120 protein-coding genes, 1 tRNA gene, 2 other RNA genes and 1 pseudogene (1 of these 124 only partly in view) are annotated in these 114,279 nt (G+C 43.1%); 17 read left to right on the forward strand and 107 right to left on the reverse strand.

Annotated features, from left to right (window positions below; translation table 11 throughout):
- Positions 1-124: 124 nt before the first annotated feature.
- The 19 genes from P7J58_RS00855 to P7J58_RS00945 form a co-directional block, all read right to left on the reverse strand.
- Positions 125-991, reverse strand: coding sequence for a helix-turn-helix domain-containing protein (locus P7J58_RS00855; RefSeq protein WP_408555483.1), 867 nt, complete (start codon positions 989-991; stop codon positions 125-127).
- 272 nt (positions 992-1,263) lie between these two features.
- Complete coding sequence (locus tag P7J58_RS00860; protein ID WP_408555482.1) at positions 1,264-3,708, reverse strand: LTA synthase family protein; 2,445 nt, start codon at positions 3,706-3,708, stop codon at positions 1,264-1,266.
- 12 nt (positions 3,709-3,720) lie between these two features.
- Positions 3,721-5,439 (reverse strand): hypothetical protein, encoded by a 1,719-nt coding sequence (locus P7J58_RS00865; RefSeq protein ID WP_408555481.1) that lies wholly within the window; start codon positions 5,437-5,439, stop codon positions 3,721-3,723.
- A 211-nt stretch (positions 5,440-5,650) separates the two neighbouring features.
- Positions 5,651-6,523, reverse strand: a complete 873-nt coding sequence (gene rsmA, locus P7J58_RS00870; RefSeq protein WP_408555480.1) for a 16S rRNA (adenine(1518)-N(6)/adenine(1519)-N(6))-dimethyltransferase RsmA — start codon at positions 6,521-6,523, stop codon at positions 5,651-5,653.
- A gap of 19 nt (positions 6,524-6,542) precedes the next feature.
- Positions 6,543-7,073 (reverse strand): DUF1697 domain-containing protein, encoded by a 531-nt coding sequence (locus P7J58_RS00875; protein ID WP_029176516.1) that lies wholly within the window; start codon positions 7,071-7,073, stop codon positions 6,543-6,545.
- 13 nt (positions 7,074-7,086) lie between these two features.
- Positions 7,087-7,344 (reverse strand): Txe/YoeB family addiction module toxin, encoded by a 258-nt coding sequence (locus P7J58_RS00880; RefSeq protein WP_408555479.1) that lies wholly within the window; start codon positions 7,342-7,344, stop codon positions 7,087-7,089.
- 1 nt (position 7,345) lies between these two features.
- Entirely contained in the window at positions 7,346-7,606 is a 261-nt protein-coding gene (locus P7J58_RS00885) for a type II toxin-antitoxin system Phd/YefM family antitoxin (protein ID WP_029693536.1), read from the reverse strand.
- 75 nt (positions 7,607-7,681) lie between these two features.
- Entirely contained in the window at positions 7,682-8,137 is a 456-nt protein-coding gene (locus P7J58_RS00890) for an 8-oxo-dGTP diphosphatase (protein WP_408555478.1), read from the reverse strand.
- Positions 8,138-8,143: 6 nt separating this feature from the next.
- Entirely contained in the window at positions 8,144-8,473 is a 330-nt protein-coding gene (locus P7J58_RS00895; RefSeq protein ID WP_408555477.1) for a type II toxin-antitoxin system RelE/ParE family toxin, read from the reverse strand.
- Positions 8,463-8,750 carry a hypothetical protein gene (locus tag P7J58_RS00900; RefSeq protein ID WP_024381177.1) on the reverse strand — a complete coding sequence of 96 codons (288 nt, stop codon included), beginning with the start codon at positions 8,748-8,750 and terminating at the stop codon, positions 8,463-8,465. Before P7J58_RS00900 ends, P7J58_RS00895 begins: the two co-directional genes overlap by 11 nt.
- Before the next feature lie 97 nt (positions 8,751-8,847).
- Positions 8,848-9,216, reverse strand: a complete 369-nt coding sequence (locus tag P7J58_RS00905) for a hypothetical protein (protein WP_408555476.1) — start codon at positions 9,214-9,216, stop codon at positions 8,848-8,850.
- On the reverse strand, positions 9,209-9,778 hold the full coding sequence (rnmV, locus tag P7J58_RS00910) for a ribonuclease M5 (protein WP_408555475.1): 570 nt from the start codon (positions 9,776-9,778) through the stop codon (positions 9,209-9,211). The genes P7J58_RS00905 and rnmV overlap by 8 nt, the downstream gene beginning before the upstream one ends.
- Positions 9,762-10,544: a TatD family hydrolase gene (locus P7J58_RS00915; protein ID WP_408555474.1), complete on the reverse strand. Its 783-nt coding sequence runs from the start codon at positions 10,542-10,544 to the stop codon at positions 9,762-9,764. Before P7J58_RS00915 ends, rnmV begins: the two co-directional genes overlap by 17 nt.
- A 106-nt stretch (positions 10,545-10,650) precedes the next feature.
- Positions 10,651-10,788 (reverse strand): 50S ribosomal protein L34, encoded by a 138-nt coding sequence (gene rpmH, locus P7J58_RS00920; RefSeq protein WP_002939016.1) that lies wholly within the window; start codon positions 10,786-10,788, stop codon positions 10,651-10,653.
- Between the two features lie 167 nt (positions 10,789-10,955).
- Positions 10,956-11,951, reverse strand: coding sequence for an RNA-binding cell elongation regulator Jag/EloR (gene jag / locus P7J58_RS00925; RefSeq protein WP_408555473.1), 996 nt, complete (start codon positions 11,949-11,951; stop codon positions 10,956-10,958).
- Between the two features lie 19 nt (positions 11,952-11,970).
- Entirely contained in the window at positions 11,971-12,783 is an 813-nt protein-coding gene (locus P7J58_RS00930; protein ID WP_029170980.1) for a YidC/Oxa1 family membrane protein insertase, read from the reverse strand.
- The gene (gene rnpA / locus P7J58_RS00935; RefSeq protein ID WP_099778278.1) at positions 12,767-13,126 is read right to left on the reverse strand and encodes a ribonuclease P protein component; all 360 of its coding nucleotides are present in this window, start codon (positions 13,124-13,126) and stop codon (positions 12,767-12,769) included. The genes P7J58_RS00930 and rnpA overlap by 17 nt, the downstream gene beginning before the upstream one ends.
- Positions 13,127-13,196: 70 nt before the next feature.
- Complete coding sequence (gene argH, locus P7J58_RS00940; RefSeq protein WP_408555472.1) at positions 13,197-14,591, reverse strand: argininosuccinate lyase; 1,395 nt, start codon at positions 14,589-14,591, stop codon at positions 13,197-13,199.
- Between the two features lie 13 nt (positions 14,592-14,604).
- Positions 14,605-15,798, reverse strand: coding sequence for an argininosuccinate synthase (locus P7J58_RS00945; RefSeq protein ID WP_408555471.1), 1,194 nt, complete (start codon positions 15,796-15,798; stop codon positions 14,605-14,607).
- A 268-nt stretch (positions 15,799-16,066) separates the two neighbouring features.
- Here P7J58_RS00945 and P7J58_RS00950 point away from each other — a divergent pair, with 268 nt between their 5' ends.
- Positions 16,067-16,609 carry an NUDIX hydrolase gene (locus tag P7J58_RS00950; RefSeq protein ID WP_408555470.1) on the forward strand — a complete coding sequence of 181 codons (543 nt, stop codon included), beginning with the start codon at positions 16,067-16,069 and terminating at the stop codon, positions 16,607-16,609.
- Here the strand turns inward: P7J58_RS00950 and P7J58_RS00955 are convergent.
- Positions 16,556-16,843, reverse strand: coding sequence for a hypothetical protein (locus tag P7J58_RS00955; RefSeq protein ID WP_408555469.1), 288 nt, complete (start codon positions 16,841-16,843; stop codon positions 16,556-16,558). The genes P7J58_RS00950 and P7J58_RS00955 overlap by 54 nt on opposite strands.
- 60 nt (positions 16,844-16,903) lie before the next feature.
- Here P7J58_RS00955 and P7J58_RS00960 point away from each other — a divergent pair, with 60 nt between their 5' ends.
- On the forward strand, positions 16,904-17,266 hold the full coding sequence (locus tag P7J58_RS00960) for a MerR family transcriptional regulator (RefSeq protein WP_408555468.1): 363 nt from the start codon (positions 16,904-16,906) through the stop codon (positions 17,264-17,266).
- Between the two features lie 39 nt (positions 17,267-17,305).
- Here P7J58_RS00960 and gltX read toward each other — a convergent pair whose 3' ends face one another.
- From gltX to P7J58_RS01045, 17 genes are all read right to left on the reverse strand, one after another.
- The gene (gltX, locus tag P7J58_RS00965) at positions 17,306-18,760 is read right to left on the reverse strand and encodes a glutamate--tRNA ligase (protein WP_408555467.1); all 1,455 of its coding nucleotides are present in this window, start codon (positions 18,758-18,760) and stop codon (positions 17,306-17,308) included.
- Between the two features lie 415 nt (positions 18,761-19,175).
- Positions 19,176-20,366: an MFS transporter gene (locus P7J58_RS00970; protein ID WP_029744220.1), complete on the reverse strand. Its 1,191-nt coding sequence runs from the start codon at positions 20,364-20,366 to the stop codon at positions 19,176-19,178.
- The gene (locus P7J58_RS00975; protein WP_024376108.1) at positions 20,366-21,406 is read right to left on the reverse strand and encodes a ThiF family adenylyltransferase; all 1,041 of its coding nucleotides are present in this window, start codon (positions 21,404-21,406) and stop codon (positions 20,366-20,368) included. The genes P7J58_RS00970 and P7J58_RS00975 overlap by 1 nt, the downstream gene beginning before the upstream one ends.
- Positions 21,407-21,623: 217 nt before the next feature.
- Positions 21,624-22,910: an MFS transporter gene (locus tag P7J58_RS00980; RefSeq protein WP_408555466.1), complete on the reverse strand. Its 1,287-nt coding sequence runs from the start codon at positions 22,908-22,910 to the stop codon at positions 21,624-21,626.
- An 86-nt stretch (positions 22,911-22,996) separates the two neighbouring features.
- Complete coding sequence (locus tag P7J58_RS00985; protein WP_408555465.1) at positions 22,997-23,656, reverse strand: LiaF transmembrane domain-containing protein; 660 nt, start codon at positions 23,654-23,656, stop codon at positions 22,997-22,999.
- A gap of 4 nt (positions 23,657-23,660) precedes the next feature.
- Positions 23,661-24,107, reverse strand: coding sequence for a LytTR family DNA-binding domain-containing protein (locus tag P7J58_RS00990; RefSeq protein ID WP_029184899.1), 447 nt, complete (start codon positions 24,105-24,107; stop codon positions 23,661-23,663).
- Between the two features lie 533 nt (positions 24,108-24,640).
- Entirely contained in the window at positions 24,641-25,504 is an 864-nt protein-coding gene (locus P7J58_RS00995; RefSeq protein ID WP_408555464.1) for a class C sortase, read from the reverse strand.
- Positions 25,501-26,358: a class C sortase gene (locus P7J58_RS01000; protein WP_408555463.1), complete on the reverse strand. Its 858-nt coding sequence runs from the start codon at positions 26,356-26,358 to the stop codon at positions 25,501-25,503. The genes P7J58_RS00995 and P7J58_RS01000 overlap by 4 nt, the downstream gene beginning before the upstream one ends.
- Entirely contained in the window at positions 26,336-27,247 is a 912-nt protein-coding gene (locus P7J58_RS01005; protein WP_029176506.1) for a class C sortase, read from the reverse strand. The genes P7J58_RS01000 and P7J58_RS01005 overlap by 23 nt, the downstream gene beginning before the upstream one ends.
- Positions 27,248-27,930: 683 nt before the next feature.
- Positions 27,931-28,689, reverse strand: a complete 759-nt coding sequence (locus P7J58_RS01010; protein ID WP_013730631.1) for a TIGR00266 family protein — start codon at positions 28,687-28,689, stop codon at positions 27,931-27,933.
- Positions 28,690-28,897: 208 nt separating this feature from the next.
- Positions 28,898-29,392, reverse strand: coding sequence for a beta-class carbonic anhydrase (locus P7J58_RS01015; RefSeq protein ID WP_044774569.1), 495 nt, complete (start codon positions 29,390-29,392; stop codon positions 28,898-28,900).
- Between the two features lie 385 nt (positions 29,393-29,777).
- Positions 29,778-31,145: a DNA repair protein RadA gene (gene radA, locus P7J58_RS01020; RefSeq protein WP_408572532.1), complete on the reverse strand. Its 1,368-nt coding sequence runs from the start codon at positions 31,143-31,145 to the stop codon at positions 29,778-29,780.
- Positions 31,146-31,151: 6 nt separating this feature from the next.
- Positions 31,152-31,685, reverse strand: coding sequence for a histidine phosphatase family protein (locus tag P7J58_RS01025; protein ID WP_105112890.1), 534 nt, complete (start codon positions 31,683-31,685; stop codon positions 31,152-31,154).
- A 6-nt stretch (positions 31,686-31,691) separates the two neighbouring features.
- Positions 31,692-32,135 (reverse strand): dUTP diphosphatase, encoded by a 444-nt coding sequence (locus P7J58_RS01030; RefSeq protein WP_408572533.1) that lies wholly within the window; start codon positions 32,133-32,135, stop codon positions 31,692-31,694.
- A gap of 18 nt (positions 32,136-32,153) precedes the next feature.
- On the reverse strand, positions 32,154-33,140 hold the full coding sequence (locus P7J58_RS01035) for a virulence RhuM family protein (protein ID WP_408572534.1): 987 nt from the start codon (positions 33,138-33,140) through the stop codon (positions 32,154-32,156).
- Positions 33,141-33,158: 18 nt separating this feature from the next.
- Positions 33,159-33,695 (reverse strand): hypothetical protein, encoded by a 537-nt coding sequence (locus tag P7J58_RS01040; RefSeq protein WP_099875933.1) that lies wholly within the window; start codon positions 33,693-33,695, stop codon positions 33,159-33,161.
- Between the two features lie 193 nt (positions 33,696-33,888).
- Positions 33,889-34,248: a YbaN family protein gene (locus tag P7J58_RS01045; RefSeq protein ID WP_024384177.1), complete on the reverse strand. Its 360-nt coding sequence runs from the start codon at positions 34,246-34,248 to the stop codon at positions 33,889-33,891.
- A 127-nt stretch (positions 34,249-34,375) separates the two neighbouring features.
- On the opposite strand from P7J58_RS01045, the gene P7J58_RS01050 reads away from it, so the two are divergent.
- The 3 genes from P7J58_RS01050 (at position 34,376) to P7J58_RS01060 (ending at position 37,107) form a co-directional block, all read left to right on the forward strand.
- Entirely contained in the window at positions 34,376-34,978 is a 603-nt protein-coding gene (locus P7J58_RS01050) for an NADPH-dependent FMN reductase (RefSeq protein WP_099778886.1), read from the forward strand.
- A gap of 15 nt (positions 34,979-34,993) precedes the next feature.
- Positions 34,994-36,229, forward strand: a complete 1,236-nt coding sequence (locus P7J58_RS01055; RefSeq protein ID WP_408572535.1) for an NAD(P)H-dependent oxidoreductase — start codon at positions 34,994-34,996, stop codon at positions 36,227-36,229.
- Positions 36,230-36,312: 83 nt separating this feature from the next.
- On the forward strand, positions 36,313-37,107 hold the full coding sequence (locus P7J58_RS01060; protein ID WP_408572536.1) for a formate/nitrite transporter family protein: 795 nt from the start codon (positions 36,313-36,315) through the stop codon (positions 37,105-37,107).
- A gap of 88 nt (positions 37,108-37,195) precedes the next feature.
- Here P7J58_RS01060 and P7J58_RS01065 read toward each other — a convergent pair whose 3' ends face one another.
- The 3 genes from P7J58_RS01065 to P7J58_RS01075 all read right to left on the reverse strand — a co-directional run bounded on the left by P7J58_RS01065 (position 37,196) and on the right by P7J58_RS01075 (position 41,271).
- Positions 37,196-38,980, reverse strand: a complete 1,785-nt coding sequence (locus P7J58_RS01065) for an ABC transporter ATP-binding protein (protein ID WP_277944196.1) — start codon at positions 38,978-38,980, stop codon at positions 37,196-37,198.
- Between the two features lie 139 nt (positions 38,981-39,119).
- Positions 39,120-40,829 (reverse strand): ABC transporter ATP-binding protein, encoded by a 1,710-nt coding sequence (locus tag P7J58_RS01070; protein ID WP_408555455.1) that lies wholly within the window; start codon positions 40,827-40,829, stop codon positions 39,120-39,122.
- The gene (locus P7J58_RS01075; RefSeq protein ID WP_398586488.1) at positions 40,822-41,271 is read right to left on the reverse strand and encodes a MarR family winged helix-turn-helix transcriptional regulator; all 450 of its coding nucleotides are present in this window, start codon (positions 41,269-41,271) and stop codon (positions 40,822-40,824) included. Before P7J58_RS01075 ends, P7J58_RS01070 begins: the two co-directional genes overlap by 8 nt.
- Positions 41,272-41,412: 141 nt before the next feature.
- Between P7J58_RS01075 and P7J58_RS01080 the strand changes: the two genes are divergently transcribed.
- Both P7J58_RS01080 and galU read left to right on the forward strand, forming a co-directional pair.
- A complete protein-coding gene (locus P7J58_RS01080) occupies positions 41,413-42,429 on the forward strand; it encodes an NAD(P)H-dependent glycerol-3-phosphate dehydrogenase (RefSeq protein WP_408555454.1) in 1,017 nt (338 codons plus the stop codon).
- A gap of 37 nt (positions 42,430-42,466) precedes the next feature.
- Positions 42,467-43,369 carry a UTP--glucose-1-phosphate uridylyltransferase GalU gene (gene galU, locus P7J58_RS01085; RefSeq protein WP_029179479.1) on the forward strand — a complete coding sequence of 301 codons (903 nt, stop codon included), beginning with the start codon at positions 42,467-42,469 and terminating at the stop codon, positions 43,367-43,369.
- A gap of 19 nt (positions 43,370-43,388) precedes the next feature.
- On the opposite strand, the gene P7J58_RS01090 is transcribed toward galU, so the two are convergent.
- From P7J58_RS01090 to P7J58_RS01270, 37 genes and pseudogenes are all read right to left on the reverse strand, one after another.
- Complete coding sequence (locus tag P7J58_RS01090; protein WP_029179480.1) at positions 43,389-44,066, reverse strand: rhomboid family intramembrane serine protease; 678 nt, start codon at positions 44,064-44,066, stop codon at positions 43,389-43,391.
- Positions 44,050-44,592 (reverse strand): 5-formyltetrahydrofolate cyclo-ligase, encoded by a 543-nt coding sequence (locus P7J58_RS01095; protein ID WP_029179481.1) that lies wholly within the window; start codon positions 44,590-44,592, stop codon positions 44,050-44,052. Before P7J58_RS01095 ends, P7J58_RS01090 begins: the two co-directional genes overlap by 17 nt.
- Before the next feature lie 40 nt (positions 44,593-44,632).
- Positions 44,633-45,760, reverse strand: coding sequence for an N-acetyldiaminopimelate deacetylase (locus P7J58_RS01100; protein WP_029188861.1), 1,128 nt, complete (start codon positions 45,758-45,760; stop codon positions 44,633-44,635).
- Between the two features lie 9 nt (positions 45,761-45,769).
- Positions 45,770-46,468: a 2,3,4,5-tetrahydropyridine-2,6-dicarboxylate N-acetyltransferase gene (gene dapD / locus P7J58_RS01105; RefSeq protein ID WP_029188860.1), complete on the reverse strand. Its 699-nt coding sequence runs from the start codon at positions 46,466-46,468 to the stop codon at positions 45,770-45,772.
- Between the two features lie 107 nt (positions 46,469-46,575).
- Positions 46,576-47,100: a hypothetical protein gene (locus P7J58_RS01110; protein ID WP_029188859.1), complete on the reverse strand. Its 525-nt coding sequence runs from the start codon at positions 47,098-47,100 to the stop codon at positions 46,576-46,578.
- A 100-nt stretch (positions 47,101-47,200) separates the two neighbouring features.
- A complete protein-coding gene (locus P7J58_RS01115; protein WP_408555452.1) occupies positions 47,201-47,941 on the reverse strand; it encodes a metallophosphoesterase family protein in 741 nt (246 codons plus the stop codon).
- Between the two features lie 219 nt (positions 47,942-48,160).
- Positions 48,161-49,510 carry a glucose-6-phosphate isomerase gene (locus P7J58_RS01120; RefSeq protein ID WP_408555450.1) on the reverse strand — a complete coding sequence of 450 codons (1,350 nt, stop codon included), beginning with the start codon at positions 49,508-49,510 and terminating at the stop codon, positions 48,161-48,163.
- An 81-nt stretch (positions 49,511-49,591) separates the two neighbouring features.
- A complete protein-coding gene (locus P7J58_RS01125; protein ID WP_408555448.1) occupies positions 49,592-50,134 on the reverse strand; it encodes a hypothetical protein in 543 nt (180 codons plus the stop codon).
- Positions 50,135-50,328: 194 nt separating this feature from the next.
- Positions 50,329-50,418: signal recognition particle sRNA small type (ffs, locus tag P7J58_RS01130), an RNA gene on the reverse strand.
- A gap of 42 nt (positions 50,419-50,460) precedes the next feature.
- Positions 50,461-50,982 (reverse strand): tRNA adenosine(34) deaminase TadA, encoded by a 522-nt coding sequence (gene tadA, locus P7J58_RS01135; RefSeq protein WP_408555446.1) that lies wholly within the window; start codon positions 50,980-50,982, stop codon positions 50,461-50,463.
- Between the two features lie 51 nt (positions 50,983-51,033).
- A complete protein-coding gene (gene tkt, locus P7J58_RS01140; RefSeq protein WP_408555445.1) occupies positions 51,034-53,004 on the reverse strand; it encodes a transketolase in 1,971 nt (656 codons plus the stop codon).
- Between the two features lie 211 nt (positions 53,005-53,215).
- Positions 53,216-54,307, reverse strand: a complete 1,092-nt coding sequence (ulaG, locus tag P7J58_RS01145) for an L-ascorbate 6-phosphate lactonase (RefSeq protein WP_002938500.1) — start codon at positions 54,305-54,307, stop codon at positions 53,216-53,218.
- Between the two features lie 124 nt (positions 54,308-54,431).
- Entirely contained in the window at positions 54,432-56,120 is a 1,689-nt protein-coding gene (locus tag P7J58_RS01150) for a BglG family transcription antiterminator (protein ID WP_408555443.1), read from the reverse strand.
- A 90-nt stretch (positions 56,121-56,210) separates the two neighbouring features.
- Positions 56,211-56,828 carry a phosphate-starvation-inducible PsiE family protein gene (locus P7J58_RS01155; RefSeq protein WP_408555441.1) on the reverse strand — a complete coding sequence of 206 codons (618 nt, stop codon included), beginning with the start codon at positions 56,826-56,828 and terminating at the stop codon, positions 56,211-56,213.
- Between the two features lie 83 nt (positions 56,829-56,911).
- Entirely contained in the window at positions 56,912-57,628 is a 717-nt protein-coding gene (locus tag P7J58_RS01160) for an L-ribulose-5-phosphate 4-epimerase (protein WP_002939883.1), read from the reverse strand.
- Complete coding sequence (locus tag P7J58_RS01165) at positions 57,628-58,491, reverse strand: L-ribulose-5-phosphate 3-epimerase (RefSeq protein ID WP_408555440.1); 864 nt, start codon at positions 58,489-58,491, stop codon at positions 57,628-57,630. Before P7J58_RS01165 ends, P7J58_RS01160 begins: the two co-directional genes overlap by 1 nt.
- Before the next feature lie 5 nt (positions 58,492-58,496).
- The gene (locus P7J58_RS01170) at positions 58,497-59,162 is read right to left on the reverse strand and encodes a 3-keto-L-gulonate-6-phosphate decarboxylase UlaD (protein ID WP_408555439.1); all 666 of its coding nucleotides are present in this window, start codon (positions 59,160-59,162) and stop codon (positions 58,497-58,499) included.
- 118 nt (positions 59,163-59,280) lie between these two features.
- Entirely contained in the window at positions 59,281-59,766 is a 486-nt protein-coding gene (locus tag P7J58_RS01175) for a PTS sugar transporter subunit IIA (protein ID WP_408555438.1), read from the reverse strand.
- A gap of 54 nt (positions 59,767-59,820) precedes the next feature.
- Complete coding sequence (locus tag P7J58_RS01180; protein WP_002939872.1) at positions 59,821-60,099, reverse strand: PTS sugar transporter subunit IIB; 279 nt, start codon at positions 60,097-60,099, stop codon at positions 59,821-59,823.
- Between the two features lie 85 nt (positions 60,100-60,184).
- Positions 60,185-61,633: a PTS sugar transporter subunit IIC gene (locus P7J58_RS01185; protein ID WP_408555437.1), complete on the reverse strand. Its 1,449-nt coding sequence runs from the start codon at positions 61,631-61,633 to the stop codon at positions 60,185-60,187.
- Positions 61,634-61,863: 230 nt separating this feature from the next.
- The gene (locus tag P7J58_RS01190; RefSeq protein WP_408555436.1) at positions 61,864-68,169 is read right to left on the reverse strand and encodes a pullulanase; all 6,306 of its coding nucleotides are present in this window, start codon (positions 68,167-68,169) and stop codon (positions 61,864-61,866) included.
- Between the two features lie 287 nt (positions 68,170-68,456).
- Entirely contained in the window at positions 68,457-69,398 is a 942-nt protein-coding gene (locus P7J58_RS01195) for a LacI family DNA-binding transcriptional regulator (protein WP_408555435.1), read from the reverse strand.
- Positions 69,399-69,763: 365 nt separating this feature from the next.
- Positions 69,764-70,027 (reverse strand): annotated as a pseudogene (locus tag P7J58_RS01200) (amino acid ABC transporter ATP-binding protein); the annotation flags it as partial.
- A gap of 382 nt (positions 70,028-70,409) precedes the next feature.
- Complete coding sequence (locus P7J58_RS01205; RefSeq protein WP_002939856.1) at positions 70,410-70,988, reverse strand: CHAP domain-containing protein; 579 nt, start codon at positions 70,986-70,988, stop codon at positions 70,410-70,412.
- Positions 70,989-71,312: 324 nt separating this feature from the next.
- Entirely contained in the window at positions 71,313-72,689 is a 1,377-nt protein-coding gene (locus tag P7J58_RS01210) for a PTS sugar transporter subunit IIC (RefSeq protein WP_408555434.1), read from the reverse strand.
- 43 nt (positions 72,690-72,732) lie between these two features.
- A complete protein-coding gene (locus P7J58_RS01215; protein ID WP_029174131.1) occupies positions 72,733-73,176 on the reverse strand; it encodes a DUF3284 domain-containing protein in 444 nt (147 codons plus the stop codon).
- 36 nt (positions 73,177-73,212) lie between these two features.
- Positions 73,213-73,545: a PTS lactose/cellobiose transporter subunit IIA gene (locus P7J58_RS01220; protein ID WP_044776254.1), complete on the reverse strand. Its 333-nt coding sequence runs from the start codon at positions 73,543-73,545 to the stop codon at positions 73,213-73,215.
- Between the two features lies 1 nt (position 73,546).
- On the reverse strand, positions 73,547-73,858 hold the full coding sequence (locus P7J58_RS01225) for a PTS sugar transporter subunit IIB (RefSeq protein ID WP_172104442.1): 312 nt from the start codon (positions 73,856-73,858) through the stop codon (positions 73,547-73,549).
- A 12-nt stretch (positions 73,859-73,870) separates the two neighbouring features.
- Positions 73,871-75,865: a BglG family transcription antiterminator gene (locus P7J58_RS01230; RefSeq protein WP_408555431.1), complete on the reverse strand. Its 1,995-nt coding sequence runs from the start codon at positions 75,863-75,865 to the stop codon at positions 73,871-73,873.
- Positions 75,866-75,999: 134 nt separating this feature from the next.
- Positions 76,000-77,109: a DUF871 domain-containing protein gene (locus P7J58_RS01235; protein ID WP_408555430.1), complete on the reverse strand. Its 1,110-nt coding sequence runs from the start codon at positions 77,107-77,109 to the stop codon at positions 76,000-76,002.
- Positions 77,110-77,117: 8 nt separating this feature from the next.
- A complete protein-coding gene (locus P7J58_RS01240; RefSeq protein ID WP_408555428.1) occupies positions 77,118-78,518 on the reverse strand; it encodes a glycoside hydrolase family 1 protein in 1,401 nt (466 codons plus the stop codon).
- Positions 78,505-79,893, reverse strand: a complete 1,389-nt coding sequence (locus P7J58_RS01245) for a 6-phospho-beta-glucosidase (RefSeq protein ID WP_408555427.1) — start codon at positions 79,891-79,893, stop codon at positions 78,505-78,507. The genes P7J58_RS01240 and P7J58_RS01245 overlap by 14 nt, the downstream gene beginning before the upstream one ends.
- A 260-nt stretch (positions 79,894-80,153) precedes the next feature.
- Positions 80,154-82,655, reverse strand: coding sequence for a leucine--tRNA ligase (leuS, locus tag P7J58_RS01250; protein WP_408555426.1), 2,502 nt, complete (start codon positions 82,653-82,655; stop codon positions 80,154-80,156).
- Between the two features lie 102 nt (positions 82,656-82,757).
- Positions 82,758-84,650, reverse strand: coding sequence for a M13 family metallopeptidase (locus tag P7J58_RS01255; protein WP_408555425.1), 1,893 nt, complete (start codon positions 84,648-84,650; stop codon positions 82,758-82,760).
- Between the two features lie 55 nt (positions 84,651-84,705).
- Positions 84,706-85,545 (reverse strand): metal ABC transporter permease, encoded by an 840-nt coding sequence (locus P7J58_RS01260; RefSeq protein ID WP_408555423.1) that lies wholly within the window; start codon positions 85,543-85,545, stop codon positions 84,706-84,708.
- Positions 85,538-86,398, reverse strand: a complete 861-nt coding sequence (locus P7J58_RS01265; protein ID WP_029177229.1) for a metal ABC transporter permease — start codon at positions 86,396-86,398, stop codon at positions 85,538-85,540. Before P7J58_RS01265 ends, P7J58_RS01260 begins: the two co-directional genes overlap by 8 nt.
- On the reverse strand, positions 86,391-87,161 hold the full coding sequence (locus tag P7J58_RS01270; RefSeq protein ID WP_009910969.1) for a metal ABC transporter ATP-binding protein: 771 nt from the start codon (positions 87,159-87,161) through the stop codon (positions 86,391-86,393). The genes P7J58_RS01265 and P7J58_RS01270 overlap by 8 nt, the downstream gene beginning before the upstream one ends.
- 42 nt (positions 87,162-87,203) lie before the next feature.
- On the opposite strand from P7J58_RS01270, the gene P7J58_RS01275 reads away from it, so the two are divergent.
- Complete coding sequence (locus P7J58_RS01275; RefSeq protein ID WP_408555422.1) at positions 87,204-87,473, forward strand: hypothetical protein; 270 nt, start codon at positions 87,204-87,206, stop codon at positions 87,471-87,473.
- A 240-nt stretch (positions 87,474-87,713) separates the two neighbouring features.
- On the opposite strand, the gene P7J58_RS01280 is transcribed toward P7J58_RS01275, so the two are convergent.
- Entirely contained in the window at positions 87,714-88,637 is a 924-nt protein-coding gene (locus P7J58_RS01280) for a metal ABC transporter solute-binding protein, Zn/Mn family (RefSeq protein ID WP_408555421.1), read from the reverse strand.
- 125 nt (positions 88,638-88,762) lie between these two features.
- Between P7J58_RS01280 and P7J58_RS01285 the strand changes: the two genes are divergently transcribed.
- Positions 88,763-89,422 carry a metal-dependent transcriptional regulator gene (locus P7J58_RS01285; protein ID WP_408555420.1) on the forward strand — a complete coding sequence of 220 codons (660 nt, stop codon included), beginning with the start codon at positions 88,763-88,765 and terminating at the stop codon, positions 89,420-89,422.
- A 13-nt stretch (positions 89,423-89,435) separates the two neighbouring features.
- Here P7J58_RS01285 and P7J58_RS01290 read toward each other — a convergent pair whose 3' ends face one another.
- The gene (locus P7J58_RS01290; protein WP_408555419.1) at positions 89,436-89,711 is read right to left on the reverse strand and encodes a hypothetical protein; all 276 of its coding nucleotides are present in this window, start codon (positions 89,709-89,711) and stop codon (positions 89,436-89,438) included.
- A gap of 362 nt (positions 89,712-90,073) precedes the next feature.
- Complete coding sequence (locus P7J58_RS01295) at positions 90,074-90,748, reverse strand: CPBP family intramembrane glutamic endopeptidase (RefSeq protein ID WP_408555417.1); 675 nt, start codon at positions 90,746-90,748, stop codon at positions 90,074-90,076.
- A 1,180-nt stretch (positions 90,749-91,928) separates the two neighbouring features.
- On the opposite strand from P7J58_RS01295, the gene P7J58_RS01300 reads away from it, so the two are divergent.
- Together P7J58_RS01300 and P7J58_RS01305 are read left to right on the forward strand one after the other, a co-directional pair.
- Complete coding sequence (locus P7J58_RS01300; protein WP_408555415.1) at positions 91,929-92,216, forward strand: type II toxin-antitoxin system RelB/DinJ family antitoxin; 288 nt, start codon at positions 91,929-91,931, stop codon at positions 92,214-92,216.
- Complete coding sequence (locus P7J58_RS01305; RefSeq protein WP_408555414.1) at positions 92,206-92,547, forward strand: type II toxin-antitoxin system RelE/ParE family toxin; 342 nt, start codon at positions 92,206-92,208, stop codon at positions 92,545-92,547. Before P7J58_RS01300 ends, P7J58_RS01305 begins: the two co-directional genes overlap by 11 nt.
- Before the next feature lie 94 nt (positions 92,548-92,641).
- Here the strand turns inward: P7J58_RS01305 and P7J58_RS01310 are convergent, their stop codons facing one another.
- The 16 genes from P7J58_RS01310 to P7J58_RS01385 all read right to left on the reverse strand — a co-directional run bounded on the left by P7J58_RS01310 (position 92,642) and on the right by P7J58_RS01385 (position 101,644).
- Positions 92,642-92,836, reverse strand: coding sequence for a hypothetical protein (locus tag P7J58_RS01310; protein ID WP_029943370.1), 195 nt, complete (start codon positions 92,834-92,836; stop codon positions 92,642-92,644).
- Between the two features lie 21 nt (positions 92,837-92,857).
- On the reverse strand, positions 92,858-93,559 hold the full coding sequence (locus P7J58_RS01315; RefSeq protein ID WP_125183780.1) for a CPBP family intramembrane glutamic endopeptidase: 702 nt from the start codon (positions 93,557-93,559) through the stop codon (positions 92,858-92,860).
- A 3-nt stretch (positions 93,560-93,562) separates the two neighbouring features.
- Positions 93,563-93,787: a hypothetical protein gene (locus tag P7J58_RS01320; protein WP_408555413.1), complete on the reverse strand. Its 225-nt coding sequence runs from the start codon at positions 93,785-93,787 to the stop codon at positions 93,563-93,565.
- 34 nt (positions 93,788-93,821) lie between these two features.
- Positions 93,822-94,004, reverse strand: a complete 183-nt coding sequence (locus tag P7J58_RS01325; protein ID WP_408555412.1) for a hypothetical protein — start codon at positions 94,002-94,004, stop codon at positions 93,822-93,824.
- A gap of 27 nt (positions 94,005-94,031) precedes the next feature.
- Positions 94,032-94,241, reverse strand: coding sequence for a hypothetical protein (locus tag P7J58_RS01330; RefSeq protein ID WP_408555411.1), 210 nt, complete (start codon positions 94,239-94,241; stop codon positions 94,032-94,034).
- 110 nt (positions 94,242-94,351) lie between these two features.
- Positions 94,352-94,561, reverse strand: coding sequence for a hypothetical protein (locus P7J58_RS01335; RefSeq protein WP_408555410.1), 210 nt, complete (start codon positions 94,559-94,561; stop codon positions 94,352-94,354).
- 17 nt (positions 94,562-94,578) lie between these two features.
- The gene (locus tag P7J58_RS01340) at positions 94,579-94,740 is read right to left on the reverse strand and encodes a hypothetical protein (protein ID WP_408555409.1); all 162 of its coding nucleotides are present in this window, start codon (positions 94,738-94,740) and stop codon (positions 94,579-94,581) included.
- A 307-nt stretch (positions 94,741-95,047) separates the two neighbouring features.
- Complete coding sequence (locus tag P7J58_RS01345) at positions 95,048-95,215, reverse strand: hypothetical protein (protein ID WP_332425236.1); 168 nt, start codon at positions 95,213-95,215, stop codon at positions 95,048-95,050.
- A gap of 73 nt (positions 95,216-95,288) precedes the next feature.
- Positions 95,289-95,450 carry a hypothetical protein gene (locus P7J58_RS01350; RefSeq protein WP_002942006.1) on the reverse strand — a complete coding sequence of 54 codons (162 nt, stop codon included), beginning with the start codon at positions 95,448-95,450 and terminating at the stop codon, positions 95,289-95,291.
- A gap of 40 nt (positions 95,451-95,490) precedes the next feature.
- A complete protein-coding gene (locus P7J58_RS01355) occupies positions 95,491-95,649 on the reverse strand; it encodes a hypothetical protein (RefSeq protein WP_002942002.1) in 159 nt (52 codons plus the stop codon).
- A gap of 161 nt (positions 95,650-95,810) precedes the next feature.
- Positions 95,811-97,151: a sensor histidine kinase gene (locus P7J58_RS01360; protein WP_408555407.1), complete on the reverse strand. Its 1,341-nt coding sequence runs from the start codon at positions 97,149-97,151 to the stop codon at positions 95,811-95,813.
- Positions 97,151-97,888, reverse strand: a complete 738-nt coding sequence (locus tag P7J58_RS01365) for a response regulator transcription factor (RefSeq protein WP_099876162.1) — start codon at positions 97,886-97,888, stop codon at positions 97,151-97,153. The genes P7J58_RS01360 and P7J58_RS01365 overlap by 1 nt, the downstream gene beginning before the upstream one ends.
- Before the next feature lie 217 nt (positions 97,889-98,105).
- Complete coding sequence (locus P7J58_RS01370) at positions 98,106-98,180, reverse strand: hypothetical protein (protein WP_236659579.1); 75 nt, start codon at positions 98,178-98,180, stop codon at positions 98,106-98,108.
- Positions 98,181-98,749: 569 nt separating this feature from the next.
- The gene (locus tag P7J58_RS01375) at positions 98,750-98,935 is read right to left on the reverse strand and encodes a hypothetical protein (RefSeq protein WP_002941993.1); all 186 of its coding nucleotides are present in this window, start codon (positions 98,933-98,935) and stop codon (positions 98,750-98,752) included.
- Between the two features lie 62 nt (positions 98,936-98,997).
- Positions 98,998-99,441, reverse strand: a complete 444-nt coding sequence (dtd, locus tag P7J58_RS01380; protein WP_408555406.1) for a D-aminoacyl-tRNA deacylase — start codon at positions 99,439-99,441, stop codon at positions 98,998-99,000.
- A 1-nt stretch (position 99,442) separates the two neighbouring features.
- Positions 99,443-101,644 carry a RelA/SpoT family protein gene (locus P7J58_RS01385; RefSeq protein WP_408555405.1) on the reverse strand — a complete coding sequence of 734 codons (2,202 nt, stop codon included), beginning with the start codon at positions 101,642-101,644 and terminating at the stop codon, positions 99,443-99,445.
- 256 nt (positions 101,645-101,900) lie between these two features.
- On the opposite strand from P7J58_RS01385, the gene P7J58_RS01390 reads away from it, so the two are divergent.
- Positions 101,901-104,381 carry a bifunctional 2',3'-cyclic-nucleotide 2'-phosphodiesterase/3'-nucleotidase gene (locus tag P7J58_RS01390; RefSeq protein WP_408555404.1) on the forward strand — a complete coding sequence of 827 codons (2,481 nt, stop codon included), beginning with the start codon at positions 101,901-101,903 and terminating at the stop codon, positions 104,379-104,381.
- Between the two features lie 22 nt (positions 104,382-104,403).
- Entirely contained in the window at positions 104,404-104,925 is a 522-nt protein-coding gene (locus P7J58_RS01395) for a GNAT family N-acetyltransferase (RefSeq protein WP_318821447.1), read from the forward strand.
- Positions 104,926-104,952: 27 nt separating this feature from the next.
- On the opposite strand, the gene P7J58_RS01400 is transcribed toward P7J58_RS01395, so the two are convergent.
- The 3 genes from P7J58_RS01400 to prmA are packed head-to-tail and all read right to left on the reverse strand — an operon-like array spanning position 104,953 to position 107,374.
- Positions 104,953-105,669 carry a DUF554 domain-containing protein gene (locus tag P7J58_RS01400; RefSeq protein WP_408555403.1) on the reverse strand — a complete coding sequence of 239 codons (717 nt, stop codon included), beginning with the start codon at positions 105,667-105,669 and terminating at the stop codon, positions 104,953-104,955.
- Positions 105,670-105,672: 3 nt separating this feature from the next.
- The gene (locus P7J58_RS01405; RefSeq protein ID WP_408555401.1) at positions 105,673-106,419 is read right to left on the reverse strand and encodes a 16S rRNA (uracil(1498)-N(3))-methyltransferase; all 747 of its coding nucleotides are present in this window, start codon (positions 106,417-106,419) and stop codon (positions 105,673-105,675) included.
- A 1-nt stretch (position 106,420) separates the two neighbouring features.
- Positions 106,421-107,374, reverse strand: a complete 954-nt coding sequence (gene prmA / locus P7J58_RS01410) for a 50S ribosomal protein L11 methyltransferase (protein ID WP_408555400.1) — start codon at positions 107,372-107,374, stop codon at positions 106,421-106,423.
- A gap of 227 nt (positions 107,375-107,601) precedes the next feature.
- Here prmA and P7J58_RS01415 point away from each other — a divergent pair, with 227 nt between their 5' ends.
- Entirely contained in the window at positions 107,602-107,715 is a 114-nt protein-coding gene (locus tag P7J58_RS01415; protein WP_015647538.1) for a putative holin-like toxin, read from the forward strand.
- A gap of 160 nt (positions 107,716-107,875) precedes the next feature.
- On the opposite strand, the gene P7J58_RS01420 is transcribed toward P7J58_RS01415, so the two are convergent.
- The 3 genes from P7J58_RS01420 to P7J58_RS01430 form a co-directional block, all read right to left on the reverse strand.
- Positions 107,876-108,229: an ASCH domain-containing protein gene (locus P7J58_RS01420; RefSeq protein WP_408555398.1), complete on the reverse strand. Its 354-nt coding sequence runs from the start codon at positions 108,227-108,229 to the stop codon at positions 107,876-107,878.
- A gap of 1 nt (position 108,230) precedes the next feature.
- Entirely contained in the window at positions 108,231-108,701 is a 471-nt protein-coding gene (locus tag P7J58_RS01425; RefSeq protein ID WP_222330047.1) for a DUF3013 family protein, read from the reverse strand.
- 111 nt (positions 108,702-108,812) lie between these two features.
- The gene (locus tag P7J58_RS01430; RefSeq protein ID WP_044672971.1) at positions 108,813-109,142 is read right to left on the reverse strand and encodes a MazG nucleotide pyrophosphohydrolase domain-containing protein; all 330 of its coding nucleotides are present in this window, start codon (positions 109,140-109,142) and stop codon (positions 108,813-108,815) included.
- Positions 109,143-109,211: 69 nt separating this feature from the next.
- Between P7J58_RS01430 and P7J58_RS01435 the strand changes: the two genes are divergently transcribed.
- The 3 genes from P7J58_RS01435 to P7J58_RS01445 all read left to right on the forward strand — a co-directional run bounded on the left by P7J58_RS01435 (position 109,212) and on the right by P7J58_RS01445 (position 110,838).
- A complete protein-coding gene (locus P7J58_RS01435) occupies positions 109,212-110,492 on the forward strand; it encodes a replication-associated recombination protein A (RefSeq protein ID WP_408555396.1) in 1,281 nt (426 codons plus the stop codon).
- 71 nt (positions 110,493-110,563) lie between these two features.
- Positions 110,564-110,757: non-coding RNA, 6S RNA (gene ssrS, locus P7J58_RS01440), on the forward strand.
- A gap of 8 nt (positions 110,758-110,765) precedes the next feature.
- Positions 110,766-110,838 (forward strand) — tRNA-Lys (locus tag P7J58_RS01445).
- A gap of 94 nt (positions 110,839-110,932) precedes the next feature.
- On the opposite strand, the gene nrdG is transcribed toward P7J58_RS01445, so the two are convergent.
- The 5 genes from nrdG to nrdD all read right to left on the reverse strand — a co-directional run.
- On the reverse strand, positions 110,933-111,505 hold the full coding sequence (gene nrdG / locus P7J58_RS01450) for an anaerobic ribonucleoside-triphosphate reductase activating protein (RefSeq protein WP_408555395.1): 573 nt from the start codon (positions 111,503-111,505) through the stop codon (positions 110,933-110,935).
- Between the two features lie 14 nt (positions 111,506-111,519).
- Positions 111,520-112,011 (reverse strand): GNAT family N-acetyltransferase, encoded by a 492-nt coding sequence (locus P7J58_RS01455; protein ID WP_408555394.1) that lies wholly within the window; start codon positions 112,009-112,011, stop codon positions 111,520-111,522.
- Between the two features lies 1 nt (position 112,012).
- Positions 112,013-112,219, reverse strand: a complete 207-nt coding sequence (locus P7J58_RS01460) for a hypothetical protein (protein ID WP_033875528.1) — start codon at positions 112,217-112,219, stop codon at positions 112,013-112,015.
- A gap of 150 nt (positions 112,220-112,369) precedes the next feature.
- The gene (locus P7J58_RS01465; RefSeq protein WP_002939130.1) at positions 112,370-112,504 is read right to left on the reverse strand and encodes a hypothetical protein; all 135 of its coding nucleotides are present in this window, start codon (positions 112,502-112,504) and stop codon (positions 112,370-112,372) included.
- Between the two features lie 89 nt (positions 112,505-112,593).
- On the reverse strand, positions 112,594-114,279 hold the 3' portion of the coding sequence (gene nrdD / locus P7J58_RS01470) for an anaerobic ribonucleoside-triphosphate reductase (protein WP_408555393.1). 486 nt of this gene lie beyond the right edge of the window; 1,686 of the gene's 2,172 nt are visible here — the last part of the coding sequence; the start codon falls outside the window, past its right edge — the gene reads right to left on this strand; the stop codon is at positions 112,594-112,596.

A 114,279-nucleotide genomic window follows, 5' to 3' on the forward strand; every position in this document is an offset into this window, starting at 1 on the left:
TGAAAAAGGATAGCCAAACTCCTTGTCCCACAAGGGGTTAGCTATCCTTTGCATTTTTTTATGTGATAAAGTCGGGATTATAGAATACGAATTCGAGCTGTTTCCATACGTCCCCTATATGCAACTATTTCTCGTTCACTATTTTTTCAAGTATCGTTTCATACCAATCCGCTATATTTTGACTATCAACAGCTCGTAAAAGTTCGATACACTTTCTCATCTCTAAGATAGCATTGGCACTTCCTGTCTTTCGATAATCATAAAAAGCCTTACCAAATTTAAACAAAATCCGTTCAAAAATTTCCGTTTCATCGAAAAACAGACTTTTGATGGTCTTTTCAAGAAAGACTGCATCGGTAAGTTCCTTATGTTGAACGCTGACGAGATAGGCACTCAGTAAAATTTGAGAAACTACCAATCGATGTTGTTTCATTTCACGGTAAAACTGTGTACGATGAAGTAACTCTCTACAAAAAAGCATCATTGTTTGATGACCCAATTTGTCAATCGTATTCGCAAATAGTAAGATCTCATAGTAGCTCCAATTCTCAACTCGAAATAAGTAATCCGTTAAAAAGGCTGTATCTTCTTTCGAAACAACTATTGTCTTATCTAAGTTTCTCAGTTTATACGCGATTAAAATAGCATTCAACCGATGAAACTCCTCCCGTTCTCCCCCCTGAGATTTTCTCATTTGTTCTGACCACAGTTGTTTTAATTTCGCTACATTTCCAATATATAGTGATTCTTTGATTTGTTCCAAAATGCTAGTCAGCTCATCTTTTTTGAAATCCTGACTAGCATACACAAACTCGTCCACATCCACATTCATTTCCGCCAGCACACCAAATAATTTACTGACAGTGATGTCGGATTCCCCATTTTCAAACCGAGAAAGTTGAGAAGTAGAAATATGTCCCTTGGCGACCTCCGTCAGACTCTTCCCCTTTCCCTCTCGTATCAATTTAAATGTTTGTCCAAAACGATTCATATCTTTACCTCTACATTCACGATTGAAAAAGTATTTAAAAACATAATTATTATACCACAACTCGCCATATTTGTGTGTGTTTTCACATAAAGAAAAAGAAGCTAGGCATAAAGTCCAGCCTCGCTTCTCAGAGTTCGTGTCAACATCTCAGCGCAGTGGTTGATTGGCAGATTTGTTCGTGTTTCACACTCCAAATCTGACCTAATCAACTGTGCGGGGGTGGGAAGACGAACTCTTTATTGACCAGTCGAGTTCTTTCCCACTCCCTATTTTTATTCTGTCGTTTCAGTCGCTACTTTGAAAAAATCTTTGTATTTCAAAAGGTATCCTTTTCCTGTAGATAGGTCATATTGGACCAGTTTGAGCTCTTCTGCGACTGTTGCATCTCGCTCAGCCTGCCCTACACGGTCCTTGTGGAGCACTTCCGTCAAGAGAGCGTAGTAAGGACTGACCTTATTATTGGTCGTCTCCAACATCAGTGCATTCATGTCGCTAGAATTGACCAAATCATAATGATAGTCTTCCGTATCAAAATTACTCCAGACGAAATAATCCGTCTTATATTGCAGACTTGGGTCCGTCACAAAGGCAGACTCTGGATAGAGACCTGGCAGGTGGTCGCCATAAAAGACGACTGTCACTTTCTTATCCAAGGTCTTAAGCTGGTCTAGGAAATCTCTGGTCGCCTGGTCCGTAAAGGATAGGAGGCGAACATAGCTATTAAGGTTTTCATTCTCCTCAGCCGTGAAGCCCTCACCCGAAGCCGTAATACTAGCTGGCTCTAGGGAATTCCACTGCACATGGTTCTGCATGGTAATGGCAGACACAAATTTATTGTCTGTAGAACGAACCTGCTCCAAAATCAAGTCATAGGTCTTTTTATCACTGACAAAATTCCCCTGATAATCTTCAGCCGTCACTGTCAGAGGATAAGCGGCACTATTCAGGGTGTAAAACTGCTCAATCCCCAACTGCTTATAGATTGAATTACGATTATAACTGGTGTCGTAATAGGGGTGGATGGCGATACGATTATCTGCTGGATAGAGGTCACTGATACTTGGCAACTTCTTCATATTCGGCGCCACATCCAGATAGACTGAAGAAATAGATGAGTTATAGTTGTAGAAGGGCAGACCACTGTAGATCTGAAACTCGATGTTAGCTGTACCACCACCATAGTGGTCACTCTTCATCAAGCCACTGGTAGTCTGACTCATGATGTACTCAATATTTGGAAGGACATTTTGACTAAGGGTCACGCCTGGAATCCGACGCGGGTCAGCCAAACTCTCACTAAGAATATAGATAACCGTCTGGTCAGTCACTTGACCTGTCCGTTCCGCATTGATTTCCTCGGCCAGAGCGGTATATTTCTTCACAATAGCCTTCATGGTCTTCTCAGAGTAATTCTCAGGCATTTCCATACTGGTCTTGCTGAGCTGTTGCAACCAAAGAAATGAAAGGGTACGATAGCGCGCCACAAAGGCATAACCCTTCCAGTCCACGTTACGCCAGTTATTGACCTGAGAAAGAATAGGAATCCAACCAACAATCTTATGGTCTTTCTCATTGCGAATTGCCCAACCCATTCCCAAAATTAGGGAAACAATGACTGAAATTCCTGCCAGTCGTTTCCAGATGGATTTGACAATCTGTCCTTGGAAGTACTTCTTATGAATTCGCCTGTAAACAAAGACTAGGATAACCAAGAACACAAGCGATATCAAGACAACCCGCAGACTGATAAAGCTGAGAATCATCCCCATGTTTCCAATCCATTTGAAATCGTTGGGGGTCATTGGCTCCGAACGGTAGCGGAATTTGAGAAAATTGGCCGTAATCAAAATGACGTTTAGACTAGCAATCACGGCAACAGATAAGATTTGACGGTTGATAACCAGACTAATGATGACATTGAGGAAAAAGAGGCAGGCAATCTGGAAGACAATAGCCCCTGGAAAGAGGTGGCGTGTGAAATAAGAGCCCGTTCCCCCAGCCATAGAAGCCTGATATCCAATATGCGACAAGGTGGCCAGTGCCAAGCTGATAAAGAGCATGCTGTGGACATTGGTCCGATTGGCCTTAAACTCTACAAATGCCTTATGAAGATAGCGAAGAAAAATGTAGGTCCCTACAAAATGAATGGGTGCAAACAAGGGAGTCTGGCTGAAAAACTCTATGTAAGAACCTTTCTCAACCAAACTCTCATAATGGCTATCTTTCCAATAAGATATAGCTAGTGGACTGAGAGAAAGTAAGCTGGTCAAGAGCAAATAGCTATCTGGCACCAGATGACTGTCCGACCACTTGCTTAATTTATCTCGAATGCGACCATTCTTCCGCCATAAGAATGCCAACAGGATAGGCAGAAGCAACATCAAAAGCAGTTCAAACTGAAAGAGATTATTACGGAAAATATTCCAGGGCTGGTACTTCTTGGCATTGATTCGATAGACCAGATTGACAAGATATAGAAAACCTAGAAAATAGCCGACATACTTGGCAAAGGTTTTGGTCTTTACAAACTTCTCATATTTATCAAGCAAGACCAATACATAAAAGGTAAAAATAAGATAGGCAAGTAAGGTCAGAGGGACAAACCAGAGCGGAAAAGATACACCGCTTAGCAAGAGGGCCCGTCCCATCGCCAGCAAAACAGTCATGACCATGACCAGAATGAATTGCTTGCATGCCTTGGGATTGATTTGTTTCATAACATTTCTCTCTTAGGAAAGATTTGATTTTCGGTAGGCAAAGACATAGTAAATCAACCAGAGTAGCCATCCAGTCAAACTGATAATGATAACTGGCCATAACCACCACTGTTGCTTGTAGGAGAGGACAAGGGTATTCTGCCCTTTTTGGCTGGTAACCGTTGGCACACCAATAGTGGAAAGTTCCATTTCTTCTCTATCCAAGACCTGGTCATTCAAAACGAGCTGACTATCTTGGTAGACAATGATTGGCACAGCTGTTTCTTCTGCTTCAGACGCCGTCCAAGTTACCACCAGCTGATCACCATCAACTGCTTTGGTAAAGTCTTGATTTGGTAAAATCACTTGGTCACGATAGGTAAAATAGGTATTGTCCGACTCTTCATTGGTGATGTGACCTGTGCTATCAGACAAGTCTGGTACGTAGTCTGGCGTTGATTTCTGAGCAGTGTGGATAAAGTCACCCAAGTCTTTAGAATGGAAAGAAGCTCGTAACTCTTCCGTCGTGCCGTACAAGGTCGTATGAATGCGTTTTTGCAGGAAGGTATCGCTGTAGTAATGCCCGTTGATTTCCTTAAAACTTTCATTCCAGAGGAAGCCAACCGAAACAAGCAAGGAGGCAAGGGCCACACCTGAAAAGATTTTCTGCAGTTTGTCGGACAAGCCAGACACCTGGACTCCTACGACTACCAGTAAAAGAGCATTGGCGTAGAGGAAAAATCGGAAGGGAAATTGAATCAATTCGACAAGTGTAATTCCTTTCCCTGCAAACAACTGCCAAGGGAAGAGGTTGGTTGACAAGATCAAAAACACTGCGTAGGTCAGAGCAAGACCTGCCAGAACCAGCGATTGTTTCTTCCAATTTTTCACCAAGAAATAGAGATAGATGCCAAAGAAAATTGGCAAGGGATATGGATAGTATAGAAAGGCTGTTTTGAGCCAGGTTACAGTATTGAGGACAAATTTCTTATTAACAAACGGTGGCACCAAGGTGTTAGTCGCGTTGATATAGACAAGCGGCAGCCAGATGTTGATGGTCAGAAGCAAGAAAATGCCTACCGATAGAGCTACTTGCCCAATAATCTTCATTTTTTGGTCTGATTTCCACCATCCAATAAGGAAGAGAACACCATAGGCAATGACCAAGAACAAGGTCGATAGCATATGAACCTGCAACATGAGCCCTACAGCCCCTGCCATAAGGAAAATCGGCACTTTTTTAGTCTGTAGGAAACGAACCGCAGGAATCAAACAAAGCGGAAAGAGGGCCACACCCCAGCTGGTAAATCCCTGAGTTGCCCACCAATACTGGATGGAGTAGGTCGTTACAAAGAAGAGGGACAAGAGGATGGAATGAGCATATTTGACCTTGACCTCACGCATGAGGAAATAGAGGGAGGTCGCACTCAGAGTTCCCAAAAGAAGGTTGGACAAAATCTGATAGCGGAACCAGGTCCCACTCAAGAGTACCAAAGCTCCCTGTAGATAGGCAAAATAAGGCCCATAGAGAGCATTAACAATCCGTCCTGACTGCTGATAGCCATACAAACTGATAATATAGGAGAAATTCCCCTCCTTCATCTGCATAGCCGCATCATAGAAACGATTGTAGTGGAAAATCAAGTCCGCACCTGTCACCATGCCCTTGGTTAGCAAGTGAGGAACCAATAATAATAAAGAAAAGCCCACAAATAGGCCAATGGCAACTAAATGGGGATGCTTTTTTAACATATTTTTGAACATAAGATACCTTCATAAAAAAAGAGGGAAACCCTCTCTTGTTTTTGTAACTATTCTGCCAATTTGCAGACAATATTTTTCAAAAGTTAGTCATATTTCAGTATAGCAAGCTTTCTCCCCACTGTCAACGAACAAGATAGATAGAAAATGGTTTTAGGTAAAATAAAGATTGATTGCAGATTTCTCCACAATCAATTCTTTTTTATAAACCAACTTCCTGGAGGCTATCAGACAAACGTGCGAAGTCAGCTATAGAAAGTGCTTCTCCACGGACACTGGCTTCCAGCTCTGCCATGCCAAGTGCCTGCGTCAGCTTTTCCTTGACTTCTTCGGACTTGCCGAAATGGTTGGTCAGGTTGTTCCACAGGGTCTTGCGGCGGTGCACAAAGCTGGCCTTGGACACCCGGAAGAAGAAATCTTCGTCTTTGACGCTGACCAGGGGTTGCTCGCGGCGAACCATTTTGAGAATGGCGGAGTCCACGTTTGGTGCGGGCACAAAGACGGTGCGAGGCACGATGAAGGCCACCTTGGCAGTCATGTAGTACTGGACCGCAATGGACAGGCTACCGTAAGCCTTGGTGTTTGGCTCGGCAGAAATGCGGTCGGCCACCTCCCGCTGCATCATAACCACGAACTCGCTGAAAGGAATCTTGCTCTCAATCAGGTGCATGAGGATTGGGGTGGTGATGTAGTAGGGTAGGTTGGCCACGACCTTAATGGGCAGGTCAGGATTTTTGAAATTCTGAATCTGGGTCTGCAGGTCGGTCTTTAGGATGTCTTGGTTGACCACAGTCACATTGTCAAAGCGACCCAAGGTGTCTGCCAAAATCGGAATCAGGCGGTCGTCAATCTCAAAAGCCATAACCTCGGCAGCATTTTCCGCCAAAAACTCGGTCAAGGCCCCGATGCCAGGCCCAATCTCGATGACATTGACCTGCTGGTCAATCTCTGCCGTGTCCACAATCTTCTGTAAAATATTGGTATCGGTCAAAAAGTTCTGACCGAAGGATTTCTTAAAGGTAAACCCGTGGCGTTCAAGGACGGCACGAGTAACGTTTTTGTCTGCGATTCTCATGTTTGTTCTTTCTTGTTTATTATTTCGCCATTTCACTCAATCGTGAAATAACACTTAGTTTTCTCATCGTCGCTGTAATACCCAGCTGTTTCTCTAAATAATTGGTATTTAGTTTTTTCTTTCGAGCATCTCTCGGAAGATACATGTATAGACATTGACTTCCCAGACGCAACTCCTCATCGCCAAAGTCTTGGTGCAATAATTTGTTTAATTTTTCACCATTTATCTCATCATTGGTAAAGACCAAATGAACACGAGAAGGATCATAGCCCTCACCAAAAGAATTTTCCGCAACTGCTTGTGTTAACTCCATCTGATGTTTGACAATGATCGCTAACTCTGCACCTATTTTTTCTTTAATGGTTTGATGGATAAGCCGACTGAGTTGTTTATCTGATAAATCAGTTTCACAAACAACATTTCCACTTTGAATATAGGTTTGAACAGAAGTTAAACCAACTTCCGTCAAAATTTCCGCCAGATAGGACATCTTAGGAATTTTATTCTTGCCAACAGGGGTAACACCTCGAAGGAGGACGACTTTTTTCATTTGTTAATCCCCCTCACCCATAATGGTCCTTTAGCGACAGGATGCACAACCGATCGGATTCCACCATATAAATCAACCGATTCTCCGCATCAATCCTTCTTGACCAGGCACCCTGATAATCATACTTCAAAGGTTCTGGCTTGGCAATACCTTCAAACGGGTGTCGCTGCATATCCTTGATAATCTTATTGATTCGCTTGAGTGTTTTCTTATCCTGACCCTGCCAATAAAGGTAGTCTTCCCAGGAATCCTCTGTGAAATGGATTCCCATGTTAGTCCGCCTCTATCAGGTTTCGTTCTTGGGTTTGTCCCGCTTTGACTTGAGCCATACCACGCAAAACTTTTTGAGACAGATAAGTGTTCCGAGCAACAGCGAGGGTTTCTTGTAAACTATCCCACTCACTCTTTGAGAGTACAACAATATCTTCCTCTGGATTTTTATTAACCACGACCAAAGGCTCAAACTCGTCATTGACCTTTTTCATATAGTCCTTTAAGTGATTTCGAAAATGGGAATATACAATAGCTTCCATAAGCAATACCTCTTATCATTTCTAGGCTTACTATAGCATAGAAAAAAAGAGTTGTCAAACTTATTGTACAACTCTTTAGCGATTCTCCACCTTCCACTCGCCGTCTTCAAACCAGTAAAAATTCTCCGTCAGCTGTGGCTGTGCAAAGATTTCCAACATAGCTTCAAAACCGTCTGCCAGCTGAACATTCTTCAACTCTGCAAGATCAATCCAGAAAACCTCGCCCTCATCTGAAGATTGGATAGAGCCTGAAAAATGGCTAGTTTTATAGCAAAATACCAAATAACGATAGTGGTCAGTCGGATCCGTCCAGTTTTGAATACCACAGAGTTCGAGATTGGATACCGTCAAGCCCGTTTCTTCTTTGACCTCGCGGACGACGGAGGAAACAATGCTCTCCCCGTGCTCAACATGGCCACCTGGAAACGTGACTCCAGGCCACTTTTCAGATTTCCTATCCTGGACCAACACCCGCTGACCGTCTGTAATCATGCACATATTGGTTAGGATGACTTGCTCTGTTCTACTCATACTCTCTCACTTCAACAACTTCACATAATCACTCTTGGTCGCAAAAAGGTGACCAACTCGCACTTCATTTTCTACCACACGATAGAGGGCGATGTAGTCTTTTCCAATAACGTAACCTCGGGTTAGATGTGACGGGTCTATCTGCTTACCAAAACGGTTATCGGCGTTAAAACCACGTTCAGGAAAAATTTGCAAACTCTCCAATGCTTCGACAATCATCTCAATTCGTCTTTTGGCAATTTCTTCTGAGAACTGTTCCGAAAAATAGGCGTAAATATCTGCCAATTCCTTCTCCACTGCTGGAGCAAGTATCACTGAATATGACTCAAATTCCATACTTCTCTTTGACGCTTTCTAGGCTGATCCCTTGACCTGCCTCAATCGCCTGCTGATTTTCCTGAATTTCCTTCTGAAGTTGTAAAAATAGTTCTTCTCTTTCCAACTCTTCTTCTGTCAGAATGGGCAACTCATTTTTTACAGCGATATTTTGCAAAAAGAGATTGAAACCAGCAGTCAAATCCAACTGGTTCATAGCAAATACTTCCTTGGCTTTTTCTAAAAGTCTGGAATCAGTTTTAAAATTTACTTGGGCATCTTTTTTTATAGTTATCAATCTAGTCCACCTCCTAGTTTTCTATATTGTAACATGAATAGATATCAGTAGCAATCTTCAAAAAAGCAGAAATAGTAACATTTCCGCTCTAGATTGTCTATCTCCCCAAATCATCAAAATAATAGAGATTCAAAAATTCTTCCTCAGTAACAGGACGTTCAAAATTGTAAAACCAGCGATAGACTTCCACGGCTGGGCCATCAAACTCTACCCTGTCGTCCATTTCTTGCACACCGGCAATATGAAACAAACGGCTCTGCTTCCAAATACCATCCGCATTGACATAGCCATCTTCAACTAAACCACGCAAATAGTCTGCTAGTTTGTTCTTATCAACCTGCTCATCCTCCCAAACAAGGACACCAGCCGGCAGCAAGTAGGTCACTTCTTCATAAGATGAATAATTTTCATAAGAAGGTTCAAACTCGTTTTTAACCAAGCACTTAACAGCGTAGACCCTATCCATGATAGCTCTCCATAGCCTCCTCAACTTCCGTCAGACCAATCCCAAACAACTCCAATCGTTTGAGGAGTTGCTTGCCATTACAGTAGCCGATGCGGAGTTTTTCTCCCAGATACTCTCTCCTCTTGCGACTGTCACCGCCCATAAGAAGACCTAGACGCATCAGGTCTGACTTGCTGATGTCAAAGTTATGTTCATCATCATAGTAGCCACGCACGCCTGCTAGAGCCTTTTCCAAGTCTTCAAAGCTGGCGTGCTCAATGCCCAAGGACCGCCCTTTTGTCTTGGACTTGGGGGCAGCCTCGTCCCGCTGTAAAAAAGCGTGTTTGACCGTGGGAATGGCCTGCATAATGATCTTTCGAATCCGCTCCCCATTGTAGTCTGGGTCGGTAAAGACAATGACGCCCCGCAGGTTATGGAGTTTCTCGATGCGTTCCAAGTCATCGTCTGATATGGCAGAACCTCTGGTTTCGTAGGTATCCACCTCGTAAAACCGTTTCAAGTTTGCCGTGTCGTCCTTGCCCTCGACAACGAGGACTTCTTGTATCTTAATTTTCTGAGTCAATTCTGAACAAGCTCCTTGCATTCTCGTAGGTCGCTCTCGCCACCTCTTCGACCGACTGGTTGCGAAGCTGGGCCAGCATTTCCACTACATATCTGGTGTAGCCGGTGCGATTTTCCCGACCACGCTTGGGAACAGGCGCTAAGTAGGGCGCATCCGTCTCGACCAAGATTTTTTCTAGGGGCAATACTTGCGCCGCTTCCTGAAGTTCAACGGCTTTTTTGAAGGTCACGACTCCCGAGAAGGAGATGTGCATGCCCAAGTCCATGAAGGCCTGAGCCTCCTCTAGCGTGCCAGAGAAGGAATGCATGATGCCTCCGCGTGGACCGACGCCGACTTCCTTGATGATCTGGTAAGTATCTTCCAAAGCGTCACGAGTGTGAACCACAAAGGGTAAATCCAACTGCTTGGCCAGCTCCATCTGTCGCTTGAAGACACGAGCCTGGGTTTCCTTATCTGCCGTCATCCAGTAGTAGTCCAACCCAATCTCCCCTAGGGCAATGACCTTGGGATGTTTAAGAGCCTTGAGTAGATAACGTTCAACTTCCTCATCATAGGTGCCAGCCTCTGTCGGATGCCAGCCCAATGTCAGATAAATTTCAGGGTGCTGGTCAGCAAGCTCCATAGCCTTGTCAATGGTTGCTCGGTCAAAACCGACCACATTGTGGAGGGTGACCCCCATTTCCTTGGCAAAGTCTAATTCTTCTTGGACCCGACCGTCAAACTGCTCTACATTGAGGTGGGTGTGGGTGTCAAAAATTTGTATCATCGTTCCATCACTTTCTTTCCTACTATTGTAACATATTTCAGAAGATTCTTATGAGAAGAAAAAAACCAGCAGACTCGAGTTTCTGCTGGCTTCTCTTTTCATCTTTTTATGCTACTGTAAGAACTTTACGTCCCTTACGGCGACGAGCAGCTAACACGCGACGGCCGTTTTTAGTTGCCATACGGCTACGGAAACCGTGTTTACGCGCGCGACGGATTTTACTTGGTTGAAAAGTACGTTTCACGATGAATACCTCCTCTTAGATTCTTGTATTCGTTTAGCCGGCTAGTTTTGATCAGTTACTAAACATACCAAACTATTTTATATAAATTCTGTTCGTTTGTCAAGCTATTCTACCATACTTTTAGGAAAGAATCAGAAAATCATTGAAAAAAGAGGCTCAGCCTCTTTTTAATCACGATTTCCTTCAATATCCACTACGACATAGCGGTTTGGTTCGCTACCTTCTGAATAGCTTGTCAGGCCATCCATTTTTGAAATGATACGGTGGATAATTTTACGCTCACTGCTTGACATAGGGTCTGTATGGTAGGCTTCTTGCTCAGCCAAGACACGCTCCGCCAACTTTTGTGCATAGCCTTGAAGCACTTCTGCACGGTGTTCAACATAATCATTCACGTTAATCGTAATGTAGAAATTACGTTCATAACGGTTGTAGAGGAAATTCTGAGCCAATAATTGCAAGGCTTTCAAGACCTTACCATGATAGCCAATGACACGTCCTGGCTCATTGGTATCCACTTGGATATTGATTGTACGGCGGTTATGGCTCGTTTCAATGCTGGCTTCAACATCCATATCATCCAAAATTTCTTGGACATAGGCTGTTACTTCTGCAACAACTGTCTCAATGTCATATTGTTGCTCAATTTTGATGTCCAGGTCTGAAAATTCGTCCTTAGTAACTGCTTCAGTAGCCGGTTCTGAACCTACTTCTTGTACAACGGGGGCCGGTGCTACACCAGCTAATAATTCATCGGAAAGGATTTCAATTCGACCCGTCTCCTCTAAAATCGTTGTCACTTCTTTTTCATTTTTCAAAATCTGCGCTTTAATATCATCATCAAGCGTTTGACCAGACTTTTCAAATTCTTTCACCGCTGCAACAACTTTTCCTAGGTCAATCGTAGCCTCTGAAACGCTTTTTACTGGTTCATTGAGGTCATTAATTTCACTTGGAACGCCACGAACTGCTTTCTGATTAGCCTTAACAACCGTTGTTTCATTGATGACATCAATATCCACAATCGCTGGCTTTTTACCGAAACCAAGGAAACCTTTTTTCTCACGCGCAACCACAGTAATATGTGCTTTTTTTCGAGGAATATTTAGCTCTACCAAGCCATTCTGGATGGCCTCTTCAACACTTGCTCCTGTAAATTTCATCTTCTCTCTCCTAGTTTTCCTATTTCTTTTTCTGTGCTTTTTTCTGTGCCCGTCGAATTTTTGCCTGACGTTCTTTTTCCGCAGCAATTTTCGCTTGACGCTCTGCTATTATTTTAAACGGATTATTGAACACCAAGGTTTGAGCAACCTGATAGGCATTTGACACTGTCCAATACAAAGCCACCCCACTAGCAGCTGCCACAGCAAAGAAAAAGATTATCACAGGCATGACATAGGTCATAATTGTCATAGCCATATTCTTCTCAATTGCTGATTTATTGGTCAACCATGAGCTGAGGAATGTAAACACTGCAGCCAGAATCGGCAAAATAAAGAACGGATCCGGCTCCCCAAGATTTAACCAAAGGAAGTGACCTACTTTCAAGGCTTCAACACGTGTCAGAGCTTGAAAGAGGGCCAAAAGGATTGGCATTTGAATAAAGAGCGGAATCATGGACGCTCTCATGCTGACGCCATTCTCTTTGTAGAGAGCTTGCGTTGCTTCATAGAGCTGCTGGCGACTTTCCATATCCGTTCCTGGATACTCCGCTTGCAACTTTTTCAGCTGAGGTTGAAGCTCCTGCATCTTCCGTGAGGAATTCATCTGTATTTGGAACAAGGGCAACAGAAGGGTTCGAATTAAAATGGTAAAAAGTATAATACCGATTCCAATTTGACCGTTGATAGATAGGAACTGAATAATGCTGGCAAACCAGTAAATTAATCTATCCCACGCATCTGTAGATTGACTGGTCACTGGCCCTGTTCCGCAGGCTGTTAAAACAATTAGAGATACTACCAGTAGACCTGCCCATTTAACTTTCTTTTTCAATCACAACACCTTCCTGGTATAGTTTAGCTAGTTTCAAAACATGGATGAGGTTTTGCTTCATTTCTTGATAGGACAATTCCTCTACACCTTTTCGAGCAATGATAACAAAGTCATCTGCTACCAGTTGATGTTGGCATTCAATTAAGATGTGACGAATCCTGCGCTTAATTTTATTTCGCATGACAGCGTTTCCCAATTTTTTGCTGACAGATAAGCCTACTCGGAAATGCTTCTGCGCTTTAGGTAATCGGTAGACAACAAACCTCCGATTGGCGACATTGTTTCCTTTTGTAAAAATGTCATTAAAATCTCGTTCACGCTTGACACGATAGCTTTTTTTCAAACTGCCACTCCATCTTTCAAAATTACTTCTATTATACCATAAAATTCAAAAAAGCCAATAAACATACCGTTTAGAGGCCTTTCGAAGCGATTATTTGTGCTTTTGCTTGCTGAATTTGCCAACGAATGGATTCAAATCCAGTTCCACCTAGCGAATTTCTGCGCGAAACTGCCGTTTCCGATTCTAAAGCTGTATAAATATCCGGTCCAATAATCGATGAAATTTCCTGATAACGTTCCAAAGGAACATCCTGTAAATAATAGCCTGCCTTGCTACATTCCAAGACCAGTTTTCCAACAATCTCATGCGCTTGGCGGAAGGGCATACCCTTGTTTGCTAGATAGTCTGCCAATTCAGTCGCATTTGAAAAGTCCTTCTCTGTCGATTGAGCCATCCTTTCCTTATGGACCGTCATCGTTTTCAGCATATCTGCCAAAATATCGATAGATACTAAAATCGTTTCCGCACTATCAAACATGCCTTCCTTGTCTTCCTGCAAGTCCTTATTATAGGTCAACGGTAAGGATTTCATGACTGTCAGTAGGCCAACTAAGTTTCCATAAACTCTACCTGTTTTCCCCCGAATCAGCTCAGCCATATCTGGATTTTTCTTCTGAGGCATGATGGAAGAACCTGTTGAAAAGGTATCGGATAGGGTGACAAATTGGTATTCATGTGAACACCAGTTAATGATTTCTTCACACAAACGCGACATGTGCATCATGAGGATACTGGCATTTGACAGAAATTCCAAGATAAAATCACGGTCAGACACAGCATCGAGAGAATTACTATAGGGCTTGGCAAATCCCATTAAATCCGACGTCATCTGACGGTCAATCGGAAAGGTCGTCCCTGCTAAAGCCGCCGCACCAAGTGGGGATACATCTGTATGCTGCATGTTGAATGCAAAGCGCTCACTGTCACGGCTGAACATGTTGTAATAGGCCAACAAGTGCTGAGCAAAGCTGATAGGCTGGGCATGTTGCAAGTGGGTATAGCCGGGCATGATGGTTTCCACATGCTCCTGTGCAAAGTCTAGTAAAACCTGACGTAGGTTGGTCAATTTGTCTACCACTTGAAAGAGGGTATCCTTCAGATAGAGGTGCATATCGGTCGCTACCTGATCATTACGAGAACGAGCTGTGTGGAGTTTACCTGCAACTGGGCCTATTTTCTCCGTCAATAGACTTTCGATATTCATGTGAATGTCTTCGTTACGAACATCAAACACCAACTTACCAGCTTCATATTCTGCTAACAATTCTTCCAGACCAGTTTGAATAGCCTGGGCTTCTTCAAGCTTGATAATCCCTGTGGCTCCAAGCATCTGTACATGCGCCAGTGATCCCTGAATATCATACTTAGCCAGTTTTTGGTCAAAGCGGATGGAAGCTCCGAATTCTTCGACCCATGCCTCAAGACTGGCTTCAAAGCGACCACCCCATAATTTCTTTGCTTCCATAAGCTCCTACTTTCTAGCTCTTTTTATGAATTTCCGCATTGACTTTGGTTGGTAATCCCCAAAGCTTGATGAAACCAACTGCTGCATCTTGGTCAAAGGTATCTGCACTGGTATAGGTTGCCAAATCTTCATCATAAAGGGAATTTGGAGATTTCCGAGCAACTACTTTTGCTGACCCCTTATACAATTTCACTTTTGCGGTGCCATTAACAACTGCCTGGGTCTGAGCAAGATAGGCCTTCAAGGCATCTGTTGCAGGATTGAACCACAAACCATTGTAAATCAAGTTAGAGAGTTCATTTGAAACAATCGGTTTGAAATGCGATACTTCCCGCACCAGGGTCAAATCTTCAATTTCCTTGTGGGCTGTCAGAAGGGTAATAGCACCTGGACACTCATAAATTTCACGTGACTTGATTCCGACTAAACGATTTTCCACGTGGTCAATCCGACCCACACCATGTTTGCCAGCAATGACATTGAGTTTTTGAATGAGATTAGCCAGACTTAACTCTTCACCATTTACAGCAACAGGAATCCCTGCTTTAAACTCAATATCGACGTACTCAGGAGTATCTGGTGCATTTTCTGGTGCAGTTGTAATACCAAAAGCATCTTCTGGCGCTTCATTCCATGGATTTTCTAAAACTCCGCACTCATTGGCACGGCCCCAGAGGTTTTGGTCGACTGAGTAAGGGCTATCCAAATCCGCTGGGACTGGTACACCATTTTCCTTGGCGAAGATGATTTCTTCTTCACGCGCCCATTTCCATTCCCGAACAGGAGCCACGACTTTCAAAGTTGGGTCCAGGGCTGCGATAGCCACCTCAAACCGCACCTGGTCATTTCCCTTACCAGTACAGCCGTGGGCGATAGTGGTTGCTCCTGTCTTATGGGCCATTTCCACCAACTTTTTGGAAATCAAGGGACGGCTGAGAGCCGATACCAGCGGATATTTTTGCTCATAATAGGCATGAGCTTGCAGGGCTGGTAGGACATATTCTTGAGCGAATTCTTCTTTCACATCCAACACATGGGACTCAATGGCACCAATGGACAGTGCTTTATCATGAATGAATTCAAGATCTTTCCCCTCACCTACATCCATACAAACCGCAATCACATCATAATCTTTTTTCAACCAAGCAATCGCAACTGAAGTGTCTAATCCACCAGAATAGGCTAAAATCAATTTTTCTTTTGTCATAAGCAATCTCATTTCTTTTTATTTTTATAAAACTTAGTGACTATTATAGTGTATATTTATACTTTTTGCAACATAAATATACAAAAATTGAATTTTTTTGTATATTTTCAATATTGATTTGAAAATAAGCAAATGAAAGAGGCGACTAACGTCAGCTTTCTAGCTCAGTAATCCTCCAATCATTCCAATACGCAAACACCCGCAAGATACTTGTCTAACACTTCCATATTTGCTATAATGAATAACCAATCTAGAAAAGGAGCAAAATATGGAAATCTGGAACGCCTACACAGCCGACGGTCAGCTGACCGACCACACCCTCACACGCGGAGAATCCATTCCCTACGGCCTCTACCACCTGGTCGTCGAGTGCATCATCCGCCACCACGACGGTAGCACTCTCTTCATGAAACGCGACAGCACCAAACCCTCCTACCCTGACTATTATGAAGCGACAGCAGGAGGTTCGGCATTGTTTGGGGAAATAGCAGAGCAGGCCATTTTGCGCGAAGTCCGCGAAGAGACAGGCATTGAGCTGACAGCTGACCAACTCCGCCACCATACACACTTTGTCGCCCATGATGACCAGTGCATTTTCCACTGCTACTGGGCCGAAACCAATTGGGACAAAGCTGCTATCCAACTCCAAGCCGAAGAAACCAGCAACTATATCTGGGTCCCACAAGAAAATTTGAAAAATTTCCTTGAAACAGAGCTAGTCATTCCAAGGCAGAAAGACTATGTGGAGAGCTTGTTTTTAGAACAAGAACAGGGCAAGAGTCAGAATGAAACTCAGCACAACATGAGATAAAAAGTGACTGAGACGATTTCTCCCAAAAAGAATACGACCACCTAAGACACGCACACCGCAAGCCAAAAATAAACCGAGAATAAATCCCCAAACTGTCTGCCCGCCCAACAAACTGAGCAATACTGGGCAGACATATAAAACCAGTAACCAGCTAGGAAGTTGCTTGCGATATACCCAAGCAGATAGTGGCAACAGCCCCAAATACAGCACAATCAAGCATTTAAGAATAAGCATATAGAACTCCTTTCCCCATCAATGTATCATGAGGGGGTAAGGCACTGTCAAGAGGAGATTATGAAAACAGGACAAGTTATGCAACAATTCGGTATCAAACGGGATACGCTTCGTTTCTACACAGAACAAGGACTCTTACAACCGCAACTGATTGACGGCAATTACTACTGGAACGAAGAAGAAATCAACAACCTAGAAAATATACTAGGACTTCGCCAGTTAGGCCTATCTGTGAAAGCTATTATCCGTATCAAAGAACTTCACGACACCAAATGCGGCAGTCTCGAACAGCTAAAAGAAAACAAACAGGTTATACTGGATGAAATTGCCGACCGTGAAAAACAAATCCTCCTACTCCAAGAACAGAAGGAAAATTTAGAAAACCTACTCCTGCAGATTGAGGAAAAATTACAGAATTTATAGCAAAATCCCCACTATCACAGGACAGCGGAGATTATTTCATTACAAACTCTTCAACATATTCTCAATATGCTGGATAGATTTTTCACGGCCGAGCAGGTAAATGGTATTTGGCAGCTCTGGTCCGTGCATTTCGCCTGAAACGGCGATACGGATTGGCATGAAGAGGTTTTTGCCCTTGATGCCAGTTTCTTTTTGGACCGCCTTGATTTGCGGGAAGATGTTGTCTGGTTGGAACTCTTCGTCCGTCATAGCTTCCAATTTTTCCTTGAGAGCATTAAGAACAGTCGGAACAGTTTCGCCAGCCATAACTTCTTTTTCTTCCTCGGTCAATTCTGGGAAATCAGAGAAGAAAAGATCTGTCAGCGGAACAATTTCATCCACAGATGACATTTGTGGTTTGTAAAGTTCCACCAACTTTTCTGCCTTGTCTGTCAAGCGCCCCGCCTCTTCCAAGAATGGTTTGGCAAGATTGAAAATGGTCTCCAAATCAGCTTTTTTGATGTACTCATTGCCCATCCAAGCCAACTTTTTCGGATCGAAGGAAGCTGGTGACTTGCTGAGGCGTTTTTCGTCAAAGAGTTGGATAATCTCATCTTTGGAGAAGATTTCTTCCTCGCCACCCGGTGTCCAACCCAAAAGCGTGATAAAGTTGAAAACAGCTTCTGGCAGGTAGCCTTTTTTGCGGTAATCTTCGATAAAGGCAAGGGTATTGGTGTCACGTTTGGACAACTTTTTACCCGTAGCAGAGTTGATAATCAAGGTCATGTGGGCAAATTCTGGTGCTTCCCAGCCTAGTGCCTCATAGACCATGAGCTGCTTGGGTGTATTGGCAATGTGGTCGTCCCCACGGATAACGTGCGAGATTTCCATGAGATGATCGTCCACCACCACGGCAAAGTTATAGGTTGGATAGCCGTCACGTTTCTGGATAACCCAGTCGCCACCGATGTTGCCACCTTCAAACTCGATTTCGCCCTTAACCATGTCATTCCACTTGTAAATACCAGCTTCATTGACAGCCAAGCGAACCGTTGGAACAATGCCAGCCGCCTCACGCTCTGCTATGTAGGCTGTTTTTTCATCTTCAGACATACCAAGGTATTCATTGATGTAGCGAGGTGTTTCGCCCGCAGCTTCCTGACGCTCACGCTCCGCCGCCAACTCTTCCTCTGTCACGTAAGACTTGTAAGCCTTGCCTGAAGCCAAAAGCTCATCCACATAGGTTTGGTAAATGTCCAAACGCTCTGATTGGCGGTATTGGTCATGGGTTTCTGGGCTTTCGTCCCAGTCAATGCCCAACCAACGCAGGTTTTCCAGCTGAGAACGCTCACCGTCTTCCACATGGCGTTTGCGATCCGTATCTTCGATACGAATGATAAAATCACCGCCGTGATGACGAGCAAAAAGATAGTTAAACAATGCTGTACGAGCATTTCCGATATGCAAGAGTCCCGTTGGACTTGGTGCGTAACGCACACGAATTGGTTTAGTCATGTTTCTCTCCTGTAAAATTTCAATCAAGAACATTATAGCATAGATATGCATAAGAAAACAGAAAAATCAGCCTAGAGAGACTGATTTTGAGGTGTTTTTTGGTTACCTAGAACATTTACTAAAATTTACATACGCAATCAAAAGTCATATCATACGTCTGATTGACACTATTAACTTCAACTGACGTTAATCAATCTATAAGCGATAATTTAATTGATAATTTAATTAAAGTAGAATACGATTCAATACACTGATTACCCAATAAAATAGAATTATTCAAATTCATTTTAACAATCAGAATAAAATAATCCTTTTGTACCTCACTTAACATATCCCTATTGATTATTTTTACCAAGCTATTTATTAAATTTTTCTCATATCAGGCATGGATTTTTGACCTCTATAAATTAACTCACTAATATTGAGTTTTATGTATTCTAATAAGGAGTTTATAAACTATAATCAATGAGAAGAATACAAAAACAAAACTAAAAACAATTAAATTCGTGACAGGAATGAAATTTGCAAAAAAACTCAACAAAAACAAAGTTATCATACTACCAATACGATTCAGTGTTCCCTTAAAAGAAATCAATGATGATATATTATTTGTTGAAAGTAAATGAGTATAATATTTTTTTAGGATAAATTGAATGATATAGAATAAAAAGATAAACATGATGTAGGCTGGTATATAAATATACTCAGAATTTGATAAGAAAAAAAGCGGTACAAAGCCAAATAGAGTAATATATAAATTGGAATTGACCAAATTTTTTGCATTACTAAGATCTATTGAGTACGACACTAAAGCGATTAGTTGAAAGACGACGTAAAAAAGGGAAAAAAAGTTAGAGGACATTTCTTTCTCTATAAGAAATGCTTGCCATAACTGAAAATGTGTCTGAAAAAAAATTTGCGTTAAAAAATCTAGTATTATCACTATTTGCATAATTTTACTATTTTTTAGTTCCTCTAAGCTCTTTACAACATGTTTTGTAAAATTATCAAACCTTAAATTTTTTTCTTTTTTTTGAATATTTGATTCTTTATAAAATAACTGTGTGATACCAATTGCTAAGCTGCAAAATATAACACTTAGAAAATAAATCCCCGTACCAAAATATAAATAGCAAAGACCTCCTATTGTACTACCTACTAGTAATGAAACAGTAGAAATTCGACCATCCACAGCAATAAAGTTACTTAATTCAAACTCATTTGAACACTTAATTTGGTTGTATAAATCAGCGTCAATAGTTCCACTATCCAATGCAGATGCTAGCCCATATAAGAACCAGGCAAAATACAGTATCAGAAAATTATCTGAGCATATGACAACTATGTACAGTATGATTAACAATAATTTTGACAAAATGTAAACATTCTTTTTGGAATACATATCTGCCACTACTCCGCTAGGAAATTCAAATAAAATCATTGCTAAACTATATGCTGATTGAATTACCAAAATCTGTGATAACGATATTCCCTTTGAAAGTAATAGTACCGTCAAAATTGAATGTGGTAAACTATATGAAATAGTTATTAAAGCACTTGCAATAAGATAAATATTTATATTTTTGCGAATATTAATAGTTGTCATTATTCTCCCCCACAGACTGAACAGTTGGGATCACGCACATTCTCTAAAATATATTTTTCAAATGAATCACTATTAATTCCAACTCTAGCGTTTATAGATTTAACTTTCAATAAATTTCCTGAAAAGAATTGAACAATATCTGACATTGCTAAACTTGAAGCTAAAGCACTATTCGTAAAACTTGATGGAGAAGAATATCGCTTATTTATTATTTCACTTAAATCACTCTGACAATCAATAGATGCAGCTAAGGTATTATTACAAAAAGGACAAGCAGAAATTTCTGGTATGACAAACGGACCAATTACAGAAATATCATTCAAATAACCTACATTTAAAAATGGAATGTGATTTTCAACAAACTTATTAGATGATACTTTCACCGCAATGCTATCATCACCTGAAATAATGCCAAATGTTGATTTAAAATCTTCCCCCTGAAGAATTGTAGAAATATTTTCTTCAGAGACATATTCTGTCACTACCTCTATATCTAGATTACTATTTTTTTTCCTCAATTCTCGTGCAATAACTTCTGATTTATAACAATTTATATCTTCTTCTGAAAAAAGTATTTGACGATTTAAATTGCTCCTCTCAATACGATCACCATCAACTAATATTAACTTTTTGGGTGAATAGACCGATAAGGCATAACTTATATAATTCCCTATACTTCCACAACCAATAATTACAAAAGTTGTATCCTTAAATCTTGCCAAAACTTCAATAGGATTATCTAATAGTAAATTTAGGTATAGAGCATTTTTAAAGTCCTCCGTATCCTCTTTTTGAAATAAATTTTCTACAAATGTAATTAATTTATTGTCCAATAATTTTTGAAATAAAGAGAAATCTAATTTATTTTCAACTAAAAAGTCAGTTATTTCATCAATATCTCTAGCTTCGGTTAAAAAACTTAAGATAGATACTGATGAGTTATACTCTACATCATCAACAAAATATTGTTTACTACCTACACCAATAATTTTACTTGGAGATTCTATCAGAATTGCAGTTAAACTAGTTTTATATTTCATATCTCTTATCACCTTCTAATTTATTTAAAATCTATTTTATAAAAAATCTATCCAAACCTAAGCTTGAATAGATTTTTTTAGTTAGTTTTGAACTGGTCCAACCATTTGCTTTTTCTCCTTTCTATAAATTCTGGCATTATAACTTATGTCAGTTATAATACTTACATAATATAGAAAAAAATAAAGATTGTCAATATTTTTTTAATTTTCTGTATTTTCAATCAATTACAGACTGATTTTGAGATGCTTTTTGGTTACGTGCTAGCCAGTAGAGGACATAAAGGACCAAGAAGCCAGTTGCCGTTAGGAAAAGTCCGCTAATCTGATCAACGGCCAGGACCAAGACCAGACCGGATACCAGTAGTCGAGTGAAGGCTTGACCTAGCATAAAATAGGTCGATACCGCTCCGCCAATGGTCGCCAACTGCTCCTCTGGCATGGAATTGACAAACTTAGCGTTAAACTTAGGGCCACTAGCTCCTGAACTAATCCCCATTGAAGTAAGGAAGAAGAAAATAATTGGCAGTTGGTGAAGCAACATTCCGACAAACACTCCAAGGAGAGAGAAAGTGGCTGCCACTTCAAGCGTCACCATGCTGGTCTTTTTGAAGAGGCTAAATACCAAGGTCGATCCCAAGATATTGCCAACAAAGAAGATCAGAATGGTCAGGGCAAGGGTTGTTTCAACATTGAGGAAGACGAGGCCTGGGTCTTCGCTAATCAAGAGGACCAGAATAGGATAGAGAATCGCTCCACAGGCATTGATTATGGGGCTGGTAATCAGGACCAGACGGAACTCGGGAATCTTGCGCAGCTCCACGATGGCTTGCTTGAAAGAAGCTAGAATGCCTGGACCCTTGGTTGCCTGCTCGGGCTGGCTCGGCCGCTCTGCTATTTTCAAAGGCTGCTCCGTCAGGAGTTTGCGAAAGGCTGGCGTCAGCAGCTGCATGATGAGAAGGGCGACCAAAAAGGTGCCGGCGTTGAGAAAGGCCAGATTTTGGTAGGAGAGGAGGCCGACCAAGAGGGCGGAGAGGGCCTGAAAGGCGATGTTGAGGAGGCTGGTCACGGTCTGGCGAAAGGCCGAGTACTGCTCCCGCTCTTCCTTGGGTGCTACGCGTAATCCCAGAGGTGTATAGAGGCCGTTTTCATAGAAGCCAGCGAAGTCTGCAAAAACATTGAAAGTGGCAGCCACCACGACAATCCAGAGGGCTGGCTCAAAGCCCATGCAGAATCCGAGGATGAGGTAGAGTACAACGCGAAAGAGGAGGGTCAGCTTGATAGTACTGATTTTGTTGACCGTCTTGTCTGCCAGATAGCCTGTGAAGAGGCCCATAAAGCTAGGGAAGATTTCCGAGAAGGTCACAATCGCCAGCGCCAGACGGCTGTTGGGCACCAGCAAGACATAGTTCATCAGGGCCAGATAATAGACCACATCGCCAAAATTGGACAGCATATCCGCAGTCAGTACCCAGAGGTAAGTCGCATTTTTCAAAATCTTTTTCATGATAATCCCTTTCTTTTGAATAATTTTCAGAATATTCTGACTTTTTGTCCTGCAGAGGAGCCTGAATAGACTGCTCTCTGTTCACTCTAGGTGTAATAGATATTCAAAGTGGAGAAGGCCATATCTCCTGTGATATATAGCATCTTTTCTCCCATACCAGTTGCATAGTTATTGACAGCAGACATGGAACTATCTAGCTCCACGACCGCCTGCCAATTTGCCGGCAGATAAAGATCAACTGACGCGAAGGCCGCATCGATATGAAATTCAGCCTTATCTCCCAGAATAACCGCCTGATCAAAATAAACCATACTAGAGCCAAAGACTACTTCCACACTATCATGGAGAAAATTATCGTCGTGAATATAGCGAGTTGTAGAGCCAAAAGCCGTTTCCCGTCCCTTGTCACCAATCACGCCTGTGCCAACTCCATGAGCCAGTCTACGCTTCTTCGGTTTAAAAATCAGTTTCAAGCCAAGGCAGAGCAGGACAAGTGACAGAACCATGTTCCAGGTCCCAAATTCCACCCAATCATAAACTGAGTTCACCGCTATAAAAGCTAGACCGAAACAAAAGATACTGGCAAGCCAATCCAGCTTCACTAAGCGGTGAAAACCAGTCACAAAGGTTAAAACAAACCAGACTGTTGTCCAAAATGGCAGAGCCAAATGCAAGCCCAGTGAATCCCTAACTAGGACCAAGCCTGCCAAGACCAGCAGAGCAATCCCTAAACCATATTTTTTCATCTTCCTACCTCATTTCCTGTAACTTTTCTTTAAGCAAGTGGTAATAATGCCGTGACACATGGACCTCCTTGTGGGTCTTGTAGAAGGCAATCCGACTGGTACCCGAGAAGGACTTGTCCAGCGAATAGACCGCTTTACTGTTGACAATGGTTGACTTGGCCACTCGACAAAAGTAGATTGGCAAGTATTCTTCCAGCTCATAGAGCTTCATCTTGACCTCATAGGCATCGTCGCCTGTATGGGCATAAATTTTGGTCCCATCCGTTTCAAAGAAAAGTATGTCACCCAATGAAAGAAAATACTCACTGCTCCCCTTGTAAAAGACAAGTGAGGGACGGCTAACTTGTTGCAAAGCTTGCTGAATCTGTTCAATCTCTGGTCCCAGCTGACTGGTTCGGATAACAACTTCAACCTGATCTAAGCTGTCATCAAATTCAATCCTAACTTTCATAGCTCCCTCCTTTTTGATAGGTCTATTATACCAATTCCAACCACAATTACAAGGGCATTTCAGTAAGTGGTAAAATTAGACAGGTAAGTGGTAAACATTCATCATTAAAAGTCGCTAGAATTCAAGTATCTATTTCTCCATCTTTTCAGAGACAGTTCACCTCTAACAGATTACTTTTTATACTCAATGAAAATCAAAAACAGACTAGCTCCAAAGTTTTGGGGAACCTTTGGAGGTTGGAGATAGAGCGAACGTAGTTCGTTTCTACTCAGCAGATAGAACCCTGTTACTATTTTGTTTCAAGGTAACAGGCTGAAAGGCTCCACTGGAGCCTCAGAACGTAGACAAACTCCTAAAAATATAAAAAATAGAAAAAGTTTGCGAAAGATAGCAAATCATTAAACTCTTAGAAATGTTGATATTTCGATGTTTCTAAGAGTTTTTAATTTTCAACATTAAGAAAAAAGATTGAAGAAAATTGTCCAAAATGGACTTTTTCTTCAATCTGAGGCTCCACTGGAGCCTTTCACTCATCAAATCAAGTCAACAACATCTGATTTTGATTTTCGAAGAGTATTAGTCAATAAGGTGACAAAACGATAAAGAATATAGCATAATAAGAGCCAGCCAAATATCGTTATATAAAAGACGAAGCTGAATGAGTGTTGTTGGTACTGCTTCATTTCTTCTTGACTTGTCTGTTTTGATTGAGCATCTTCCTCAGCTACATCCGGCTGACGATAGGCGTTAACCAATAAGCGATAGTCAAAAGGAGGAACTAGCGGATCACACGTCAACAGCGTTAACATATCTTGATTTTCAACAGGCAATAATTTTTGCCAATCAGTCGCCTTTATCACTTCTGTATTTTTGACCAAATATGTCAGTGTTGTCCCACCGATTTCAATAAAAATCTTATCTCCTTCTTTTAGCTCCGTTAAACGGAAAAAACGAAGATCTGTATACCAACTACGATGACCTGCAATGACACTTCGGTGCCCCATACCACCAACAGGTAAATCTGTTCCAATAATAGAAGCCACCCCATCATTTAAATGCTGGCTAGTCGCTCCGATATAAATTGGCTGGCGAATTTCAATACTTGGAATGCTTAGATAACCAATCACACCGTCTTCCAAATTAGGAACAACAACAGAATGACTATCCGAACTATTCTTTTCTGCAAAAGGGTCAATTGTTGGGATATCTCCGCTATTGATTTGTTCTTCATAAGTATCAATTGCCGCTTTTTGCTCTGCTGAGAATGATGTTGAACGACTTTGGTAGGACTGATAGTGTCGATAAGTTTGAAACTCATGCACAGACATATTTGTCAGTAAGATTAATGGCATTAATAAACCAATCAGCATGAGAATGTAGCCAATTTTTTTCATCATTTCACTTTTACCTTCCGATTCTTCTTCCTACGGCGAAGATAGAGGATAGCAACAATCACTAGTATAATCAGTAAAGCTATTAAGTAGGATAGCGTTAGCATATCCAAAAAGAATACTGGTTTTTCCTTTTTGGCAACTTCAGGCTCGTAAGGAACACGGTGGCCACGTACCAACAAACGATGACTGTTGATCATATATGGTGTACAGGTCAATAAAGTAGCATAGTCTTTTCCAGCCTGTACCAAGACAGGATCGAAGTCACTCGGCTCAACAACTAAGATTTGATCCACCTCATAAGCTAGTGTTTCTGCGATGTTATGAATGTAAAACTGTTCCCCGACTTTGAGACGATCGAGATTGGTAAACAGGGAAGCATTGGGCAAACCACGATGGGCTGTTATGACAGTGTGAGTACTTTCACCACCAACCGGCAATGACGACCCCTCTAAATGTCCAGCTCCTTTTTGTAATACATCTTCGGTTGTCCCAGCATAAATGGGAATCTGCTCATTGATTTTTGGAATTTCCACAAAACCAATTTTTTCCTTCACCTCAAGCATGCGTGCATATTCTGCAATCCCAGCCTTTTCCTCTTCTGAGTATGGATCTTGCATTTTGCTTGGATCCAAGGTCTGATTATACGCCCGCGCCTTCTCTAATCGCTTGGAAACTTCTTCGCTCGGGAGCTGTTGTGCTTGCTCATAAAAAGATTCTACTTCACGGTCTGACTCATATCGATAATAAAATTGAGAAATCAACGGATATACCGTAATAAGCAAACCAAAGACAAATATCAGTTTTAAAAGTATGGATTGTTTGGACAATCCTTTTTTATGCTGTATACGCTTCTTCACCACTCTTCACCTGTTTCTTCTTTTTCCGCCTTTTTGTAAATAGGAAAATTAATAAAATGATAATCAACATTCCTAATGCATACAAAAGATAGCGAATAAGAATACGCATTTCAGCATTTTCAACTGTTTTACGATAATCTTCGGCAACATAAGGAACACGATGCCCACGCACTAATAAACGATGCGTGTTTACCATATAAGGTGTACAAGTTAATAACGTTGCATAATCCTGTCCAGGCTTTACCAAAAGCTCTTCAAACTGTGTCGGTTCCACAACTAAAATCTGATCCACCTCATAGGCCAAGGTTTCTGAAATATTGTGGATATAAAAAGTATCCCCAATCTCAACCTTGGTCAAATCTGTGAACAAACGCGCCTTTGGCAAACCGGTATGAGCTGTCAAGACTGTATGGGTATCACTTCCCCCGACCGGCAAAGATGTCCCTTCCAGATGCCCAACTCCCTTTTGCAAAACTGACTCGGCTGTTCCAGCATAAATCGGAATCTTGGCCTCAATTTTAGGAACTTCAACATAGCCCATTTTCTCATGCAATTCCAACATCCTCGCATACTCTGCCCGCCCAGCTTCGTGACGTGACTTAGTATAAGGATCTTCAGAAATGATATTGTTTAAACTTTCGTTGAAAGCATGAGCCAAATCAATTCGCTCTTGAACCTCTTTAGGTTTTAAATTCTTCTTCTCCTGATCGAAAGACTCTGTCAACTGACCAGCCTCATAGCGATAATAAAAATTTGATACATGAGGATAGAGTAAAATCCCCATCCCAATCAGAAAAACCAAGTAAAAAGGAAGGTTGCTCTTCTTTTTTTTCTTTTTAGGTTTAACTGATTTCTTTTGGTTTACAATTTGATCTTCTTTTTTCTTCATCATTTTCCCATTATATTCTATCGTATTGCGGAGTTGAAAATTTCTCCAAATATCCTCTATTATACCACAATCCGGTTCTCAAACAAAAAAATCCCATCAACGACATCAGACTGTTTTTGTAGGTGGATATTTCGCCGATTTCGAACCTCATGGGGAACAAATCGCTCATATAAAGCGAGAACTTGGGTCAAGATTTTTGAAAAAATAACTTGTGTTTGATTAGGATTTGCGAGATAATAATGTTGGCTTTGCATATCATTCCCTCATTTCGTGGTTGTTTTGAGTTTATGATACGCAAAGTTTTTTTATTTGGCTAGAATTAACTAGCACAACGGGTAACTAATACTCATTTAAAATCAAAAATAGCCACCTACCACTCAAAGTGGATATGGAGCGTTTTGATTTTGTTTTTTTTGATACTCTTCGAAAATCAATATCAGACGTTGTTGACTTGATTTGATGAACTTCAGTTCTATCTGCATCTGCATCTGCGTCGCCTAGCCTGATTTTGATTTTCATTGAGTATAAGAAGAAAACAGCTACTTGAAATCCACAATCCTCAACTCAAACTTATAAATTTATGTCCCACATGTTATTAAGTAGCTTATACTTGCTATTTTAGATTTTTATTGAGTATAAAATAGAAGCTAAGGTTGTAGCCCTCAGCTTCTATTTCTCCACTATTAAAAAATCGCATCCAGCAATGATGTGCTTCCACCACCGCCGTCACCACCTGCACCGACAATATGATTGCCAATGACCTGAGCAAAGGTCTCAATGTTCAAACTCTGTACATAGATTTCTCCATAACCAGTAAAGGTATTAACGATTCCTTCACCTGTACCGATAGATTGGAGGAAACCATTTTCCATATGGATATTGTAGTCCAAATCACGACTCCAAGCAACCACATGAGCATTGTCAATGGTGATACTTCCACCATCCAAAGTTAGCTTCTTAATAGAACCAAACGCATTCGCCAAAAGTGTTCCGCGCCCCTCTGTCGTCATCACAAAGAGTCCACCCTGACCACCAAAGAAAGCTTTCCCGACACTCTGGCGTTCCATTTTATATTGAGCAGAACCATCAAGAGCAAGGAAGGCACCATCATTTAATCGATATTGCTCTGCACCAAGTTCCAAGGCAATAACCTGACCTGGCGTTGAAGGCGCAAGTGCAATTTTTCCATCGTCACTATTGGAAATGGCTTGCGTGATAAACATAGATTCGCCTGATACCATTGACCGACCGATGGCCCCCATCAATTTACCAAAACCTGAACCACCACGCGCATTGAGCTTGGTATTCAAAGTAACGCTGGGCGTATGGTAAACCATACTCCCCTGTTGAATATAAGCTGACTCTCCAGCCTCCAAGGCGATTTCCACTAAAGGAAATTGCATATTACTATCAATCGTGTATTTCATACGGTTATCTGACATAGTTGCCTCCTATTTTTTTCGAAATGTACCTGTTAACCACAGGATTGCTATAATAAACCAAAAACAAGCTAAAATAAACCAAGTATCATTTATCTCTTTGTTTGTTCTGTTGTGATAATACAATTTTATCTCATTCAAAAAAACTTGTCAAGGATTTCTCGGTCATTCAGATAGAATTTACAGAAAAAACCGAACTTCCTGAGTATTCCTATATAACTTCTGTCATACGACCCGTATCCACATCATAAACCGCACCAGAAATTTCAACGTCGTCAGGTATGAGCGGAGATTGTTTCAAGAGCGCAATATCCTCCCGCACGCTTTCTTCAATGTCTGTAAAAGGAAGAAAGTCCTGCCCCGTCACATCTACTCCCAAATCTCGCTTGAGTTGGACCGCAAAGTCCTCATTGGTAAAGGTCTGGGCACCGCAATCTGTATGGTGGAGCACCACGATTTCCCGCGTACCGAGCTGCTGCTGGGAAATGACAAGCGAACGAATCATGTCCTCCGTCACACGCCCACCTGCGTTCCGCAAAATGTGGGCATCACCCAGAGCCAAGCCCAAAGCCTGCGCCACGTGAAGCCGTGAGTCCATACAGGTCACGATAGCCACCTTGGTCTTTGGACGAAGAGGCAAATGGTAATCACCATGTAGGTCAACATAGGCCTTGTTGGCCTTCATAAAGTTTTGAAAATAAGACATAGGACCTCCTTGTCTGATAAGAATTTCTGAAATTTTCAGAAATAGGTTAGACCTAGCTTATCACATTCCCGACTATTTGTCGCAAAAAGAGGAGTAATAAAAAGCTTAGCATCACTTCTCAGAGTTCGTGTCAACATCTCAGCGCAGTGGTTGATTGGCAGATTTGTTCGTGCTCAACACTCCAAATCTGACCATTACGATTGTTGCGAACAAAGTTCGCTTTATCTCCAACCTCAAACTGTCTCCCAGACAGTTTGAGCTGTGCGGGGGGTGGGAGTGAAACAGTCTGGGGATAGACTGTTTCAGCTCAACAACTGGAAAAAAGGACTTGTTGACGAACTCTTTTTACCTGTCAAGTTCTTTCCCACTCCCCCGAATATTTTCGTCACTTAAACACTTTCTGCAAGACTTCGCCAATGGTGGTCACGCCGATAACCGTGATTTCCTTGGGCACCTTGATACCTGTCAGGGAATTTTTGGGGGCATAGACCTTTGTAAAGCCCAATTTGGCGGCTTCGTTAATCCGTTGTTCAATCCGATTGACGCGGCGGATTTCCCCTGTCAGACCGATTTCGCCTATAAAGCACTCTTGTGGGTTGGTTGGCTTATCCTTGTAACTGGAAGCAAGGGCAACTGCGACTGCCAGGTCAATAGCTGGCTCATCCAGTTTGACACCGCCTGCTGATTTGAGGTAGGCGTCTTGGTTTTGGAGGAGCAGGCCTGCCCGTTTTTCCAAAACCGCCATAATCAAGCTGGCACGGTTGAAGTCCAAGCCTGTCGTGGTCCGCTTGGCATTGCCAAACATGGTCGGGGTCACCAGAGCCTGCACTTCCGCAAGGATTGGGCGGGTACCCTCCATGGTCACGACAATGGCCGAGCCAGTCGCCCCGTCCAGACGCTCTTCCAGAAAGACCTCACTTGGATTGAGAACTTCGACCAAACCCTGTGACTGCATTTCAAAAATGCCGATTTCGTTGGTGGAGCCAAAGCGGTTTTTGACCGCCCGCAAGATACGGAAGGTGTGTTGCCGCTCGCCCTCAAAATAGAGAACGGTGTCTACCATGTGCTCCAAGGTCCGCGGTCCAGCCAGGGTGCCTTCCTTAGTCATGTGGCCGACGATAAAGGTTGCGATGTTGTTGGTCTTGGCAATCTGCATGAGTTCATTGGTCACTTCACGGACCTGACTGACAGAGCCTTGCACGCTAGAGATGTCAGGACTCATGATGGTCTGGATCGAGTCGATAATCAGGAAATCTGGTTTTATCTTCTCAATCTCGGTCCGAATGCTCTGCATATTGGTCTCCGCATAGAGATAGAACTCGCTGTCGATGTCGCCCAAACGCTCGGCACGGAGCTTAATCTGCTGGGCAGACTCTTCCCCCGACACATAGAGGACGATGCCAATAGTCGAAAGTTGGGTCGATACTTGCAGGAGCAAGGTGGACTTGCCAATCCCTGGATCGCCTCCTATGAGAACTAGACTGCCCGGCACCACTCCACCACCGAGGACGCGGTTGAACTCTTCCATGTTGGTCTTAGTGCGAGCCACTTGAATGGACGACACTTCATTGAGCTTCATCGGTCGGGTTTTCTCACCTGTCAGGCTGACCCGCTCGTTCTTGACTTCCGCGACTTCCACTTCCTCGACAAAGGAAGACCAGGAGCCACAGTTGGGGCAACGGCCCAGATACTTGGGCGAGTGGTACTCGCAGGATTGACAGACAAAGGTTGTTTTTTTCTTAGCGATGGTCATTTCCTCCTATAGAGTGTATTCTAGGATTTCGCAGTAGGCTATGGTTTCTTTGGGAACAAACTGGCGTATCAGCATACCGTGACAGACGATAACGATTCGGGCATAGGCTTGGTATTTTTCAAGGGCCTGTAAAAATCGCTCTTTCATCTCCGCAGCAGTCTCATAGCGAACAGAAGAAGACTTGGGCACCGCTCCGCCATTTTCCAAAAATAATCGATGAGCTAAGACAGCCTCATCTTGACTGGCATTTTGCCCCGTCAGGTCTGGTCGCCACTCATGAAAAAAGGGTTCGACCAGAAGAGGTAGTTGCTGGGTATGAGCAATGTAGGTCGCAGTTTCCAAGGCCCGTGTGACGCTTGAAGCAATGACTACTTGAGCTTGGGAAAAGATAGGATCACTAGCAATTTCCTGAGCTAAAGTCCGCCCCTTTTCAGTTAAAGGAGCCAGATCCCGTCCAAAACCTGCATACAGCCGAGGATTATCATGCTGGTCAAACATGCTGTAGTCGGGCTCGGAATGCCGCACAAAAAGAATCTGCATAGTAGTCTATTTCCCTGTTGAGCCAAATCCACCTGTCCGAACGCCGTCGGCCTGGTCACCGTCAGCCAAGAGGAAGGGGGCAAAAACAGCCTGCACAATTCGCTCGCCAGCTTCCACCACGACAGTTTCCTCGGTGATGTTTCGCATCTGGGCAAAGATGTGGCCTTCGTTGGCTGGATTTCCATAGTAGTCGCCGTCGATAACCCCAACCGAGTTAATCAGGACCAAGCCTTTCTTGCGAGGATTGGACGAGCGGTCGTAGAGGTAGAGAACCTCGTTGGCCTGCATATAGGCCTTAACACCAGTTGGAACCAGCTTAATCTCGTCTGGCTCCAAGCTGACCCTCTCCGCAGCCTTTAGGTCGTAACCCGCTGCGTGGGCCGTCTCACGTTTTGGCAATAAATTTTCATCAGTAAACTGGCTGACCAGTTCGAATCCACGGATTTTCATATTTTTCCTTTCGAGTGCTTATTTTGAAGATAAATCTTCTAGTAATTTTTCAAAATCAGAATTTATCTTTTGGGTCTTATTAAAAATTGCATATTCTGACCGAGCTTTGTCTTTGGCAGTCTGACTAGTAATCTGACCCTGCCCCTCTAAAAGTTCATAATCTTGAAAGGCTAAAAATCGGTCAATGCTATCTGCCAAATCTTGCATGGTCTGGGTCTTTCCTTGCTCAATTTGTCGCTCCAGATAGTCAAAGTAGCCCGAAATACTACGTTCCAGCGAACGAATTTCCTTTTCGTTCAGATAATTTTTAGCCACAAGAGCATCCGATTGCAAAATACGTCCATCAGGAGAGTGTTTCCAGGTTACCAACCCCATGTTTACTTTGGTGTGGTCCGCCTTTTCATAAATAATTTCTGCAGCTGTTTTACCTGAAATCGCATAATGAAATTTATTTTGCACATGAGCATAGAATTGCTTAGTCACCAAGCTATTAACATCGTAATCAATCGCAATCTCTGCAAAAATATCTGTGATTTGTAACCAAATTCGTCGTTCACTAGCACGGATAGAACGAACTCGTTCTAAAAGCTCACGAAAATAGTCTTTTTCCAACAAGTTTTCGCCTTGCTTCAAACGCTCATCATCCATGGCAAAACCTTTAATCATGTATTCTCGAAGTACAGTCGTTGCCCACTGCCTAAACTTAGTAGCCTTTTGAGAATTGACACGGTAACCGACGGAAATGATGGCATCGAGATTGTAATAACTAGTTAGATAATTTTTACCATCACTTGCAGTTGTTTCCATTTTGGAAATAACTGAATGCTCATCTAGTTCGCCTTCTTCAAAAATATTTTTCAAATGTTTGCTGATAGCTGGTACACCAACATCAAACAATCTTGCCATTTCCTTTTGACTGGCCCAAATCGTCTCATCGCTGACAATGACACTAGCCTTTTCTTGATCATTTTCTGCTCGGTAAATTAAAAATTGTAATTCCTTCATATTTGCCTCTTTGGTTATTTAGGGCTCACTCCCTACTGCAGATTCATTCGCATTTTTCGTCACAAATGCAAAAAGTGTTGTTAAGGGGAAGGCATACTCGTCATCAAAGCAGTCTGCACGTAGCCACACGTCTTGATCAACCTTGCGAAGATAGACACTACGAGGGAAGGTAAACTCTTTCTCCAACTGAGGCGACAGCAGGCAAATGGCTCCGTCTGGTGATTTTCCTTGGGAGAGTACAATATCCTGGCTAACTTCCTGTTCCAACAAGGCCAACCGAAGATAAACTCCCAGAGGAGCTGGTGGTAATTGATAACCCATCTCCACGGCTCTCTCCTCTATCTGAGGAGCAGTTGCTTCCCTAGCAAATCCCATGTCGGCTAGACTGACAATCTCAACCAAACACTTCTGTTTCTCCACCACTTCTTGATAAGTGGGGTGAGCTAGGTAGGTCTTAAAATAATCATTCACCAAAATCCCCTTATCATCTAAGTAGGCAAGGATTTCTTCTTTTTTCAGGGGAAACAATTCAACCCGAACGCTCTGTCTTTTCATAGGTCTATTATACAGGAAATACAGGGTAAAGCAAAACTCCAACCTAGTGGCTGGAGTTTTTGTCTACTCAAACACAAACTGGTTGTGGTAGAGTTCGGCGTAGAAGCCGTTAAGCTTGAGAAGTTAGCTGTGGTTGCCTTGCTCGATGACTTTTCCGTCTTTGAGAACGATGATTTCGTCCGCAAGTCTGGATCTATTTCTCTGGTATAACCCAAAAAAGATAGTAAGTAATAAAGACTGTCAGCAAGCCAAGTCCAATTTTGACAAATAGTACAGGAGCCAACCAAATGGAAATCCCCATGAGTATGTAGATTTGCCAGATAATTTGTTTTTTCCGTTTACGGGAAATGGCTTTGGTTTCAGCATAATCCGCTACGTAAAATTGATAAATTTTTGTATTGCGTAGCCATTTTTCAAAATTTTTAGAGCTTCTAGCAAAACAAAATCCAGCCAAAAGTAAAAGAGGCGTTGTTGGAATGATAGGTAGAACAATCCCAATCATGCCAATAGCAAGACTAACAAAACCAGCTACTAGATAAACAATTTTTTTCATAATACTATTATACCAAAAGAGTTCGTGATTTTTTGAATATTTTCTGTATGGTTTAGGAAAACGCTTGCTTTCCACCCTGTAAACTGGTATGATAAGGATATTACATTTAGAAAAGAGAGAAGATGCTATGAAATTTCTAGGACTTGTCGGAACCAACTCCGCTCGCTCAACCAACCGCAAACTCTTGCAGTACATCAAACAGCATTTTGCTGACAAGGCAGATATTGAATTGGTTGAAATCAAGGACCTTCCAGTCTTCAATAAACCGGCTAATCGTGAACTGCCAGAAAGTGTTAAAGAATTAGTTGCGAAGATTGAAAGTGCTGATGGTGTCATCATCGGAACACCTGAGTATGACCACTCGATCCCCGCTGTTCTTATGAATGCACTAGCTTGGGTATCATATGGAGTCTACCCTATGCTTAACAAGCCGGTTATGATTACAGGTGCCTCATACGGAACACTCGGTTCTTCCCGTGCTCAATTGCAACTACGCCAAATTCTCAATGCTCCCGAACTCAAAGCTACTGTTTTACCAGATGAGTTCTTACTATCTCATTCCATGAAAGCCTTTGATACAAACGGTGAGCTCATTGATTTAGAAATCAGTCAAAAACTGGATGCCATCTTTGATGACTTCCGTCTCTTTGTCAAGATGACAAGTAAACTGTCTAGCGCTAAAGAGTTACTTCAAAAAGAAGCTGAAAACTTTGACTGGGAAAACTTGTAAGAGAGGGGAACAATCATGAAATTTGTCGGAATCGTCGGGTCTAATGCAGACCAATCTTATAACCGCATGCTATTGCAATTTATTCAACGCCACTTTAAAGTAAAATTTGAATTAGAGCTTTTGGAAATCAAAGATGTCCCAATGTTCAATCAGGACGAAGATCAGTCTAATAGTTTTGCGATCCAATACCTTTACAACAAAATCACACGTGCTGATGGTGTTATCATTGCTACACCTGAGCACAACCACACCATCACACCTGCTCTTAAGAGTACCCTAGAGTGGCTCAGTTTCAATTTACATCCATTTGAAAATAAACCAGTTATGATTATCGGGGCTTCTTACTACGACCAAGGAACGTCTCGTGCTCAAGTCCACTTGAGAAAAATTTTGGACGCTCCAGGTGTCAATGCCTACACGTTACCAGGTAATGAATTCCTCCTTGGTAAAGCGAAAGAAGCTTTTGATGATAAAGGGAACATTATCAATGAAGGGACTGTGAAATTCTTGGAAAGCTGTCTAGACAACTTTATCAAGTATGTCGGCGTTGTATCTAAATTGAAACAACCCAAGCCAATCGCACCAGAAGATTTGGACTGTACCAAACCAATCGCAACGACCATCACAGGTGTGGACCCAGATGACCCAGACTGGCTGGATAAGGCTTCTAAATTGGTCAACGCTGTCGAGGGAGATACGTATGTTAAATTAGATAACGGTCTTTTAACAGTTAACCAACTCAATATGTTCCTCAACGCCATGCCATTTGAATTGACCTATGCAGATGATAATAACCAGTTCCTCTACTACAACAATAGTCACCAAGAGCCTGATACTATGTTAGGTAAGCGGGTCCTAGCGCAAGTAGGAAACCGCTTGTCAACCGTTCACGGCACTTTACCACCTGCTCGTATGAAGAATGTCGAATGGGTTGTTGGAACCTTACGTAATGGTAACCAAGAGTACGTTCGAACAATCGTCCCAGGCACACCACCTGAAATTATCAACACTCATAACTACCAAGCTATGTACTATCCTGACGGGTCCTACGCTGGCATCAATGAAATTATCTTTAATTTTAAGCCATGGTTAGATTGGTATCTTGAAACCACTGGACAACGCTTGGTGGGGGGTGCAGGAAACACCGCATCTCCTGCCCATGTTGATGCAACCTCTGGTGCTTCAGATACAGGTAGTACCCCTACAGCTTCCACACCGACAGATGCCAATTCTGGTGCATCTGCTCACTAACAAATAAAAACTAGTGGGAAGGGGCTCCCTTTCCACTATATTTTTTCAATAAATTTTTGATGATTATGTCACAAGGAGGCCCCATGTCCCCATTTCAAGAAAAAATTTCGGTTGCAGTTTCAAAAAAAGAATCCCTTTTTGATGAAAGTCTAAGCCGTTACGCCTTACGCTCCATGTATGCAGGAGCTTATTTGACCATGTCAACAGCTGTTGGTATTATTGGAGCTGATGTCATCTCCAGTCAATTCCCAAGTCTATCGCGTTTTGTTTTTACCTTTATCTTTGCTATCGGACTGATTTTTGTTCTTATTTTTGGTGGCGAATTGGCTACATCTAATATGATGTATCTAACTACTGGTGCCTATTATAAGCAAATTACTTGGAAAAAAGTAACGCTGATGTTACTTTACTGCACCTTCTTCAACTTTGTAGGTGCTACCATTCTGGCTTGGCTTTTCAATCAGTCCTTCTCCTACCTTAACTTATCTAACGAAAGTTTTGTTGTCAACGCTGTCACCATCAAACTAGGAAAATCCGACTGGAGTAACTTCTTTGAGGGAATTACTGCCAATATGTTTGTGAATATGGCAATCCTTGGCTTCATGCTCATCAAAGAACAGTCTGCTAAGTTCTTTGTCATCATTTCCTCCATTTTTATGTTCGTTTTCCTCATCAATGAGCATCTGGTCGCTAATTTCGCATCTTTCATGCTCCTAGCTTTTAACGCTACTCGAAGCAATGTCGAAGCCTTCAATATGATCAATATCCTTCGTCAATGGATTGTGGTCTTTTTTGGAAATTGGCTCGGAGCCGGTCTCTTTATCGGTATCGCCTACGCTTGGCTCAATCAAACCAAAACCAACCACATTGAGCAGTAAGCCTACCACAAAAACAGCCAAGATAAACCACTTCCTAAACGTTTAAGGATTGTGGTCTGCTTATCTTGGCTGTTTATTTTTCTATATATTATTCAAACACAAACTGGTTGTGGTAGAGTTCGGCGTAGAAGCCGTTTAGTTTGAGGAGTTGACTGTGGTTGCCTTGCTCGATTACCTTTCCATCTTTGAGGACGATAATTTCATCCGCATTGAGAATGGTTTTGAGGCGATGGGCAATGACGAAGCTGGTCCGTCCTGCGATAATAGCCTCCATAGCTTTTTGAATTTTGGCTTCCGTTACGGTATCAACGTTAGACGTTGCTTCGTCCAAAATCAAGACTTGTGGATCTGTCAAGAGCGTACGGGCAATGGAAATCAGCTGTTTCTGACCTGTCGAGAAGACATTCTCATCATCGGTCACAAAGGTTTCATAGCCCTCTGGCAAGCTCATGATGAAGTCGTGGATATGGGTGGCACGAGCTGCGGTTTCCACCATTTCCTGCGAAATACTCTCATCACCAAAGCGGATATTGTCCGCAATAGTCCCCGAGAATAGCACCGACTCCTGCAAGACGATACCGACCTTATCCCGCAAGCTGTCCAGATCATATTCCCGAATATCGCGACCATCAAAGGCCACGCTACCACCGTTAACATCATAGAAGCGGTTGATCAAGTTCATAATGGTAGTCTTACCAGACCCCGTCGGACCAACGACCGCTACCATTTTGCCCTTAGGAGCAGAGATAGATACCTTGTCCAAGACCTTCTGACCTGGCAGGTAGCCAAAGTCGATGTCCTTAATTTCAACACCTTCTTTTAATTCGGTAAATAGCGGAGCGTTTTGAGGGCGAACTTCCTCAGGCTCATCAAACATTTCCTGAATACGATGAGCTCCTGTGAAAGCTAGCTGCAATTCTGCCCAGCTGGCAGCAACCTGCATGATTGGCTGGTAATACTGTTGCGAATATTGAACAAAAGTCACCACCAGACCAAGTGCGGCAGCTGTTTCCAGCGAGCTGTCATTGAGAACAATGCTGGAACCTGCAAAGATAACAATGGCCGTATTGACCAAGCTCATACCATTCATAAATGGGAAGAGAATCCCACCAAACAGGCGTCCCTTGAAGGTCGTACGACGAACTTCTTCATTGAGCTCCAAGAAACCATCAATCGTTTCTTCCTGCATACCTTGTACAATAATCGCTTTTTGCCCAGAAATTTTCTCGTCCATGTAGGCGTTGAGCTTAGATACCGCAGCCTGTTGCTTGTCAGTATATTTCCGTGATAGGCGGATGATAAGGACCAAGGCAATCAAGGCAACTGGCGTAGAAGCAATGGTCACCAAGGCCAAGCGAGTATCCTGACGGAACATCATAATGACCATACCGACATAAAGAGCGATGTTGGTCACCACTTGGGTCAAGGACTGGTTAAAAGCGTTTTGGATATTGTCCAAATCACTGGTAAAGCGAGAAAGTATATCCCCGTCCTTGTGGCTATCAAAGAAGGCAACTGTCAAACGTTCCAGCTTGCCAAACAAGCCCTTACGCATACGGTTGGTCGAATGAGCCACGATACGCGTGAAGAGGAGGGTGTAAATCAAGGTTGCCACAACCGTCGCCGCATAGGCAAAGAAAAGATTGAGCATAACCCCGTTAAAATCAGACAGGTCAGGTTTGAAATCTGACTGACCCATTTGCACCGAAGCAAAGTAAGCCTGTCCAATTTTCCCCATTTCTGTAATGGCATTTCCAAGGAAAACAGGTGTCTTAACCTGCAAGTAGGTCGCTGCTACAATGGCTAGAAAAATCACAGCAAAGGACAGCTTATAGCGTTTAAAATAAAACCAGAAAAAACGTAACGTCTTCATAACATGATACTTAGGTCGCCCAGAAAGCGACCGAAAAATAGGAAACCAACGCCGCGTCCCGAAACGCTAGGCGGTTTATCTTTTTTCGAAGCTTTCCGACCGAGTTCAAATACAATCGTTCTATATAGACTGCACTTGCTTAGTTCTCCTCCTTCCCTCTCTGTGTTTCGTAGATTTCGCGGTAAACGTCATTTGTCGCTACCAGCTCGGCGTGGGTACCTTGGCCGATCAGACGACCTTCGTCAAGAACCAAAATCTTATCAGCTTTGACAACAGAAGAAATCTTCTGGGCAACGATGACAGTGGTTGTCCCCTTCAAATCATGGTTGAGAGCCTCTTGGACTAGTTTCTCAGACTTGGCATCCAGGGCAGAAGTCGAGTCATCCAAGACCAAGACCTTAGGCTCGCCAATCACCCCACGAGCAATGGACATCCGCTGCTTCTGACCACCAGAGAAGTTATTTCCACGCTCCTCCACCTGACTTTCGTAAGTGTCATCCAAGCGGTCGATAAATTCTTTTGCTTGGGCAATACCTGCGGCCCGCTCCAAGCGTTGCAAATCAGCACCAGGTGCCCCTTGACGCAGGTTGTCTGCAATGGTTCCCGAGAAGAGAATAGCCTTTTGCAAGACAATCGATACCGTATCACGCAGGGTGTTCTGGCTGACTTCTTTCAAGTCCCGACCACCGATGGATACTGTTCCTTCTTGCGGGTCAAACAAACGCGGAATCAGTTGAGCAAGAGTGGATTTACCCGCACCTGTTGCACCAACCACACCGACCATTTGCCCTGGCTCAATCTCAAATGAGATATTTTTCAAAGTCGGCTCCGTATCATGTGGGTAGGTAAAGCTAACATTGTCAAAGACAATCTTACCAGTCAATTCTTCATCCGCCACATCCTTGAAGGTCATAGCAGGCTCCGTATCCAAGACCTCGCTGATCCGCTTAATAGAAATGGCAGCACGTGAAGCCTGCATCCCCATAAAGCTAGTCATGATGATGGCAAACATGATTTGCATGAGGTAGCTCATAAAGGAAGTAAAGCCACCAACTGCTTCCATGTTGGTTTCCAACATCCCGGACACCAAGTAGAGCGATGCAAAAATCGCCATGTAAGAGATAAACATCATCAAGGGTTGCAAGATAGCAAAACCGTAGCCGATAAAGAGATTGAGGTCCAAGAGTTCATTGGATACATCCTTGAATTTCTTGTACTGGTTTTTCTCCTGAACAAAGGATTTGACCACACGGATTCCGCGTAGGTTTTCCTTAGCAATGCTGTTCATCTTGTCCATGAGGGACTGGAATTTTCCAAAACGTGGTCCCATTTGTCCCATGACAACTGCCATAATAGCCACTATCAAGACCACCATGAGAATAATCATCCACCAGAGTTCTGGCATGGTCCGCACCGCCATGATGAAGGCTCCGACAAACAGCAATGGAACCCGCATCAACACTGTAAAGAGCATCATGACAAGGTTCTGGATTTGATTGACATCGTTAGTCATCCGAACAACCAAGTTCCCTGCATTAAACTCTTCGATATTGGCATAAGAGAAGCTTTGGATCTTCCGAAAGGTCTTCTCACGAATATCTGCAGATACCCCTTGTGAAATTTTTGCCGCTGAAATGGTATTGACCAGCCCTGCCAAAAGACCAGTTCCAGCAATAATCAGCAGTAATTTGCCCACACGAACAATTTCATCCTTGTCATTGGCCAAGACTGCTGTCAAAACATCCTGCAAATAACTAGGTTGCATCAAGGTCGTTGCTACGACAATGGACGTCAACAAGACCGATGCTAAGGCGTACCATTTATAACGTAAAATGGCTTCTTTAAACATGATTCTTCTCCTTATAGTGTTGAATATTTTCTTTTAATTGATTAGCCACCTGTTTGACCAAATCAAAGTCCTCTTTTTGAATGCCCCAAAAAAGTGAATGGTGCATTTCTTCATGGAAGGCTTTCAGGTGACAGATTTTCCCTTGCCCTTTCTCTGTCAAAACCAACTGCTTGTAGCGTTTGTCAACATGAGAAGGCAGGACTTGGATAAAGCCATTTCTTTCCATTCGCTTGACCAGATTGCTGGCAACCGATTTGGAAATTTTTAATTCCGCTTCTATATCTTTGACAAAGGTTTCAAGGTCTGACCGTTCCGCAATGAAACGCAAGGCCCAGCCCTGTGGACCAGCCAAGTGCTCCACATCGTATTCTTTTGCAATGGTTTCACTGATTTGTTCAATCTGATTGAGCAAGTTCCGAAAATCTGCAATGGTATGTCCCACAATGACTCCTTTCCAATCAATTAATTAGCATGGGAACTATTATAGTTCTCTTAAGAACTATTGTCAAGTTTTGGCTCTGCTATTTTCCAAAAAAATGCAACTATGTTATAATAATAGAAAATACTTACACAGGGGAATCTTATGGAGAAACAAACTATTGCAGTCCTAGGACCAGGATCTTGGGGAACTGCGCTTGCACAGGTTCTCAACGATAACGGACATTCTGTTCGTATCTGGGGAAATATTCCAGAGCAAATCGATGAAATCAACGAGCAGCACACCAACACGCGCTACTTCAAGGACATTGTCTTAGACGAAAATATCAAAGGTTACAAGGATTTGGCGGAAACTCTAGATGGAGTTGACGCTGTTCTCTTTGTTGTTCCAACCAAGGTGACCCGCCTGGTTGCCAAACAAGTTGCTCAAGCCCTTAAACACAAAGTGGTTGTCATGCACGCTTCTAAAGGTCTAGAGCCTGATAGTCACAAGCGCTTGTCAGAGGTCTTGGAGGAAGAAATTCCTGCAGATCTCCGTTCAGAAATCGTTGTGGTTTCTGGACCAAGCCATGCAGAAGAAACCATTGTCCGTGACTTGACCTTGATTTCTGCCGCTTCTAAAGACTTGGCAACAGCCGGCTATGTGCAGAACCTCTTCAGCAACCACTACTTCCGTCTCTACACTAACAATGATGTCATCGGTGTAGAAACAGCTGGTGCTCTGAAAAACATTATCGCCGTAGGGGCGGGTGCTCTTCACGGTCTCGGTTACGGTGACAATGCCAAGGCTGCTATTATTGCCCGCGGTTTGACCGAAATCACCCGTCTCGGTGTGAAAATGGGAGCCAACCCTCTGACTTACAGTGGACTTTCTGGTGTGGGGGACCTGATTGTAACAGGAACTTCTGTCCATTCGCGTAACTGGCGGGCTGGTGATTTGCTTGGTAAAGGTGAAAAACTGGAAGATATCGAAGCCAATATGGGCATGGTTATCGAAGGGATTTCTACTACCAAGGCAGCCTACGAATTAGCACAAGAATTGGGCGTTTATATGCCAATCACTCAAGCCATCTACAGCGTCATTTACCAAGGAGCTAGCATCCAGGACGCTATCAAAGATATCATGTCCGGCGAATTCCGCCATGAAAATGAATGGTCTTAATAAAATAGTTATTATACAAATATAAGGAGATTGTACCATGACAAAAAAAGTTAGAAAAGCCGTTATCCCTGCAGCAGGTTTGGGAACACGTTTCCTTCCAGCAACTAAGGCCCTTGCCAAAGAGATGTTGCCAATCGTTGACAAGCCAACCCTCCAGTTCATCTTTGAAGAAGCCCTTCGTTCTGGTATCGAGGATATCCTCGTTGTTACCAATAAGGCCAAGCGTTCTATTGAAGATCATTTTGACTCAAACTTTGAATTGGAGTACAACCTAAAAGAAAAAGGCAAAAATGACCTTTTAAAATTAGTCGACGAAGCAACAGCTATCCGTCTTCATTTTATCCGCCAAAGCTATCCAAAAGGTTTGGGAGACGCCGTATTACAAGCCAAGGCTTTCGTTGGCAATGAACCTTTCGTTGTCATGCTGGGCGATGACCTCATGGACATCACAGATACAAAAGCTGTTCCATTGACCAAGCAACTCATGGACGACTATGAAAAAACACATGCTTCAACCATCGCTGTTATGCCAGTTCCACATGAAGAAGTTTCTGCATACGGTGTTATCGCTCCACAAGGTGAAGGTGTCAACGGTCTCTATAGTGTGGAAACCTTTGTGGAAAAACCAAAACCAGAAGATGCTCCTTCTGACCTTGCTATTATCGGACGCTACTTACTCACTCCTGAAATCTTTGAGATTTTAGAAAACCAAGAACCAGGTGCGGGTAATGAGATTCAATTGACCGATGCCATCGATACCCTCAACAAGACCCAGCGTGTTTTTGCCCGTGAATTCACAGGTAAGCGCTATGATGTCGGAGATAAGTTCGGTTTCATGAAAACTTCTATCGACTACGCCCTCCAACACCCTCAAGTAAAAGATGATTTGAAACAATACTTGATCGATCTTGGTAAAAAATTAGATACAAAGAAAAACTAGCAATCGCTAGTTTTTTTACTTATATCACATAAAATATACCTAGTAGCAAGGCGATTAAACCCAAATAGCCAATAAAACTGAAAAAAATCTGTTTTCCTGTAAAGAGATCCTTTTCAACAAGAGGTGGAAGGAACATCACGACCAAGCAGCCTCCAACAGCTCCTCCAACATGCCCAGCCATGCTAATGGTTGGATTAAAAAGTCCCAAGACCAAGTTCAATCCCAAAAGGACCATGTAGCGTTGACCAAGAACCTGCAGATAGGGACTACGACTGAATTTCCTCAATAGTGCCATGGCAGCAAAAAGACCAAAGAGCGAGGTCGATGCACCTGCACCAACTACATCTGGTGTAAAGAAGAGAACAAAAAGGTTGCCCATGATCCCAGACAAGAGATAAAGGAGAAAGAAGCGCCGTGCTCCAAACAGTCCTTCTAATTGATAACCCAAACCAAGCAAGGTAATGCTGTTAAAGATAAAATGTTCCCAACCAATGTGGACAAAGATAGGGGACACCAACCGCCACAACTGAGTCGGATCATACCGCACAACTTGACCATACATGCCACCAAATTCAAAAATTGTATAGGCTGCCGTCGTCTGCCCAAATCGAAATACTTGTATCAAAAGAAAAACAAGAGCCGTGACTGCCAACAAGGCATTGGTCACAGGATAGCGCTTATCAAAAAAGTTCTTCAAAAATCAACAACTCCTTTACTGGAATATCAAATACATCTGGTTCGAAATCATAGACTTGAAAGTCTGCCAAGGTCGATACCGTCTCCCCCTGATAATCTGCTAGGTAGCGATCATAAAAACCACCTCCATATCCCACTCGAAAACCCGCTTGATTCCAAGCTAAACCAGGAACATGGATCAACTTAACCACAGACTTATCCACAGGTTGTGAATAAGTCCCAGGTTCCCAAACCCCAAACTTGGATTTCACCAAATCATCAGGATCATATTCTACAAAATCCATGCGTCCTTGTGAATAGGTCTTAGGAATGAAAATGAATTTTCCATCCTTTTGAGCCTGCTCAATTAGGTAAGAAGTATCAAACTCATGGGGCATGGAAAGGTAGGTCCCAAGCGACTTTGCGCCCTTATAGGACGCAGAGGCTAGAAGCCTTTCTGTTAGCTGCTGGCTCCATCTTGCTCGCTGACTACTTGTCAAGCCTTTCAAGCTCTGCAAGGCTTCTCGTCGAATACTGACTTTATCCACATAAACTCCTTTCTTTCAGAAAAAGACTGGAAAAACCAGTCTATCTTGCTTTCATTTTCAAAAAATCGCTCAACTTTTCCACAGCAAAGGGAAGAACTTCCTCCTTGGGACTAAGGCGAGGATTGTGGAGCGGATAAGGCGTATCCACACCCAGCCAGAACATAACACCCGGCACCTTGTTGAGCAGGTAGCCGAAGTCCTCACCCGTCATGGCAGGTGGGCAGTCAATCATCTCCACACCATCAACCTGTTCAAAATATGTCATCAGTTCATCAGCCAGCTGGGGATTGTTCTCCACAGGCAGATAACCGCTAGGATTAAGCTCGATGTCCAAGTCTACTCCAAAGGACAGGGTAATCCCTTCTGCCACTTCTCGCACCCGCTTTTGCACCAAGAGACTCATGCTCTGAGTCAAGGCCCGAATGGTCCCGTGCAAAAAGGCCGTTTCCGCAATGACATTATTGGTCGTACCCGCGTGCATGGAGCCGAAGGTCACCACAGCCCCCTCAATCGGGTCAACATTTCGACTGACCACCGACTGAACCTGGGTCACAAAGTAGCTTGCTGCCACCAAGGCGTCATTGGCAGTATGGGGAAATGCTGCGTGCCCACCCTTTCCTGTAAACCGTATCTTGACTTCACAGGTCCCGGCAAAGAGGGTCGCACGGTTGGTGGCCATTTGACCGACTTTGAGGTCTGGTCGGACATGGAGCCCATAAAATTCATCTGGCAACCAATCCCCAAAAGCTCCCGCTTCATACATGAGCATGCCACCTGCTAGATTTTCCTCCGCAGGCTGAAACAAGAAGAGAAGATTATTTTTCGGTTGCTGCTCTGCCATTTTCTCCAAAAGCCCCAAGGCAATGGTCATGTGGAAATCATGTCCGCAGGCGTGCATCCTGTCTGGGTGGAGGGACTTGAAGTCCAGGCCCGTCTCCTCCACGATCGGAAGACCGTCAATATCTGCCCGCCAACCAATCGTTTTCTCTGGAGCAGAGCCCGTCAGATAGACCAATATCCCTGTCTTCCAAGTACGGACTTGAGCAAAAGTACAATCTTGAAGTAAACCTTCAATAGTTTCCATAAGAAAGGCGTGGGTCTTGAACTCCTCCATGCCCAGCTCTGGAATCTGGTGGAGGGACCGGCGTGTCGCGATTAAATCTAGCATAGCTACCTCTTAGAGTGTCCGCAAAGCCTCTTCCAAGGCTGTTTTTTGTTGGGTTTGAGCGTCGATTTCCTTGATGATGCGAGCTGGCACACCTGCCACCACAACATTTTCAGGAACATCTTGGGTCACAATAGCACCTGCGGCCACAACAGAACCGCTACCGATTTGCACGCCCTCGATAACAACAGCATTGGCACCGACCAAAACGTTGTCGCCGACACGAACTGGCTCGGCAGAAGCTGGCTCGATGACACCTGCAAGGACTGCACCTGCACCGATGTGGCTGTTTTTACCAACCGTCGCACGACCGCCCAAAATCGCACCCATGTCAATCATGGTACCTGGACCGATTTCCGCACCAATGTTGATGACCGCACCCATCATGATAACGGCATTATCACCGATGGTCACTTGGTCACGAATAATAGCACCTGGCTCGATACGGGCATTGATATTACGCTTGTCCAGCAAAGGCACAGCCGAATTGCGGCCGTCTTGCTCCACCACATAATCCACATTCTCAGTCAAGTTTGCTAAGAGTGGCTCAACATCCTTCCAGTCACCGAAGAGGACATTGCCAAGCTTTGTCACCTCAGCAGGAACAGGCCCAACCAATTCACCTTCAAAGGTCACTTTAACAGTTGTCTTCTTCACAGCATTGCCGATAAAAGCAATGATTTCTTGTGCAGTCATTTTTTGTGCAGTCATAATGTTTCCAATCTAAAAATAATATTTTTTCTATTATATCAAAATTTTCAGAAAATTTGGGAAGAAATGCAAAAAAATGAAAAAGAGGCTAAGTTAGCCTCCTAAAGTTATTGTGGTAAATCGAATTTTACAATAGCTGGTTTTATGTCTGTACTAAACTGGAAGCCTGGTTCAACCTCTAACTCAGCAGTCCCTTCCTCATTAACTGCAAAAGCAGTCGTAGCTCCCTCAATACTTCGACCAGGTGCGATTGTTTCGAGAATGGTACCAACTGGATAACTTTCTGTCACTTTGTTGTTGATATATAGGTCCATATCTTCACCGACAACGTAATCTTCATCAGTCAAGTTTGTCACATTATAAGTTACCAAAAGTACTTTATTAGCTACAATATCGCTTACTGTATTCCGTTCGTCAGTCCATGCAATATTCGTAATTGTAATTTCCGCTACATCTTTAAAGACAATGGTATCTCCCACCTTATAGCTTGTATCGGATGCTTGTTCAGAGCTTGACTGTGCAACACTACTAGAGGTATCGGTAGTTTCTTTTTTACTTGGTTCTGTAGTTGAACATGCAGCAAGGGTTAGCACCGATAAAGCAGTTAGTGCTAGGAATGTAATTTTTTTCATATAATCCTCCAAAAAATTTTACAATTCCATTATATATATCGGTTGTCAAGTAGAAAAGTAAAAAAATTAGAAGTTTTACCTCCTAATTTTTAATCATTATCTAATCTTCAATTTCTTTTCTTGGATTGACAGCTCCAACGATATAATCTTGAACTAAACCTGTGGCATCCAGTACAATCCCATGTAAAACTCCGCCGTAAACAGCTCCACCGTCAATCCCCATTTTCCCATCTGAACTGGTCCAGATTTGGCTAATGCGGAGTTTTGTTTGATAAAGGTTATAAACAGGAGTATGCCCAAAGACAATCATCTTCCCTGTGGTATTTTCGGCCTCATGGAAAGGGGTGCGTAACCAAACCTTATCATGATTATTGGTTTCACGCCAATCTGGTAAGGTCAAATCAACCCCTGCATGGACGAAGATATAGTGCTCAGTCTCTATATGATAGGGGCAAGATTTGACAAAATCAATCAGGTCCTCATATTGTTCCATCACTGCATTGGCATCCACCAGACCATCTACCGGTGCATCCAAGGGACGCCCCAGTAGGGAATTGATGGTCGTATCTCCACCATTTCTCCGATAGTGGTCGTAGCGATCAACTGGATCGCGTAACCAAGCTAGAAACATCCGTTCATGATTACCAGTTAAACAGATAGCACCTTTTTCACGGACCAACTGTCGCACCAACTCAAGGCAGGCCTTTGAATTTTCTCCACGATCAATCAAATCGCCTAGAAAAATCAGTTGTTGCCGCTCTTCATTCCATTTCTTTAAAATATCGAGTAGGAGTTCAAATTTACCATGAACATCTCCTACTACAAAAAATTCTTTTTTCATAGAGTCTATTCTACCACATTTCCAAAGGAAAGAAAAACTGGGAGTGTGATAGAACTCAAGACATAGAAAAGAGTTCGTTCTCACACCCCCGCACAGCTCAAAAGGTTCAGTGAACCTTTTGAGGTTGGAAATGAAGCGAACTCTGTTCGCAACAGTCGTTAGGCCAGATTGGGAGTATGAAACACGAACTCTGATAGGCGGGATTGAAGTTTGATTTTCTTACAAACGTGCGTTCAATTCTGCACCGAGTTCTTCAAATCCTGGCTTGCCAAGAAGAGCGAACATATTTTTCTTGTAGGCTTCTACACCTGGTTGGTCAAATGGGTTGATCGCATTGAGGTAACCAGAGATAGCAATCGCCAACTCGAAGAAGTAGAAGGTGTAACCAAGTGTGAACTCATCTTGTTGTGGAAGGGTCACAAACATGTTTGGTACACCACCGTCTGTGTGGGCAAGAAGTACGCCGTCCGTTGCCTTTTTGTTTACAAAGTCAACGTCTTTTCCTTGCAAGTAGCCAAGACCGTCAAGGTCTTCTGCCATTTCAGGAATCAAGATATTTTTTCTTGGTTTGTCAACACGAACCACTGTCTCAAAGATGTTGCGGTTTCCTTCTTGGATGAATTGTCCAAGAGAGTGCAAGTCTGTTGAGAAGTTAGCAGATGTTGGGTTGATACCTTTTTGATCTTTACCTTCTGACTCACCTGCCAATTGTTTCCACCACTCACTGAAGTATTGCAGTGATGGCTCATAGTTAGCCAAAATTTCTGTTACATAACCTTTTCTGTAAAGGATGTTGCGAACAGCTGCATATTGGTATGCTTGGTTTTCAGCAATTTTATCTGATGTGTAGGTCTTGCGAGCAGCATTTGCACCTTCCATAAGGGCATCAATGTCTGCACCAGCTGCTGCGATTGGCAAAAGACCAACTGCAGTCAAGACTGAGAAACGGCCACCAACATCATCTGGAACAACAAAGGTTTCCCAACCATTTGCGTCCGCTTCAACCTTAACAGCACCTTTTGCCTTGTCAGTTGTTGCATAGATACGCTTGTTAGCTTCTTCTTGACCGTATTTCTTCACAAGCAATTCTTTGAAGACACGGAAGGCAATAGCAGGCTCAGTTGTTGTACCTGATTTAGAAATCACGTTAACTGAGAAATCCTTATCTGCCACATAGTCCACCAAGTCAGCAAGGTAGCTTGATGAGATAGAGTTTCCAGCGTAAAGGATTTGTGGAGCTTTGCGCTCTTCACGTGTTTGCAAGTTTACAAAGGCATTGCTCAAGAAATCAATAGCTGCCTTAGCACCGAGGTAAGAACCACCGATACCGATAACTACCAAAACTTCACTTTCCTTTTGGATTTTAGCTGCAGCTTCCTTGATACGAGCAAATTCTTCTTTGTCGTAGTTTTCTGGCAAATCCAACCAGCCGATAAAGTCGTTACCAGGACCAGTTCCTTGACGGAGCATTTGGTCAGCTAGGGTCACTTGTGGTTGCATGTATTCTACTTCTTGAGCTCCAACGAATTGGCCCAAGACTTTTGAATAGTCAAATGTAATATGTGTCATGTCATTCCTCCATTTATGTACCATAATATGATAACGCTTTATCATGTTTTTTTCAAGGGATTTATCAATTTTCATTTATTTTCATGAAACAGAGTTCGCTCGAATGTTATTTTCTGAAAATTGTTTGTAAGCCGCACTTGTATAATAGTCTTCTAAATACTCGCCTGACTGGGTAACACTGATAAAGCTAGGACATACCTTACACAGTAGATAAAGAGGCAGAAGGGTTGGATACCAAATGATCATGACTTCAAAAATAAACTTACCATTATTTCCACGTTGAATGTAGCGCTGCCTGTACTCCGGTTTCAGACGAGGATGCGGAATGTAGATATGGAACGGGACAGCTCCACGGACAAGCATTACCAATAACATTCTCAGTAGGAAATTCATTGCAACAAGGACAGTCTTACCCTCCTCATGCAAGGCATAGGCTTTGTCTACATAGATATTTTTATAATCCTTGTCTTTAATAGGCCGAGGAGTAGATTTCCGTTCTTCCTTGGTCAAATGGCTGACGCTCCTATTATCGTACTTAATGTCAGACAGCTCTAAATCCACTACATTGGCGTGTTTCTTAGCGAGGGTAGTCTTACCCATACCTGGAAAAGCAAATAAAAACATAGTCCTTCCTCCTTATTCCCCAGTAGAATAGCAGAGCTAACAAAAAGTTTTCTTAAGTGGAAATCTATTTTACTCTTTTTTTCCTATCAATCAATAGAAAATTTCAAAAATCAGTCCCTAGACGGAGTCAAAAATACCTACAAAGGCTGTCTCCTATTTCTAAACGCTCCCTTATTCCAAAGGGTTTTTAGACTGTACGCAAAAAGAGCACACACCCGACTTCGCTTAGGGCTGCTGGATTCCTCCCCTGACCCGCTTCACGCACGAATGTTGCTCCGTTTATTATTATAACACAAATCGATGAAAGTGCAAGTTTGGAGTAGAAACTAGCTATCCGAAGTGGCTTCCTCTTGCGCCTTCAAAGCTTCTTTCTCAGCTTTTTGCTTTTCTCTTCTCTGTCTAAAAAAATCTTGCATAATCTGAGCGCAAGCCTCTTCCAAAATCCCCGTTTCAACCTCCACACGGTGATTGAGCCGCTGGTCTGTCAAAATATCATAGAGACTGCCCGCCGCTCCAAATTTTTGGTTGGCAGCCCCATAGACCACCTGGGGAATACGGGCCAAGCCGATAGCACCACTACACATGACACAGGGTTCTATTGTGACAAAGAGGGTCGTATCCAGCAGTCGCCAATTCCCTTCCACTCGATTGGCTTCTTGGATGGCCATGACTTCGGCATGCATGATGGCTTGATTGAGTTCCTCACGCGCATTATGCCCACGGCCAATAATCTGTCCATCCTTAACAATGACACAGCCGATAGGAATTTCATCTTTTGCCAGCGATTTTTCAGCCTCGACCAAGGCCTCTTTCATAAAATATTCTTTTTCTTCTAAGGTATAGTTCATAGAATTATTATAACAGAAAACAGCCCCGAAAGGCTGTCTCTACACTGTTTATTACAATTCACCAACCAATTTCACAACATTTTCTACTGTGAAGCCATAGTTGTCAATAACTGTTTGGGCTGGAGCTGATGCACCAAATGCGTCGATACCGAGAACTTTACCGTCAAGGCCGACATACTTGTACCAGCCTTGAGTCGCACCCATTTCAATCGCCAAACGACGACGGATAGCATTCGGAAGGATTTCTTCCTTATAAGTTGCATCTTGGGCATCAAATAGCTCAGTTGATGGTACAGAAACCACACGCACTTTTGTACCAGCAGCTTCTAGTTCTTTAGCAGCTTTGACAGCCAAGTTAACCTCTGAACCAGATGCAAGAAGGATGGTGTCAAAACCTGCTGCTTCGTAAACCACATAGGCACCTTTGGCAACCTTGTTAAAGTCGGTTCCTTCTTCAACTGTCAAGTTTTGACGAGTAAGAACAAGAGCTGATGGTGTAGACTTGCTGGTCAATGACAAGTACCAAGCCGCCTGTGTTTCACGCGCATCTGCTGGACGGAAGACATTGAGGTTTGGCATAGCACGAAGTCCTGCCAAGTGTTCGATTGGCTCGTGAGTTGGACCATCTTCACCAACTGCGATAGAGTCGTGTGTGAAGACGTAAGTAACAGGAAGACCTTGAAGGGCTGACAAACGAACCGCTGCTTTGACATAGTCTGAGAAGACGAAGAAGGTACCACCGTAAACACGAAGTCCGCCGTGGGCTGCCATACCATTCAAGATAGTTCCCATGGCAAATTCACGAACACCAAACTGGATGTTGCGGTTGAGTGGATTTACTGAATCTTGCAGACCATCTTCCTTGATATAGGTCATGTTAGAGTGAGCCAAGTCAGCTGAACCACCGAGGAAGGTTGGCAAGACCTTAGCCGCTGCGTTGAGGGCATCTTGTGATGAGTTACGAGTTGCTTGTGAGAAGCCATTTTCGTAAACTGGGAAGTCTTCTGGCTTGATTTCAACTACGTCACGACCTTCCAAGATAGCTGTTACTTCAGCTGCTAATTCTGGATGAGCTACTTTGTAGTCTTCAACTAATTTCACCCAAGCATCGTAGGCTGCTGCACCGCGATCAGCTACATTAGCTTTGAAGTCCGCATAGACTTCAGCTGGAATTTCAAATGGACCATAGTTCCAATCAAGCGCCTTACGAGTTGCTTCTGTTTCTTCTGCACCAAGTGGAGCACCGTGAACGGCATTTGTACCTTGTTTGTTTGGTGAACCATGACCGATAACAGTCTTGATTTCGATAAGAGATGGCTTACCAGCTGCTTTTGCCTTTTCAATAGCAGCAAAGATGGCATCTACATCCGTACCGTCTGTTACCAAATCTGTGTGCCAGCCGTAGGCGTTGTAGCGAGCACGTACATCTTCTGTGAAGGAGTCTTTTGTTTCCCCGTCCAAGTTGATGTCGTTTGAATCGTAAAGAACGATTAGTTTTTCTAATTTTTGAAGACCTGCATAAGAAGCCGCTTCTGCAGAAACACCTTCCATCAAATCGCCATCGCCACAGATGACATAAGTATAGTGGTCGAAGATTGGGAAGCCGTCGCGGTTGTACTTGGCTGCAAGGAAACGCTCTGCTTGTGCAAAACCTGTCGCAGTTGAGATACCTTGTCCAAGAGGACCAGTTGTCGCGTCAACACCTGCTGTATGACCAAATTCTGGGTGACCTGGTGTTTTTGAACCCCACTGACGGAAGTTCTTGATTTCGTCCATGCTCACATCTTCAAAGCCTGAAAGGTGGAGCAGTCCGTAAAGCAACATAGAACCGTGTCCTGCTGACAAAATAAAGCGGTCGCGGTTGATCCAGTTTGGTTGAGCTGGGTTGATACGGAGCTCTTTAGTAAAGAGGCTGTAAGCCATTGGAGCTGCACCCATAACAACACCTGGGTGACCTGATTTTGATTTTTCGATGGCATCAATACCAAGGAAACGAATCGCATTGACTGAAAGATTTGACATGTTTTTCTCCTTTTTTAAAGTCATGAATTTATTATACCATAAAGCGTTTTCTATGTCTGTTTGAAATGAAGCGAGAAATAAATTGTCCGTAGAAAAGAGGCAGAACTTTCGTCCCGCCCTTGGAGTGAACAGTAGTAATTCGCACATTTCATACTTTATCAGAGTTTATAGTACCTCTCCTCGTCTCTATGGAGCAAGAGAGTTCTAAATCTTATAACAAAGCCTTAAATTGAATATTTGAGTCTTCTAAGAAGCAATCATCAAAGCCACGTGGGTGGTGATATTCAATACGGTCCTTGTCCATCGGATAAGTATACTTGCCACCAACTTCCCAGATGAATGGATGGAAATCATATTGCAAGCGTTCTTTGCGCATTTTCCAGAGCTGCAAGATTTCATCTGTTGATGCCATGAAGTTAGACCAGATGTCATAGTGAACAGGGATGATTACCTTAGCACGCAAGTTTTCTGCCATACGGAGAAGGTCGATTGATGTCATCTTGTCTTGGATACCGATTGGGTTGTCACCGTAGTTGTTGATAGCAACGTCGATGTTGAAGTCGCGACCGTGTTTTGCAAAGTAGTTTGAGAAGTGGGAGTCTGCACCGTGGTAGATAGTTCCGCCAGGTGTTTCAAAGACATAGTTGACTGCCTTGCGAGCCATGAGTTCATCTGTCACAGGAAGTCCTGCTAGTTTACCACCATTTTCGTCATAACCTTCGATGGGAAGTGTCACCAAGCAAGTACGGTCGAAGGATTCTACAGCGTGAACCTTGATGTCTTTGAATTCAAAGCTGTCACCTGGTGCGATACGGATGATGCGGTCTGCTGGAACACCCCATTTTTCCCAGATGTCGCCACTTTCAACTGGTCCTACAAATTTGACATGGTCCAACTTTGGATTGTTGATGATGGCAGCAGCTGTGCTGATGTCCATGTGGTCACTGTGGACGTGCGATACAAGGTAGTAGTCCAATTCATTGATAGCGAATGGATCGATAACCATTGGTTGTACACGCAAGTTTGGTTGCAATTTGCGCACACCTGCCATGTTAGCCATCTGGTGTCCCCAAACCATATCTTTCACTTTTTTAGTGGATTTTCCACGTGATGACCAGAGGTCCATGACAACGTTCGCACCACCTGGTGTTTTAATCCAGACACCGCAGTTCCCAAGCCACCACATAGCAAAGTTGCCTTCTGGCACTACTTCTTCTTCAATTTCTTCATTGAGCCAAGTTCCCCATTCTGGGAAGGTTGAAAGAATCCATGATTCTCTTGTAATATCTTGAACTTTAGCCATTTTTCATTCCTCCTATAAGGCTGATTGTGTTTCTATGCTTCTAGTATATGCGCAAAAGGTCACAAAAAAAAGACCAAATAAAACACAGGCTTGTGTTCACATTTGGACTTTTGCACGCAGATGGCTAATACAAATCTGTTTCCAAATCGGAACTAGCTAAGCTTGCCAATAATTCATTGGCAATCAGATTTTGCAAACGCTGTTTCAATTCCAGGGCTTCCTGGCCATTTTCAACATATGACGCTAGAAGTTTGTCCAATTCTATGGCAAAACCTTTTTGACTGTCTGTCAGATTGCGGTATTTGGCAAAATGAATCAAACGCAAGACATCATCAAAATCCAGAATAGGATGGACTTGTATCACAGGCAAATCCGTATCCGTCACTTCATTGGTCGAAATCAAGAAGTCCACCTCCAACAGGTCTTCCACGCTCTTAAATTGCTCTGTTGTAAAGACGGCAGAGATGGTTTTTTCAGGTAGGTGGTGCTGGCATTGTTTCATCAACAATTTCTGCACAGAAACTCCCTCATCACAGATAAGAAAGACAGTCGGACTGGTCAGCTTTCGACTACTGCTTCGACGAAGGGCTCCACCTAAATGCACCGTCAGATATGCAATATCCTCATCTGTCAACTGGATTTGCCAGGCCTCTTCCAAGATATGTCCCGCCGTTTTCGTCACCCGAAACAGCGTATCGTACTTGTAGCGAATCTGTTCTGCCAAGGGATTACGCGATAAAATCCCGTAGGTTTTGCGAAATAGCAGAGCTTTACAGTGAGCCAAGAGATGATGAGAAAGTTCCTCCTTATTCTCAAGCTCAAAGGAAGAATGAATCTCGAAATAACGAATAAATTTATCAACTACTTTTTTAAGTTCTACAAAATCCTGACTGGTCACATGGGCATCGCGGTCCTTCCGATAAGACAAGAGCAAGACCGCTATCAAAGAAACCTCAATATCATCTAGCTCAATATCAAAAGCAGTTTCTAAGGCTTGTTGAAAATGATGAGCGACCGTATACTCAATCCGCTCATAGACCAAGGTAAATTCGCGGGCAATTGCCTCCTTATCCTCAGCCGTCAAGTCCATATTGCGATAGCTGAGCAAGATATAAGGCAAGATTTTCAACATAAACTCGATTTCAGATCGATTAATCTTTTTCCCCAGTTCCCGCTCAATGACCGATACTTGTTTGGTCAAAAATTGAGAAAGTTGGTCCGAGAAGAACTCCTGACAACCTGAAAAATCACCGACCTTGCCTTCTAATACCTGTATAAAACCTTCATTGGCCTCGGCGTAGAGATTATAGAGCAAGGAGTGCATATACTGAATCTTATTGAGAGGGTGGCAGTCCAAATCATAGCCATGTACCTTGGATACATACAGGGTCATCTGGTATTGTTCCTGAGCTAGCTTGCCCCTGATTTCATTCAAGTCATTCAGGACGGTATTGCGGGAAACCTCTGTCAACTCCATTAGTTTTTCAATGGTCACTCGCTCTTGTGCAATGCAGATATAGATCAGCATCAACTGCATCCGCTCAGTCATATTGAGAATATAGCTATAGGAATCCAGACCTTCCAAGAGAACCTGACAGGCTTCTTTCTGCTCTGGCGTTAGCAGCAGACCAATCCGAGGCTGACTTTCAATCATATCTAGATGAGCCGGCAAGGAAGCATTGATTTTCTCGAGATGATAGTAAATCTTACGCCGTGATTGTCCCAATTCGCGTGATATCTCCATTACCGTCGCTGGCTCCTGCAAGCGAATGAGGTAGTGTAACAAATCACAGCTACTCTTATCTAATAACATCTGGTCCTCCTTTTCATGTCACCGTTTCCATTGTATCATGTTCTGAGTACTATTACCAGTTATCTTATCGTACGAAGTTCTCTACAGCATTCAATAGACGCTTTTTATAATTTCCACTCTTGTAATCAAATCCCCATGCATATTGTCAATTCGTAAGGCCACATTTTTCAGATAGACACAGGCACCAATGGCAATGGTTTTTTCTTCTTCTTTCAGCTTACGAGTCACAAAATCACGCAAGGTTTCTGTTCCTTCGCTAGGGATTTTTACCCGGGCAATAATATTGGCAACCTTGACCTTTTGACTGGCCCGCATGATGATATTATTAGAATCATCAAACTGAGTAAAGAGGTATTTTCGTACCGCAAATAAGATAGCAACCGACACAATACCAATCAGGTAATCCATACTGGAACCATGTTCCACAATCAATTGGCGAGCAATAGCAACCAAGAGTACCTCAATCACCGTGCTGGGCGATTGTTTGCAGAGCATTTTGATAAACTCGACCCCGACTGCCAGGGTCATGGCCTTGCTCAAAAAACTCTGGATAAAGGTGTCATCTTGAATGCCACCCGTCAAGGACCCCAGTAAATCCGCCAACAACAAGCCTGATAGAGCTAAGAGGGCTAGTCCTAAAATAGCAGATAAAATCAATTCCAGATAGTAGGCAATCTCTGTCAGACTGTCTTGTAAAAATTTTCTCATCGTTCTCCTCATCAAAAGAGAAAAAGCAGTTCTCCTTTTTGGGGAGTCTGCTACTTTTCCCTACTTTTTTTTCACACAAGAACTTAATGTTCATCACCTTTTTGTCCGTAGTAGGCATTTGGACCGTGCTTACGGAGATAGTGCTTGTCCATGATGTAGCTTGGTGCTGGTTCCACCCGTGGATTGATTTGTTCAGTATAGCGGTTCATCCGAGCAACTTCTTCAAGTACAACACTATGGTAAACCGCCTGAGCAGGATCCTTGCCCCAAGTAAATGGCCCGTGGTTGCGGACAACAATACCCGGAACAGCAACTGGGTCAATGCCACGACGCTCAAATTCCTCAATGATGACTGAGCCTGTTTCTTTTTCATAGGCAGAATTCACTTCCTCAGCCGTCAAAGAACGGGCACATGGTACCGGACCGTAGAAATAGTCTGCGTGCGTTGTTCCATAAAATGGAATGTCGCGACCAGCCTGAGCCCAGCCCACTGCTTCTGTCGAATGCGTATGGACAACCGCATGTACGTTTGGCCAAGCCTTGTAGAGGGCAACGTGGGTCGCCAAATCAGACGAAGGATTCAGGTCTCCTTCCACTACATTTCCGTCTAAGTCCGTAACGACCATGTTTTCTGGTGACAATTTTTCATAATCCACACCAGAAGGCTTGATAACAATGCGACCAAGTTCACGGCAGACTTCTGATACATTTCCCCAGGTGAATTTGACAAGTCCATGAGCAGGTAGGGCGATATTGGCTTCATAAACCCGTTGGCGCATTTCCTGTAAATCTTTTGGCATTAGTTCAACCCCGCTTTCTCAATCAATGGATAGAGGAAATCTTGTGCTTCCTTGATAGCAGCTCGTGTTTCCTCAACCGTTTCGCAGTTTTCAGACCACATCTCAATCAAGAATGGACCTTGGTAATTGGTCTTTTTCAATACTGCAAACATATTGTCCCAATCCACACCGCCCTGACCAAATGGGACATCACGGAATTGACCTTTAGAAGTTTCCGTTACCGCATAGGTATCTTTCAGGTGAAGGGCGGCAATAGATCGGTGACCCAAGTAAAATTCGCTGTAAATGTCATTGTGCCAAGCAGAGACATTGCCCGTATCTGGATAAACAAAGAGATAAGGCGAATCGATTTCTTTCTCAACAGCTAGGTATTTTTCAATGGAGTTGATAAATGGATCATCCATAATCTCAATAGCCAACATGACCTGAGCTTGTTCAGCCCAGTCGCAGGCCTTACGGAGATTTTTTATAAAACGCTCTCTGGTTTCAGGTGATTTTTCCTCATAGTAGACGTCATAGCCAGCCAACTGGATGACCCGAACGCCCAAATCCTGAGCCAGTTCGATACACTGTTTCATGGTTTCTAGGGACTTAGCTTCAAGAGCAGGGTCATTGGAACCTAGCGGGTAGCGACGGTGACCAGAGAAGCAAATGGTCGGAATACGGACACCTGTTTCATAGATGGCCTTGACCAGCTCCAAACGCTCTTCCTTGGTCCACTCCAAACGAGCCAAACGTGCATCGCTCTCATCCACCGACATTTCCACAAAGTCGAAACCTAATTCTTTGGCAAACTCCAAACGCTCCTTCCATGTGAAATGCTTGGGCGTTGCCTTTTCATATATTCCGATTAGTCGTGCCATGGGCCTTACCCCCAGATACGACGGATTTCGTCTTTAAATTCACGTGCTGCAGCTGCTGGGTCTGCTGCTTCTGTGATACCGCGACCTGCGATAAAGGTGAAAACATCTACACCCTCGAAGAGTTTAAGGGTATCAACGTCCAAACCACCTGTTACAGAAACACGGAAGCCCATGTCAACCAATTTTTTCACTTTATTGAGGTCTTTTTCGCCCCAAGTTTCGCCAGCAAGAAGGGCGTCACGAGATTGGTGATAAATCGCTTGGGAAATACCTGCGTCCAACCAAAGCTGAGCCTGTTCATAAGTCCAGTCACCATAGAGTTCGATTTGGATTTCACCCTTGTCGCCACGAACTTCCTTGATAGCCTTCAAAGCCGCTTCCATAGTTGGAATAGTTGCTGAACAGATACAAGTCATCCAGTCCGCACCACGAATAGCATTGTTTTTAGCCACAGTACCACCCGCATCCGCACACTTGGTATCTGCAACGATAATTTTGTCTGGGAAAAGGCTACGTAGCACTTCTACCAATTCGCTACCAACTTGAAGCAAACAAACGGTACCTGCCTCGATAACATCCACTTCATGACCAACAGACACAGCAGCCTTAATCGCTCCTTGCAAATCTGAATGATCCAATGCAACCTGTAGATTTGGGATATGTTTTGTCATAATACTATTACCAAGAAGGAATAGAAGACTGAACAGTCTAGTGTCTCCAGACTGTCAGACCTTGCTACTCTACTTCAATTCCTTTCATTTTTGTCTATGTCAATTTCTTGTCGTCAGATTAGCTTTCCAAGTCTAAGCCTTCTAAGTATGGGCTATTTTTAGACTCTTCAACCATTGCCAAAACCTCTTCTGGTGTCTGACAAGCTACCAGACGCTCAATGGAATTTTCCAATTCAAAGAGGGCAATAATCTGTGGAATAGCTACTGATGTGTGAATCTTTGGATCTGTCGCAGCCAAGGTCAACAGAACGGAAACTTCCTTACCGTCTGAAAAGGCTACTGGCTTTGTCAAAGTTATCAAAGCAAAAGAATCCTTCAAGACACCGACACCAGCTTGAGCATGAGGCATAGCCATGCCTGGCATGAGCACATAGTAGGGACCATATTCTTCCGTCGAAGCGATGATGGCATCGTAGTATTCTTCTGTTGCAGCACCGCTGTCAATCAGCGGTTCAACAGCCTTGTGAACAGCCTCCTGCCAGGTTTCCGCCGTCAATCCCAAGCGAATGGAATTATTTTCCGTAAATGATTTTTGTAAATTCATATTGTCTTCCTCTCTATGTGAAAGGGGATGAGAAGAAATCCCGTCCCCTATTCATTACAATACTTGACTTAGTTTTGTCTTAATTTCATTGTCGTCCATGAGGTTGTCAAGACCAACCAAGTGACCTTTCGTGCGACCTTCCAATTCAGCAATCAAGTGATTTGAAGCAACTACGATATCATATCCCGCCGCTAAACCTTTTGCTTCACCTACTGAGCAAGAAGCAGATTGGAAATCTGTTACACCAAGTTGACGAAGGGCGTTTTCTACCTTCATCTTGATGACCATAGATGAACCCATGCCGTTTCCACAGGCTGTTAAAACTTTAACCATCTTATTTTCTCCTTGTTTTTTATAAAATATATTTTGTTGTTTTTCTTAATGAACCAAGTAATAAAAGATAAACTGGATGACGATGCTAGTCCGCTTGTGCCTCACCGCGATAGTAAGCTTCCTTATCTTTTGCTTTTGCAAATTGAAGTTGCGGAATAGCCAATAAGAATAAGCAAACAAGAACATAACCAGCAACACCGAGGTATTTAAAGGCATAACCGAATGGCAACCATGGGATTTCGAAGTCGATGTTTCCGTGGTAACCACCGCTCAATTCAAGCAAACCAACGCAGACTGCACCAAGAGCAACTTGAAGGACACCTGAGATGAAGGAAAGGATGGCTGCTGCTTTCCAACCACCACGTTTGTCAGCGTACACTGCGATAGCTGCGTTATCGAAGAATACAGGTACGAAACCAGTGATGATAAGGATTGGACTCTTGAAAACAATCAAGAGAACGATTGTAATCAACTGACCGATTAAACCAAAGGCAAAACCTGAAAGAACTGCGTTAGATGAACCAAAGCCGTAAGAAGCTGCAACGTCCACCGCTGGGAATGAACCTGGAAGCAATTTGCTTGAGATACCTTGGAAGGCATTTGTCAATTCTGCCACGAACATGCGGACACCTTGCATCAAAATGAAAAGATATACTGAGAAGGTGAAGGCTGTTTGAATCACATACATAAAGAATGCTTGTTTAGCTGGGTTGTATGGAGTGCCAGAAGTGATCACTTCTGGGTTTGCCATGATTTCTGGACCCAAGATGAACAAAATCACACCGAAGAACACAAGCATCAATGTCGCTGAAGCAACAACTGTATCGTGGAAGATGTTGAGGAAGCTAGGTAGCTTCAAGTTATCCAAGTTTTCTTCTTTTTTACCAAGTTTTGGTGCAATCTTATCGACAAACCAGATAGCGAATTGTTGTTGGTGACCGATGGCAAATCCACCGCCACCTGTCAATCGTTGCGTTGCTTCAACTGTCATATTTGAGCTGACTGCCCAGTAAATACCACAGATGATACCAATCGCTGCTGTACCAAATTGATTGCGAAGAGCCGGGATAAGGAAGAGCACCATCAATGAGACTGTTGCCGCTTGTTGTACCATAATGTGTCCAGTGATGAACAGAGTACGTACTTTGGTAACCTTACGAAGTGCCACCAAGAGGATATTGACACCGAAACCAATCAAGAGGGCTGTTGTAGCTGCTGATACAAAATCAGGAAACTCTTCAGCGATTTTACCGTTTGCCGCTGCAAGACCGAAGTAAGGGTCAATAACTGCCGCGTCAATCTGGAACTTGTGGTTCAAGGCCGCCAAAATCGGACGGAAAGTCGTTACCAAACCACCAGCTGCTACGTTCAAAATCATATAGCCGACTGTCGCTTTGATAAACCCTGCAAAAACATCATGAGGCTTTTTCTTTAAGAGGGCATAGCCCACCAATACCAAAAGACCTACAAAGAAGGCTGGATTCTGCAGGATATTCTGTGAGAACCAGTTTAATGGGGTTTGAAGGAAATCCATTTTTCATTCTCCTTTTTTGAAATGATTTTTATGGTTTTATTATAAGTTATGTAAGCGGAAACAAAAAGACCAAATAAAGCACAGGCTTGTGTTCACTCTTGGACTATTTACCAAAGTTTCTATTGACTACTTCTAAATCGTAAATTTTAAAAGACGATTTGGTTTCTGCCCACAAAATAAAAAAGAGGTCAAGAACCATAGGGTTCCTAACCTCTTGGGAGGAAAGCATATTATTCTTCTGATTTTTTATTTCTGCTTTGGGCAGCGACTGTCAGACCAAGTCCAGCAAGTCCGAGACTTAGAAGTGCCAAATCACTTTGATGGTCACCTGTAGCTGGTAGACTCGCCTTGCTTGTACCACTTGTCGCTTGTCCAGATGCTTGAGCAGTAGTAGAAAGACTCGGTTTTTCAGCCTCTTTCTTAGCCTCCATACTGCCTTTCACAACAATACGTGTTTCGCTATCAACAACTGTTTCTGATAACAAATTAGTAGCAACTACCTTACCATCAATCAAGACATCTTGATAGACCAAGACTCGCTTACCTGCCTTACCTTCTTGTAGGACATAGGATTGACCCTTAGCAAGAGTTGCATCATAGCGAACTTCCTCTGCAATCGGAAGGACAGATTCTTCTGTACGTTCTTTCCTAGTAACGTCTAGGGTTGGTTTTTCTTCAGCAATAGGTGCTGTATCTGGAACTTCTGTGATGATATAAGGCAAACGAATCACTGTTGCAGTCAATGGGGCAAGCACAACTGCGCTATCAGTCAACTCAACACCCACTAAATCAGACAATGCTTCTACACCTGCACGTTCACCATCGACCAGCACTTGACCCTTCAGCAATTCTTTGTAACTATCTGAAAGAACAAAGCTGCGCTCCTTGTTATCTGCGTTAACAAAGACAGCATAGCGGTCCCCATTGCTTGCAATGGTTTGATAGGCAATAACCACATCATTTTTAGCAATGCCATTTTGACCTGGAATTGAAATCAAGCTAACCTTCTGTTCAACTTCTTCTTTTGTTCCCAAACGGAAGGCATCTGTAGATTTGCGCAAGGCAATCAATCCTTTTGTAAAGGCCTGAGTACGGGTATTCTCTGGATAGAGCGCCTCATCTGTCGCTTTGGTCCAGTCAAACTTGTTGACCGCATCCGATGAATCGTAAGAGTCATGAATGTAGTATGGATAGTCAAATGGCGTTCCATCTGCATTGGTCAACAAATGCGCCTTGTTTGGTACCTTGTCCTCTGTAACTGGCTCCTTGTAATCAGGATGGCGGAACTGTTTGGTCCGTCCATACTCCTGACCAGAATGGATAAATGGTGTCCCTTGAGCAGTCAAGACTAGCAAATTACCCAAGCGTTGACGTTGGTGAATTTCAGTATAGTTTTCAGCAACTGACGGATCCTTCTTGATGGACTGAGCGATAATATCAAAGAGGGTCAAGTTGTCATGCGCAGCAATATACTGGATCACATCACCTGGATCATCTGCCAAGAAGTTGCCTGGTTGTGCCTTGATGTTATTGAAGACAGATTCTACACTCTTAGCACCGCCTGTGATAAAGGCTGGCTGACCTTCGTTTGGATAACCAGATTTAAGTGTGTTACGAATCTCATCTGAGAATACCGCAACCGTATCTGTTGAGCTCATCCAGTCTTGGTCCGCTGGCTGAACAGGCTGATTGGCATCACCTGTAAAGGTTCTCCATCCTTCACCAAGCATAATAATGTTTGGATTGAGTTTTTGAGCTTCAGTAAAGGCCTGCTCAATTGCTTCGGCATCATGGTCACCCATCATATCGAAACGGAAACCATCTACCTTAAACTCATCCACAAGATACTTGATGGAATCAACTAAGACACGACGGCTCATGTAGTGAGTGGTTCCCAGACGACCACCACCAAAGCTTGATTTAGCCGTACCATCTGCCTCCATGAAGTGGTAATAGTTTGGCTCCAAATCTTCAAACAAGAAGGTCTTGGAAGTGTGGTTATAGACCACATCCAAAATCACACCCATGCCTTGTTTGTGGATTTCATTGACTAGGTTTTTGAATTCCTCGATGCGTTTCATTGGATCGGTCGGATCTGTAGAATACATACCTGTAAAGGCAAAGTAGCTCTGTGGATCATAGCCCCAGTTGTAGTTGCTGTTGCTAGAAGCGTACTCGCTCATCCGCTCTGCATTTTTCAATTCATTGACATAATAGTAGCTCATAACTGGGAGCAGCTGAATATGGGTCACACCCAAGTCCTTAAGGTAGCTGAGTCGCTCTGCAAAGGCCGCAAAGGTACCGAACTGAGCTGTCAATTCATCGGAAATAGCAGGATCTGATGTGAAGTCACGGACATGAGCCTCATAGATAATGGCATCTTCACGCTGATTGAAGTTAGGAATTGTGGCATAGCCCAAGCCACTTGGACCAACTTCTGATGGATCCACAATCGCAGCTTTTGCAATACGATAAGATGGATCTGTATCTGCCAAATCACTATTCCACTCCGCTAAAGACTTAGCATATGGATCTAAAACAAGAACAGCTTGATCCCCACGAGTAATTTCATAATGGTAGTAGTAACCACGATAGTCCGCGATACCAAGACCTGATTGACCGTTTAATTCGAGGTCCCATTGTCCTTTATCGCCCTTGGTCATGGCCAATTTACCAACCACCTTAGACTGGTCATCCTTATCATAAAGAACAACTGCTACACTGTCTGCACTTGGAGACCAGAGAGTCATATCAACGACACTACCAGCCTGACGCACACGCGCACCAAGCTCCCCATCATAAGCATAGAGCTCATCCTTCAATTGCCAGCTCATAGTTGTTGTGAAACTATCATTGCCATATTTGAGGGTATAGCCCGCATTTTCTTGGTTGAAATCCCCGAGGACTCGCACCTTGTTGCTTGTAGCATCCAAGACAAGTTCCGTCACAGTCACTGTCTGGCCATTTTTATCTGTTACAGACAATTTCTCCAAGATGCTATGCTTATCCGCACCTTCCAGCGTTGTAAAGGCTGCTTCTAAAGCTGTTAGGCTAACATGAGAAACACCTGTTACACGGACATTGTTGACAAAATAAGGGTTGGTGTAAATAGTCGCATCATCATCCTTAAGGAAGATTTGTGTCTGATTTTTCAAATCTTTAAAGCTATAATCTTTCTGTTGAATCTTCACATCATCTCCTGACTTGCTTTCATCCAATAGCAGGAAGCCAATGGAACTTGGTAAATCTGTCAATTTGACATCAATATAGGCACCATACTTGCCTTGGTTTTCAAAATCAATACCATTTGGCCAGTCACCCAAGGCAACATCAGTCACATCTCCCCAGATCCAGAGACCTTTTTGGTCATAATTGCCATCGGTACGGAAGTAATTGATACGGATGTAGCCTTCTTTAAGCGGTTGATAGAGGCTGAGTTGGTAGTTTTCATCAAACCAAGCTTCATTCATCTTGGTGCTAATCCGTTCAATGGTCTTGTCACCTGTGATATTTTCACCAGAAGTGTTATTAATCAACAGACTAATCTTGCTGGCCGTTTCGTCTTTCATCTTGATATCCAGATAATAGCCATAGTCATCCTGTTTAGCCGTGCTGAAATTGGTTGCACCTGTTGGCCAAGCACCAACATCTGACGATGGTTTTTCGACATCATCCCATGTCCATAGACCTAGACTAGATAAATTATCAGATGGTAGGGTTTTAAAGTGAACACGGAAGTAGCCTGCTTCAATTGGCTCTTCAGTCGCTCCTTGCACACTTGCATTGACGATGTCACCTGCTTGAGTCTGAAGGAGCATGGTGCCACCTTGACCGATAGTTGGAAGTTCGACTTGAACAACCCATTTACCGTCTTTCTCGATAGCTTGATACGTTTTTCCTGTGTAGGCATCTGTGACCACTACATCCTTACCAGATACTTCAATTGCCATTTCCTTGCTCTCGGTATTGGTTGAGAAGACAAGATAGGCAGCTTGATCTTGGTAACTGCGTTTGCTGATAAGCCAACCTTGGCTATCATTTCCAGCAAGTGTGTTTGTATCACCACGTGAGAGCAATGTTGAATTGGCATTACGGAAAGCCAACAATTTCTGATAGTGATCTGTGATGTCGCTAGTCTCTACCTTGCTCCAATCGAAATCGTACCGGTTGTCATAAACTGGCCAGTTGTTTTGCCCAGATTGCCCGACTTCTTCGCCGTAGTAGATGACTGGCTGACCTTTAGCAGTAATCAAGAGACTAGCAGCCAATTTCAGTTTGTCCAGATTTCCTTCTTTTTCTGCACCACCGAGACTGTAGAGGAAACCATCTTCGTCGTGACTACCCAAGAATTGACCCAGAGAAGCTGCACTAGTCAGAACCTTGCTACGTTCTTCCAGCTCTTTTCCAGCTGCTTTTAGTTGACCATTGACCAGATATTTGGCAATATCCTTGAAGCCAAAGTCCAACAAGCTGTCCATAGTACCGATTCCCAAGTCACCCTTGGTATCCTTATAATTTGCTCCCCAAGTTTCACCAATCAAGTGGAAGTCAGGATCTCTATCTACCAATTCATTTTTGAAATGTTGCCATGTGGTATCATCAACGTGTTTGACTGTATCGACACGGAAGCCATAGATAGAGTTGCCCTTGGCAGTTGTTGAGCGTTCCAACCAAGATGCCTGCCAAGCAACCAACTGATTGCGAACAGCTGCTTCTTCTGTCTTGAAGTCTGGTAATCCAGATAATGAGCCTAATTGGTCATCTCCCTGCTTGTCTTCTTCCTTAGTCCGTACCATACCTGCAAAGGTTTCTTCTGTACCATAGCCAGCATGGTTAAGCACCACGTCAACAACAATGTTTATACCTTTTTCCGCCGCGGCATCAATCAATTCGTGGAAATCGGCTAAACTTCCCAAATGCGGATTAAGTTTCTCAAAATTGGATGCCCAATAACCATGGTAAGCATAGTACTCTCCATCTGTTGCGCTACCAACATTCTGTGGAATATTTTCAACAATTGGTGTCAACCAGATAGAATCCACACCCAATTCTTTCAAGTAATCCAGCTTGGCTGTCACTCCTTTGAAGTCTCCGCCCTGGTAAAGACCACGTGGGTTGGAGGCTGTTCCTTCCACTAGCTTGTCATTGCTGGTGTCTCCATTATAGAAACGGTCTGTCATCATGAAGTAGATGACTTGCTCGTCCCAGTCTTTTTCACCATCTGCCTTGATACGCTCTGTAATGGTCACATCCAATTTTGTTTCGTAGTAACCGTTGTCCTTGTCATAGACCTTTACAGGAAGACTATATGTCCCTGGCGCTGTGCTAGACGTCGCTTTAATGGTCACACGATTGAGTTCAGTAGAGATTGGCACAAGACCTCCGCCGATGGCACTTGTATCGACTTCCATTTTGACAATCTCAGCATTTTCAGGGTTGGTGACAGTTACAGATACCAAGCCGCTCTCATTGTAGTTGAATGGCGCTTTGCTACTAGCCTCAACCTTCACATTTTTTGTACCCGGAGTCGCTTTACTTGTATCGAGTTCTACTTTCTCTTCAATAAAATATGGATTGGTATAGACTTTGTCGTCGTCATTGCGAAGGAAAATTTGGCTATGCCGTTTACGATCTGCAAAGGCTAAATCAATGGTTTTATTGCCTGCCAAATCTGGATTATTCTGATTGATTAGCAGAAATCCAAGCTTGGAATCTAAACCGTTTGATAGAGGAATGTCAACATAAGCGCCGTATTTCCCAAGTTTAAAATCAACGGCACCTGTTGGCCAGTCGCTACTTGCTTCAGTTGTATCGCCCCAAGTCCAAACGCCCCAACCTTCATAATTATTGTCTTCACGGGTGTAGTTGATACGGAGGACATTTTCATCTTTGAGCGGCTCATAGCTAGACACGCTATAATCACTAGCAATCCAAGCCTCATTTTGTTCCGGAACAAGAAGCTCCACTTTCTGGTCCGATTCTGTTATTTTTTCCCCATTCTTGAGAACCAGATAACCAATCGTTCCTGGTGTCTCAGATTTTTTAATATCAACGTAATGGCCGTAGTCATCTACCTGACTGCTTGAAAAATTCGCTGTATCCGTTGGCCATTGATTACCATCGGACGGCTCTGCCACTCCTCCCCAAGTCCAAAGTCCTTGACTTTCTGGTGCTGTTTCATCTACATTTTCAAAGTGCAGACGAATACTGCCTTCTTCGATAGGAGCTTCCTCTGGAGCAGTTGCATCGGCTGTTTCTGTTACCGCTGTCGCTTCAGCTACCATAGAATCTGTAGCTTCTATCGCAGTTGTGGTCGCTTCTACCGCGCCGCCATCCTGTTCCGAAAGAGTCGTTGAACTAGTTGACGCAGGGAGGACAACTTCCTCTGCCTGCACTAGTTGACCTGCCCCACTTAAAAACAGAGCAGCCGCAATCCCAACAGAGGCTACACCTACATTTAGTTTACGAATGCCAAAAATCTGTTTCTTCTCTAGCATCCCTGTTCGTTTCATATTCTGAACGGATTTCTTTTTCATAGACTCCTCCATATAATACTCAATGAAAATCAAAAACAGACTAGGCGACGCAGATGCAGATAGAACTGAAGTTCATCAAATCAAGTCAACAACGTCTGATTTTGATTTTCGAAGAGTATGAATAAGTTTGAATTGTACACTACCAGTATATACAATTCTAAGGAGTTTTTGCAAACGTTTTCTTGAATGTTAGCGGTAACAAGTTTTAATCTACTATCTAACAAAAATAGAATAAATAGCTCCCCCTTCTTTTGCTCCTAGACCGCCCACTGACCAAAAAAAAGAGACTACTGAGGTGTAGTCTCCCTTTCAATTAGCGTCGCCTGACAGTAATGCCCCTGTCTAGCCAGAGGCTTGCCATCCAATATCGTCATTAAATGTTTGACGCTAAGAGCCCCCATTTGACGAATCGGCTGCTTCATCGTCGTCAAGGCTGGTCTGGACATCCGATCTAAAAAGAAGCCGTCAAAACCAATCACCCCAACGTCATTCGGAATAGACTTTCCTAGAGCTTGTAAACCTCTTGTAACCCCAAGAGCGAGACGATCCGATGCGCAGATAAAGCAGGTGTTTTCTGGTAAATAATCAAGATTTTTCACAAATTCTTCCGCAACACGAGAACGATTTTCCAATCGATAGAGATGAGTTTCTCGGCCCTGCATCGCATCTTTGTAGCCTTCTTCTCTCCCTTTTTCAAAGGCTTCTGGCAAGTCAATCCCTACAAAAACAATCCTCTCATAACCTTTTGATAAAGCAAACTGGGTTGCGGACCTAGTCGCCAAATGATTGTCTGAATCTACAAAAGGAAGGCCTTCTTGATTCTCCCCAAATAAAATCAATGGCTTCCGCAGCCCTTTCAACCAAGGGTAGTCATCCTTGCGAGCGCCAGTCACGATGTAACCATCACATTGATCAGTAATCTGACTTGGATTGGTCACCAACTGCAAAGTATAATTTCGATGATTGAGCTCATCAGCGATTCCTGCAAGAAGGTCGATATAGTACGGCTCTACCACATCCATCTTTTCGAGAATGACAGCCTGAACAATCAGCGTCCGTTGCTGGGCCAAGGCCTTGGCCGCCACATTTGGCTTATAGTTTAATTCTTCCATCGCAGCTGTTACGAGCGTCCGCAACTCTTTTGTAACTTGTTCTGGATGGTTGATGACACGCGAAACAGTCATCTTTGATACATTGGCTAACCTAGCCACATCAGTTAATGTCGTCATAGAACTCCTCCCTAATTCTATTTCTGTTGCTTATCTTTTAGCAGGCAAACAGTCAAAATTGCGCAAACGTTTTCTTTAGGTTATTATATACTATTTATTACTAAAAAGTAAAGACCTTTCGAATACATTTATCGTCATTTAGTTTTCCTTCTATTACTTCCTTAGTTCACCTTGCCTAACTTCATCTATGCCTGTGGCTCATCGCCTCGTTCTAAAAGTACTATATAAGAATACCCATTCCCTCTAAACAAAAAATACTCCAACCGCTAGACCAATCAATGTCTAACAATTGAAGTATCTTTGTCAAATTCTGTCCATTTTCTGTACGATTATGGAAATGAATAAGATAAATTAATTTGCTTAGCTTACTCAACATCTACCTTTTGAATGCGAGCTAAGAATTGCTTAGTACGTTCTTCTTTTGGCTGGTCAAAAATGTCTTCTGGTCGACCTTCTTCGACAATCCGACCACCATCTATAAATATGACTCGATCAGCTACCGCACGCGCAAAGCCCATCTCGTGCGTCACAACCACCATGGTCATACCTTCTTTTGCCAACTGCATCATGACAGCCAGGACTTCACCGATTAACTCAGGATCCAAGGCCGAGGTTGGTTCATCAAAATAGATGATCTCGGTCTCAGAACGTAGCCAAACTCCTAACAATATAAAAAATTGAAGAAGTTTGCGAAAGATAGCAAGTCATTAAACTCTTAGAAACATTTATATTTTGGTATTTCTGAGAGTTTTTTTATTTTCAACATAAAGAAAAAAGATTGAAGAAAATTATCCAAAATGGACTTTTTCTTCAATCTGAGACCTACTCGGTCTTTATATCTCATATTATAGTCGAATGAATTAGCTTTCAGACAAGGAACTGAGGTGCAGGTTGCTAGAACAGCATAAAGGCTGTTCTAGGTTGGAAATAAGACCTGCGAAGCAAGTCACTTTCGTAGAGTACGGCAAGACGAAAGTGACGATGTATCAAAGTTAATTCAAATGACTATAATTATACTCCAGCTGGTGGGTAAATATAGCTGACTGTTCCTTCGCTAGTCGTTGTTGGATCAAAGAAACCTCGGACATTACTTGGGTAGTATACTCCACCATAGTTTGATTCCTTAACTTGAATGTGACCGTTAGCTGCCACATCTGTTACATAGGCAACATGACCGTAACCTCCATCTGTCCATACAGCAATAGCGCCAACTTTTGGAATAGTTCCCACTTCATATCCAAGCGCTGTCGCACTAGCTGCCCAATCTCCACCATTACCCCAATAGTTTCCAACCCAAGGAGCCATTTCTTTGGCACCCCAAGTACACTGACCCGCTGGATAGGTATTAGCCGTATATTCCACAGCAACCTCTGACACCATATTGGTAGCCAAAGCAGCCTTTGCAGCGGCAGCAGCTTTGGCTGCTTTTTTTGCAGCTTCAACCTTTTTTGTTAACGCTGATACTGTCGGACTATCGCTTATAACTGTGTCATCTGCACTGACATTCACCATTCCCGACCATAAAAGATTTCCTATGAGGGCTGTAAACAGTCCCAATTTGAATTGTTTTTTTATCATTTGATAACTCATAATATTTGATTCCTTCGTGTTTTTCTGCCCTATCTATCCTAAGGGATAATCCTTGCAGAGAGCTTAAAGAAATGTAACAAATATTACAGACAACTTGCAATCTCTTAACAATTACAGTGTTCGGACTTTTTGTCAAAAAACGACCTCCAATACGGAAGTCGTTTTCTATTTAGCGTAATTATTTTCTCCTACTTCTAAGTACACTGAGTAAGATGAGCACCAAACCAGAAATAATATTGAGATACTTATTGCCATACAGCGGACTAATCGCAATCAGAAAAAAACCTAGTGCTAGTAAGAAGGGGGATTTATTTTTGGAAAACATTAGTCCTCACCAGCCTTCACCTTGTTGGCCGCAATGACAAATGGAGTCCAAATCAAGAAGGCAACAAAGAGGTTGAAGAGTGAAACCAGAGCCGCCATAATGTTACCACCTGTTGCCAGATAAGCATAGAGACCTGGCGGGGTAATCCAAGGTACAGCTAGAAAGACAGGAGGAATGAGTCCAGCAGCAGTCGCTAAATAAGCAATAGCAGCACAAACTGGAGGCACAATCAACCATGGAATGACAAAGAGTGGATTCAATACCATCGGAATACCAAAGGTAATCGGTTCATTGATATTAAAGACTCCCATCGGAGCTGATAGCTTAGCGACCATCTTGTATTCTTCCCGTTTAGAGAAGATGAAAATTGCAATAATCAACGCGAGGGTGACACCTGAACCACCCATCTGAGCGTAGGCATCAAAGGAACCGCGTGTCCAAAGCCAAGGCAAATCTGCAACACTTCTTGTTGCTTCATAGGCAGCAGTATTCTCATTCAGGGCGATGAGGTAAATTCCGTCCATAATCGGTGCCAGGACATTGTGTCCATGCAAACCAAAAAACCAGAAAAGTTGAACGAGGAAGGTCAGGAGTACGACTGAACCAAGCCCTTGTGATAAACCAAGCAACGGCATCTGAATGTAGGTTGATACCACATCACTCAGGGACTGACCAGATACAGAAAATACGAGGTAAGCCACGATAGAAGAAACATAAATCGCTGCCGTTCCTGGGATAATCGCTGCAAAAGCCTTGTTAACTGCAGGTGGAACAGAGTCTGGTAGCTTGATGATGATATTGCGTTTCACCAAACTTGCATAAACAAAGGTTGCCAAGAAACCAATAAACATGGCTGTGAAGAGACCAGTTGCACCTCCATATTTCAAGGCGATTGCTCCCCACTCACTGGTTTCCAATACAGAAACACCATCAGTGGTAACAATGGTCAAACCAAGTTCTTCCAAAGCAGTGATAACCGATTTGTCCACCCCTTCTAAAGCGGTTGAAATGGTGAGGCTTTGAGGAATAGTTGAAATGAAGGAGGCGAAGGAAATCAAACCACCCGCCAAAGGATTGACCTTATACATGAGCGACAAATTGTAACCAAAGGTAAAGGCAAAAACAAGCGCCATGATGCCAATGGTTCCAAAATAAACGTAACCATTGATGTTAATAATTGGCTGCATGGCCTCTGCAAAACCTGTCCAGCCCATATTGTTTGGAATATCCCTCAGAAAGACATTCAAAAGAACGGCCACCGTACCTGCCATGGTAATAGGCATCATGGAAATAAAGGAATCACGAATGGCAATCAAATGACATTGCGAGCCGATTTTTCCTGATATTTCCATAAACTTTTCAGAAATATTTGACATAATCTGTCTCCTTTTCTATTTTTTTATTGTTGTATAAACAAAATCACGATGTCGAAGCACCTTCTTTAGAATACCGAATCAGTGCTTCTAATTGAGCATCTGTCTGCCGTTTCAAACTCTTAGAGAAGACTTTCTCCATTAAGAAGTAGTTGCCTCTCATAAATAAGTCTGCTGCTTCCATTTCATAAGAGTATTCAATCTCTGTTTGATTGTCCTCCAAAGCGTGCAAATCATAGCAGATATGCTCTTTTCCTCGATTGGAATGAAAGCAAACAGCATAACGATAGGGGGCAAGAAATTCCTCTACACGCACCTTAACACTATGCTCTCCTTTGTCTCCAAATGTTTTTACATAGGTCAAACCTTCCTGGATATCTTGATCAAGAAGAGGACGTCCAGTATTTTGCTGATAATCCTCTTTCAAGGAGCGACCAATCGCAGCAAATAATTGTTCAATTGGAACCTGTCCTATTTTTTTGATTTTCATACCTGTCCTCCTATCTCCGTCATCCAACAAGGTAGCCTAGCCACAATTCTTCTGTTCAGCTAAACGCTTATAGAGCTCCACTACTTCCTTGGCCATATCAATAAATGTCAAGGCATTCATCAAGTGGTCTTGTCCATGCACCATTAGCAAGGTCACTTCCACTCCTTGCCCACCAGCCTCTTGGGCTAGTAGACCTGTTTGTGACTTGTGGGCAATATTTAGGGAGGTATTTGCTTCTTGAAGCAAGTGCTCTGCCGTCTGGAAATCCTCCTGCTTGGCCGCTTGAATCGCCTGAACAGCATAGCCTTTTGCCTCTCCCCCATACATAATAAGCCCCATAATCGCTTCTAAGTATTCCGGAGAGTTCATACTAGTCCTCCATTAGTGCCAACGCTGCATCAAGCACCTTGGCACCGTTCATCACCCCATAATCCATCATATTGATTGCATCCACCTTGATCGCAGGCTCGAACTTAGCCTTGTAGTCATTTAGCAAAAATTTAACCTGTGGACCTAGCAAAAGGACATCAATCTCCTTTTGACTAACTTCACTATCAGCTTCTGACACAGGGACTGCCCAAATCGTTGCCTTTATCCCCTTTTCTTCTGCGGATTTCTGCATCTTGGTCACCAACATACTAGTAGACATACCAGCATTGCACACTAACATAATTTGTTTCATAAAAAACTCCTCCTATCCCTGTTTCTGAATCAAGGGAATAAATATATCGACTAATTCCTGATAGCTAGGATTTTGCACTAGCCTTTCTTGCAAGGACCTGTCTTGGACAAATTCAACCAGACAAGGTGAAATATACTTCAGATGCGGATTCCGCCCTTTAGACGGGGATAGAAGAAAGACAAACTGCACCTTCTTCCCCTCTTCCCATTCAACCGCTTCCTTACAAACTCCAACCACAATCTGCTCAGAGAAAGTCAGTGGAATAGCTGGATGCGGAAAGGCCAATAGTTCTCCAAAAACGACCGAGCTATAGGACTCTCTCACATTTACCTGTTCCCTAAATTGTTCCACAAAGCCTGATTCCTTGGCTTCATCCAAGCGCGCTATTAGTTGCAACAAGGTCCTATCTCGACTCATCTTTTTTTCCAAAGAGACTATTCGCAAGGGTGAAAATACAGCCTCTGCAATCTGTCTCGCCTGCTCTTCCTCCATAGGTAAAGCCTCGTTCTGCTCAACTCGGACAGGTGTCACTTGTTGAAGATAGGAACGAATTGCCTCGATATCCTGCTCTGACAGGAAAACACTGACGGTGATGACGGGTGTCAGGAAAATTAAATTGGACAAGCTAATCGAAGAAATAATCAGGTCTACATCTCTTAAACCTTCTTCTGTTACCTCATAGTAACTCACAACATCTGCAATTTCCAAGCTTGTTGCAAATTCCTTTTCCAAACGATTTCGCAACATTAAAGCGCTTCCAATCCCAGTCGCACAGACGACCAATACCCGCAACTTTTTCCGACCCTCGTATCGCTCAATCGCAGCCAATACATGCAGGGTCAGATAGGCCCATTCGTCATCCGAAATACTATAGGCAGCCAAGGTTGGCATAGAAGCAAAAGCTTGCTTGGTCAGCTCAAATACTTCTATATAATCCCTCTGGATATCAGCCACCAAGGGATTAGCCAACTGAATCTGGTGCTCCAACCGCGTCCGTAAGGGAAGCAAATGAGCGACAATCCCCTTGAAAAGCTGTCGATCTTTTAACAAATCCAGACCAGTCAACTGAGAGAGAGTCTGTAAACAAGTTTCAACTCCTTCCTCCAAACCGTCCTCCAAGTCTGAAAGCTGACTAGGGTTCCCCGTCAACTTGACCTTCAGGTGTAGAGCGATATAGTTGGCTTCTTCTACAGGAATCTCCACTTGAAACTCTGTTTCAATTCGTTCGATAATTCGTCCAGCAACCTGATACTCCTTGGAAGATTGAATCTGATCAGATATTGGAAATCGCTCTAAACTAGCTCCCCCCTTCATTCGTTGTAAGAGCAGAGCGATATGAAGAACCAGGTTTTGCATCACAAAATCAGACAGGCGAAGTTTGGCATCGCGGCACTCATCCAAGACAATCAACATCAGGTCTGTAAACCGAATGTCTGGCAGGAGCTGATTTTCCACCAAACCATAAAGAGACTGACCATTCCCTTGTCCAAAAAAGTAATCCATGATGAAGTGCCGAATAGCAGGCTCCTCCCCGCTTAATTCTACACCTCTCCGTGTGAACAACAGTTCCAGTTGGTAAGGAACAAATAAATTGCGAATATCCGCGATGATAGAATGCAGGGTTGTTTTTCCGATAAACAGCTCTCGTTGCAAACGATCCATGGACTGAATTGGATTTTCAAATAATAACTTACTTAAAACATACCGTTGTCGGTCCGTCGCTTCCTCCAGTTGCCGTAAGTCCGTCACCTGCTTTTTCAACCGTAGCTGTTCTTGCCAAAACATTTCAAACTCAACCGGTCTCTCTACCAGCAAACAGTAGCCCTTACTTTGTTTGGACAAAATAGAAGCACCGCTAACCTCTAGCGAAAGAGAGAGTTGCTGGACATACTTTCTTGCTGTTCGATCACTGACACCCAAAGCCTTTGCCAGTTCTGCACTAGATACAAAGTCCCCTTGTTTTTCCAGTAAATAATCTACCAGACGAACTTCTTTTTTAGATAGCATACTCCCTCCTCTCCGCAAGATTTATACGAAATATAACAAGACTAGTAAGCTAGAGCCTGTTGATAAAAACATATTTTTATATTTCTATTGTAGCATATCCTCAGGCTACAAGGGTTCTCTTTTTTTCCGTATTGTTAATGAAAGGAATCGGACGCAACGATTCGCAATCGAAAGGATTGCCAAGGCTTGATAAAAGCGAGCAAGGGCAGATAGTCAGGGCAAATTCGTCCAACCCGATTCACTTTTGAACTAACGGTAAACTCCCTCAAAGCTATTTGTAACTCTCCCTTGTAACGACCATATAGATCATTGTCAATCAAGACATCCCCTCGCTGCACAAGCGTTTTCCTATCTGTATGTGCAGGAATGGTCGCATCCTTGTAGACAACACGGGGCATGGTCGACCGAAGTAGGTAAGCTGAAATGTCCCCACGATAGATATGGTGAAACTCAATGATTTCCCGCTCCACAGCTGTCACTTGCCCAGTAAGGTCTACAGGTAAACAAATGTCCTCTTCTTTCAAGATAGATTGAATAGACTGGAGCTCCTCCTCCGAGATGAACTGATTGGAGACGAGAATACAGTCAATCAAACCTGTCGCCTTGAGCCAGGCAATCTGAAGAGGTAAGGTCTGGTTGCGATGCTCCTCCAAGGTAGGTAGACCTTCTGACAAGGGCCAAGGCCCTTCCGTTGCAGACTGGGCAGTCACAAAAGCTGCCGTCTGTATGCCTTCTTGGTGATAGAAAGAAGACATTTCTAAAAAATGCTCTTCTGATAGTCCTGTATAGGCGTGAGGATAGAAATTATGACAGGCAACAATGTTATCCCTATTTGCCTCACTAGCTAGCAGTTGCGTCAGTAAGACCTTATCGGTACTCAGATTTAGTTCAATCTTGAGCCCGTAAGGATTCTGTGTCAAGCTGACAATCTCCTCCAAAGGCAAGGCCTCGTCCAGCCGAATCCCTGTCAGCCCTAAACCATGGGCTTCTTCAATGAGTGATTTCTGCCAGCCCTGTGCCTCTATAAAACTCGGACTAAGATCCGCAATCACGACTATCCCCAACTGACGAGCATAGGCAATCAAGTCCCGATAGAGTTGCAAGGCTTCTTGGGCATTCCCCCCAAGCTGCAAGAGGCTCATAAACATCCTCCGTGCTCCATAACGCCCCAGCAAGTCTATATAAGCCTTAGACTCTTCCAGAGAATAGTTTTCTGGATAGATTGAAAAACCAAATTGCACCATTGCTCCTCCTAACGACTAAATCCATTGGCATCACTCAGCGCCTTAAACCAACGTCCCGATTTCTTAATCCTACGCTCCTGAGTCTCCAAATCCAACTCGACCAGCCCATAACGATTTTTGTAGGCATTGAGCCAAGACCAACAATCAATAAAGGTCCACAACATATAACCCTTGCAGTTAGCCCCTTCCTCAATAGCCCGATGTAATTCTATCAAGTGATCTTCAATAAATTCAATCCGATAATCATCCTGAATGACCTCATCTTGCCGAAAAGCCACTTCACCCTCTACTCCCATACCATTTTCAGTGACTAACCACTCAATATTGTTGTATTGGTCCCGAATATTGATTGCGATATCGTAGATTCCTTTTTCATAGATTTCCCAACCTCGATGCGGATTGATTTTTTTCCCTGGCATATCGTAAGGTGCGAAGAAGTGCTCTGGAGTCAAAACCTCTCCCTCTTTCCAGACCTTTGTCGGTGCCTGTACACGAAGGGGTTGGTAATAGTTGACACCTAAAAAATCTACCCGATTTTCCCTAATAATCGCCAGCTCTTCCTCGCTGGTTTCAGGACTCAATCCGTATGCCGCAATCAAGTCAACCAAGTCCCTCGGGTATTCTCCCAATACAGAAGGATCTAAGAAGCTCTTGGTTTGGAAGAGCTCAGCTATTTTAGCTGCCTTGACATCATCAGGATGCTCACTTCGAGGATAGGCCGGTGTCAGATTCAGGACAATTGCAATTTTCTTCTCCGAATTCACTTCATGACAGGCTTTTACTGCCAAGGAACTAGCCAACTGAGTATGGTAGGCAACAGCAACTGCTGCCTTGGCATCCACCTTACAAGGATAATGATAATCCCCTAGATAGCCGCACTCAACTGGAACAATCGGCTCATTAAAGGTAATCCAACGATCTACTAGGTCGTCAAACAATTCAAAACAAGTACGAGCATAGGCTTCATATGCCCAAACAATATCCTTGTTCTCCCAGCCTCCTTGCTCCTGTAAAGCATAGGGAAGATCAAAATGATAGAGATTAACAAACAGCTGAATCCCTTTTTCTTTTATCAAAGAAAATACAGAACGATAAAAAGTCACAGCCTCCTGATTAACCTCTCCAACACCCTTTGGAAATAACCGCGACCACTGAATCGATGTCCTAAATACTATGTGTCCAGTTTCAACCAATAACTCGATATCCTTTTTGAAATTCTTATAGAAAGTGGAAGTCCTCTCTGGACCTACTTTCCCATGGAAACGTTCTGGCTCAATGCTGTACCAGTAGTCCCAATTATTCTGTCCTTTTCCATCGCCCAGCTCAGTCCCCTCACTCTGCGGACCCGATGTAGAAGTCCCCCACAAAAAACCTTCTGGAAAATGATAAACTACCTTATCCTCTGTCATAACCAATTCCTTTCTTCTTTATCTGATCGATGACACTCCTAAATTGTGGCAAGTACGCCTCATGTGCCACTAGTAATTCTTGTAAGACACGCTCTGCCAATTCTCCATTCGGAATCAGAGGATTGAGAGCAAAAGCCTGTAAAGCCAAAGCGTAGTCTCCTGTCATTGCAGCCCCAACAGTTGCCAACTCCATTTGCTTCATTTGCTGCAAGTATCCCCTGACCACCATCGGTGTTTTGGGACATACCAAAGGAAGCGCACCCTGGGCAGTAATGACAGACGAGACTTCGACTACACAGTCCTCTGGCAGATAAGAAATCACTCCCCTATTAACCGTCGAAACCGTCATAATTTCCTTGCTGTCGTTGTATATAGCACAAATGAGTTGACAGGCAACATCGCTATAATAAGCACCACCGCGTTGCTCCAGTTGCTTAGGCTTACGGTCCAAATTTGAATCCCTGTAGAGCTCAAACAACTCTTCTTCGACCTCTTGAACAACCTGAGCCCGCACCTTCCCTTGACGATACTGGTCTAAGGTATCTGCCAACATCTCCTTTTCTAAAAAGTAGTAACGGTGGTAATCACAGGGCAACAGACCAATCGACTGCAAGAAGGGGAATGAAAAATCTAAATTGGTAATATTTTTAACAACCTCCTGATTCCCTCTTGAGTTACCGTATAAAGCTTCCATGACCTCACCAGTACGATTCTGGCCCGTTTGATCCCAAACTTCATGAAAATGGAAATGGTTTAATCCAACATGATTGGTTTGAATCGATTCCTCAGGCAGATTCAAAATCTGAGCTGCCGTCTTTTTCTGACCAATCGGAATATTGCATAAGCCAATCACCCTGTTCCACTGCAGTTCATTAACAATCGCTTCCGTTACTATGCCTGCAGGATTGGTAAAATTAATCAACCAAGCATCTGGACACAGCTCTTTCATGTCTGCAATAATACCCTTATAGGCCTCTATGGTCCGAAATGCCTTAAAGATGCCGCCTGCCCCATTGGTTTCCTGTCCAAGTAGACCATGACTCAGAGGAATTGTCTCATCGATATAGCGTGCCTGTAACTGACCAACTCGGAACTGAGATGTCACAAAGTCTGCTCCCTTCAAAGCAGCCCTTCGATCCAGTGTCTCCTCTATTTTCCAGTCTAATCCAGCCTTTCTGACCATTCGACGTGCCAAATCAACAACTATCTTCTGCTTTTCCACCCCAGCTTCAACATCTACAAACCACCATTCTCGGATGGGTAGTTGCTGATGCCGCAAAATCATACCTTCAACTAGCTCAGGAGTATAGCTCGATTCGCCACCGAGTGTGACTAATTTGATTGATTTCACGACCTGTTCTCCTTTTTTATTCATATATTCTTATTATATTCCTGTTTCTACCTTTTGTAAACGCGTACACTTCCTGTCTTTTTCCGTAATATAAAGGAAACTCCCCTCAAGACAGCCAAAAACGACCTCCAATACGGAAGTCGTTTTCTTGTTATTTACATTTATTTCGCTAGGATATTCACTAATTTGGTTACTTCACAACAATATTCACCAATTTAGTTGGCTCCAACAGTCTACGGATAGGCTGTTGGAGGTTGGAAATGGACAAACAAACGAGGCAATCGTTACTTGATAACGATATTGACGAGTTTGTTTACAACAACAATCACCTTCACCACTGTTTGACCAGCGATTTCAGCTTGGACTTTTTCATCTGCAAGGGCAACTTTTTCAAGTTCAGCTGGTGCTAGGTCTTTGGCTACAGTCAAGCGAGCTTTTACTTTACCCTTGATTTGGACAACGATTTCCACTTCGCTTTCTACCAGCTTGCTTTCGTCATATATTGGCCATGCGACGTAGCTGATTGACTGGCCTGTTGCTACCAGACCCTGCCAGAGTTCTTCTGCCAAGTGTGGTGCAAATGGAGCAATCAATTGGACAAAGCCTTTGGCATATTTGACATAGAGCTTATCTTCTTTGTTGGCCGCGTTGACAAAAATCATGAGCTGGGCGATAGCCGTGTTGAATTTCAGGTCTTCAATATGCTCAGTCACTGTCTTCACAGTTTCATTGTAGACTTTATCAAGCGCTCCGCTATTTTCCGAAGAAATTTCCTTCGTTGTAATCAGGCGGTAGACACGGTCAAGGAACTTACGGCTGCCCTCGAGACCTTCTTCTGACCAGGCGATTGACGCATCAAGTGGGCCCATGAACATCTCGTAAACACGGAGGGTATCCGCACCAAACTGCTCGACCACATCATCTGGGTTAACCACGTTTTTAAGAGACTTAGACATCTTAGCAGGTGCCTGCTCCAACTCCTCACCAGTTTCGATGTTGAAGAAGGATCCGTCGCGTTTTTCCACCTTGTCGGTCGCTACAAGCGCACCACGGCTGTCGCGATAGCTAGTTCCCAAAATCATCCCTTGGTTAAAGAGTTTTTGGAATGGCTCTTTAGTCGGCACAACACCGAGGTCGTAAAGGAACTTATGCCAGAAGCGAGCATAAAGCAAGTGAAGGACTGCGTGCTCAGCACCACCGATGTAGATGTCCACTGGCAACCAAGCCTTGAGAATCTCTTCGTCTGCCAATTTCTCATCGTTGTGCGGGTCGATGTAGCGGAGGTAGTACCAGCTAGAGCCCGCCCATTGTGGCATAGTGTTGGTCTCACGGCGACCTTTAACCCCGTCTTCACGCACCACTTCCAACCAGTCTGTCAGGTTAGCAAGCGGTGATTCGCCTGTACCTGAAGGCTTGATGTCTGAGGTTTTTGGCAATACCAGAGGTAACTCATTTTCTGGGACTGCTGTGGAAGTACCGTCTTCCCAGTGGATGATTGGAATCGGCTCACCCCAATAACGTTGACGGCTGAAGAGCCAGTCACGGAGGCGGTAGGAAATTTTCTCCTGACCGAGACCATTTTCTTCCAACCAAGCCACCATTTTGGCAATGGCTTCTTCCTTATTCAGACCGTCTAGGAAGTCTGAATTGATGTGGGCACCATCTTCTGTGTAAGGCGCTTCTTCTACATTGCCACCTTCCAAAACTGGAATGATGTCCAAACCAAACTGTTTGGCAAATGCCCAGTCACGCTCATCATGAGCGGGAACGGCCATGATAGCACCTGTTCCGTAACTTGCCAGCACATAGTCCGCAATCCAGATTGGAATTTCTTTGTTATTAACAGGGTTGATGGCGTAGGCACCAGTCCAAACACCTGTCTTGTCTTTAGCCAAGTCAGTACGAGCCAGGTCTGATTTGAGAGAGGCTTGGCGTTTGTACTCTGCCACAGCTTCTGCTTGTTCAGCTGATGTGATACTATCTACCAAGTCATGCTCAGGAGCAAGAACTGCGTAGGTCGCACCAAAAAGAGTATCAGGACGAGTGGTAAAGACTGTGAAGTCCTTGTCTGTGTCCTTAATCTTGAAAGTCACATTGGCACCGGTTGACTTGCCGATCCAGTTGCGTTGCATGTCCTTGATTGACTCTGGCCAATCAACTTCTTCTAGGTCATTGAGCAAGCGTTCTGCATAGGCAGTGATTTTCAACATCCATTGACGCATTGGCTTGCGGACAACAGGGTAGCCACCACGTTCAGATGTTCCGTCAGGAAGAACCTCTTCGTTGGCAATAGCTGTTCCCAATTCTTCTACCCAGTTGACAGGCACTTCTGCCTCATAGGCTAGGCCTTTTTCATACAACTTGGTGAAAATCCACTGAGTCCACTTGTAGTAGTTAGGGTCTGTCGTATTGACCTCGCGGTCCCAGTCATAAGAAAAGCCAAGGGCGTTAATCTGACGTTTGAAGTTGGCAATATTTTCCGCCGTAAAGTCAGCTGGGTCATTTCCCGTGTCCATAGCGTATTGCTCCGCTGGCAAACCAAAGGCATCCCAACCCATTGGGTGAAGGACGTTGTAGCCTTGGGCACGCTTGTAACGACTAAGAATATCGGTTGCAGTATAGCCCTCAGGGTGACCAACGTGCAAGCCTGCACCAGACGGATAAGGGAACATATCTAGGGCATAAAAGTTTGGCTTAGCCGCATCTGTTCCCGTCTTAAAAGTATGATTTTTTGCCCAAAATTCCTGCCATTTGGGCTCGATTTCCTTGTGATTGTAGAAGCTCATGTCATTTCTCCATGTCAATAAATTATCTTTACTATTATATCACGTTTTTAGGGAATTGGGAAAGACAAAAACAGCCAGTTTTCACTAGCTGTTTTCCCGTTTTTACCAAATAATCACACGGTCTTCTTTGGCACGCCACATGCCGTCGCCTTCTTGAACGCCAAATGTTTCATGGAATTCATCGAAGTTTGGCAACTGGATGTTGGTACGTAGATGACCTGGTGCGTGGACATCTACACTTGCCAACATCTGCATGAACTCAGGACGGGCCTTCATTCGCCAGATACGAGCAAAGTTAGTGAAGAATTCCTCTGCGGAGAAGTCATCTTCTGACTTGGCTGCTTCAAGAGCTGCTGCAATCCCACCAAGGTCGGCAATGTTTTCTGACACGGTCAATTTACCATTGATTTTGGCACCGTAAGAATCCTGACCCTCAAACTGGTCAATAACCTGCTGGGTACGGGCCTCAAAGGCAGCATAGTCTTCCTCTGTCCACCAGTTATTCAAGCTACCATGCTCATCAAAGGAAGCACCATTTGAGTCAAAGGCATGGGAAATCTCGTGGGCAATAACCGCACCGATACCGCCGTAGTTAGCTGATGAAGACTGCTCCAGAGAGTAGAATGGTGCCTGCAAAATGGCTGCTGGGAAGACAATCAAGTTCTTCTGTGGATTGTAGTAGGCGTTGACCATGTGGGCTGGCATGCCCCATTCCTTAATGTCCACAGGCTTGTTCCACTTGCTCCAACCATGAGCAATGTCAATCTTGTTTAGTTCGATAGCATTTTCCACCAAGGACTTGCCTGGGTCAACAATCTTCTTATAATAACGCTCTGGCAAGGCTTCTGGATAGCCGATGTAAGGCTTGATGACATTGAGCTTGACAATGGCTTTGTCACGCGTTTCCTGAGCCAACCAGTCTGCCGTTTCCAAACGAGATTTGTAGACCTCAATCATCTTGGCAACTTTTGCTTCCACATCAGCCTTGGCTTCTGGTGAGAATTTTTCTCCAGCATACCAAAGACCGAGGGCTTGGTTAAAGTAGCCTTGTGCCAAGTTGTAGGCTGCTTTTTCCTGATTTTGAGCCTGCGGTGTACCAGAAAGAGCACGGCTGTAGGCTCCTGACAAGATGCGGATTTCATCCGACAGGAAGGCTGTATAAGCTCCTGCCGCTTTCAAAATCAAGGTCGCCTTCAAAAGTTCCCAATTATCCGCACTGTAAATGTCCTTGGCAGCCTGCCAGAAACGTTCCTCAGGCACGATAATCTTGTCTGGTGTTTGACCTAAAATCGCTGTGAAGAAATCATCCAAAGGCAACTCTGGTGCCAAGGCAGTAAAATCTGCCCACTCGTACGGGTGGTAAAGTTTGGCGTACTCAGAACCTTCTTCATTTGACAGAGCATACTTGGCAATCGTGGCATCTAGTTCCAAACGCTTGTCCAAAAGGTCCTTGATTTCTGCATCGCTAAAACCAAATTTTGGTAGGAGAGCTTCTTGGCTCTCTCTCCACGTTTTGAGCAACTCTGCTCCTTTTTCATGCCCTTCCTCATAGTAGGTCGTATCTGGCAGGATAATGCCCAGAGAATCTGCCCAAAGAACATTGGTGGTCGCATCCATAAAGTCAGGTGCCACACCGAAAGGCATGAGGTTTGGCTTGCCTGCCAACTCGTATTCCGCCAACTTGCTGGTAAATTCTTCGAAAGAGTTGAGTGCCTTGTACTCTGCAATCAAGGCTTGTGCTGGCTCTGCTCCCAAACGGTCACGGGTTTCATAGTCAGCCACTTGCTTGTGGAAGGCTACAAAGTTTTGCAAAACGCTATCTTCTGGGACATTTTCTCCCGCCAACCATGCGTTTGTCGTGTCAATCATGAGCTTTTCAATCTCGTCCGCCAGGTCTGAGAAACCACCTGTTCTTGGCTTATCGTCTGGAATCACGGCTGTTTTTGCCCATTCACCATTGACGTATTCGTAAAAATCATCTTGTAAACGTGTCATTGATTTTCTCCTTTGTCTTTCCTAATGACTATAATAACAAAAAATTCTGACAATTTCACTTATCAGGTGACCATGACCAAGTATTTTTTAGAATAATACTCGAACAAACCACAAGAAGGCTGACAACGGCACAGGTCCCTGACATGGTTAAATCCAGTTGATTGGCCACTAAAAGACCTAGCACAACCGTTAAAATAGCGATACCTTGCCCTAAAAGAAGCAATTGCCAAAAGGATTTGACCCAACGTAGGGCAGCCATACTTGGTGCCACCAAGAAAACAATAACAGTCATCGAGCCGACCGCTTCAAAGGCCAGAACAGTAGTTAAGGAAACTAGAATCAAAATAACCATTTCTAAAATCCTTGTTCGCAAGCCAGACAAACGAGCATGGTTGCTGTCAAATAGATACACTTGTAAACGATAGTAAGCCCAAGCAAAAAATAGAACAATAACCAACCAAGCCAAACTCGACTTGACCAGACTAACAGGGAGTGACCAGCCTAGAACATCCATACGATGGAGCGGAGCAAAAAGTACTTCCCCCTGCAAAATCAGATCCACATCCAAGTGAACATTGCGAGCAAAAAGAGAAATAAGCAAAACCGCCACCGCAAAAAAGAGAGAAAAAACTAGACCTGTTGCGGCATCATGCGCTATCTTTCGACTATGCAGACGGTCAATGGCAAGAACCGATAATAACCCAAACAGACTGGCACCAACTATTAGCAACGGCGAATCCAAACTATGACTAATAAAAAATCCCAGAACAATCCCAAGCAAGACAGAATGCGATAGCGCATCTGCCAACATCGATTGATTTTTTACAACCAGTATCGAGCCGAGCAAGCCACAAGAACTAGCAATAACCATCAAAATGAGTAATACTTCAAACACGACCATTCTCCTTTCTGACATAGGTAACATACACAAATGCAGACAGGGTCAGACCTGTCAGACAGACGATAATAGTCGGTCCAGTCGACAAACCAGATACACTGGAGCTAATCCAGGTCCCTACGAAAGCCGACCCAATTGCAACGATTCCTGCCAGTAACAGACTCTTATGATACGATTTTCCCAGCACCAAGCCAAAGACAGCTGGTGCAATCAAAAAACTACTCATCAAAATAGCTCCGACTAACTTTAATCCTACTGCAATTAGGCAAATCATCAAAAACATCGTCAACTGCTGCAAGTACTTTACACGAACACCAATAACCCTTGCAAAAGTTTGATCAAACAGATATAGCTTATAGTCTTGATAAAAGAAAGCAAACAATACCAAAGCCAATAGTGAAATAATTCCGATGAGTATCACATCATCCAGCTGAATAAAGGCTGCCTGTCCAAATAGATAGGTTTGCAATCCAGCTTGGGAAGCCCCTGCAAAGGCTTCATTTCCCTGAATAGCATTTTTTAAGACCATTCCCAAACCAAAGAAAGACGCAGACACCAATGAAAGGGCATTGACTAGGCTGTGACCACCTTTTCGACGCAACCAATGGACAAGTGCATAAGAAAGGTAGCCTGACAACACTGCTCCTAACAGCAAGTAGAGAGGATGTCGCGACTGAAAAATCATGAAAGAGACAATCACTCCAGGATAAGAAGCATGCCCAAGAGCATCCCCAAGCAAACTCTGTTTAGTAAGAACAGATATACTTCCGATAGTGCTGGCTGCTACAGCTAGGCTGACGGTCCCTAAAGCAACTGTCCAGAAAGAATACTCTTTGAAAACCTCAAACATGACTGCCTCCTTTGGCATTTCCTAAAAACAGCCCATTTCCTATGCCGTAGGTCGCCTGATAATTCTCACTTGTCAAAGTCTCATCCATCGGACCAGAGTCAATCACATGCTTATGAAGCCAGACAAGGTGATCAAAGTAGGCATCCAGCGTCGTTAAGTCATGATGAATGACAATGGAAGTTTTCCCTTCACATTGGAACTCCTTGAGCATATCCATGATCATGATTTCTGTTGCCTGATCAATCCCTGCCAGAGGCTCATCCATAAGATACAATTCTGCTTCCTGTGCCAGGGCTCTAGCTAGAAAGACCCGCTGACGCTGCCCACCTGAAAGCTGATCAATCTGACGATGGCGTAAATCCGCAATTTTTAACCGTTCTAGAGCCTGCTCAACAATCTGTCTATCAGCCTTAGTCGGTCTTCTAAACATCCCCTTACTATGAGCGAAGCGTCCCATCAGAACAATTTCAAAAACTGTTGCAGGAAATTGCCAATTTACTTGACTGGACTGGGGAATATAGGCTACTTTTTGAGCAATCAATCTCTCTAGACCTGCCTCCTGGCCAAGCAAGCGAACCTGTCCTGTGTCAGGTTTTTCCAACCCCAAAATGACCTTGAATAGACTGGACTTCCCAGCACCATTTGGTCCAACAATAGCCGTCCGACTCCCTCTGGGAATTACCAAATTGACATCTTCTAAAGCCATGGTCTGGCTGGCTGTATATGCTAAATTGACATCTTTTAATTCAATGATTGCCGACATATTTCCTCCTATTTTAAAAATGATATACCTCATTCATACTCAATGAAAATCAAAATCAGACCAACCTACCAAGCTGAGAAAGTCGATAAGATTAAGATACCGTACCAACAAATTGCTGGCAAACCCTATACATCGCTTATTTCAACACATCAGTACATGAATTTGATTTTCGTAGAGCACCAATGCTTCCTTCAATCGTATGTTTATAAATCTGTTAAAAATGGTCCAAAAACGGAAAGAACTCGACCTAGACCGAGTCCTTTTTACTACTCATTTGAAATCCCTGTTCACGCACAGACTACTGATATATAAAGTCCCGCTGTGAACCAAGATCATCGAGGTCTACAAGCGGTATTTCTAGTCAAGGACCTCAATAACTGGTGTGATTTGCTACTAACGCCTATCCTCCCCCAAGCGTTGCCACCTCCTATAGAAAGAGTCCTATACTGCTTGTGCTCGAAACAATTGATTATCCCTCATATTGGTACCTATCAACTCTATCTTCGGTAATATCTCTAGTCTTCATTGGATAGCAAGCCCGTTCGACCTCTACTATTTTAGATATTTAACCATCAGTTTAACATTATGTTTGTACATGTCGATAAAGGTATCCCCTTCCTCGCCTTCTGGTGCCAAAGAATCTGAGAATAACTCCTTACCTTCGCCAGTAACAACTTCAACCTGACCGCCTTTGGCTTTTACTGCCTCTTGCAATTTCTCCATGCGTTCTGGATTAGTTGTAGACTCTGTAAAGATAGCCTTGATATTATGGTCAATGATTAGGTTAACTGTCTCAATCATGTCACTGTTAGCCACTTCTGAGTCGGTGCTCACGCCTTGAGGAGCATAGAGAGTGAAGTCATAACTAGCAGCAAAGTAATTAAAGGCATCATGTGGTGTTACCAAATAGCGACTTTCTTTTGGAATCACACTTAATTCTTTTTCTACCCAGGCATGCAAATCATCTAGCTGCGCTTGGTATTTTTCTGCATTTTTCTGAATCATCTCAGCTTTAGCAGGTAAGAGTTTTTGTAGTTCCTCTGAAGCTACAGCTACAGCTGACTTGTACAAGGGAATTGAAAACCAGAAGTGCGGATCGACAATCTCTTCTCCATCCTCATCCATCGTATTCAAATCTTTTGCATTAAAGTTTTTAGAAACAGCTACTCCGGTCTTCTCCAAAGCTTCAACCATTTTACCTTCAAAGTGCAAACCGTGGTAGAGAACAAGGTCAGCCTTTTGTAATTTTGATAAATCACTAGATTTGGCTACGTACAAATGAGGGTCTTCTCCTGCTGGAATCAGCAAATCACGTTCCACCTCATCACCTGCCAGCTGGTAGACCATATCATTGAGGAAAGAGGTTGTGACAGCCACTCGCGGCTTGCTGGCAGCCTCTGGGCTTTGCGTTGAACGACAGGCTCCTAGTCCTATTAGGGACAATAGCAGAGCAAAACTGAACAATATTTTCTTCATATAGGTTCTCCTTTTATTTTTATTAAGCATGCCTAACTATATAATTAGATTAAGCTAAAAAATTCATTTTGTCAACTGATTTTTAAATTTTTTGATATAATAGTTTCAGTAGAAAGCGAGTTCTCATGACACCAAACAAAGAAGATTACCTAAAATGTATTTATGAACTGGGTCAATTAGACCAAAAAATTACCAATAAACTCATCGCAGAGAAGATGGCCTTCTCCGCACCAGCCGTTTCTGAAATGCTCAAAAAAATGGTAGCCGAAGAACTCATTTCTAAGGATGCCAAGGCAGGTTATCTCCTCAGCCAAACTGCCTTGGAAATGGTAGCCAATCTCTACCGCAAGCACCGCCTGATCGAAGTCTTTTTGGTCGAACAGCTGGGCTATTCCCCTGAACAAGTCCATGAAGAGGCTGAGATTTTAGAACACACCGTTTCAGATCACTTTATCAATCGCCTAGACCTGCTACTGGAACAGCCTCAAACTTGTCCTCACGGGGGAAGCATTCCTCAAGCAGGACAACCGCTCATCGAACGCTACCAGACACGGCTGTCACAGCTAACTGAGACAGGGAACTACCAGCTTGTCCGTATCCATGACTTCTATCAACTCCTTCAGTACTTGGAACAACATGAATTAGCTGTCGGCGATTTACTAACCGTCACAGACTTCGACCACTTTGCCCAAACCATCACCATCCAGTACAAGGACAAAGAGCTCGCCGTCCCAACAGCCATCGCTCAACAATTATTCATCGAAAAAAGCAATCGCCCAGCCTAAACAAGCTGAGCGATTATTTTTTCTTCATGTTACGAAAAATAGTTCTGGCTACAAAAAATAGTTGCCCTAGGATATATACCAAACCCAAAAAAGAACCTAGATAAAAACAGCCCAAGAGAAAGTGTGGACGAAAGGTTAGAGGTTGTAGGACAAACATGAGAATCCCTACCAAGCCCCACCGCATGCCCCAGGTCATCTTTCTCTGAATCAACCATTCCAGCCAATCTTCTCCAACTGAACTTCTGGTTTCCAGATACTCTTGATTAAGGTCTTGAAAAAATTTTCTCATATTTCTGCCCACCTCTGCACTTGATAGTGGGAGTGGGAAAGAACTCGACCATTCATAGAAGAGTTCGTCAACAAGTCCTTATTTCCATTTGTTGAGCTGAAACAGTCTATCCCCAGACTGTTTCACTCCCATCCCCGCACAGCTCAAAAGGTTCAGTGAACCTTTTGAGGTTGGAAATAGAGCGAACTTTGTTCGCAACAGTCGTAATGGTCAGATTTGGAGTGTAAAACACGAACAAATCTGCCAATCAACCACTGCGCTGAGATGTTGACACTAACGTTGAGAAGCGGTGCTGAGCTTTTTGCCCAGCCTCGTTTCCTCTCAGTATACAGGCATTTCCCCAAAATGTCTACTGTCAATTTTTATCCACCAATCTGCACCAAACCAAATAAAATTTGAAGGAATAAAATGGAGGCATTATAGAAGCTATGTGCAAGGATAGTATCCGTCATTCGTCTATTGCACATATACAGATAGCCCAGATAAGCCCCTGTGATAAAGTGACCAAAAAATGCCACCGAAAAGCTCCAAGTATGACAATAGGCAAATAGAAGGGCAGAAAATACGATGACCATTTGAGGATACTTAGGAAAATACTGGGCTGTCTTTTCTAACAAAATCCCTCTGTAAAGAAATTCTTCTAAAACTGGAGCAAACAAGACAACTGAGAGAGCTATCACCCCAAAATTGTCTGAATTTAACTGATTGACTGTATCCAAGGCGTTAGAATCACTAGGACTAAGACCCAAATACTGCCAAAGGAGGTTCAGGCAAGTTTGACCCGTAAATACCAGTGCTGTCATTCCGACTATTTTTAAAATATTCAGCTTCTCTCTTGAAAAGACTTGATTCTTCACCATTCCTCGTCTGATAACAGAAAGTAGTGCCAATATTGCAAGACCAAGACCTATCATGACTGCAAGTTTTAAAAGCACATTCTCTTGAAAGACTGTTATCCCCACATAAACTGGAAGTTGAATGAGCAAAGTGAGCAGCAAGGTACCCACTGCTAAACCGATTGATTTTATTATTTTCATATTCTACTCATTTTTTATCTATTACAACTAATTCCGAGTGTTCTTTTTATACGTATGATAACTTAGAATTAATATTCCTACTAACCCCAGTATATTTAAAATATATCGCAAGTAGTCTGTCACTCGAAACAAGTTTAGTATGCCCATCATTAATAGTACAAACAAGGGAATAATAGTTGTCAATTTTAGCATTTTCATATTCTTATCCCATACTTTCTTCAGATATTTTAATCCTAATTTTTCTTGTTTCTAATGTATTGTCAAGCGACACTCCATTTATTTAGCATTTTTATTGATTTGACTCAAAATAATCAACCAAGTGCCAATAATAATCCAGTCTTTTACAGAAAGCGCCTTACTTTCGAGGTAATAATAGACAACTATGGAAATGTTCATAAAAAATAAAGTAAAAAATAATAGCTTTCTATTCATAAATTCACTGCAAAATGGAAGCTAAAAAAATCAACCATTTATCCCTCCTGTCACTGTTATTAAACTGTTTTTACTAGATGTTATTTCAAATACTACTTATTCTTTTTCCAATCTTTCATAGCACGAATTCCTCAACAGAGCAAGATTAAAAAAGTAATTGCTATAATGAATCCGATAAAACCGATTATTTTCTGGTAGAAATATTCTGCAGTCAAACCTCTATACAAACTTACTAGTCCTATGATTGAAAATAAGACTATGAAACCTAACTGTTGCAAGTACAAAGTAGGCTCCCACACTGTATGTTCTCCCTGCTTTCTTACTTCTTTCATAAAATAATAATTGACGACGAAAGAAGTAGACATACACATTCCAATTGTCACACACCATAAGGTTTGAAGAGATATGACCTCTCTCATCATATAGAGAACAAATAAAACAATTAGAGGAAGTTGACCAGCCCAAAATCGAAAGAATATCAATTCTTTTTTCCTTGAATTATTTTCCTTCATATAGTACCTCCAGTGTATATTACTGCCACACAATTGTTTTTTCCTATTTTAGTATAATCTAACTCACCCCAATTTTTTCATTCATGTCACGAACGGTCGTTATTTTGTAATGAATGACCATTTTTTCGAAGTCACCGGATATTATCCAAGATATTCAGTACCAGATTATCGCTTGACAGATGTAAAACAAATAGCTACACTATTATTATACATATTAGAATTTGGAGTCGAAGACAATGGCAGGATTGGTTAGGGATAGACAATATAATTTTAGAGTAAATGCACAATTATTGGAACAAGCAAAAATAATCTTATCAGAAAAAGATATGACCCTTTCTGATGCTCTTAATTTATTTGTAGAAAGAATGGTTGAAGAGCAAGATTTGCCAATAAAAACGGTAGAAGAGGCACGTGCAGAGGCTTTTCTAGATGAGTTGATTGCAGAGCTTGATGAAGGCTACCAAGAAGTTTTATCTGGAAACACGACACCTGCTCGTGAGGTATTCGCCAAATATGGTCTATGAAGTACATTTATCTGCTAAAGCCGAACAAGATTTAGAGGAAATCTACCAGTATTATGTCCGTGAATTTTCAGAATCAAGTGCTCGAAAGGTGCTTGCATCTCTGAGCACAGCTATCTTGACCTTAGAAATATTTCCAGAGGGATATATTGACCTCGATGCTCGTCTGGGACGAGCATTATTCCCAGAAGGAAAAACACGGATGATTCCTGGAAAACAGCATCTCATCTTCTATTTGATTCGTGACTCTCGTGTAGATATCCTTCGCATTAGAGGAGCAAGGACAGACTACCTAAACAACCTAGACAATCTATTCAAGCAAACCCTCAAATAACGAGCAACTCCCCCACCTTCAACAAGTCTAACGAAACGAGTGTAAACAAAAAGCTGATTGCTCAGCTTTTTTCATTTTATTTTCTACCACTCTCTCATCCAAAAACAGAATATAGAAATTCCCCGAATTCTTGCCCTGCAGAATAAATCGCTGGTACAAGAACTGATCCAAGTGTCATCAAGGTCAGAGCTACTCCTACCCAGACCAAGAATTTCATTGCAAACGAGGAAGACTCATAAGCTGTTTCAAATTCTTGGTATTTTTTATCTAATTTTTCCATCATTGTCATAACTGAACTCCTTTAACATCACTAACCAAACAATACCAATAAGTAACCAATAATTGAGAAGATAACCATCAAGCTATTGTTTAAGATATGAACAAGAATAGCATCCACAATATTGCCACGACGAGCATAAGCCAAATAGAAGACTGCCCCAAGCAAGAAGTAAAGTGGCAACTCAACTGGATGAATCGCATGAAGAAGAGCAAAGACAGCTGAACTGATTATCAATTTTAGCCATTTTTGATGTTCTTTGAAGAAATATCTGCTAAACAAACCTCTGAAAACAAGCTCTTCCATAAAAGGAGCAAAGACACCTATTGCAATATGAAAGGCAACAAAGTATAGCGGAAACATCTTCGCCAATTGCTCATTTGTAGCCAAAAGTGCTGCATCGTTGGCTGTGGTGGCATTACCAGTTACCAACTGGGTCAATAACGTTCCGCCAATACCGACAATCCGTCCGACCAAGAAAAATAGCAGAGCAAACCCAAAATCTTTCCAAGTAAATGTGAACCGTTTTTGCTGGTCAGGTAGACCTTTCTTATACCGTTTCCAAGTCCACACCACAATAGCTGTCGCAATGACTAGATAGCCAATGCCAGAAACCCACTGCATGGCACCTGACATCGAATCCTGTATGGCAATAAATCGCATCGGAGTTATGTTAATCGCAACGATGACAAGAATCAAACCAATAAATTTTAAAATATTTTTAACACGTTTCATAAGCTAGTCCTCCTTTTTAGTCTTACTCACTTTCATTAGAAAATACAATGCAATAAAGAGCGTTGGATAGAAACTAGATGAGAAAACATCTACTGTTTTTCCAAGAACAAGCCAAGCCACTAGGTGAATAAGAACGGCAGTGACCAAAATTCCTTCAACAATCCCTTGCAAGAACTGCATAATTTTGTTCGTTTCATTGATAGTCATCATTCGATGTTTGTTTTCCATTTTCATTTCTCCTGTTCTTGTTTTCTTTATTAGCTTACTTTTCCTTGTTTTTTTCCTTATTTGTTAAAATGGCAAAAGTGATGATTAGACCTGGATTACTGAGTGCTAAAATATTGAAATAGTCTTTAAGGCTATCATCTGACAAATTCGCACAGATTTTAAAAACCAGCCAAAGCACAATGGGAATCAAAACTGCATAGAATTTTTTATTCTTCATCTTCAGTTCTCCTCACTATTATTTTACTTATCGCTCAATTCTGATTTCAAATAACGTTTTGCCACTTTTTTCCATTTTTTCAAGAATAAGGGTAGCTAGATAAAATCCGTACGGTATCAACATCGGCAACTCAAGATTCTGTCTAATGAATGCAAATCCAATAAAAAAGGTATAGACAATCATTGTTGTGTGTAATACATGTTTCCCTGTAATAACAAGTTCCTTTTTTTCTTTCATCTTTGTTTCTCCTGTTCTTGTTTTCTTTACACTCTTAGTATAAGCCAAATCAACTCCATTTTTTCATCCATGTCATGAACGGTCGTTATTTTGTAATGAATGACCATTTTTTATTGATTCATTAAGTTGTGATATAGTTTTTTGATAAATTTCTCTAATTTTTCTTCAACGAGAATAAATAGATACAGTCCATAGGGAGTTATGAAGCGAGATGTAAAATTCTTAGTGACGAGTAAGTATAGCACATACAAGGCATAGACAAACATCGCGACATGTAGCAATTGTTCTTCTGTCATAGCGATTTTCTTTTTTACTGTCATCTCATTTCTCCTTGTTCTTATTTTTTACACATATAAATCACCCCTCTAATGACAAGGTAACTGAATAGGTAAACCATTCCATAATACACTCCCCATAGACCAATGATAGCTCCTGCTCCGAGTCCTACAAGTAGAGAGCGGAAATGACGGTGTTTAACAATTGTTTTTAAAGTATTCATGTTCGTGCCTCCTTTTTGTTTTTTACACTTTTAGTATAAGTCAACTCAGCCCGATTTTTTCATCCATGTCATGAACTGTCGATATTTTGTAATGAATGACCATTTTTTCATTAAGTCGTTTTCATACTTCTCTTTTTTTCAATCATCGATAGAACGATGACTGAAAACAGCGGTGGGACCAAATAACTAATTTCGCTAAAATGAATAGCAAATCCTATAACAGACAACCATTTAAGAAAAAACACATTTAAGACAAAAAAGGCAAGGAAAAGTGTCCCAAGTTTCAACATCCTTTTCAGCTCTTTGCTCATACTTCATCCCCACCTTTCCCATATTTATCCACTAAATGGGACACAATGACGGTAATGACCCCAACCGTTACTCCATTTAAGTAATGATTTTGAAAAGGCTGTAAAATACTTGTTACAGGAATGGAAATTACAACAACCAATAGAAGTTTAATAAGCCAAATCATAAAATTATTCCTCTTACGATACGCGTATAAAATGCACCAACAAACACATTCCGTAAAATCATCTCATCATTTACTAAAACCAAAGTGCAAGAGCCTGACCAAATTCATAACCAATTTGATATAGGGTATCAATGAGAGACGGAATATCAATCACACTAACCAAAAGTAACAAGAGCAAAACTTTTTCACGCTCTGACCACGGTTGACTATCCTTAACAGTTTTCATTTTTTTCATCGCTTTCTCTCCTTTAAAATTTCCTATCCTATCAACATCTTTACGGTAAAACTGCATTCACAAAACTACGCCCAAAATCTCTACCTGCTTGGTAAATGGTTTGAAAAATAGGCGGATAAATGGTCAATAAGCCAACAATAATCAACACCATGTAGATTGTTTTTTTATTTCCTTTGAAGTATGTTTTTAAAGTATTCATGTTCGTATCTCCTTTTGTTTTCTTTACACTCTTAGTATAGACCAACACACCACCATTTTTTCATCCATGTCATGAACTGTCGATATTTTGTAATGAATGACCATTTTTTCGAGAACATGCAAAAAAATCCAGCCTTTCGACTGGACTTACATCTATAAATCTTAATCCAAAAACACCAACTCTTGAACAAATCGATGATTGCTACTGTTCGTTGATATAGAAAATTTAGGATAGTTATCTAAAATTGTTTTCACATTGGCCAAGCCAATTCCTCGATTATCTCCTTTTGTAGAGTTTCCGTACTCGAATATATTACTTGTTGCTACCTTATCTTCGACAGTAGTATTTTCTACAACCACAATTTTTCGGTCATATTCCTGGAAGTAGGCAAATACAATATTTCCATTTGTACACTGCTCTGCAGCATCAATAGCATTATCTAATAAAATAGACAGAATCGTTATGAATTCTATCAACTCTAAATCAGGTGGTTCAATTTCAGCATCTACTTCCACAGAAATTGCAATCCCCTTTTTTTGTGCCTCCAACATCTTAGATGATAGTAAACTCTTCACAGCAGGATTTTGTATATTGGATAGTCTAGCTATATCATACTTTCCATCATAGAATTTTCTATCAGAATCTGCAATAACCTCGTGATAAATGGTTCGAATCGCAACAATGTCTTCTGCTTTTATAGCCTCATTTAAGCTAACGAGAATATTTGTATAGTCATGTCGGAAACTTCGAATTTCTTTATAAAGCGACTCAACATGACGACTATAACGACCTAAATCAGTTAATTGCTTGTCTTTCAACTCCTGGATTTCTCTATCTTGTATTTCTTTCTTCTGATAGTTCAAATATAATAAACTAACCGTAAATATTACAAAGTAAATCAACAAAATATTAGTACGGATATAGTATGGATTCCAATCTATCGAAATCATACCTCCCTGGCTCCATATTTCAGCTTGAGTGGTTGTTCTTACAAGTAAAAAGTATGTTATAAATGAAACATTAAACCACCAAAATATTTTTCTCAATTCCTTATCTACAGTATCTACTTTTAAATCCTTAGCCTCAATTCCCAATCCCTTTAAAAATAATAGATAAAACGGTATAAGTAGTAATGTTAGAACTACATTAAATACTAGATTTAAACTCATGGCAGAGTAGTCAAGTTGGAATAGGAATCTCAAATAAAGAGCAATTATCCTTTGAAACATATCCCCTATCACAAATGGTAATAATCCATAAAATATTTTTTGCGTCTTGTTCCAATTTGTTTTTAAAAAAGGAATGACAACTAAAAATGAAAAAGGTTCTAACAAAGAATAGATATCATATAAAACTATCTGACTGACAGTTAAGCAAGAAGCTATCAAACATTTTTTCTTCTTGCTTAAAAATAAACCACTGATTTGTTGAAGAATCATCAAACGAATCAGCATGTCAATAAAGAAAATGGTGTCATAAAATGGAGATATAAAAATATTCATCAATCAATCTCCAACAAATCTGCAAGCTCCTTCTGCTTCATCCGAGAAACAAAACAAGAATCTCCATTCTCGAAGTAGGCAATGTGATTTGTTCTGTCCAATCTTGTTATATTTAATGGATTCACTACACAAGAACGATGTGCTTGGTAAAGTCGTTCATCAACTTTAGCTATATCGGATACCTTCCCATAAAACTCAGTCTGACCTGTTTTCGTTTTTAAAATAACTTTATGAATCGTTGATGATGTTTCAAAATAAAGGATGTCGCTAAAAGGAACTTGAATATGAGCAGTTTCAGTTTTGTATACAAAAGAATTTTCAGCTATAGTATGATCAATATTTTCAAAAGCATGCACTAACACATCTGATACTGCCTTTTGAAAGTCACTATCCTCTAGGCCTTTATCTATAAAATCTAAAGCAGAGACTCGATAACGATACGTTACCGGCATAAATTCTGAATGAGTTGTTACAAAGACAATAACAGCATAAGGATCGCGAGCACGGATTTCTTTAGCGATTTCCATTCCTTTCTTTTCTTCGCCTTTTATTTCAATATCTAAAAAGAAAAATTGGTGATTGCCTGCTTCCTCGATTGATTCCAATAATTGATTTGGTTTACCAAAAACTTCTAGGAATTTATACCTTACTGACGTTTCTTCAACACACCGCCTAATAGCATTTTCTAGCCTGCTCTGCTGAAAAAAATCATCTTCTAATACAAAAATATTAAGCATAGATTATCTCCTAAACTTTTTGTAAGTTATAATCATTATTATAGCATATTTAGACAAAAGATAAATGTCCAACTTGACTTGATAGATCTACCGATGTATAATAAACATAGAAAAAGGTAGTTGCTGGAAACAACTACCCCTTGCAGAACCGTTTAAGACGGTGGCTGTTTACAAATTATTTAAAAAATAACCGTTAACTCGCCAAAGTTATAGACGGTTATTTTTTTGTCAATTTTACCAATTCAAGCACTAACATCACGAGAGCAATAACAAAGTTACCAGCTACAAACATGAGTGTCAGCACCTCAAAGGTTGACAAGCTAAGACTTTCGACGTGAGAGTTTTGAAACGATATTTTTCAAAACTCGAGCTAGTGCGAGCCCTAGACAAATCTTATAGGATTTGTCGTTGCCAGATGAGTAAGTTCACTTACCAGCTGGCTTGGGCTAGCCCTTCTGTTAGATTTTGATGATTTGCATAGTAGAACAAAAAGTTCCATTCCACTTCTCTTAATTCGCGTCAACATCTCAGCGCAGTGGTTGATTGGCAGATTTGTTCGTGCTTCGCACTCCAAATCTGACCTATACGACTGTTGCGAACAAGTTCGCTCCATTTCCAACCTCAAAATGTTCACTGAACCTTTTGAGCTGTGCGGGGGCGGTAGTAAAATAGTCCAGTGGACTATTTTAGCCTGAAGCTACAAATATGGAGGCAAAGGGAACTCAATTTCTACAAGTTGAGTTCTGTACCGCTCCCACCTACCTTTCAGAAATTAGAGCCACCGTCTTTACTTTTCTGCAAAAACTATTATAGCATATTTAATAAAGAATTGTAGTCCAATTTACACATCAAAAAACCAGCCTACTTGGGCTGGTCTTCTTGTAGTCGCTCTTTAAGGCGGCGACGGTATAAAATCTGCGAAGGGATAAAATAGAGAAAACTTGCCAGAATAATCCAGCGCTTGTCAATTCCACTAAAGTAAATCACCAAAATCAAGGTAAATGCTACCACTAGGTAGAAAAAATGATTGGTCAGTAAGTTTTTCATGGCACACCTCCACATCTAATTCACTTTTAGTATATCAAAATAGACACAAAAAGTATAGAGGTCTAGCGATTTTTGGTATCCAACACAATGGTCACCGGCCCATCATTGATCAGACTGACCGCCATATCCGCCCCAAAAATCCCCACTTCAACTGGCACATACTCTGACAAGGCCTGGTTAAAGGCATCGTAGAGTTGGCTGGCTAGGGCAGGAGCTGCCGCTCCTGTAAAGGCAGGGCGATTACCTTTTTTTGTATCCGCAAAAAGAGTAAATTGGGAAATGGATAAAATCTTGCCCGCCACATCTTGAACAGACTTGTTCATCTTGCCTGCCTCATCTGAAAAAATCCGCATATTGACGATTTTTCGAACAGCATAGTCCAGGTCTTCCTGACCGTCATCTGGCCCCACACCGACTAGGAGCAAAACTCCCTGATTAATCTTCCCATGGATACTTCCGTCGATGGTCACACTGGCCTGTGATACACGTTGTAATACAATTTTCATCTTATCCGTTGGTCCTTTTCACTGAGTAAACTTCTGGCACCGACTTGATCTTGTCCACCAGACTGGTCAAGGTTGCCAGGTTGGAAATACCAAAAGAAACATGGATGGTCGCAAACTTCATATCCTTGGTTGGCTGGGCATTGACCGAAGAAATGTTCTTGCTGGCATTGGTCAAAACCTTGAGGACATCGTTGAGCAAACCAGAGCGGTTGAGTCCATAAATGTCGATATTGGCCATGTATTCCTTGGTGGAATTATCATCTTCCCAGCCGACTTCAATCAGGCGGACATCCACATTTTCCTGGCTCTTGAGGTTCATACAGTCCACTCGGTGAACTGCCACACCACGTCCCTTGGTGATGTAGCCGACAATTTCATCGCCAGGTACTGGATTACAACATTTGGCAATCCGAATCAGCAAGCCTGACGCCCCTTCAATGACCACACCACCTTCGTGACGGATTTTCAGACTATCTTTGTTGTCGTGTTTGACTTCGCCACCGTTAACCAATTCATCCGCGACAGCTTTGGCCTTAGCCCGCTCAGCTTCTCGGCGTTCTTTTTCTGTCAGACGGTTAAAGACAGACACGGCAGAGATTTCCCCAAAACCAACCGCTGCGAAGAGAGCTTCATCGGTCTTATAGCTGGTCTTTTGCAGAACCTCATCCATGTGGCGACGGTCCAGGTATTGGTTGGGAACGTAGCCATTTTCTTGGAGCAGGTTCTGAAGCATCTCACGCCCCTTGGAAACAGATAGTTCCTTGTCCTGATTCTTGAAGAACTGCTTGATTTTATTGCGTGCCTTGTGGGTTTTAACCAGGTTGACCCAGTCACGACTTGGACCGAAAGAGTTGGCAGAGGTGATGATTTCCACCTGATCGCCTGTCTTAAGCTTGGTTGTCAGAGGCACCATACGGCCGTTGACCTTGGCACCTGTCGCCCGCTCGCCTACCTTAGTGTGAATTTCATAGGCGAAGTCAATCGGTACGGAGTCCTTAGGCAATTCACGCACCGCGCCATCTGGCGTGAAAACGTAAATACGCTCTGTAAAAATATCATCCTTGACAGAATCGACGAAGGATTGGGCATCTCCTGCACCTTCTTGGAGTTCAATCAGGTTGTTAATCCAACGCAGTTCTTTTTCGCTGGCAGTCGCCTTGCCACCACGCTTGTAGGCCCAGTGAGCCGCCACCCCGTACTCTGCCACCTGGTGCATTTCCACCGTCCGAATTTGGAACTCAATTGGCCCCTTTGGCCCATAAACTGTCGTATGGATGGACTGGTAGCCATTGGCTTTTGGACTGGCAATGTAGTCCTTGAACCGGCCAGGCATGGGCTTCCATAGTTCATGAATGTAGCCTAGCATGGCATAGACATCGCTTGGAGTATCCATCAAGCAACGGATAGCCGTCAGGTCATAGAGCTGGTCAAAGCGTTTTTTCTTGTCATGCATCTTCCGATAGATAGAGTAGATATGTTTTGGACGACCGTAAATCTGACCATGTAGATGGCGTTCTTCTGTATATTCTCTCAACTTATCGACGACTTCATTGACCAATTCTTCCCGCTCACGACGCTTTTCCCTCATCATTCGAGTTATCTTGTAAAATTCAATCTCATTGAGATAGCGGAAGGACATATCTTCCAATTCCCACTTGATAGAAGAAATACCAAGTCGGTGGGCAAGCGGCGCATAGATTTCCATCGTTTCACGTGAAATTCGTTCCTGCTTGTCCTTGCGCAAGTGCTTAAGAGTCCGCATGTTGTGAAGGCGGTCTGCCAGTTTAACCAGAATGACCCGCATGTCTTGGGACATGGCAATCAGCATGTTGCGGTGATTTTCAGCCAACTGCTCCTCATGAGACTTGTACTCGACCTTACCTAACTTGGTCACCCCACCGACAATATGCCGAACCTCTGGTCCAAATTCTGCTTCCATCTCATCCAGTGTCACATCAGTGTCTTCTACTACGTCATGCAAGAATCCGCAAGCTACGGTTACCGCATCTAGCTTGAGCCCTGCCAAAATCCCTGCCACTTGGATAGGGTGGACAATGTAGGGTTCGCCTGACTTCCGAAATTGAAGTTTATGAGCTTCAGTAGCATAGTTCAAAGCTTTCTCAACAAAGGCCACATCATCAGCTGGAAGATAGCTTGCTGTCAGTGCAACAACTTCCTCGCCAGTGTAATTGATTTCTTTCATTTACTTCTCTCCCTAACTATTTCCTATTATTTTACCATTTTCACTGGAAAAGAAAAAGGAATCTAACAACATAAGACTACTAATTACAAACAATCCAACTCAGACTCAGATTCAGCGAACGTTCCTTTTTTCATTATTTTTCTTGCTGTTTTCACTTGTTTTTCAACCAAACGTTCAGAATTAGTCTTGATTTTTGCATTCCTTAGCTGTATAATGATTGTAGAAGATTATTACAAAAAGAAAATGGAGGATTCTTATGAATTTTCGTTTCAGTAAGTGTGCCGTAGCGCTCACACTAGCTCTCTTAGCTGCAAGCAATCCAAAATTAGCTCAAGCCGAAGAGATTCTCAACACAACTCCAGCTTCTTCAACAGAAGCAAGTCAGGCTGTACCAGTTGAATCTGACACCACAGAGGAAGCTGATAATACAGAATCTCCTGTTCCAGCCACTACCGAAGCTGAAAATCCAAGCTCTTCCGAGACAGCTGAAACTAGTGATCCTACAAGCGAGACAACTGACACAACTACTTCAGAAGCACGCACGGTCACTCCTGCTGCAACTGAAACTAGTCAGCCTGTTGAAGGACAAACTGTTGATGTTCGCATTCTCGCAACAACTGACCTCCATACGAACTTGGTCAACTATGACTATTACCAAGATAAACCAGTGGAAACGCTTGGTCTGGCAAAAACAGCTGTTCTTATCGAAGAGGCAAAAAAAGAAAATCCAAATGTCGTATTGGTAGATAATGGAGACACCATTCAAGGTACTCCTCTTGGAAATTACAAGTCTATCGTTGATCCTATTGAAGAAGGTGAACAACATCCTATGTACGCCGCCTTAGAGACTCTGGGATTTGACGTCGGCACACTTGGAAACCACGAATTTAACTACGGCCTTGCCTACCTCGAAAAAGTAATTCGTACAGCCAACATGCCTCTAGTCAATGCCAATGTCCTCGATCCGACTACGAAAGACTTTCTCTACACCCCTTATACCATTGTGAAAAAGACATTCACAGACACCGAGGGTAAAAAGGTTACACTAAATGTCGGTGTTACAGGGATTGTTCCCCCTCAAATTCTCAACTGGGACAAAGCTTATCTAGAAGGAAAAGTGATTGTTCGTGATGCAGTTGAAGCCGTTCGCGATATTATCCCAACCATGCGAGAAAATGGCGCAGACATCGTTCTGGTCCTTTCCCACTCAGGTATCGGCGATGACCAATATGAAGTCGGTGAGGAAAATGTCGGTTACCAAATCGCCAGCCTGTCAGGAGTTGATGCGGTTATCACAGGTCACTCCCACGCAGAATTCCCAGGAACAGCCGAAAAACCAAGCTTCTATGCTAAATACTCTGGCGTGGATGATACAAATGGTAAAATCAACGGCACTCCTGTCACCATGGCGGGTAAATACGGTGATCACCTCGGCGTCATCGACCTCAACCTGACCTACACCGACGGTAAATGGACCACAACTTCTAGTAAGGCAGCTATCCGCAAGATTGACACCAAGTCATCTGTGGCGGACAGTCGTATCATTGACCTCGCTAAAGAAGCTCACACTGAAACTATCAACTATGTTCGCCAGCAAGTCGGTGAAACAACTGCACCAATCAACAGCTTCTTCTCCTTGGTGCAAGACGACCCATCTGTTCAAATCGTCAACAATGCCCAAATCTGGTATGCAAAACAACAGTTGGCGGGTACTTCAGAAGCTAATCTGCCAATCCTATCTGCGGCTGCACCATTTAAGGCTGGTACTCGAGGCGATGCAACTGCCTATACAGATATCCCTGCTGGTCCAATCGCTATCAAGAACGTAGCAGACCTTTACCTCTATGACAATGTGGTAGCTATCTTGAAAGTCAACGGTGCCCAACTCAAAGAATGGTTGGAAATGTCCGCAGGGCAATTCAACCAAGTTGACCCAAGCTCAACAGAGCCACAAAACCTAGTCAACACAGATTTCCGCACTTACAATTTTGACGTTATTGACGGAGTAACTTATCAGTACGATATTACGCAACCAAATAAATACGATCGTAACGGTAAGGTAATCAACGAAACTGCCAGCAGAGTTCGGAATCTGCAATACAATGGGCAAGATGTGACAGCTGATCAAGAATTCATCGTGGTTACCAACAACTACCGTGCAAACGGTACTTTCCCTGGGGTCCGCGAAGCTTCTGTCAATTACTTGCTCAACCTGGAAAACCGCCAAGCCATCATCAATTATATTATCGCTGAGAAAGTTATCAACCCTACAGCAGACAATAACTGGACCTTTACAGATAGCATCAAGGGACTCGACCTCCGCTTCTTGACAGCAGATCGTGCGAAATCTCTAGTTGCTGACCAAGAAGGTCTGGTTTACCTCCAAGCCTCAGCTGAAAACGAAGGATTTGGTGAGTTCAAGTTTGTCTACACTGAGCCAAAAGTCGTAACACCTCCAACTGGACAAACAGCTACTGATAATCAAACTTCATCTGGTCAATCTGGTGTTCAAATTACACTTCCGTCTGGTCAGGTCATTACCCTTCCAGCCGAAAAAACAACAGCACCTGCACCAAAACACCAACTTGCTACTACAGCTAAGACAAGCACTTCCTCCTCAACAACTCAAGCAGGACAAAAAACACTCCCTGCAACAGGTGAGATAAATTCTATGCTTAGCCTGATTGGCATCAGTTTGATGGGCCTTGTCGGTGCTTTCCGCAAGAAAAAAGAATAGTAAAAATATGTAAGAGGAAACCATGTTTCAAACCTTCCCTACTCTAAAATCTACCTCCTTCCAACTTCGGAAAATCGAGGAAACAGACCTCGATGACCTGTGGGAAATCTATTCCAATCCCATTCACTTTCAGATGACACCCAACACTTCCACTCAAAACAAAGAAACCCTCCGAAAACGCATTGGGCATTTCCAGAGGGATTTCAATAAGAAGAAATGCTTATTCTTGGGCTTGGAACATCAAGGGAGATTGATTGGCGTTTTGGAAGTTTTCGACCACAAGAAACGGTCTGCGTCGGTAACCATTGGCTATCGGATTCATCATGCCTTTTGGAATCAGGGTCTAGCTAGTCAGGCAGTCAGCCTGCTCTGCCATTTCCTAATAGAAGAATGTCAGATAAAAGCAATCGTTGCCTTTGTCCTGCCAGAAAACCGAGCCTCTCAGAAGGTGCTACTGAAAAATGGTTTTCAACAGAGTGGGCACATCGAGGAGGTCTGGAAGGGCTTGGGGCAAGTCAGTCTGTTAGAATTTGAAAGAAAATAGTAAAAACCAGGGAAATCCTGGTTTTTCTTATGCAAAGTAGCTCCAAACAACTGCGATAAGAATCGCAGGCAACATATTGGCCACGCGAATGTTTTTGTCCCAGATGATATTGACACCGACACAGAAGATGAGGGCGGAGCCGATAAAGGAAAGATTTGCAAGAGCCTGATCCGTCATCAGAGGCTCTATCAAATGAGCCAAGAGCGTAATTGTTCCTTGAAAGAGAAAGACCGGTACTGCTGAAAAGCCTGCTCCCTTGCCCAAACTCGAGGTCATAATCAAAATGATAATAAAATCCAAAATACTCTTAACGGCCAACAAGCGATAATCACCCGTCAATCCATCTTGGATGGCTCCTAGTATGGCCATGGCACCGATACAGACGGTCAAAGAAGCTGTCAGGAAAGCATCTAAGAATTGGCCATCTTGGCTGTTTCCCGATTTTTCACGGAGCCAAACACCCAGCCTTTCAAACCAGCCTTCGATATGGAGGACTTCCCCAATCAAAGTCCCAAAGGCTAGACTAAGGACCAAAAGCATGCTGTTTTGACTTTTGAGTTGACCGTCAACGACTGTCAACAGTCCTTCTAAACTACCTGAAATTCCTAAAAATAAAACAGCTAGCCCGCTCGCCACCGTTAAACCTGATTGATGGCGTTCTTTAAGCAAGTGACCAAACCAAGACCCTAGCACACCTGCTAGGGCGATGGCGATGGTATTGATAATTGTTCCTAAAGCAAACATGGGTTACCTCAACAATTCCGTCGCGTAGCTAATAGCAGAAAGAGCATAGAGTGGAGCCGTTTCTGCTCGCAAGATACGAGGTCCAAGACCTGTCTTGACCGCTCCTGCTCCTTCGAAAGCAGCTACCTCCTCAGGCGACACGCCGCCTTCTGGACCGACGATGACCAGGACTGATTGCCCGATTTCTAAGCCAGACAAGATTTTCACCAGGTTGGCTTGTTCGCCCTCCTTGGCGGCTTCTTCGTAGGCTAGGATAATCTGGTCAAATCCTGTCAACAGAGCTAGGAAATCAGTTTTTTTCTCGAACAAACGAACTGCTGGAATGCGATTGCGTTTGCTTTGCTCGGCTGCTCCTTGGGCGATTTTTTCTAACTTCTCTGCTTTTTTTGCCAGTTTTTTACCGTCCCATTTGACCACAGACCAGTCCGCTGGAAAGGCCCAAAGGGCTGCCATGCCTAACTCCGTTGCCTTTTGGGCGACAAATTCGAGCTTGTCTCCTTTGGGGAAGCCCATGGCAATGGTGACGGAAACGGGCAATTCAACATTGTCTGCCAATTCTTCGATGATTTCAACAGATTGGTTCTGGCTATCTACCACGCGCGCCAAGCGTTTGATACCATCGTCAAAGACGAGGACAGTCTGGTCATCTGCCTGCAAGCGCATGACAGAAAACATATGCTTGGCAGTGTCCCTATCCTTAATCTGGAAAATGCCCTGCGGTGCTCTGCCATTAACAAAATACTGCTGCATCCTAGCCTCCAATCACACCTGAGCGGTCAGTCGTCTTCTTAAAGACGCAACAATTCCACTCGCCCTGCATCATGTGGGTCTCGAGGAAGAAGCCGGCCGCCTCCGCAGATGCTCGCACCATGTCCCACTTATCCGCGATGATGCCGCTCATAATTAGGTAACCCTCGTCCTTGACTAGACCGTAGGCATCGTCCGTCAAATGAACGAGAATATCCGCTAAGATGTTGGCAACGATGACTTCTGCTTTAATGTCAACGCCACGAAGCAAATCGCCCGCTGCAACATGAATATTGCTAGTATTGGCGTTGAGGTCAATGTTTTCCTGGGCCACACGCACCGCCACTTCATCCAAGTCATAGGCATAAATCTCCTTGGCACCTAGGAGGGAACTAGCAATGGAAAGGACGCCTGAACCTGTGCCGACGTCAATGACTGTCTCGCCACCACGCAAGACCTGAGAAAGAGCAAAGAGGCTCATCTTGGTAGTCGGGTGGGTACCCGTACCGAAAGCCATGCCTGGATCCAAGCGGATAATTTTCTCACCTGCTGTCGCCTCGTAGTCCGTCCAAGACGGCACAATGGTCAAATCGTGGGTAATGCGGGCTGGTTCATAGTATTTCTTCCAGTTGTCCGCCCAGTCTTCTTCTGCCAATTCCTGACTTTCTAGGCTGACCTGACCAATCTCCAAGCCAAAGCCTGTCAAATCCGCCAAGCGAGTCGCCAAGTCTGCCTTAACTTCCTCAATATCTACAGTATCAGGATAATAAGCCGTAATCGCAATCATATCTGACTGCTCTACCTCGGGATAGAGCTCGCCGAAACGGTCTTCCTGCCCCACATAGTCAGCTGAGTCGCTAATGGCCACCCCCTGACTGCCCGTTTCAATCATCAGATTTGAAACTGCCTCTTCTGCATCACGATGCACGTGAATAGTTAATTCTTGCCATGAGTTCATGTTTGTTTTCCTTTTCTTTTCTATCGTCAATCACTGTATTATTGTACCGATTTCTAGCCTATTTTACAAGTTAATGTTACGCGATGGAGCCCTAATAATACTTTTTCGAAAATTTTCTAATCGTACTGCGAATAAATATGTGTAGGAAAGTTTGAGACGGTGGTTCCAAGTTTCTGAACGGAGGTGATGCCCATGAAAGTGGACAGCAAATCTGCTAGAAAGGAGGAATGCTTTTGTCCGTAGCTGATGGACTGATTGTCATGCTCACATTCGCAAGCCTACTTGTTGAAATGCTGAGCTTGATAATTGTCATCATTTTAGCTATTCGAGATAAAAAATAACCGTCAGCAAACTTTGACACAGTTCTGACGGTTATTTAATCTAACGAACTGAACCACCGTTTAGCGGTCCTACTGGGCGTTGAGCTGGAACTCAACGCCTTTTCTATTTTTATAATAGCAAAAGTTTCGCCTGCAGTCAAGCAAGAGAGAAAACGGAATGTCAAATAGAATCTATTACCCTCAATTCTATACCCACTGCACCATATTGTTCTAATTGTTCTCGTGAATAGTAAACTTCCATATCTTCTGGTTTCGCCTCTCTGCTACTGCTTTGCGTATACCCACAAGACAATAAATCCAGTTCTTTGTATAACTGAGCAAAATTATCAAATATGTGAAGATCTAATACTTGCACCTCGATCGTTTGCGTCTGATTTTCTGTACAATAAAAACGGATGTGATCTCCAATTTGTATATGCTTGCGCTTCTCATCATAAAGTCGTAGCTCAATGGTCTTCTGACCAGACTTCATCATTTCAAAAGGTTTTGGAGCCAGTAACATTTCATGAACCATCTCAATACCTCGGATATGGGTAAAATTCCCCTTCCACCAGGTCTGCTCTGCCTTTTTCAAAAGCCTCTCCGTCCCAAGCAATCGCAAATTCTTGGGTTTCTGGGTCCGCCAAAAAGTCCATGAGGTCATCTAGGCCTTGGTCTGCGGTGTCCTTGAGAAAGCTTGCGAAGTAGGTCAGAAACTCTGCTGAAAAGCCCTTCTTAGCGTCAAATGGCAGAGCGACCAGATAGTCTTCCGCGTCAAAGCGGGACTTATCCTGGTTGTAGAAAAGGACATACTCCTCCAAGAAAATATCCTCAGAAGACGCATTGCCTTCGTCGTCCACCGTTTCGATCCCAGCCACATTTTGCGCTTCCAAGATAAACGCCAACTCAACAGCATGATTTTTCTTGTCCCAGTTAAGCTCGTAATCGTAAGTAAAATATTTGTCCAGTGCCGCTTCCAGCACATCTAAAAAGCCATGTTTCGCCATTCTATTTCCTCTTTTCTATATAGTCTTTTAGTTTACTTTTAGTACTAGGCAACGAGCTGTAGACTGTACTGAAGTACGGCAAAGCGAGTTAACGACGTAATAAAAGAAAAACTAAATGACGATAAATTCCAATAAATTTATTTCTCGACCATATTTGACGGAAGCCCGCTTGTCTTTCTCCAAAATGGACTTGGTTAAATCTAGTTGATTCACCGCTGCCAAGGCTACAGCATAGTGAATAACGTCAGCTAATTCTTCTGCCAGACGAGCAGAGCTGTCTTCTTCGCCGTCCATCATCTTGCGGCCTGCACGCTTGTTCAGCAGCTCTGCCACTTCACCAATTTCTTCCACTAATTTCATAAAGAGACTTTGCTCTGGAACTGTCGTCCCATAGTGGTCACGCAAGTATTCTTCCAAAACACTCACCGTCAACTCCGCCATCTTCGTTTCTCTCCAAATCCTAAAATTGTAGTATAATGATTATACCATAAATGTACTGAAAGGAAGCCTATGCCAGCCAATCTCGCCCTTCGTATGCGGCCCAAATCCATTGATGAAGTCATCGGTCAGGAACACCTGGTCGGTTCTGGAAAGATTATCCGCCGCATGATTGATGCCAATATGCTGTCGTCCATGATTCTCTACGGTCCGCCAGGGATTGGCAAGACCTCTATCGCCTCTGCCATTGCTGGCACGACCAAGTACGCCTTTCGGACCTTTAATGCCACGACCGACAACCAAAAACGCCTGCAGGAAATCGCTGAAGAGGCTAAGTTTTCTGGCGGTCTGGTTCTCCTGCTCGATGAAATCCACCGCCTCAACAAGACCAAACAGGACTTCCTACTTCCTCTTTTGGAAAATGGCAATATCATCATGATTGGAGCAACAACAGAAAATCCATTTTTCTCTATTTTGCCTGCCATTCGCAGTCGAGTGCAGATTTTTGAATTGCAACCTTTGCAAACCAGCCACATCCGACAGGCCTTGGAGCTGGCTTTGACAGACAGTGAACGGGGTTTTGACTTCCCAGTCACCATTGAGCCTCAGGCTCTGGACTTTCTAGCAAATGCGACCAATGGTGACCTCCGTGCTGCCTACAATTCGCTGGAACTGGCTGTACTTTCTACCAAGGAAAGCGAGGGCGGACGCCATATCGACTTGGACGCTGTGGAAAATAGCCTGCAAAAGTCCTACATCAGCATGGACAAGAACGGCGATACCCACTACGACATCCTCTCCGCCCTGCAAAAATCTATTCGAGGTAGCGATGTCAATGCTAGCCTCCACTACGCCGCTCGTTTGATTGAGGCCGAAGACCTACCTAGCCTGGCCCGTCGCTTGACGGTCATTGCCTACGAAGACATCGGCTTGGCCAATCCAGAGGCTCAGATTCATACGGTGACTGCACTTGAAGCGGCCCAGAAAATCGGATTTCCAGAGGCACGCATTTTGATTGCCAATGTGGTCATTGATTTGGCTCTTTCTCCCAAGTCCAACTCTGCCTATCTGGCTATGGATGCAGCTCTGGCTGATTTACGGAAAAACGGCCATCTGCCCATTCCAAATCATCTTCGGGATGGCCACTACGCTGGCAGCAAGGAGCTGGGAAATGCTATTGGCTACCAGTATCCGCATGCCTATCCTGAGAAATGGGTGGACCAACAATACCTGCCCGATAAGTTACTAGCTGCGGACTACTTCACCGCCAACGACACTGGAAAATACGAGCGTGCCTTGGGCATGACACAAGAAAAAATCAACCATCTAAAACAAAACAAGAAAAAAAGTTGATAACGTTTTCATTTTTTGCCGATTTTCTCTTGATTTTTTTTTAAAATGTGGTAATATTAAATCATAAATAAGAACTGCTGTGGTATACGAATTCATACCTATGTGTTGACCGACTATTTTTGTATTACTAGGGAGACAAAGATCTTTTGGCAGTATGCAGGCTGGCACACCCAGAAGCAACTAAGTCAGAAACACGTCACCCACCTGCTTCTAGCGTGCGGGATCAATACAATCTTTGAATAACCGGTACCAATACAGCATTTTTATTTTTTACCTTCCTTAGCTCAGCTGGCAGAGCAGCGGACTCTTAATCCGTGGGTCGTAGGTTCGATCCCTACAGGGAGGATATTGGTTGATATGAGGAAAGTCTTGATTTATCAAGGCTTTTTCTCGTTTTTTGAGAGAATTGGTCAAAAAGAACCCTTTCACATTGTGAAGGGCTATTTTTTTAACTTATCCCACAGGACAACTCGTTTTTCCTGCAATGATTTCTGCACATCAATAATGCGTTGGTTGGTCGATCCTCTAAATTGCAACATGAGGTTGCGTTTGCTTTTGTCATAGCGGCCGTCTACGAGAATATCCAACTGGCTGAGCAGTTCTAATTTGTCTGGCATTTCCAGCATCAATTCTTCCCATGTGTAGCCTGTCCAGGACCAAATATCCTTGTCTGGCAATTCCTCCCGAACTCGCTTGACGAGGGGGAGGACGGTCCCTATATTGAGAAAGGGCTCCCCACCCAAGAGAGTCAGCCCCTGCACATAGGGCTGGGCCAGATCTGCTAAAATGCGGTCTTCCAGCTCCTTGGTATAGGGAATTCCAGCTTTAAAAGACCAGGTGGCGACGTTGTAGCAGCCTGGACAGTGAAAGAGGCAGCCGCTGACATAGAGGGAACAGCGCACGCCTTCGCCGTCCACAAAGTTAAAGGCCTTGTAGTCCATAATCCGTCCCTGACTGAGTTCTTCACTCTTCCACTCACCTGGCTTGGGATTGTTCCAAGTCTGCTCTCGCATAGCTACCTCCTCTCTTAGCCAATCCAGTATCTTTCTACTCCGTCTCGAACATCTTCCAAAACGCCACCACAAGCCACAATCGTGCGACGGCTGGCTTGATTGTCTGTCGAGCAAGTCACAAGGACTTTGGAAATATTTTTACTAGCCGCCTCCTGCAAACCTAGTCGCAACTGGTCCTTGGCATAACCCTTTCCTCGCTCGGTCGGGCGAATGGAATAACCGATGTGACCGCCCTTCTTCAGCAAGAAATCGTTGAGCCGGAGGCGTAGATTGAGAAAACCAAGTGCTCGACCAGTCTGGTCAAATGACACATACTGAACATAGGGAACAAAACCTTCTGGCAGGTTGATGCCTGCCTCATAGTCTTGGTTTCTCAAAATCCAGTCTTCAAAGTCCACATCTTTGGAGATAAACCCTCCGTCCATAGCAGATCCTACCGCTTCAAACTCCGCTAGTATCTCCAAAATCGTTTCCTTATCCGCCACAGTCGGTCTTCTTAATTCCATTCTAGCCTCCATATTGTCTTTTAAAAAAATCGCTGATGATGTCAATATCCAGTCCCAAGTCCTGCACAATTTCTGCCTTGTGGAAATCGTCATAGTTGTCCTTGCCACTCCAAACAAAGGAATTGGTCACAATCTGATAGACCCTATCTGACTCGACTGCTCTGCCATTGACCACAAAACCCTCGCCGCCCGGGACAATGCCCCACATCTGAGGGTGGAGGCCTGTCTGTAGGTCGGAATCCCCTTTTTCTTATTACCATCCCGAATGTTCGCAATCAGTTGCGCCTTCTTTGGAAAATTCTCCATGTAGGAATGCATATCATTGGTATGGAGAATACTAATATCTGTATAGTCCATACTATTTTTTCTTATTTTTTGCTTGTTTGAGCAATTCCTGCACACGCGCTTTTTTATCCTGCTTCACATTAGAATTCTTCTCATGATAGCGTGTCACCAGGGCCTTGCCCTTGTCGTCTAATTGATATTTTCCCATTGTCTCCCCCTTTTTCATCTCTTGTTCGTTTATAATAAACTTCCACAGCTAACTGGAACTGTGGAAGCTCTACATAGTCTGTTTATTACTTATAAGCTCGACCCATTCATGTGTTTCACACGCGCCGAAATCTCCTTGTGACGGCCTTTTACCATCGGACGGGCCTGTGGATTGCCTAGGTAACCACAGGTCCGCTTGACCACATCAACTGTTTTGGGGTCGCTATTGCCGCAGTTTGGACACTTGAAGCCACGCTCCGTCGGCTCAAAATCACCTTCAAAATCGCAAGCGTAACAATGGTCAATCGGAGTATTGGTTCCCAAGTAACCAACACGGTCATAAGCATAGTCCCAAACAGCTTCCAAGGCCTTTGGATTTTGTTGCAGCACAGGGTATTCACAGTAATGGATAAATCCACCACTGGCACCTACAGCAGGATAAATTTTCTCAAAGTCCAGTTTTTCAAACGGTGTTGGATTTTTGCGTACATCATAGTGGAAACTGTTCGTGTAATATTCTTTATCCGTAATGTCCTTAACGATGCCAAATTTCTCTGTATCCATACGGCAGAAGCGGTCTGTCAGGCTTTCAGATGGTGTCGAATAAACTGAGAAATGATAACCATATTCATCCGACCAATCTTCAACCAAGGCTTTCATTTTCTTGATAATATCCACCGTGAAATCTTTTGCCTCTGGGTTGGTCTCCCATTCGCCACCGTAAAATACTGTTGCGACTTCATACAAACCAATGTACCCCAAAGATACGGTTGCTCGACGATTTTTAAAGACTTCATCTACTGCGTCTGTCTTAGCCAAGCGTTTGCCGAATGCCCCATACTGATAGAGAATTGGTGCATTGGCAGGTGTCGCCTCTTTCACTCGTTCCACACGATAGATCAGGGCATCCTTGGCAATGGCCATGCGTTCTGCAAAGATTTCCCAAAACTTATCCTTATCTCCTGCAGACTCCATGGCAATCCGTGGCAGATTTACGGTTACGACACCGAGGTTCATACGACCAGATGTCACATCCTGCCCATTTTCATCCTTCCAACCTTGAAGGAAAGAGCGGCAGCCCATTGGCACCTTGAAGGAACCTGTCAATTCAACAATCTTGTCATAAGAAAGCATATCTGGATACATACGCTTGGTCGCACATTCAATCGCTAGTTGCTTGATGTCATAGTTAGGGGAATCCGGCTCCAAGTTCAAGCCTCGTTTAACTGTAAAAATCAGCTTTGGAAAAATGGCCGTCCGACCTTCTCGCCCTAGACCCTTGATACGAATGTTCAAAATCGCTTTTTGAATTTCTCGCTCAAACCACGATGTCCCTAGCCCGAAACCGAGTGAGGTAAAAGGTGTTTGTCCATTGGAAGTAAAAAGGGTGTTGATTTCATACTCCAAAGACTGCATAGCGTCATAGATGTTTTTTTGCGTTTTAGCACGCGCATACTCTTCTTGCTTGTCTGCTAACACCCAATCCTTGGCGTCCTTCAAATGCTTTTGGTAGTTGAGTTCCGCATAGGGCGCCAAAACTTCATCGATACGGTCAGCTGAGCAACCACCATATTGACTTGAGGCTACATTAGCAATGATTTGTGAAATCTGAGCCGTAGCTGTTTGAATTGATTTTGGACTTTCTACATCGGCATTTCCTATCTTGAAGCCCTGTGCCAACATCCCTTTAAAATCAATCAAACAACAGTTGGTCATTGGTGTATAAGGGCTGTAATCCAAATCATGGTAATGAATATCGCCTTTTTGGTGGGCATT

The organism is Streptococcus suis (assembly GCF_046032535.1).
GTDB classification, from domain to species: domain Bacteria; phylum Bacillota; class Bacilli; order Lactobacillales; family Streptococcaceae; genus Streptococcus; species Streptococcus suis_AK.

What these genes read in the sequence shown, in the direction of transcription:
- dtd (WP_408555406.1), bottom strand. Translation starts at nt 99,441, where the DNA reads ATGAAAATTGTATTACAACGTGTATCACAGGCCAGTGTGACCATCGAC.
- P7J58_RS01190 (WP_408555436.1), bottom strand. Translation starts at nt 68,169, where the DNA reads ATGAAAAAGAAATCCGTTCAGAATATGAAACGAACAGGGATGCTAGAG.
- P7J58_RS01225 (WP_172104442.1), bottom strand. Translation starts at nt 73,858, where the DNA reads ATGAAACAAATTATGTTAGTGTGCAATGCTGGTATGTCTACTAGTATG.
- P7J58_RS01325 (WP_408555412.1), bottom strand. Translation starts at nt 94,004, where the DNA reads ATGAAGAATAAAAAATTCTATGCAGTTTTGATTCCCATTGTGCTTTGG.
- P7J58_RS01320 (WP_408555413.1), bottom strand. Translation starts at nt 93,787, where the DNA reads ATGGAAAACAAACATCGAATGATGACTATCAATGAAACGAACAAAATT.
- jag (WP_408555473.1), bottom strand. Translation starts at nt 11,951, where the DNA reads ATGAAATTTACAGGAGCAAGTGTTGAAGAGGCCATCCAGAATGGCTTG.
- P7J58_RS01435 (WP_408555396.1), top strand. Translation starts at nt 109,212, where the DNA reads ATGCCAGCCAATCTCGCCCTTCGTATGCGGCCCAAATCCATTGATGAA.
- P7J58_RS01110 (WP_029188859.1), bottom strand. Translation starts at nt 47,100, where the DNA reads ATGAAAAAAATTACATTCCTAGCACTAACTGCTTTATCGGTGCTAACC.
- P7J58_RS01195 (WP_408555435.1), bottom strand. Translation starts at nt 69,398, where the DNA reads ATGACGACATTAACTGATGTGGCTAGGTTAGCCAATGTATCAAAGATG.
- P7J58_RS01405 (WP_408555401.1), bottom strand. Translation starts at nt 106,419, where the DNA reads ATGCAGCAGTATTTTGTTAATGGCAGAGCACCGCAGGGCATTTTCCAG.
- P7J58_RS01455 (WP_408555394.1), bottom strand. Translation starts at nt 112,011, where the DNA reads ATGGAATTAAGAAGACCGACTGTGGCGGATAAGGAAACGATTTTGGAG.
- P7J58_RS01210 (WP_408555434.1), bottom strand. Translation starts at nt 72,689, where the DNA reads ATGTCAAATATTTCTGAAAAGTTTATGGAAATATCAGGAAAAATCGGC.
- P7J58_RS01365 (WP_099876162.1), bottom strand. Translation starts at nt 97,888, where the DNA reads ATGCTTAATATTTTTGTATTAGAAGATGATTTTTTTCAGCAGAGCAGG.
- P7J58_RS00955 (WP_408555469.1), bottom strand. Translation starts at nt 16,843, where the DNA reads ATGCTTATTCTTAAATGCTTGATTGTGCTGTATTTGGGGCTGTTGCCA.
- P7J58_RS01355 (WP_002942002.1), bottom strand. Translation starts at nt 95,649, where the DNA reads ATGAATACTTTAAAAACATACTTCAAAGGAAATAAAAAAACAATCTAC.
- P7J58_RS00950 (WP_408555470.1), top strand. Translation starts at nt 16,067, where the DNA reads ATGGAAATCTGGAACGCCTACACAGCCGACGGTCAGCTGACCGACCAC.
- ulaG (WP_002938500.1), bottom strand. Translation starts at nt 54,307, where the DNA reads ATGGCTAAAGTTCAAGATATTACAAGAGAATCATGGATTCTTTCAACC.
- P7J58_RS01055 (WP_408572535.1), top strand. Translation starts at nt 34,994, where the DNA reads ATGAAATTTGTCGGAATCGTCGGGTCTAATGCAGACCAATCTTATAAC.
- P7J58_RS01165 (WP_408555440.1), bottom strand. Translation starts at nt 58,491, where the DNA reads ATGGCACGACTAATCGGAATATATGAAAAGGCAACGCCCAAGCATTTC.
- P7J58_RS01010 (WP_013730631.1), bottom strand. Translation starts at nt 28,689, where the DNA reads ATGTCAGATAACCGTATGAAATACACGATTGATAGTAATATGCAATTT.
- prmA (WP_408555400.1), bottom strand. Translation starts at nt 107,374, where the DNA reads ATGAACTCATGGCAAGAATTAACTATTCACGTGCATCGTGATGCAGAA.
- P7J58_RS01460 (WP_033875528.1), bottom strand. Translation starts at nt 112,219, where the DNA reads ATGTGGGGCATTGTCCCGGGCGGCGAGGGTTTTGTGGTCAATGGCAGA.
- P7J58_RS01315 (WP_125183780.1), bottom strand. Translation starts at nt 93,559, where the DNA reads ATGAAACGTGTTAAAAATATTTTAAAATTTATTGGTTTGATTCTTGTC.
- P7J58_RS01045 (WP_024384177.1), bottom strand. Translation starts at nt 34,248, where the DNA reads ATGAAAAAAATTGTTTATCTAGTAGCTGGTTTTGTTAGTCTTGCTATT.
- P7J58_RS01100 (WP_029188861.1), bottom strand. Translation starts at nt 45,760, where the DNA reads ATGCTAGATTTAATCGCGACACGCCGGTCCCTCCACCAGATTCCAGAG.
- P7J58_RS00915 (WP_408555474.1), bottom strand. Translation starts at nt 10,544, where the DNA reads ATGATACAAATTTTTGACACCCACACCCACCTCAATGTAGAGCAGTTT.
- P7J58_RS00960 (WP_408555468.1), top strand. Translation starts at nt 16,904, where the DNA reads ATGAAAACAGGACAAGTTATGCAACAATTCGGTATCAAACGGGATACG.
- P7J58_RS01415 (WP_015647538.1), top strand. Translation starts at nt 107,602, where the DNA reads ATGCTTTTGTCCGTAGCTGATGGACTGATTGTCATGCTCACATTCGCA.
- P7J58_RS01040 (WP_099875933.1), bottom strand. Translation starts at nt 33,695, where the DNA reads ATGAAAAGACAGAGCGTTCGGGTTGAATTGTTTCCCCTGAAAAAAGAA.
- P7J58_RS01300 (WP_408555415.1), top strand. Translation starts at nt 91,929, where the DNA reads ATGGCAGGATTGGTTAGGGATAGACAATATAATTTTAGAGTAAATGCA.
- P7J58_RS01120 (WP_408555450.1), bottom strand. Translation starts at nt 49,510, where the DNA reads ATGACACATATTACATTTGACTATTCAAAAGTCTTGGGCCAATTCGTT.
- P7J58_RS00860 (WP_408555482.1), bottom strand. Translation starts at nt 3,708, where the DNA reads ATGAAACAAATCAATCCCAAGGCATGCAAGCAATTCATTCTGGTCATG.
- P7J58_RS01425 (WP_222330047.1), bottom strand. Translation starts at nt 108,701, where the DNA reads ATGGCGAAACATGGCTTTTTAGATGTGCTGGAAGCGGCACTGGACAAA.
- P7J58_RS01050 (WP_099778886.1), top strand. Translation starts at nt 34,376, where the DNA reads ATGAAATTTCTAGGACTTGTCGGAACCAACTCCGCTCGCTCAACCAAC.
- P7J58_RS01205 (WP_002939856.1), bottom strand. Translation starts at nt 70,988, where the DNA reads ATGAGTTATCAAATGATAAAAAAACAATTCAAATTGGGACTGTTTACA.
- leuS (WP_408555426.1), bottom strand. Translation starts at nt 82,655, where the DNA reads ATGAGCTTCTACAATCACAAGGAAATCGAGCCCAAATGGCAGGAATTT.
- P7J58_RS01125 (WP_408555448.1), bottom strand. Translation starts at nt 50,134, where the DNA reads ATGTTTTTATTTGCTTTTCCAGGTATGGGTAAGACTACCCTCGCTAAG.
- P7J58_RS00890 (WP_408555478.1), bottom strand. Translation starts at nt 8,137, where the DNA reads ATGAGTAGAACAGAGCAAGTCATCCTAACCAATATGTGCATGATTACA.
- P7J58_RS00990 (WP_029184899.1), bottom strand. Translation starts at nt 24,107, where the DNA reads ATGAAAGTTAGGATTGAATTTGATGACAGCTTAGATCAGGTTGAAGTT.
- P7J58_RS00985 (WP_408555465.1), bottom strand. Translation starts at nt 23,656, where the DNA reads ATGAAAAAATATGGTTTAGGGATTGCTCTGCTGGTCTTGGCAGGCTTG.
- P7J58_RS00995 (WP_408555464.1), bottom strand. Translation starts at nt 25,504, where the DNA reads ATGATGAAAAAAATTGGCTACATTCTCATGCTGATTGGTTTATTAATG.
- P7J58_RS00855 (WP_408555483.1), bottom strand. Translation starts at nt 991, where the DNA reads ATGAATCGTTTTGGACAAACATTTAAATTGATACGAGAGGGAAAGGGG.
- P7J58_RS01310 (WP_029943370.1), bottom strand. Translation starts at nt 92,836, where the DNA reads ATGACAATGATGGAAAAATTAGATAAAAAATACCAAGAATTTGAAACA.
- P7J58_RS01215 (WP_029174131.1), bottom strand. Translation starts at nt 73,176, where the DNA reads ATGAAAATCAAAAAAATAGGACAGGTTCCAATTGAACAATTATTTGCT.
- P7J58_RS01030 (WP_408572533.1), bottom strand. Translation starts at nt 32,135, where the DNA reads ATGAAAATCCGTGGATTCGAACTGGTCAGCCAGTTTACTGATGAAAAT.
- P7J58_RS01240 (WP_408555428.1), bottom strand. Translation starts at nt 78,518, where the DNA reads ATGACAGAGGATAAGGTAGTTTATCATTTTCCAGAAGGTTTTTTGTGG.
- P7J58_RS00905 (WP_408555476.1), bottom strand. Translation starts at nt 9,216, where the DNA reads ATGGATAGGGTCTACGCTGTTAAGTGCTTGGTTAAAAACGAGTTTGAA.
- P7J58_RS01220 (WP_044776254.1), bottom strand. Translation starts at nt 73,545, where the DNA reads ATGAACTCTCCGGAATACTTAGAAGCGATTATGGGGCTTATTATGTAT.
- tkt (WP_408555445.1), bottom strand. Translation starts at nt 53,004, where the DNA reads ATGTCAAATCTTTCAGTCAATGCGATTCGTTTCCTTGGTATTGATGCC.
- P7J58_RS01230 (WP_408555431.1), bottom strand. Translation starts at nt 75,865, where the DNA reads ATGCTATCTAAAAAAGAAGTTCGTCTGGTAGATTATTTACTGGAAAAA.
- P7J58_RS01025 (WP_105112890.1), bottom strand. Translation starts at nt 31,685, where the DNA reads ATGCAGATTCTTTTTGTGCGGCATTCCGAGCCCGACTACAGCATGTTT.
- P7J58_RS01395 (WP_318821447.1), top strand. Translation starts at nt 104,404, where the DNA reads ATGTTTCAAACCTTCCCTACTCTAAAATCTACCTCCTTCCAACTTCGG.
- P7J58_RS01065 (WP_277944196.1), bottom strand. Translation starts at nt 38,980, where the DNA reads ATGAAGACGTTACGTTTTTTCTGGTTTTATTTTAAACGCTATAAGCTG.
- P7J58_RS01175 (WP_408555438.1), bottom strand. Translation starts at nt 59,766, where the DNA reads ATGAATTTACAAAAATCATTTACGGAAAATAATTCCATTCGCTTGGGA.
- P7J58_RS01285 (WP_408555420.1), top strand. Translation starts at nt 88,763, where the DNA reads ATGACACCAAACAAAGAAGATTACCTAAAATGTATTTATGAACTGGGT.
- P7J58_RS01035 (WP_408572534.1), bottom strand. Translation starts at nt 33,140, where the DNA reads ATGAAGGAATTACAATTTTTAATTTACCGAGCAGAAAATGATCAAGAA.
- P7J58_RS01305 (WP_408555414.1), top strand. Translation starts at nt 92,206, where the DNA reads ATGGTCTATGAAGTACATTTATCTGCTAAAGCCGAACAAGATTTAGAG.
- P7J58_RS01150 (WP_408555443.1), bottom strand. Translation starts at nt 56,120, where the DNA reads ATGTTATTAGATAAGAGTAGCTGTGATTTGTTACACTACCTCATTCGC.
- P7J58_RS01015 (WP_044774569.1), bottom strand. Translation starts at nt 29,392, where the DNA reads ATGTCTTATTTTCAAAACTTTATGAAGGCCAACAAGGCCTATGTTGAC.
- P7J58_RS00880 (WP_408555479.1), bottom strand. Translation starts at nt 7,344, where the DNA reads ATGGGAATCCATTTCACAGAGGATTCCTGGGAAGACTACCTTTATTGG.
- tadA (WP_408555446.1), bottom strand. Translation starts at nt 50,982, where the DNA reads ATGAACTATACCTTAGAAGAAAAAGAATATTTTATGAAAGAGGCCTTG.
- dapD (WP_029188860.1), bottom strand. Translation starts at nt 46,468, where the DNA reads ATGACTGCACAAAAAATGACTGCACAAGAAATCATTGCTTTTATCGGC.
- P7J58_RS01160 (WP_002939883.1), bottom strand. Translation starts at nt 57,628, where the DNA reads ATGCCAAAAGATTTACAGGAAATGCGCCAACGGGTTTATGAAGCCAAT.
- P7J58_RS01290 (WP_408555419.1), bottom strand. Translation starts at nt 89,711, where the DNA reads ATGAGAAAATTTTTTCAAGACCTTAATCAAGAGTATCTGGAAACCAGA.
- P7J58_RS01265 (WP_029177229.1), bottom strand. Translation starts at nt 86,398, where the DNA reads ATGTTTGAGGTTTTCAAAGAGTATTCTTTCTGGACAGTTGCTTTAGGG.
- P7J58_RS01060 (WP_408572536.1), top strand. Translation starts at nt 36,313, where the DNA reads ATGTCCCCATTTCAAGAAAAAATTTCGGTTGCAGTTTCAAAAAAAGAA.
- radA (WP_408572532.1), bottom strand. Translation starts at nt 31,145, where the DNA reads ATGACCATCGCTAAGAAAAAAACAACCTTTGTCTGTCAATCCTGCGAG.
- P7J58_RS00970 (WP_029744220.1), bottom strand. Translation starts at nt 20,366, where the DNA reads ATGACAACTATTAATATTCGCAAAAATATAAATATTTATCTTATTGCA.
- P7J58_RS01275 (WP_408555422.1), top strand. Translation starts at nt 87,204, where the DNA reads ATGAAAATCAAAATCAGACCAACCTACCAAGCTGAGAAAGTCGATAAG.
- P7J58_RS01350 (WP_002942006.1), bottom strand. Translation starts at nt 95,450, where the DNA reads ATGAAAAAAATGAAAACTGTTAAGGATAGTCAACCGTGGTCAGAGCGT.
- P7J58_RS01420 (WP_408555398.1), bottom strand. Translation starts at nt 108,229, where the DNA reads ATGGTTCATGAAATGTTACTGGCTCCAAAACCTTTTGAAATGATGAAG.
- P7J58_RS01390 (WP_408555404.1), top strand. Translation starts at nt 101,901, where the DNA reads ATGAATTTTCGTTTCAGTAAGTGTGCCGTAGCGCTCACACTAGCTCTC.
- P7J58_RS01245 (WP_408555427.1), bottom strand. Translation starts at nt 79,893, where the DNA reads ATGAATAAAAAAGGAGAACAGGTCGTGAAATCAATCAAATTAGTCACA.
- P7J58_RS01115 (WP_408555452.1), bottom strand. Translation starts at nt 47,941, where the DNA reads ATGAAAAAAGAATTTTTTGTAGTAGGAGATGTTCATGGTAAATTTGAA.
- P7J58_RS01170 (WP_408555439.1), bottom strand. Translation starts at nt 59,162, where the DNA reads ATGACAAAACATATCCCAAATCTACAGGTTGCATTGGATCATTCAGAT.
- P7J58_RS00885 (WP_029693536.1), bottom strand. Translation starts at nt 7,606, where the DNA reads ATGGAAGCTATTGTATATTCCCATTTTCGAAATCACTTAAAGGACTAT.
- P7J58_RS01005 (WP_029176506.1), bottom strand. Translation starts at nt 27,247, where the DNA reads ATGAAGAAAAAAGAAGATCAAATTGTAAACCAAAAGAAATCAGTTAAA.
- P7J58_RS00865 (WP_408555481.1), bottom strand. Translation starts at nt 5,439, where the DNA reads ATGTTAAAAAAGCATCCCCATTTAGTTGCCATTGGCCTATTTGTGGGC.
- P7J58_RS01430 (WP_044672971.1), bottom strand. Translation starts at nt 109,142, where the DNA reads ATGGCGGAGTTGACGGTGAGTGTTTTGGAAGAATACTTGCGTGACCAC.
- nrdG (WP_408555395.1), bottom strand. Translation starts at nt 111,505, where the DNA reads ATGCGAGAGCAGACTTGGAACAATCCCAAGCCAGGTGAGTGGAAGAGT.
- P7J58_RS00875 (WP_029176516.1), bottom strand. Translation starts at nt 7,073, where the DNA reads ATGAAAAAAGTCGTCCTCCTTCGAGGTGTTACCCCTGTTGGCAAGAAT.
- P7J58_RS01340 (WP_408555409.1), bottom strand. Translation starts at nt 94,740, where the DNA reads ATGAATACTTTAAAAACAATTGTTAAACACCGTCATTTCCGCTCTCTA.
- P7J58_RS01185 (WP_408555437.1), bottom strand. Translation starts at nt 61,633, where the DNA reads ATGGATTTCCTTCAAACCCCATTAAACTGGTTCTCACAGAATATCCTG.
- galU (WP_029179479.1), top strand. Translation starts at nt 42,467, where the DNA reads ATGACAAAAAAAGTTAGAAAAGCCGTTATCCCTGCAGCAGGTTTGGGA.
- rsmA (WP_408555480.1), bottom strand. Translation starts at nt 6,523, where the DNA reads ATGAGAATCGCAGACAAAAACGTTACTCGTGCCGTCCTTGAACGCCAC.
- P7J58_RS01070 (WP_408555455.1), bottom strand. Translation starts at nt 40,829, where the DNA reads ATGTTTAAAGAAGCCATTTTACGTTATAAATGGTACGCCTTAGCATCG.
- P7J58_RS01155 (WP_408555441.1), bottom strand. Translation starts at nt 56,828, where the DNA reads ATGAGAAAATTTTTACAAGACAGTCTGACAGAGATTGCCTACTATCTG.
- P7J58_RS01375 (WP_002941993.1), bottom strand. Translation starts at nt 98,935, where the DNA reads ATGAAAAACTTACTGACCAATCATTTTTTCTACCTAGTGGTAGCATTT.
- gltX (WP_408555467.1), bottom strand. Translation starts at nt 18,760, where the DNA reads ATGACTAAACCAATTCGTGTGCGTTACGCACCAAGTCCAACGGGACTC.
- P7J58_RS00975 (WP_024376108.1), bottom strand. Translation starts at nt 21,406, where the DNA reads ATGAAATATAAAACTAGTTTAACTGCAATTCTGATAGAATCTCCAAGT.
- P7J58_RS01255 (WP_408555425.1), bottom strand. Translation starts at nt 84,650, where the DNA reads ATGACACGTTTACAAGATGATTTTTACGAATACGTCAATGGTGAATGG.
- P7J58_RS00945 (WP_408555471.1), bottom strand. Translation starts at nt 15,798, where the DNA reads ATGACAAAAGAAAAATTGATTTTAGCCTATTCTGGTGGATTAGACACT.
- P7J58_RS01400 (WP_408555403.1), bottom strand. Translation starts at nt 105,669, where the DNA reads ATGTTTGCTTTAGGAACAATTATCAATACCATCGCCATCGCCCTAGCA.
- P7J58_RS01270 (WP_009910969.1), bottom strand. Translation starts at nt 87,161, where the DNA reads ATGTCGGCAATCATTGAATTAAAAGATGTCAATTTAGCATATACAGCC.
- P7J58_RS01330 (WP_408555411.1), bottom strand. Translation starts at nt 94,241, where the DNA reads ATGAAAGAAAAAAAGGAACTTGTTATTACAGGGAAACATGTATTACAC.
- P7J58_RS01180 (WP_002939872.1), bottom strand. Translation starts at nt 60,099, where the DNA reads ATGGTTAAAGTTTTAACAGCCTGTGGAAACGGCATGGGTTCATCTATG.
- P7J58_RS01465 (WP_002939130.1), bottom strand. Translation starts at nt 112,504, where the DNA reads ATGGGAAAATATCAATTAGACGACAAGGGCAAGGCCCTGGTGACACGC.
- P7J58_RS01080 (WP_408555454.1), top strand. Translation starts at nt 41,413, where the DNA reads ATGGAGAAACAAACTATTGCAGTCCTAGGACCAGGATCTTGGGGAACT.
- P7J58_RS00980 (WP_408555466.1), bottom strand. Translation starts at nt 22,910, where the DNA reads ATGAAAAAGATTTTGAAAAATGCGACTTACCTCTGGGTACTGACTGCG.
- P7J58_RS01360 (WP_408555407.1), bottom strand. Translation starts at nt 97,151, where the DNA reads ATGAATATTTTTATATCTCCATTTTATGACACCATTTTCTTTATTGAC.
- P7J58_RS00895 (WP_408555477.1), bottom strand. Translation starts at nt 8,473, where the DNA reads ATGGAATTTGAGTCATATTCAGTGATACTTGCTCCAGCAGTGGAGAAG.
- P7J58_RS01235 (WP_408555430.1), bottom strand. Translation starts at nt 77,109, where the DNA reads ATGGTGCAATTTGGTTTTTCAATCTATCCAGAAAACTATTCTCTGGAA.
- P7J58_RS01295 (WP_408555417.1), bottom strand. Translation starts at nt 90,748, where the DNA reads ATGAAAATAATAAAATCAATCGGTTTAGCAGTGGGTACCTTGCTGCTC.
- P7J58_RS01280 (WP_408555421.1), bottom strand. Translation starts at nt 88,637, where the DNA reads ATGAAGAAAATATTGTTCAGTTTTGCTCTGCTATTGTCCCTAATAGGA.
- P7J58_RS01385 (WP_408555405.1), bottom strand. Translation starts at nt 101,644, where the DNA reads ATGAAAGAAATCAATTACACTGGCGAGGAAGTTGTTGCACTGACAGCA.
- P7J58_RS01345 (WP_332425236.1), bottom strand. Translation starts at nt 95,215, where the DNA reads ATGATTTGGCTTATTAAACTTCTATTGGTTGTTGTAATTTCCATTCCT.
- P7J58_RS01335 (WP_408555410.1), bottom strand. Translation starts at nt 94,561, where the DNA reads ATGACAGTAAAAAAGAAAATCGCTATGACAGAAGAACAATTGCTACAT.
- argH (WP_408555472.1), bottom strand. Translation starts at nt 14,591, where the DNA reads ATGGAAGCAAAGAAATTATGGGGTGGTCGCTTTGAAGCCAGTCTTGAG.